Source organism: Prevotella sp. DNF00663 (assembly GCF_001553265.1).
In the GTDB taxonomy this organism is placed as follows: domain Bacteria; phylum Bacteroidota; class Bacteroidia; order Bacteroidales; family Bacteroidaceae; genus Prevotella.
In genome coordinates this window covers 1-81,677 of record NZ_KQ960590.1, presented here as the reverse complement: position 1 = coordinate 81,677, position 81,677 = coordinate 1, and the positions used below count along the sequence as shown (strand labels likewise).

The 81,677-nt window shown below is 45.9% G+C and carries 65 protein-coding genes; 26 read left to right on the top strand and 39 right to left on the bottom strand.

Features of this window, described 5'->3' with window-relative positions; genetic code table 11:
* Positions 1–181 precede the first annotated feature (181 nt).
* The 15 genes from rhaD to mraZ form a co-directional block, all read right to left on the bottom strand.
* Positions 182–991, bottom strand: a complete 810-nt coding sequence (gene rhaD / locus HMPREF3034_RS01180; protein ID WP_062432534.1) for a rhamnulose-1-phosphate aldolase — start codon at positions 989–991, stop codon at positions 182–184.
* 36 nt (positions 992–1,027) lie between these two features.
* A complete protein-coding gene (locus HMPREF3034_RS01175; RefSeq protein WP_036896134.1) occupies positions 1,028–1,477 on the bottom strand; it encodes a GatB/YqeY domain-containing protein in 450 nt (149 codons plus the stop codon).
* A 22-nt stretch (positions 1,478–1,499) separates the two neighbouring features.
* A complete protein-coding gene (gene ftsZ / locus HMPREF3034_RS01170; protein WP_036896133.1) occupies positions 1,500–2,813 on the bottom strand; it encodes a cell division protein FtsZ in 1,314 nt (437 codons plus the stop codon).
* A 31-nt stretch (positions 2,814–2,844) separates the two neighbouring features.
* Complete coding sequence (ftsA, locus tag HMPREF3034_RS01165; RefSeq protein ID WP_036896131.1) at positions 2,845–4,308, bottom strand: cell division protein FtsA; 1,464 nt, start codon at positions 4,306–4,308, stop codon at positions 2,845–2,847.
* A 15-nt stretch (positions 4,309–4,323) separates the two neighbouring features.
* Positions 4,324–5,118 carry a cell division protein FtsQ/DivIB gene (locus tag HMPREF3034_RS01160; RefSeq protein WP_062432531.1) on the bottom strand — a complete coding sequence of 265 codons (795 nt, stop codon included), beginning with the start codon at positions 5,116–5,118 and terminating at the stop codon, positions 4,324–4,326.
* Positions 5,115–6,488, bottom strand: a complete 1,374-nt coding sequence (gene murC / locus HMPREF3034_RS01155) for a UDP-N-acetylmuramate--L-alanine ligase (RefSeq protein ID WP_036896127.1) — start codon at positions 6,486–6,488, stop codon at positions 5,115–5,117. The genes HMPREF3034_RS01160 and murC overlap by 4 nt, the downstream gene beginning before the upstream one ends.
* 35 nt (positions 6,489–6,523) lie before the next feature.
* The gene (murG, locus tag HMPREF3034_RS01150; protein WP_062432529.1) at positions 6,524–7,639 is read right to left on the bottom strand and encodes an undecaprenyldiphospho-muramoylpentapeptide beta-N-acetylglucosaminyltransferase; all 1,116 of its coding nucleotides are present in this window, start codon (positions 7,637–7,639) and stop codon (positions 6,524–6,526) included.
* A 429-nt stretch (positions 7,640–8,068) separates the two neighbouring features.
* Entirely contained in the window at positions 8,069–9,349 is a 1,281-nt protein-coding gene (locus HMPREF3034_RS01145; RefSeq protein ID WP_036896123.1) for an FtsW/RodA/SpoVE family cell cycle protein, read from the bottom strand.
* Entirely contained in the window at positions 9,350–10,681 is a 1,332-nt protein-coding gene (gene murD / locus HMPREF3034_RS01140) for a UDP-N-acetylmuramoyl-L-alanine--D-glutamate ligase (RefSeq protein ID WP_036896121.1), read from the bottom strand.
* 48 nt (positions 10,682–10,729) lie between these two features.
* Positions 10,730–11,998, bottom strand: coding sequence for a phospho-N-acetylmuramoyl-pentapeptide-transferase (gene mraY, locus HMPREF3034_RS01135; RefSeq protein ID WP_062432527.1), 1,269 nt, complete (start codon positions 11,996–11,998; stop codon positions 10,730–10,732).
* A 61-nt stretch (positions 11,999–12,059) separates the two neighbouring features.
* Complete coding sequence (locus HMPREF3034_RS01130) at positions 12,060–13,511, bottom strand: UDP-N-acetylmuramoyl-L-alanyl-D-glutamate--2,6-diaminopimelate ligase (RefSeq protein ID WP_036896117.1); 1,452 nt, start codon at positions 13,509–13,511, stop codon at positions 12,060–12,062.
* A 68-nt stretch (positions 13,512–13,579) separates the two neighbouring features.
* A complete protein-coding gene (locus HMPREF3034_RS01125) occupies positions 13,580–15,736 on the bottom strand; it encodes a penicillin-binding protein (RefSeq protein WP_062432523.1) in 2,157 nt (718 codons plus the stop codon).
* 7 nt (positions 15,737–15,743) lie between these two features.
* Positions 15,744–16,193, bottom strand: a complete 450-nt coding sequence (locus HMPREF3034_RS01120) for an FtsL-like putative cell division protein (protein ID WP_156431012.1) — start codon at positions 16,191–16,193, stop codon at positions 15,744–15,746.
* Entirely contained in the window at positions 16,190–17,209 is a 1,020-nt protein-coding gene (gene rsmH / locus HMPREF3034_RS01115; protein ID WP_082721651.1) for a 16S rRNA (cytosine(1402)-N(4))-methyltransferase RsmH, read from the bottom strand. Before rsmH ends, HMPREF3034_RS01120 begins: the two co-directional genes overlap by 4 nt.
* Positions 17,210–17,288: 79 nt before the next feature.
* Positions 17,289–17,735, bottom strand: coding sequence for a division/cell wall cluster transcriptional repressor MraZ (gene mraZ / locus HMPREF3034_RS01110; protein ID WP_062432520.1), 447 nt, complete (start codon positions 17,733–17,735; stop codon positions 17,289–17,291).
* Positions 17,736–18,058: 323 nt separating this feature from the next.
* On the opposite strand from mraZ, the gene HMPREF3034_RS01100 reads away from it, so the two are divergent.
* The 5 genes from HMPREF3034_RS01100 (at position 18,059) to cdaA (ending at position 22,506) form a co-directional block, all read left to right on the top strand.
* The gene (locus HMPREF3034_RS01100) at positions 18,059–18,886 is read left to right on the top strand and encodes a glycerol acyltransferase (protein ID WP_036896108.1); all 828 of its coding nucleotides are present in this window, start codon (positions 18,059–18,061) and stop codon (positions 18,884–18,886) included.
* 20 nt (positions 18,887–18,906) lie between these two features.
* Positions 18,907–19,899, top strand: coding sequence for a GNAT family N-acetyltransferase (locus tag HMPREF3034_RS01095; RefSeq protein ID WP_062432517.1), 993 nt, complete (start codon positions 18,907–18,909; stop codon positions 19,897–19,899).
* A gap of 155 nt (positions 19,900–20,054) precedes the next feature.
* A complete protein-coding gene (locus HMPREF3034_RS01090; protein WP_036896104.1) occupies positions 20,055–20,561 on the top strand; it encodes a hypothetical protein in 507 nt (168 codons plus the stop codon).
* Between the two features lie 354 nt (positions 20,562–20,915).
* Positions 20,916–21,752: a dihydropteroate synthase gene (folP, locus tag HMPREF3034_RS01085; RefSeq protein WP_062432514.1), complete on the top strand. Its 837-nt coding sequence runs from the start codon at positions 20,916–20,918 to the stop codon at positions 21,750–21,752.
* The gene (cdaA, locus tag HMPREF3034_RS01080; RefSeq protein ID WP_036896101.1) at positions 21,742–22,506 is read left to right on the top strand and encodes a diadenylate cyclase CdaA; all 765 of its coding nucleotides are present in this window, start codon (positions 21,742–21,744) and stop codon (positions 22,504–22,506) included. Before folP ends, cdaA begins: the two co-directional genes overlap by 11 nt.
* Positions 22,507–22,522: 16 nt before the next feature.
* Here the strand turns inward: cdaA and HMPREF3034_RS01075 are convergent, their stop codons facing one another.
* The gene (locus HMPREF3034_RS01075; RefSeq protein WP_062432511.1) at positions 22,523–24,277 is read right to left on the bottom strand and encodes a GNAT family N-acetyltransferase; all 1,755 of its coding nucleotides are present in this window, start codon (positions 24,275–24,277) and stop codon (positions 22,523–22,525) included.
* Positions 24,278–24,440: 163 nt separating this feature from the next.
* On the opposite strand from HMPREF3034_RS01075, the gene pta reads away from it, so the two are divergent.
* The 3 genes from pta to HMPREF3034_RS01060 are packed head-to-tail and all read left to right on the top strand — an operon-like array spanning position 24,441 to position 26,869.
* Positions 24,441–25,457: a phosphate acetyltransferase gene (gene pta, locus HMPREF3034_RS01070; protein WP_036896098.1), complete on the top strand. Its 1,017-nt coding sequence runs from the start codon at positions 24,441–24,443 to the stop codon at positions 25,455–25,457.
* A 20-nt stretch (positions 25,458–25,477) separates the two neighbouring features.
* On the top strand, positions 25,478–26,677 hold the full coding sequence (locus tag HMPREF3034_RS01065; RefSeq protein ID WP_036896096.1) for an acetate/propionate family kinase: 1,200 nt from the start codon (positions 25,478–25,480) through the stop codon (positions 26,675–26,677).
* Between the two features lie 15 nt (positions 26,678–26,692).
* Entirely contained in the window at positions 26,693–26,869 is a 177-nt protein-coding gene (locus HMPREF3034_RS01060; RefSeq protein ID WP_156431011.1) for a hypothetical protein, read from the top strand.
* 116 nt (positions 26,870–26,985) lie between these two features.
* On the opposite strand, the gene HMPREF3034_RS01055 is transcribed toward HMPREF3034_RS01060, so the two are convergent.
* Both HMPREF3034_RS01055 and HMPREF3034_RS01050 read right to left on the bottom strand, forming a co-directional pair.
* Positions 26,986–27,309 (bottom strand): MGMT family protein, encoded by a 324-nt coding sequence (locus HMPREF3034_RS01055; protein ID WP_036896092.1) that lies wholly within the window; start codon positions 27,307–27,309, stop codon positions 26,986–26,988.
* Positions 27,310–27,318: 9 nt separating this feature from the next.
* Positions 27,319–28,389 carry a metallophosphoesterase gene (locus tag HMPREF3034_RS01050; protein WP_036896090.1) on the bottom strand — a complete coding sequence of 357 codons (1,071 nt, stop codon included), beginning with the start codon at positions 28,387–28,389 and terminating at the stop codon, positions 27,319–27,321.
* A 274-nt stretch (positions 28,390–28,663) separates the two neighbouring features.
* Between HMPREF3034_RS01050 and trpS the strand changes: the two genes are divergently transcribed.
* The 6 genes from trpS (at position 28,664) to HMPREF3034_RS01020 (ending at position 35,368) form a co-directional block, all read left to right on the top strand.
* A complete protein-coding gene (gene trpS / locus HMPREF3034_RS01045; protein ID WP_062432505.1) occupies positions 28,664–29,749 on the top strand; it encodes a tryptophan--tRNA ligase in 1,086 nt (361 codons plus the stop codon).
* Positions 29,750–29,806: 57 nt separating this feature from the next.
* A complete protein-coding gene (locus tag HMPREF3034_RS01040; protein WP_062432501.1) occupies positions 29,807–31,657 on the top strand; it encodes a phosphoethanolamine transferase in 1,851 nt (616 codons plus the stop codon).
* Between the two features lie 12 nt (positions 31,658–31,669).
* Entirely contained in the window at positions 31,670–32,722 is a 1,053-nt protein-coding gene (locus HMPREF3034_RS01035; RefSeq protein ID WP_062432542.1) for an acyltransferase family protein, read from the top strand.
* A gap of 4 nt (positions 32,723–32,726) precedes the next feature.
* Positions 32,727–33,770: an acyltransferase family protein gene (locus HMPREF3034_RS01030; RefSeq protein WP_052052724.1), complete on the top strand. Its 1,044-nt coding sequence runs from the start codon at positions 32,727–32,729 to the stop codon at positions 33,768–33,770.
* 4 nt (positions 33,771–33,774) lie between these two features.
* Positions 33,775–34,647: a decaprenyl-phosphate phosphoribosyltransferase gene (locus HMPREF3034_RS01025; RefSeq protein ID WP_036896083.1), complete on the top strand. Its 873-nt coding sequence runs from the start codon at positions 33,775–33,777 to the stop codon at positions 34,645–34,647.
* 136 nt (positions 34,648–34,783) lie between these two features.
* Positions 34,784–35,368, top strand: coding sequence for an HAD family hydrolase (locus tag HMPREF3034_RS01020; protein ID WP_197421708.1), 585 nt, complete (start codon positions 34,784–34,786; stop codon positions 35,366–35,368).
* A 41-nt stretch (positions 35,369–35,409) separates the two neighbouring features.
* Here the strand turns inward: HMPREF3034_RS01020 and HMPREF3034_RS01015 are convergent, their stop codons facing one another.
* On the bottom strand, positions 35,410–36,369 hold the full coding sequence (locus HMPREF3034_RS01015) for a bile acid:sodium symporter family protein (RefSeq protein ID WP_062432495.1): 960 nt from the start codon (positions 36,367–36,369) through the stop codon (positions 35,410–35,412).
* A gap of 352 nt (positions 36,370–36,721) precedes the next feature.
* Between HMPREF3034_RS01015 and HMPREF3034_RS01010 the strand changes: the two genes are divergently transcribed.
* The 5 genes from HMPREF3034_RS01010 (at position 36,722) to HMPREF3034_RS00990 (ending at position 45,725) form a co-directional block, all read left to right on the top strand.
* Positions 36,722–39,007, top strand: a complete 2,286-nt coding sequence (locus HMPREF3034_RS01010; RefSeq protein WP_062432492.1) for a GH92 family glycosyl hydrolase — start codon at positions 36,722–36,724, stop codon at positions 39,005–39,007.
* Entirely contained in the window at positions 38,997–41,345 is a 2,349-nt protein-coding gene (locus HMPREF3034_RS01005; RefSeq protein ID WP_062432489.1) for a glycoside hydrolase family 3 N-terminal domain-containing protein, read from the top strand. The genes HMPREF3034_RS01010 and HMPREF3034_RS01005 overlap by 11 nt, the downstream gene beginning before the upstream one ends.
* A gap of 13 nt (positions 41,346–41,358) precedes the next feature.
* The gene (locus tag HMPREF3034_RS01000; protein ID WP_062432540.1) at positions 41,359–44,544 is read left to right on the top strand and encodes a S41 family peptidase; all 3,186 of its coding nucleotides are present in this window, start codon (positions 41,359–41,361) and stop codon (positions 44,542–44,544) included.
* A gap of 82 nt (positions 44,545–44,626) precedes the next feature.
* Positions 44,627–44,947 (top strand): metal-sulfur cluster assembly factor, encoded by a 321-nt coding sequence (locus tag HMPREF3034_RS00995; RefSeq protein WP_036896074.1) that lies wholly within the window; start codon positions 44,627–44,629, stop codon positions 44,945–44,947.
* A gap of 13 nt (positions 44,948–44,960) precedes the next feature.
* Complete coding sequence (locus HMPREF3034_RS00990) at positions 44,961–45,725, top strand: UDP-2,3-diacylglucosamine diphosphatase (protein WP_036896185.1); 765 nt, start codon at positions 44,961–44,963, stop codon at positions 45,723–45,725.
* Positions 45,726–45,865: 140 nt separating this feature from the next.
* On the opposite strand, the gene HMPREF3034_RS00985 is transcribed toward HMPREF3034_RS00990, so the two are convergent.
* The 7 genes from HMPREF3034_RS00985 to HMPREF3034_RS00955 form a co-directional block, all read right to left on the bottom strand.
* Positions 45,866–46,738 (bottom strand): ChaN family lipoprotein, encoded by an 873-nt coding sequence (locus HMPREF3034_RS00985; RefSeq protein ID WP_036896072.1) that lies wholly within the window; start codon positions 46,736–46,738, stop codon positions 45,866–45,868.
* Positions 46,735–49,554, bottom strand: a complete 2,820-nt coding sequence (locus HMPREF3034_RS00980) for a M16 family metallopeptidase (protein ID WP_062432486.1) — start codon at positions 49,552–49,554, stop codon at positions 46,735–46,737. Before HMPREF3034_RS00980 ends, HMPREF3034_RS00985 begins: the two co-directional genes overlap by 4 nt.
* 12 nt (positions 49,555–49,566) lie before the next feature.
* Positions 49,567–50,805: a DUF4929 family protein gene (locus HMPREF3034_RS00975; protein WP_062432483.1), complete on the bottom strand. Its 1,239-nt coding sequence runs from the start codon at positions 50,803–50,805 to the stop codon at positions 49,567–49,569.
* 26 nt (positions 50,806–50,831) lie between these two features.
* The gene (locus HMPREF3034_RS00970) at positions 50,832–52,226 is read right to left on the bottom strand and encodes a RagB/SusD family nutrient uptake outer membrane protein (protein ID WP_062432480.1); all 1,395 of its coding nucleotides are present in this window, start codon (positions 52,224–52,226) and stop codon (positions 50,832–50,834) included.
* 14 nt (positions 52,227–52,240) lie between these two features.
* Positions 52,241–55,258 (bottom strand): SusC/RagA family TonB-linked outer membrane protein, encoded by a 3,018-nt coding sequence (locus HMPREF3034_RS00965; protein WP_197421709.1) that lies wholly within the window; start codon positions 55,256–55,258, stop codon positions 52,241–52,243.
* Positions 55,259–55,329: 71 nt separating this feature from the next.
* Positions 55,330–56,220, bottom strand: coding sequence for a sirohydrochlorin chelatase (locus tag HMPREF3034_RS00960; protein WP_062432475.1), 891 nt, complete (start codon positions 56,218–56,220; stop codon positions 55,330–55,332).
* A 100-nt stretch (positions 56,221–56,320) separates the two neighbouring features.
* Positions 56,321–58,021: a leucine-rich repeat domain-containing protein gene (locus HMPREF3034_RS00955; protein ID WP_062432472.1), complete on the bottom strand. Its 1,701-nt coding sequence runs from the start codon at positions 58,019–58,021 to the stop codon at positions 56,321–56,323.
* A gap of 345 nt (positions 58,022–58,366) precedes the next feature.
* Here HMPREF3034_RS00955 and HMPREF3034_RS00950 point away from each other — a divergent pair, with 345 nt between their 5' ends.
* Positions 58,367–60,550 carry an alpha-galactosidase gene (locus HMPREF3034_RS00950; RefSeq protein WP_062432537.1) on the top strand — a complete coding sequence of 728 codons (2,184 nt, stop codon included), beginning with the start codon at positions 58,367–58,369 and terminating at the stop codon, positions 60,548–60,550.
* Between the two features lie 103 nt (positions 60,551–60,653).
* Here HMPREF3034_RS00950 and HMPREF3034_RS00945 read toward each other — a convergent pair whose 3' ends face one another.
* Complete coding sequence (locus HMPREF3034_RS00945; RefSeq protein WP_062432469.1) at positions 60,654–61,037, bottom strand: lipocalin family protein; 384 nt, start codon at positions 61,035–61,037, stop codon at positions 60,654–60,656.
* An 865-nt stretch (positions 61,038–61,902) separates the two neighbouring features.
* Between HMPREF3034_RS00945 and HMPREF3034_RS00940 the strand changes: the two genes are divergently transcribed.
* On the top strand, positions 61,903–62,148 hold the full coding sequence (locus tag HMPREF3034_RS00940; RefSeq protein WP_062432467.1) for a hypothetical protein: 246 nt from the start codon (positions 61,903–61,905) through the stop codon (positions 62,146–62,148).
* Positions 62,149–62,152: 4 nt separating this feature from the next.
* On the opposite strand, the gene HMPREF3034_RS00935 is transcribed toward HMPREF3034_RS00940, so the two are convergent.
* The 8 genes from HMPREF3034_RS00935 to rpmH form a co-directional block, all read right to left on the bottom strand.
* Positions 62,153–63,625, bottom strand: coding sequence for a TolB family protein (locus tag HMPREF3034_RS00935; RefSeq protein ID WP_062432464.1), 1,473 nt, complete (start codon positions 63,623–63,625; stop codon positions 62,153–62,155).
* Positions 63,626–63,647: 22 nt separating this feature from the next.
* Positions 63,648–65,468, bottom strand: coding sequence for a DUF6057 family protein (locus tag HMPREF3034_RS00930; protein ID WP_062432461.1), 1,821 nt, complete (start codon positions 65,466–65,468; stop codon positions 63,648–63,650).
* Between the two features lie 41 nt (positions 65,469–65,509).
* A complete protein-coding gene (locus tag HMPREF3034_RS00925; protein WP_062432458.1) occupies positions 65,510–66,172 on the bottom strand; it encodes a NigD1/NigD2 family lipoprotein in 663 nt (220 codons plus the stop codon).
* A gap of 1 nt (position 66,173) precedes the next feature.
* Positions 66,174–67,331 carry a 1-acyl-sn-glycerol-3-phosphate acyltransferase gene (locus HMPREF3034_RS00920; protein ID WP_036896054.1) on the bottom strand — a complete coding sequence of 386 codons (1,158 nt, stop codon included), beginning with the start codon at positions 67,329–67,331 and terminating at the stop codon, positions 66,174–66,176.
* A 40-nt stretch (positions 67,332–67,371) separates the two neighbouring features.
* Positions 67,372–68,370, bottom strand: coding sequence for a D-alanine--D-alanine ligase (locus tag HMPREF3034_RS00915; protein ID WP_036896052.1), 999 nt, complete (start codon positions 68,368–68,370; stop codon positions 67,372–67,374).
* A gap of 16 nt (positions 68,371–68,386) precedes the next feature.
* Positions 68,387–69,454 (bottom strand): RluA family pseudouridine synthase, encoded by a 1,068-nt coding sequence (locus tag HMPREF3034_RS00910; protein WP_036896050.1) that lies wholly within the window; start codon positions 69,452–69,454, stop codon positions 68,387–68,389.
* 26 nt (positions 69,455–69,480) lie between these two features.
* Complete coding sequence (locus HMPREF3034_RS00905) at positions 69,481–70,170, bottom strand: PASTA domain-containing protein (protein WP_036896048.1); 690 nt, start codon at positions 70,168–70,170, stop codon at positions 69,481–69,483.
* A 198-nt stretch (positions 70,171–70,368) separates the two neighbouring features.
* Positions 70,369–70,524 (bottom strand): 50S ribosomal protein L34, encoded by a 156-nt coding sequence (rpmH, locus tag HMPREF3034_RS12180; RefSeq protein ID WP_082721648.1) that lies wholly within the window; start codon positions 70,522–70,524, stop codon positions 70,369–70,371.
* A 184-nt stretch (positions 70,525–70,708) separates the two neighbouring features.
* Here rpmH and efp point away from each other — a divergent pair, with 184 nt between their 5' ends.
* The 3 genes from efp (at position 70,709) to radC (ending at position 73,155) form a co-directional block, all read left to right on the top strand.
* Positions 70,709–71,275 carry an elongation factor P gene (efp, locus tag HMPREF3034_RS00900; protein ID WP_036896046.1) on the top strand — a complete coding sequence of 189 codons (567 nt, stop codon included), beginning with the start codon at positions 70,709–70,711 and terminating at the stop codon, positions 71,273–71,275.
* A gap of 92 nt (positions 71,276–71,367) precedes the next feature.
* Positions 71,368–72,417: a glycosyltransferase family 2 protein gene (locus HMPREF3034_RS00895; RefSeq protein WP_036896044.1), complete on the top strand. Its 1,050-nt coding sequence runs from the start codon at positions 71,368–71,370 to the stop codon at positions 72,415–72,417.
* A 54-nt stretch (positions 72,418–72,471) separates the two neighbouring features.
* Positions 72,472–73,155, top strand: coding sequence for a RadC family protein (radC, locus tag HMPREF3034_RS00890; RefSeq protein ID WP_052052719.1), 684 nt, complete (start codon positions 72,472–72,474; stop codon positions 73,153–73,155).
* A gap of 434 nt (positions 73,156–73,589) precedes the next feature.
* Here radC and HMPREF3034_RS00885 read toward each other — a convergent pair whose 3' ends face one another.
* The 4 genes from HMPREF3034_RS00885 to HMPREF3034_RS00870 all read right to left on the bottom strand — a co-directional run bounded on the left by HMPREF3034_RS00885 (position 73,590) and on the right by HMPREF3034_RS00870 (position 80,161).
* Positions 73,590–74,150 (bottom strand): DUF4369 domain-containing protein, encoded by a 561-nt coding sequence (locus HMPREF3034_RS00885; RefSeq protein ID WP_082721647.1) that lies wholly within the window; start codon positions 74,148–74,150, stop codon positions 73,590–73,592.
* 72 nt (positions 74,151–74,222) lie between these two features.
* Positions 74,223–75,065 (bottom strand): hypothetical protein, encoded by an 843-nt coding sequence (locus HMPREF3034_RS00880; RefSeq protein WP_062432455.1) that lies wholly within the window; start codon positions 75,063–75,065, stop codon positions 74,223–74,225.
* A 26-nt stretch (positions 75,066–75,091) separates the two neighbouring features.
* Complete coding sequence (locus tag HMPREF3034_RS00875) at positions 75,092–76,885, bottom strand: RagB/SusD family nutrient uptake outer membrane protein (RefSeq protein WP_062432452.1); 1,794 nt, start codon at positions 76,883–76,885, stop codon at positions 75,092–75,094.
* Positions 76,886–76,897: 12 nt separating this feature from the next.
* Positions 76,898–80,161 (bottom strand): SusC/RagA family TonB-linked outer membrane protein, encoded by a 3,264-nt coding sequence (locus tag HMPREF3034_RS00870; protein WP_062432449.1) that lies wholly within the window; start codon positions 80,159–80,161, stop codon positions 76,898–76,900.
* A 476-nt stretch (positions 80,162–80,637) separates the two neighbouring features.
* On the opposite strand from HMPREF3034_RS00870, the gene HMPREF3034_RS13105 reads away from it, so the two are divergent.
* Together HMPREF3034_RS13105 and HMPREF3034_RS00865 are read left to right on the top strand one after the other, a co-directional pair.
* Complete coding sequence (locus HMPREF3034_RS13105) at positions 80,638–80,829, top strand: hypothetical protein (protein WP_369793907.1); 192 nt, start codon at positions 80,638–80,640, stop codon at positions 80,827–80,829.
* Entirely contained in the window at positions 80,798–81,286 is a 489-nt protein-coding gene (locus HMPREF3034_RS00865; RefSeq protein WP_062432445.1) for a hypothetical protein, read from the top strand. The genes HMPREF3034_RS13105 and HMPREF3034_RS00865 overlap by 32 nt, the downstream gene beginning before the upstream one ends.
* Positions 81,287–81,677 lie beyond the last annotated feature (391 nt).

Below are 81,677 nucleotides of genomic sequence, written 5' to 3'. Positions count from 1 at the left end.
GTAAAATTGCACAATCTAATTTTCCGATTATAAGTTTTTGAGTTCATGAGCGGTTCAGTTGCTGGATAAGTCTTTAGTTTTTTGCTTTTATAAGTCTTTGAATTTGGAAAAAGTAAAGGCATGATAAGATGTACACTTACATCCTATCATGCCTTCTCTGTTATTTCTATGCTTCTAAATCCTACTTTGGCAGATGGAACACATCGGTGAGTTCCTGCATCTGTTCGTCGCTCATGCCGTCGGGTTCAAAGCCCATACAGCGTGCGCTGATGTATATCTTGGCACTCTTGGAGAGTACGTCGATTTGGTCGAAAGCCTGCATGACGTCGGGACCTTGCGCCAATACGCCATGTTTTTCCCACATCACGACGTCGTATTCTTCGAGCTGTTCGAGAGTGGCATTGGCCAGTTCGAGACTTCCGGAAATCTTGTAGGGTACAATACCGAGGCCTAATGGACAGAAAGCCTTGGTCTCCGGAATCATGCTCCATAGTAGTTTGGTCATATAATCCTTTTGCAAGAACTTGTCGTTATGGCTCATGGCAACCAACTCAATGGGGTGGGTATGAACCACTGCTTTATATCCGTTGCCCTTTTCTAGGTTGCGGTTGTGTACCGAAAGGTGGGAACTTATCTCTGAAGTGGGCTTTATGGGATTGTCGGCAATGATTTCGTAGTGCGCACAATCGTCGGTAATGCGGACGATGGAGCCATTCTCCATAGGCCAGCGAGCCAAGTCGCGCATGCGTTTACCCGTACCTTTGCAGTAGAAATAGCAACTTTTGAGGTGAGGAAGCGTTGTTCCGAACGATACAGGGTCGCTGATGGCGGGCATACTGCGAATTTCGTCGTCTACCAAATCGGTGATGTTGACGGTGATATTACCGCCATTGCGTTCTGCCCAACCGTTCTGCCAGAGGTATCCGGCTACCTCGGCTATGTTGTCAATCTCGCGTTTGAGAGCCGGTTTTCTTTCTAGAATAGATGTCATTGTTCGTGGCTTAAAAGAATATTTAGGCTGTGGGGATTATCCCAATAAGCCTTTTACGATTTGCGAAATGATTTTTCCGTCGGCTTTACCGGCCATTTGCTTGCTGGCTATACCCATTACCTTACCCATGTCTTTCATGCCTTCGGCACCGGTAGAAGCGATGATGGCTTTTACGACTTCGGTGATTTCGGCTTCGGAAAGTTGCTTAGGCAGGTACTCTTCGAGCACGGATACCTGTGCCAATTCCTCATCGGCTAGGTCTTGACGGTTGTTGTCTATATAAGTCTTAGCGGTCTCTTTGCCTTGCTTAGCCAACTTGGTGATAATCTTCAAAGCATCGGAATCTTCCAATGTCTCGTTAGCTCCGGGGGCTGTGACTGCCTCTAAGAATACTTTCTTGACGTTGCGTAAGGTGTTGAGACGCACCTTGTCGCGTGCTTTCATTGCGTTCTTAATGTCCTCACTAATTTGTTCAAATAGTGCCATGATATCTCCTTTTTTATCTGATTTATGTGAAACTGATAATGCCCGGTGTCTCGATGGCATTATCTTCTTTTTCCTCTGTGGTTGGAACTTGGCTGCGAATAGCTTCCAGCATCTGTCTTGTACGCTTGTAGGTAGGTGTGGTCTCTACGGCCAAGATGACGTCCTCGTTGTCCAATTCTTCCGGATGGAAGAGGAAAATATGTGGCCGGCGCTTGAATTGAGTGTTCTTTCCGTCGACAGCATAGTACCTTGCCCGACGGTCACGACGCTCTGCTGCCTTCTCTTCTTCTTCGGCTATTCGACGCGCTTCTTCCTGTGTGTGTTTCTTGATGTGACTGTCCATACCGTCCACATCTTCTATACCGAAGCCTGTAGCGAGGATGGTTACCTTCACCTTCTTGCCTAATTCAGGATCAATAGCGAGTCCCCACTTAATCTCGAAGTTGCTATCGAACTTGCTCATGAACTCGTTGACATCGTTCATCTCTTCCATCATGAGGCCTGAGTTATCGTTCTTCTCGTTGCAGAAGTTGATGCTGAGCAGTATTTTCTTGGAATTAAAGATGTCGTTATCGTTGAGTAATGGGGAGTTGAGAGCATCATCTATCGCTTTCTTGACGCGTCCTTCGCCTTCGCCATATCCCGTGCTCATGATAGCAACACCACCATCTTTCAGCACTGTCTTTACATCGTTGAAGTCGAGGTTGATGAGTCCGTGGTTTGTAATAATCTCTGCGATGCTCTTGGCTGCGATGCTTAGTGTGTCGTCGGCTTTGCCAAAAGCGTCGAGGACAGTCAGTTCCGGATAGATTTCGCGTAGCCGTTCGTTGTTGATAACGAGCAAAGCGTCTACGTGTTTAGCCATTTCCTCTACGCCATCGAGTGCTTGGTCTATCTTTCTATCGCCCTCAAAGCGGAACGGAATGGTCACGATGCCGACTGTCAAGATGCCCATTTCTTTGGACACACGAGCAATGACGGGGGCTGCACCTGTACCGGTTCCACCGCCCATACCGGCTGTGATGAATGCCATTTTGGTACCATCGGAGAGCATATTATTGATTTCATCCAGTGTCTCTTCGGCTGCTTGACGCGCTTTGGCAGGCTTGTTACCGGCACCAAGGCCTTCTTTTCCCAGTTGCAGATGCACGGGAACAGGCGAGTCGTTGAGTGCTTGATTGTCGGTATTGCAGAGTACGAACGACACATCATGGATGCCTTCGCGATACATATGGTTCACTGCGTTGCCGCCACCACCACCAACACCGATTACTTTAATGATGCTGTTGGACTTTTCGGGTTCCCCGAAATCCAGTATTTCTCTGTTATCTGGCATAATATCTTTCTTTATGTATGAGTCTAATATGTTATTCGTCTTCGGCTACCATGGTCTGGAAGAACTTCTTAAGATTGCGTCCCATCTTGTGGAGAGTGCTGTTTTCGCGCTTCTCTTTGGCAATGCGTTCAGCCTCTTCTTCGGCAGCTTTGCGCTCAGCAGCCTCTCTCTCAAGGCGTTTTCTACGTGCTTCTTCCTCGGCTTTCTCCTTTTCTGTGGGAGTGAGGACAACGCCTGTACCGGCTATTTCGTTCGGATCGCGCGACTTTTTGATGTCATCCGGCGTATGCAGCGTGGTGCTTGTAGCCGCTGTTATAGGTTCTGATGTGCCAAAAAGATCGCTTGAAATCTCTTTTCCGGCGCAGTTCATATCGCCCTTAACCAGCAAGGCAAGCGCGGTATTCATGGTTCCATCCTTGGCATTGATGTCGCTATTGCTTGAATTGATAGTTGTGGTGACGAACTTGGCAATGCGTATCTTCTCAATATGAGTGTACTTACGGAAGGCCACATCAATGTTCTTCATGTTTGAACCGCCACCGGTGAGGACGATTCCGCCCAATAGTTTGTCGGTAAACTCGCTCGGAACCTGATACCAAACATTCTCGATGATTTCCTCAATTCGACCTTCTACCATCTCAACGAAGCGCCGGTTCTCTACCTGACGGTCTTGATCGATGGGCAGCATGAGGGTAGTATCGATGTCGGCATTGTCGGTATAAGCGCTTCCATACTTCAATTTCATGCGCTCAGCATCCTTGTCTTCCATCTGGAGAGAGGTGATATCCTTGGTGATATTGTTGCTACCGAGTGGAATAACTGCCAAGTGGCGGAGTATATTCTTGAAGTATACTGATACGGTAGTGGTGTCTGCGCCTAGGTCAACAAGCACGCAACCGGTACGTTTCTCTGCTTCTGTGAGTACACTATCGGCTAAAACCAATGGCGAAAGATACATGTCGGCTATGGCAATTCCCGACTTTTCAAAGCATTTGTTGAGGTTGCGATAGTATGAATTGCGCCAAATGATGTTGAGGAAGTTGCCCTCTAGTCGGCGACACTGTATACCTACGGGGTCGAGTTGTAGTTGTTGGTCTACCTTATACTCCTGTGTGGCAGCGTCAAGTATCTGTTGGTCGGGGTATTCCATGTTGCGATTGGTATCCATGAGTTCGTTTACCATCTCCTGCGTGATGATGGTTTCCTCTACAAAGTCTTTTGCAATGTTGTTCCGGATACTGCGGATGGATTGTCCACCAACGCCCACATATACATAAGCAATCTCTGATTTGAGAGTGGTTTTGAGTCGTGCTATGATGTTAGTCAAGCACTGCATAGTCTTATCTATGTTGTAGACTACGCCCTTTCTGATGCATGCTGTGGAGTCTTCTTTTACTACAGCGAGCACCGAAATGCTTCCATCGAGGTTCTTTCTGCCTGCGATGCCGGTGATCTTTGATGATCCCAATTCGATAGCTACAATAAATTCTGCCATAGGTTTATATTCTTATCAATTCAACATTCTTCTTTTACAGATTATTTGGTTGTCGAGCTCCAAGTTTATATAGGAGTATTTGTTCCAACCGGCTTGGGATAGTCCGTGGCGATAGAACTTCTCCAAGCGATTCATCTTCTTTGTTACATAGTCTCTTACAAGCTGCTCTCGGTCGGTAGCTGTTTTGCCTTCGGGCAGTTGGCCTATGTAGATGACGTGGTCGCCAATGCGTGGTATCAACTCAATACCAAGGTTTGGCAGCACGTTGATTTGCTCTATTTGGTTGCGCCAGAGGTCGTTTTCCATCATCATCTTGCCAAGTGTGGCGACATATTTAGTCGCGAACAGACGGTTGATGTGGCCAGTTGCGATGATGAGATTGGATGTATAATGCGAGTTAGGCATGATACAGTTTTTATCATCTAGGTAATAATCATCGCCTCTTTCCGATTTAATACGGATGACCGGCAACCGTTGGGTGATGCTAATGCATACTTGTCCGTCTTGTGTCTTGTAACATTCGGCCGTCTTAACGAACGGGCTGGACTTTAAAGTTTCTTCTATCTTGCGTGCATCAATGTAACGTATAGGCTTCTCCAAAGGATAGAGATGGTAGTGTTCCAATCGCTTTTTGATTTCCTTTGTGTCTATAAAGCCGTTGGTAGCCTCATCTTTGATGTCGATACTAACCTTCGTACACACGTGGACTGTTTCATCGGGCTTGTTAAAAGCGGTGAAAGCGAGTCCCAAATATGCAGCTAGTACAATATCCAGAACGATGGTGAGCGTTTTCTTCCAACGTATTCTCACTTACTTTCCAAGATTTTAGTCATTTGTGGAACATAGTTGTCTAGGTCGCCGGCACCCAATACGATGAGCACGTCGAAGTCGCGTTCCTTTACCAACGAGAGCACATCTTCCTTGTGTATCATGCTCTTTTCCACGCCCGGTTTCAAACTGTCGTATATCAATTGGCTCGTAACCCCCTCGATAGGAAGCTCGCGTGCCGGGTAGATGTCGCACAAAATCACTTCGTCCAACAGGCTTAATGCATCGGCAAAGTCCTTGTAGAAGTCGCGTGTACGCGTGTATAGATGCGGCTGGAAGATAGCCGTAATCTTACGATTTTGATAGAGTTCGCGAATGCTCTTGGCACTTTGGTAAATCTCTTTGGGGTGATGAGCATAGTCGGAGAGGAATACGAGCTTGTCGTTCTTTATCTTGAAGTCGAAGCGACGTTCCACTCCATGATAGGTAGACATACCGTATTTCAACTCTTGAGCGCTGCATCCACTCAGCTGAGCCATAGCCATGGCGGCCACTCCATTCTCTATATTGATGGGAACAGGTTGTCCCAACTGCACATCCTTGACATTCTCGATGGGCGAAACGAAGTCGAATGTAATCTCACCGTTGTCGATTCGGATATTTTCAGCATGGAAATCTCCTTCGTCGAGGCTGTATTCATACACCTTTACTCCCTCGGCTACGTGCTGTTTCATTTCTAAATCCTTGCGCAAAATCAGTGCTCCTCCCGGTTGAATCAGCTCTGTATAGTGACGGAAACTTTCCAAATAAGCCTCTTTGGTGCCGTAGATATCGAGGTGGTCAGGGTCGGTCGACGTGATAACGCTTATCCATGGTGATAACCAATGGAAGCTACGGTCGAACTCATCAGCCTCTATCACAACGTATTCGCTGTCGGAGAGGATATAATTGGTGCCGTAGTTTTTGGATATACCGCCCAAGAACGCATTGCAATCCACGTGGCTCTGGTGGATGATATGGGCACACATGGTCGACGTAGTAGTCTTTCCGTGTGTGCCGGCTACGCACAATCCTTTATGACTGTGGGTAAGTGTGCCCAATACTTGTGCACGCTTTTGTACTTCAAATCCGTTTGCACGGAAGTAAGCAAGCTCCTTGTGTGATTCAGGGATGGCCGGTGTGAAAATGACCAACGTAGATTCGGGCTTCTTACATGCGTGAGGAATCTCGTCTATATTCTCTTCGTAATGGATGAGCATGCCCTCTTTCTCAAGACGGCGTGTGAGTTCCGACGGAGTTTTGTCGTATCCGGCAACTACCAATCCTTTGTTGATGAAGTAGCGGGCAATAGCACTCATGCCGATTCCGCCGGCTCCAACGAAATATACTGCTTTAATATCTTTCAGTTCCATACTATGGTTTCAATGTCTTGTTTCTCTATATCGGATTACTTCTTTCCCCATGCTAATGCCACCACTTCGTCGGCGATGGTGTCGGCAGAGTTCTGTAATCCCATTTGTTTGATGTTTGCTTCGAGTGAAGTTAGTTTTTCGTCATCGCATACTGCATTGATGGCTGTCTTTAAAAGAACGTCGGTTGCCTCGCTGTCTTTTACGAAAATAGCTGCGTTACGGTTCACGAGCGCCATGGCGTTTTGTGTCTGATGGTCTTCAGCCACATTGGGTGAAGGTACCAAGATGACCGGTTTGCCGATGAGGCAGAACTCGGATATACTGCTTGCACCGGCACGGCTGACAACCAAGTCGGCCGCCTTGTAGGCTGCTCCCATGTCGCTGATGAAGTCGGTGACGTGCAATAGTGCCGGTTTCTTGTTTCCTTCCAGTTGCTCGCAGATGGCTTTGTGGTACACTTTACCTGTTTGCAAGATGATTTGTACATCGCTCTCTTTCACCATGTCGAGGTGTTGGAGAATGCTATTGTTGATGTTTCTCGCTCCCAAACTGCCACCAATGAAGAGGATAGTTTTACGGTCGGGCTCCAATCCGAATGACTGGCGAGCTTCTGCTTGACTCATCGGAGATTCTAATACGTTCTGGCGAACCGGGTTACCGGTCTTGATAATCTTCTCGACAGGGAAGAAACGTTCCATTCCATCGTAAGCCACGCATATCTTGTCGGCCTTTTTAGCTAGTAATTTGTTGGTGACGCCGGCATAAGAGTTCTGCTCTTGGATGAGGCAGGGAATACCCTTGTTGGCACAAACATTCAACGTAGGACCACTGGCATAGCCCCCAACGCCTACAGCCACCATCGGTTTGAAGTCGCGTATGATGCGTTTGGCCATGCGTTGACTCTTCCATATCTTGTAGAGTACGGCAAAGTTCTTGAATAGATGTTTACGGTCGAATCCGCAGATGGGCAGTCCTTTGATTTCATATCCGGCTGCCGGAACGCGCTGCATCTCCATTCTGCCCTGCGCACCCACGAACAATATCTTTGCTTCGGGATACTTTGCTTTGATGGCATTGGCTATGGAAACAGCCGGGAAGATGTGTCCTCCGGTGCCGCCACCGCTGATGATAACCCTTAATTCTTTATCCATTCTTTCTTAATATACGATGTTAAAGTTTCTCTAACTTAGAAGTAAATAGGAGTAAGCTGGAGTAGAAGTCTCTTTGAGACTAGAAGTTAGCCGACATCTGTCTATTAACTTCCCTTGTTACTCCATCGCCCCCAAAAGGCGATTAACTCCCAATAATTTCAAAAGCTGAGCAAACTTGCGAAGCTTTATGAGCTATATTGCAAAAGTAATCATTTTTTTTATGATTCTCCGCTTTTGTTCTTTTTTTATTAGGATGGGCCTTAGTGCCCTGATATTTTTTATATATTGGCCTTTTGACCGTGGTTTTCGCAGATTACTGCAAGGGCTTGTCAGTAATGTTGCATGGGCTTTTCTGCGATGCTGCATAGGCCGAACAGCAGTGTTGCTCTTGCATTGCAGCAATTCCATGTAGATTCCTACAGTCTGTGGTCAAGCCATTTGTGTAGCCTTAGCGACATTGTTTTCGTCGATAATTCCTTTCTTCTTGGTGGCCGAACGGCTCACACTGAGGATGGCACCCACGTAGATACAGTTGATAATAGACGACGTTCCACCCTTGCTAACCAGCGGTAACGGTTGCCCGGTAACAGGGGCTAGTCCTACGGCCACGCACATATTAAAGAGCGCTTGGCTCACTAAAAGCAGTGCTAATCCCATTGCTAGGAAAGCAGGGAAGTTGTTCTCGCACCGGTTGGCGATGTAACCTGTACGGAAGAGCAGGAAGATATAGAGTGCAGCTACAAAGATAGCTCCCGTGATACCCATCTCTTCGATGATGATAGCGTAGATGAAATCGGAGAAAGCCTGCGACAGAAAGTCGCGCTCTTCAGAATTTCCGGGGCCCTTACCGATGACATTTGACGAGGCTATGGCGATGTTGGCATGCGCTACCTGTGCGTCTTTGTCAAGATCTACTTCGCTCGGCTTAATTTCTTTGTTGTCGGAGAACTTCATGATACGCGACTTCCAAGTATCGGCACGGTGGAACACTTTGCCTAGCATTCCGGGGGCGGTCTTCTCTGTCTCTGCCGTTTCTACCTCCTCGGTGAGGTTCTTCTTCGTGTTCTCGGTGTTCTTGGCATGACCCAATAACATCACCAGTGTGAAGACACCGACTATTGCCAACGCCACGACACCTAGCAGTTTGCCTAGCTGTGGCATGGGTATGCGTCCTATGACCATCATCATGAAGATGACTAGACAGATGAGTGCAGCTGTGGAAAGATTCTCGACCATGATGAGCGGGACGATGAATGCACACACGATGAGAATGTATTTGAACGCGTTTTTATCGGCTCCTGTGGGTGTTTGCATGGCACTAAGTATCTGAGCCGTGGCCAGTATGAGTGCTCCCTTGGCTATCTCTGAAGGTTGGAACTGCATGCCGAGGAATCCTATCCAGCGTTGGGCACCATTGGTAGACTGCCCGGCTATAATCACCCATAGCAGTGTGATGAGCGAAATACCTAAAAGGAAAGGAGTCAGAATCTTGAAATATTTGCATTTGATGTTGAGGGTAACGACCATGAAAAAGATACCCATCAACAGGATGCCCAAGTGTTTAATCATCGGAGTCCAGTAACTTCCGCCCTTGTATGTGAGCGAAGAGGACGCCGAGAACACCTCGACGACACTGATGACACAGAGGAAGAAAAATATCATCCATATCACCTTGTCTCCTTTGAAGATGTTTGCTAGTTTCTTATCCATTTATAGATTTCTTACCAATGTCTTGAATTGTTTGCCTCGGTCTTCCATGTTCTTGAACAAATCGAAGCTTGCACAGCAGGGACTTAAGAGTACGGTGTCGCCCGGTTGAGCCAGTTCGTAGCAGGCAGCTACGCAGTCTTTCATGCTGTGGGTGTCGCGAATCTCTACTCCGAGGGTGTCGAAGTTGTCGTGGAGTTTTTGATTGTCGGCACCTAGATAGACTACGGCACGGCATTTTTGTTTTACTAATGCCTTGATTTGGTCGTAATCGTTACCCTTGTCTTTGCCTCCGATGATGAGTACGGTAGGTGTCTTCATGCTCTCAAGTGCGTACCAACAAGCATCTACGTTGGTGGCCTTGGAGTCGTTGATATACTGTACGCCACGCACCTTACAAACCTTTTCCAAGCGATGCTCGACGCCGGGGAAGTCGCTCAGGCTCTTTCTGATAATCTCTTTCTTGATACCTGCGATGTTGGTAGCGATGCCGGCGGCCAAACTATTGTATATGTTATGCTTGCCGGTGAGCGATAGTTCCTCTTGTTCCATGTTGAACGGAGTGGGATATTCTATCTTGTATTGTCCCTCTTCGATATATCCGATAGAGCCTTTCTCCTTGATCTCGGAGAACGGACACAACACGGCTTTGATGTCGTATTTCTCTAGTTCGCGCTTAATGATGGGATCGTCGCCCCAGAAGATGAAGCTGTCTTCCTCGGTTTGGTTTTGCAATATGCGCATCTTGGCGTCTACATAGTTCTGCATATTGAACTCGTAGCGATCCAAATGGTCGGGTGTGATGTTGAGCAAGATGGCGATGTTGGCACGGAAATTGTACATATCGTCGAGTTGGAAACTACTCAATTCGATGATATAATATTCGTGTGGGTCTTCGGCTACCTGCAAAGCCAGACTCTTACCGATGTTTCCTGCCAGTCCAGCATCGTAACCTGCTGTCTTGAAAATATGGTAGATGAGCGACGTGGTGGTGGTTTTGCCGTTGCTACCGGTGATACATACCATTCTGGATTGGGTGTAACGACCGGCAAATTCAATCTCGCTGATGATGTGAATGCCCTGCTTGAGAATCTTCTGAATCATGGGTGCTTCCTTCGGAATACCCGGACTCTTGATGATTTCGTCGGCATTGAGTATCTTCTCTTCGGTGTGTCGGCCCTCTTCCCACTCTATTCCGTGGTCGTCGAGCATCTTCTTATATCGGTCTTTGATGGCCGACATATCCGATACAAATACGTCGAATCCTTCTTTCTTAGCTAGTACGGCTGCTCCTGCGCCGCTTTCTCCTGCTCCTAAAACTACGATTCTGCTCATGTTGCTAATACTTATTAGTCTGCTTAGACTGTAGAGTCTAGTGGATTGTTACCTGATTTTTAATGTGATAATAGTCAATGCTGCGAGGATAATAGTGATAATCCAAAAGCGTATTGTAATCTTGGCCTCGTGCTTGGCACCATGTGGTCGCGAGATGAGGTAGCGACATTCAGGGTCTAGTTGGTCGTCGGTGGTGCGGAAGTTGTCGTGTATCGGCGTGCGCTTGAAGACGCGCTGCTTGATACCCTTACGCTTACCTAACTTGAAATAGTACACCTGTATAATGACGCTGAGGCTCTCAACAAAGAATATTCCGCACAAGATAGGCAGCAATAACTCCTTGTGTATGATGATGGCACCAACTCCGATGATACCTCCAATGGTGAGTGAACCGGTGTCGCCCATGAATACTTGAGCCGGATAAGCGTTATACCAAAGAAATCCGATGAGTGCTCCGACGAAAGCACACATGAATACCACCAACTCTTGGGAGCCGGGAATATACATGATATTGAGGTAGGAGGCAAACTCGATATGACTGCTCACATAGGCTAAGATACCCAGTGCGACGCCTATGATGGCCGAGTTGCCGGCGCACATTCCGTCCATTCCATCGTTCAAGTTAGCTCCATTGGACACGGCCGTGACCACTAAAATAGTCATAATGACAAAGAGTATCCAGCCGGCTGCAGTTTTATATTGACTGCAAAAACTCATGATACGTGAATAGTCGAGGTTGTGTCCCTTGAAGAAAGGAATGGTGGTCTTGAGCGATTTACGACTGTCGGCACGGTGTTTGACCACGATTTCCTGTCCTTGTTTCTTTATTGCGATATTCTCATTGACCTTGACGTCGGGCGACATCCATAATACCAATCCTACGATAAGGCCTATACCAATCTGTCCGATAATCTTGTATCTACCTTTGAGACCCTCTTTGTTGCGATGGAAAATCTTGATAAAATCGTCCATTCCACCGAGGAAACCGAGCCAAAGGGTGGTGATAATCATCAAGATGAGGTAGATGTTGCGGAGTCGACCGAGTAATAATACGGGGATAAGTATGGCAACAATGATGATGATACCGCCCATTGAGGGAACACCAATTTTCTTGGTGCCGAACGGGTCGATGCTTGCATCTCGCTGGGTCTCGGTGATTTGCTTCTTCTTCAGGTAAGCAATGAACTTCTCACCGAACCATGCTGAGATGGCCAAAGAGAATATGAGAGCCAGTAAGGCACGGAAAGAGATGTAGCCCCAGAGGTGTGAACCGGAGATACCATATTCTTCTAGAAATCTGAAAAGATAGTATAGCATAGTGTATTGTTTCTTGGGTTGATACTTAGTCCTATTGGTCTAATGGGGCTAATCGTTTTTATTAATTGTTGAAAATCTCTTTTACAATCTCGCGATCATCGAAGTGGTGCTTTACGCCCTTGATGTCTTGATAGTCTTCGTGACCTTTTCCGGCAATGAGAATCACATCGCCTTTTTTCGCCATCATGCATGCTGTGCGGATGGCTTCTTTCCGGTCTACGATGCTGACAACTTTCTTGAGTTGTTGATTATTAAGTCCGGCGAGCATGTCGTTGATGATATCCTGTGGCTCTTCAAAGCGAGGGTTGTCGCTTGTAATGATGACCTTGTCGCTTTGTTTCGCAGCTTCTTGCGCCATTAGTGGACGTTTGCCCTTATCACGGTTACCACCTGCACCGCAAACGGTAATCACTTGTCCCTTTCCATTGAGCACTTCGTGGATGGCGTTGAGTACATTTTCGAGGGCATCGGGGGTATGGGCATAGTCTACGATGGCCGTAAATCCTTCGGGAGAATGGATGGGTTCGAGGCGACCGCTAACGCTATGGAGTGTGCTCATGACCACCAATACGTCTTCAGGTTTTTGTCCTAGCATGATGGCGGCGCCATAAACGGCCAACAGATTGCTCACGTTGAATTTGCCAATGAATTGTACGCCTACTTCACGGCCGTCGATTTCGAGATACATTCCTTCGAAGTGGCACTCTAAGATACGCGCTCTGAAGTCGGTCATGCTGCGCGTGCTGTAGGTTTTGATAGTCGCTTTGGTGTTTTGAACCATCACCATGCCGTTCTTATCATCGGCATTGGTAATGGCAAAAGCGTCTTTACCGAGACCATCGAAGAATGCTTTCTTGGCATCACGATAGTTTTCGAAAGTCTTGTGATAGTCCAAATGGTCGCGTGTAAGGTTGGTGAATAGGCCGCCAGTGAACTTCAATCCTCCGATACGTTTCTGTGCAATGGCGTGAGAAGAGCACTCCATGAATGCATATTCACAGCCGGCTTCGACCATTTTACCGAGCAACATGTTCAGCTCAATGGGGTCGGGAGTGGTATGATCTGTAGGAATTGCCTCGTCTTCTATGTAGTTACAAACGGTCGAGAGAAGCCCACATTTATAGCCTAACTTACGAAACATATTATATAATAAGGTGGCTATGGTGGTTTTCCCGTTTGTTCCGGTGACACCGACGAGCTTCAGTTTGTGCGAAGGATTGCCGTAAAATAAGGTCGCTACTTTGCCTACTGCATCTTCGGTAGATTCCACTTGCACATAAGTGATGCCTTCGGTGGGTTGTTCGGGCATGTCTTCGCAGAGCACGGCAACTGCCCCTAGCTCAATGGCTTTGGGTATAAACTTGTGTCCGTCGACCTGTGTGCCCCTCATTGCAACGAACAAATGACCCTTTGCAATGCGTCGTGAGTCGATGTTTACTCCTGTGATGTCAACGTCGGCATTGCCTTCCAAGCGGATAGGCTTGACGTTTTTCAGTAATTCTGTTAGTTTCATTATCTTTCTTATCATTGTAGATGAGTGTGCAGATGTTTTGGTTTCTGTCTCTCACCTTATATTTATATTCACTCTAAAGTCAGTACAATTTTTTCTTTCTTGGCTATCTTGTGACCGGGCTCGAGTGATTGTTTCACTACTTTTCCGCGTCCGATGAGGTAGGTTTTCACCCCTCTGCTCTCCAATAAGAATACCGCATCGCGGGCTCCCATGTTGTGTACGTCGGGTATAACGCGATGTCCGTAGGTCTTCTCGCGTGTCAAATTCACACTGTTCTTGCTTTGAATACGAGCCTTTCCCCATATAGGATTCCCGTCAGCATACGATCCTCCCCATCCTTTATTGGCGCTAATGCCTAGATGAGACAGCACATAATCAGCGGCCAATATATTGCCTGCCTTTACATCGGGGACGAAGATGGAGGCCGAATCGCGTGCGTCCGTCACGTGAAGTTTCAGACTTTGAGCCATAATACCTTCTGCAATATCGTGGAATACTACTCCGCTCATGCCGCCACCCGATGCCGGTAGGCCACTCTTTTGGATGCAAACGATGCAACTATAGCGCGGTGCATCGTCGGGGAAGTAGCCTGCGAAGCTCAACAGATAGTTGGTTTGACCGGTCTTATAGCCTCCTGCACCTTGCGAAATTTGTGCCGTACCAGTCTTACCTGCCACTCTGAAAGATGGCGAACCGGCTTTCTTACCTAGTCCTTGACTCACAACGTGATCCAATATAGTCTGTATTTCGTGCAAGGTCTTGTCGCTACAAATACGTGGACGCATCACTTGTGGTGGGAAATCCATGATGACTTCGCCATTTTTTACGACTTGTTTGACGAATCGCGGACGCATCATTCGACCGTTGTTAGCTATCGTATTATAGAATGTAAGGGTCGAAATAGGCGGTATCTGCGTTTCGTAACCGATGCTCATCCATGGCAATGAGGTTTTACTCCAGTTGGTATACTGTCCACGGCTGTTCTTTTTAGGCATTCGTATACGTGCCGTGGTGGCACCGACAAGCGGTATATGCAGATTGTCGGCAAGTCCTGTACGGTATATTCCACGTATAAACTTTTCCGGATTGTTATGGTAATGGTCGTCAATAATGCGACTTACACCGATGTTTGAACTGTACATCAGTGTTTGGGGAAGTGTGATGAGCCCGTAACCGCCGCGTCGCCAGTTATGGTCTTTCATCTCTCTGCCGTACATAGGCCACACTCCGCCGGCCGTCTCTACGGTATATGAGGTGTCTACCATGCCGTCTTCGAGAGCTACCATGATGGAAGCGGGCTTGAAAACAGAACCGGGTTCGAGCAAATCGCTCACTGCATGGTTGTGTATTTCGCGGTATTCGCCATCCACACATTTCTCCATGTTCACGATAGCTTTGATGTCGCCGGTAGCTACTTCCATTACGATGGCTACACCGACATTGGCATTGATGAACTTCAACTCGTCGAGTAAGGCGCGTTCGGCCAAGTCTTGCATACTCACATCGATGGTTGTTACGATGTCGGCACCATCTATTGGAGGTGTGTCCATGATGTCAAGGAACTTGTTAAGCACCTTGCGACGGTGGATGATACCGTTTGTTCCACGTAGGATGGAGTCATAAGAGAGTTCCAATCCAAATCGCGCGGTATCTTTAGCACCAAACATCGTACCGATGGTACGGCCTGCCAAAGAACCAAAAGCCCGCTTTCTAGCGTTGAATTCTTCGTAATGGAATCCACCTTTATAAGATGTAAGTTTGAATACAGGGAGAGCTTTCACCTCGGTAAAAGTGTTGTAGTCAATGCGCTTACTCCATATCGGCCAGTTCCTACTCTGCTTGCTTCTGCCTTCAGCCAACTCGCGTTTGAATGCCGATGCAGGTTTTTCGGAGAAGATAGCAGCTAATCCTTGGCAGATAGAATCCTCTTTTTCATCCCACAGTGAATCATTACCGGCGTCGCTTAGTGCCTTGAAATCCATGTAAATCTTGAATTCCGGAAGCGAACTAGCCATCAGTTGACCGTCGCAACTTAGGATGTTTCCTCTGACAGGCTTCACGCTTACACTGTCTTTTTTGACGCGTTCGGCCACCCGCATCCAGTAGTCTCGCTTCGCAGTCATGAGGTATAGCGTCTTCCCAATCACCGCAAGAGCTATCAATGTCATCACGATGGCGATGGCACTGTAGCGAGGCATTATCTTCTTATATTCAAATTTACTCATGAATCACTTATTTCCCGTCGGGCACATTGATGATATATGGGGGTTGGCTAGCTATCTTTAGTGTGCTGTCGTTGCTGTTTTTGAGCATCTCCAGTACATGACTTTCGCGACAAAGTTCCGTCAGATTACTGCTGCTCGATAAGGCTTTATACTTCGTATCTTGCAGTTGTTTGTTCAAACGGTCTATCTCTATCAGGTCTTTCTGTACACTGTAGCGATTTGCTGTGTACACGATGGCAAAGAAAGTGATAAGCAGAAATACCCATATTTGGCGTCGAATGGCTTGTGTAGTCAATATGTCGCCACCCAACACTTTGCGCAGTGTGAAGTCGGAAGAGTGGGGAGCTTCGTCTTCATTGGCCTGCTCCTCAATGGTTTCTTTAAGAGATAAACCTGTATCGGTATTCTCTATAGCTTCTTTCTTCTTTATGTCTATGTCTTGTTCTGTCTTGTTCATCTCTTTGCAGCAATTCTTAATTTGGCGCTACGACTACGTGGGTTAACTGTTTGTTCATTGTTGTCGGGTACTATCACTTTGTTGTTGACGAGTGTGAAAGGTGTCTCTATGCGGCCATAGAAGTCTTGTATAATTTTCCCCTCTACGTTCCCGGCCTTCATAAAGTTTTTTACGATACGGTCTTCCAAACTGTGATAGGTAATGACCGACAGTCTTCCACCTTCGCATAGCAGTTCGCTTGCGGCTGTCAACATTTCTTTGAGTGCATCCATTTCGTGATTCACTTCTATGCGTAGGGCTTGAAACAAGCGTGCCATATCTTTCTTTTCACGTTCGCGTTTGAACAAGGGTTCCATCACGGCTAGAAAATCTTGTGTTGTATCAATGCGTTTCGTAGCTCTGCTCTTGACGATGGCTGAGGCGATACGATACGAGCTTTTCAATTCGCCATACAAATAGAAGATATCAGCCAACTTCTCTTCCGGGTAGTCATTTACAATGTCTGCGGCCGTCATACCAGCTCTTTTGTTCATTCGCATATCGAGCGGGCCGTCGAAACGGAATGAGAATCCGCGAGTCTCATCGTCGAAGTGGTGACTCGAAACGCCCAAGTCGGCTAGTAGTCCGTTTATATGTTCCACACCATAATAGCGCATCCAGTTCTTCAAATATCTGAAGTTGGAACGTACAAAGGTGAATCGTGGGTCGTCGGTGAATCTTATAGCTTGTGCCTCATTCCCATCTTCTGACTGGTAGATGTTTTGCTCGGCATCGGCATCTTGGTCGAAACTGTATAAATGAGCATCTTGTGGCAATCGCGAAAGAATCTCTCTGCTATGACCACCACCGCCAAATGTAACATCAACATACACCCCGCCATCGTGAATGTTTAGCCCATCGATGCTGGGATGGAGCAATACAGGGGTGTGATATAACACATCTCCCTCTCTTTCTCCCAAGGAGGAAGAGGTGTTATTGGTTGTTGATCTTGTTTGATGATATTTGGTTTTTGCCATATATTTGTTTCTTATGTCCTTTGCTATCTCTTTTGGTGAGAGAACCGGAGAAAATTGCTATGGGTGGTATTTTGTATCTTTATTCTTCTTTTCCCATAGCTTCCAGCGCTTTTCCAAACTCTTCGCTGTTCATAAAAGGCCTGTCGTCAGCGCGTCTACTCCATATTTCGATGGTATCATCCATGCCGATAAACTTGATTTCTTGCTCAATATCGGCCAACTTCAGATACCGTTTTGGAATCAGAAAACGCCCATTCCCATCGAGCGTCAGTATCTCTACGTCGGATACGAACTGTCTAAAGATTTGCTGGTCTTTCGCGTTCCAGCGGTTTAAACGTTGACGTAAGAAGTCAAGTTGTGCGTTCCAAACAGATTCTGGATACAATACCAAGCAGGGCTGGAATACATCTTTGCGCATAATGAGGCTTTCTTCGCCCGATGCTTGAAGCACCTTGCGGAATGTAGCCGGCAGAAAAGCTCTGCCTTTGGCGTCGGTTTTAGCCTCTATGTTACCTAAAAAGCGCATGCGTTCTTATATAATATGAAATTTCGCATCAAAGATACATAAAATTCCCCATTATTCTCCACTTTTCCCCACAAATCTTTTTTAAACTCTCGTTTTTTGTTTTTAATGCTGTAGTGACGCGCTTTGAAAGCTTTGATTTTTTGTGGTTGAAAACACCATTCTCCATAGGTGAAAAGGCGCTTACTTTGCTGTTAATGCTTAGCTTTTTGTGTGTGGTGATGTCGTACATCTTACATTCGTCAAAAAATAATAATAAAAAACAGACTAAATGTAACTTATTTAAAAAACTTATGTTATTTTTGCATGTAGTTAGTGTTAGTTGAATGAGTGAAAGTATAGAGAATACTATCGATATTGATGATATTCTGAAAAGCAAGATGGGAGCAAAGGTTAAGTATGTTCCCGGCTTTGTTGTTTCGTGGCTCAAGCACATTGTTCATCAAGACGAGGTAAACCGTTATCTTTGGGAAAGCCGGGATAAAGTGGGAACCGAGTGGCTTGAAGAATGTGTTCGGTATCTTGATATGACACTCGACATCGTTGGCGTGGAGAACTTACCCGATAAAGACGATGGAAAACTCTACACTTTCGTATCCAACCATCCCTTGGGAGGTGCCGATGGGGTAGCATTAGGTTCTATCATCGGGCGGCATTATGATGGTCGTTTCCGCTATTTGGTAAACGATTTGCTGCTCAATCTGCCGGGATTGAAGCCTGTAAGCATTGGTATTAATAAGACAGGAGGTCAGAGTCGCAACTTTCCCGCGATGGTAGAAGCGGGTTTCCAAAGCGATAATCACATGTTGATGTTTCCTGCAGGACTTTGTAGTCGCAAGATAGATGGGCAGATACACGACATCCCGTGGAAAAAAACATTCATCTCAAAGAGTGTGGAATATCAGCGAGATGTAGTGCCTATTCACTTCGGTGGACAAAATTCTGAAAAGTTTTATCGCATTGCTAATACCTGTAAAGCGCTCGGATTGAAATTCAATGTAGCCATGTTGTTTTTGGTCGACGAGATGTACAAGAATGTGCATAAGACTTTTCGGGTAGCTATAGGAAAACCTATTCCTTGGCAAACTTTTGATAAAAGCAAATCTTCGATGGAATGGGCGAAATTTGTCGAAGACCGTGTTTATGAACTATAATAAAGACCAAATAAGAGCAAATGGAAGAAGAGATTATCCAGCCTGTCAGTAAAGAGTTGCTCAAGAGCGAATTAACGCCCGACAAGCAGCTCCGTATGACCAATAAGAGTCACAATGAAATCTACATTGTTACGGGCAACGACTCTCCTTATGTAATGCGCGAGATAGGGCGATTACGTGAAATTGCTTTCCGTACTGCAGGTGGTGGAACGGGTAAGTCGATGGATATCGATGAGTTTGATGTAGGCGATAATTGCTACAAACAGTTGATCGTGTGGAATCCCGATGCCGATGAGATTATCGGAGGATACCGTTATCAGTATGGGGCTGACTGGAAATTGAACGATAATGGGCAACCGGCTTTGGCCACAAGTCATATGTTCCACTTCTCTGATGAGTTCATCAAAAACTATATGCCGTACACGGTTGAGCTAGGACGATCGTTTGTTTCGCTTGAATATCAGAATGTTCGTACGAACACGAAATCTATTTTTGCACTCGATAATCTGTGGGATGGGCTAGGCGCGTTGACGGTTATCAATCCCAAACTGAAATATTTCTTCGGTAAGATGACGATGTATCCTTCTTATATCCGTCGTGGTCGCGATATGATACTTTACTTCTTGAAGAAGCATTTCGATGATAAAGAGCGTCTCATATTACCGATGAAACCGCTCAAAATAGAGACTTCTGATGAAGAACTAAAGGCAATATTCACAGAAACTGATTTCCGTGCAGATTATAGAATATTGAATCGCGAGATTCGCAAGTTAGGTTATAATATTCCTCCATTGGTAAATGCTTATATGAATCTCAGTCCGACAATGAAGTTATTCGGCACTGCTATCAATTATGGATTCGGTGATGTGGAAGAGACCGGTATCTTGATAGCAGTCGATGAAATATTGGAAGATAAGCGAGTTCGACATATTGATAGCTTCATCAAGGAACATCCGGAAGCTCTAAAAATCACAAGTGGTGCAAACAATGTGATTTATAAAGATAAAGATTAAATAAATAAGGGTGATGGTACGTGGATGTCCATCACCCTTATTTGTTTTGATAGGGAACTATTATTAAGTTTGTTTCCTGATTTTTAATACAGGCTCGTCCTGTGATTTGTATTGGAAATTCTTATATTTGCAAATAGTTCCTTAGTGATTTGCAAATGAAAAAGATTTTAATAGCCTTTACTTTGTTTGTTGTTATATGTCTATTGGTGCAATGGTTGATGCCCATAGGTGATAGAAGACCGTTTCCTCAGGCATTTCGAGAAGGTATGAATGCGGTGAAATGGGTTAAATTTGTAGATTCTAATTATTGTTATACCTTTATGTATCCTTCCTTCTTTGTACGCGAAGAGCGAACGGATGGCTCTGTGGCTTTTGGCTATCATGCCCACGAAATGAACGTCATATTGGAAAGCAAGGTGTCTGATGCGGACGATCAACGGCGATTGGAATACATTCGTGAGGGCGAAATGGAGGATTTAAAAGATTATCGTTACTATTTACATGGTATTCAACGAGGTGGTAAACTCTATTCTCTCGCACTCTATTATCCTGCAGAATACCGTCATTGTATGCAACGTTTGATATGGAAAGTAAAAACTTGGAAGTGCGATACCATTAGGTTGCGTATGCCGGATAAAGAGACTTCGCTGATTAAAAAGTAATGATGATAGTCTATCGGCGGCTCCCTCTCCTTGAGAGAGGGATGGGGAGAGGTTTCTGCAGCGGCTCGGCAATATTGCTGTCTCGGCTTTTCAGCAATGCTGTTTGGGCTTCGCAGTATCGCTGAAGTGCCTTTGCAGTGAATTATTTTTGTTGTTTTCGTGCTTTTTTCTTACTTTTGTCGTTATATAAAAGATTTAAGTTTCGCATGTATGCTCAACTTTAGAGTTATCGGGAGTTAAAGGAGGTTAGGAGGAGTTATCGGACAAATGTCCGTTATCTCCGGTTACTTTCCGTTATCTCCAATCAATTCTAAGCTATGCATAAACTTGCGAAAGTCAAATAAAAAAGCTGTCATGGACTATACAATCAATGTACGTGGTCAACTCATGGACCTTTCTACGCCGAAAGTGATGGGCATTGTGAACATCACACCTGATTCTTTTTTTGAAGGAAGCAGGAAACAAACGGAGGCTGAGATAGCCGAACGTGTGCAACAAATTGCAAAAGAGGGCGGTTCCATCGTGGATGTAGGAGCTTTTTCTACACGTCCCGGAGCATCGGAAGTAAGTGAAGAAGAGGAGGCGCGTCGACTACAGTTTGCATTGGAAATTGTACATCGCGAATGTCCGGAACTACCTATTTCGGTAGACACTTATCGCCCCCGTGTGGCGCGAAAGTGTGTAGAAGAATGGGGAGCCGACATTATCAACGATGTATCGGAAGGCGGATTGACAGGTATCGTAAATCAACCTATCCACGAAGATGAGAGTATGTTTGCTACTGTTGGAGAGTTGAAAATACCTTATATCTTGATGTCTGTGAAGCCTACATTGAAAGAAATGTTGATAGCTTTCGCCGATGAAGTACAGCAATTACGCGACTTTGGAGTGAAAGATATTATCCTTGATCCCGGTTATGGGTTTGGGAAAACGCTGCAACAAAACTATCAATTGATGCAAGAAGCAGAAAAGTTACAGGTATTGGAACTACCGATTTTGGTAGGAATATCGCGTAAATCGATGATTTATAAATTGATAGGTGGAACACCATTGACCTCGTTGAACGGTACCACGGTGCTGAATACGATTTCTCTCATGAAAGGTGCCGGCATCTTACGCGTACATGATGTGAAAGCAGCGATGGAATCGGTAAAAATTGTAAATGAACTAAATATGTCTTATGCCCTTTGACTTTGGAATAAAAGATGTAATTGACATCTTTCTAGTAGCGCTGATACTCTACTATATCTACACCTTGATGAAGGAGAGCCGTTCGCTGAATGTGTTCATCGGAATCATGGTATTCGTACTCGTTTGGCTTTTTGTGAGTCAGGTATTAGAGATGCGTCTGCTCGGAGCTATCCTCAATAAGTTGGTGAGTGTGGGTGTTATCGGACTTATTGTGCTCTTTCAAGAAGAGATACGCAAGTTTCTTTATACCCTTGGAGCACATCAACGATTCAAGAGAATCACTAAGTTTTTTACCAGCAGGGATGAGACGAAGGTAGATAAAGAGTCGATAATTCCGATTGTTTTGGCTTGTATGAGCATGTCGCGCGGTAAAGTTGGTGCCCTCATGGTGATAGAGCGTGGGGCTCCTCTTGATGATATTGTGGCTACGGGCGATGAGATTGATGCTAATATCAACCAACAGTTGATAGAGAATATATTTTTCAAGAACTCGCCATTACACGATGGTGCCATGATTATATCGAAGAAGCGCATCAAGGCTGCGGGGTGCATCTTGCCTGTTTCTCACGACTTGAATATTCCCAAGGAGTTGGGATTGCGCCACCGGGCGGCCATGGGTATATCGCAAAGCAGCGATGCCATTGCCGTAGTCGTGTCTGAAGAGACAGGTCGTATATCCGTTGCTATCAAGGGAGAGTTCCATCTTCGACTCTCGGCAGAGGAATTGGAGAGCATCTTAACACAAGAGATGTAAAGATGCTCTCGGTATTTTAGTTCAACATCAGCTCCATTTCCGCCATTTCATCGGCAAAAATAAATTCTGCCAGTTGAGCCATTCGCATAACCGTTGCGTTTGAATCCGGTTCATCGGTCTTTCTTACTTGTCCATTCTCGATGATGTAATAAGCATTATTCATCGGTATGTCTCGGTCGTGCTTGACACGTATTGAGCACTTGGCATCGGGATGTTGCTCGGTCCATAATTGCAATGCCAGTTTGGCATTGATGATGCGTAGCATACCGGGAATAGGTTCTGTGGTTGGCTTGTAGTGTTCGCCTGCCAATCGAATGTCTTCTTGTGCCACGGCCAGTTGTTCTTCACTATGTAATAATGTACATGTACGCTCGCGTTGACGCTTGTCGTATTCAGCGAAAGAAACAGTTGCCGCATCGGTCGGGTTGGGCTTACATGTGATGCAACGGGCGTAGCCTTGTTTGCCATACCAGTCGTAGAGCCATGGCTCGGCAGGTATCAATGTGGCGAAGATTACATCGTGATGGAACAGATAGAAGTGGGCTTGAGCCATCAAGTTGCTGCCGATATTTTGCTTTCGCGATTCCTCTTCCACGCTCACTCCGCTGATATAAGCCGTCTTAGCCTCCGTTCCGTGATAGAGAAGTGGGTAAGGCAAGGTTTGTAGAGCGGCCGAAACATGGTAATCGAGTTGGCAACAAATGTTGTATTCGGGGCGATATACGCGGTCGAAATAGAGTTTGATGAACGCGTCGGAGTCGTGGAAAGTGTCTTTCCACAGCTTCATTACTTCTTCCTTGATACGACCTTGGTCTTCAAACTGAGCCAGTGGACGTTTTTCCATGATGACGTTCTTTTCCAAGAGAATATCCGGTTTGTAGCTCAGTTTGGCTCTACGGAGTCCCTCGTCGCCCATATCTTCTTCTCGATTGATATAGATATATTGTTCTGGAATATGTTTGGCAAACTCTTGATTGATGATGGTAAAAGCTCCCTCGTAGTTGGTATCTGCCTTTTCTACGCATATATCGAACGTCGTTTGGTTGATAGGCGTGCCGTAAGTGAAAGCTATCAACTTGTCATCTACCCATATCGTGCCGCCCATTAAGCCCAGTTCGTCCCAGTGGTCGAATGCCCTTGTCATCGAACGCATCTCGCTATAGATGCTATGTCCTTCGGTATCATCCTCTTGGCCGGCTCGCCATTCACCCGCCAGTCGTTGACATTCAGGTATCATGTCGGTGGTGAGTGCACGATATTCGTAGTCGGGATAGAGACTTTTAAACTTGTTGATGTGGTTTCGTTTGCTCTGTAATTTCTTGCCGGAAAGCGTTATCAACTTGCTTCGCAGATAGATATAATCAGAGTAATCGCGGTCGGGGGTGATGCTGAATGTATCTGGAAATGCATTTTCAATGATGTCTACGCAGAAGTTACACACTCCTAACATCAAGAAAGGATGACCCATAGCGATGGAATCGTTGCGTATTTCGCGAATCACATGAGCCGAGCATTCATCGCAAATCTCTACCTTCCGTTTTCCATCGGCGTCGATTTTAGCATGTGGAATAGGCATCATATAGGCCAAATGCTGACCTGTATAAAATCTGAAAACAAGGAAATCGTCTACGATTGTCCACTCGGTGTTATATAGAAATCGCCAACTGAAGATGTTGGCAAATGACAAATCGCAGTTTTGGCGTTCCCCCAAGAGGGTATAATCCTGAATAATCTGCTTGTCGGCAGTGGTCAAAGCTTTGAATTTTAACATGTAATCGAAATGATAGTTTCGTTCTTACAAAATTATGTTTTTTTATCCGATAGACAAATACTGTGTCATTTATTTTTGTTAATTTTGCAAAGTGGGAGTGGCAAAACGGGCTGTGTGACGCCATCCCACAGAACATATTATAGAATTATCATAACATAAAACTATGGATTTATTACAACAAATCGTTGCCAGAGCAAAAGCAGATAAGCAACGTATTGTGCTTCCTGAAGCCACTGAAGAGCGCACCTTGAGAGCAGCCGACCGTGTTTTGGCCGACGACATCGCTAACATCATCCTCATTGGTAATCCCAATGAAATACATAAACTAGCCGAGGCATGGGACTTAACCCATATTGATAAGGCTACCATCATTGACCCGTTGAACAATCCCAAGTGCGAAGAATATGCCGAACAGTTGGCAGAGCTACGCAAGAAAAAAGGTATGACCATTGAGCAGGCACGCGAGTTGGTGAAGAATCCTTTGTATCTTGGCTGTATGATTATCAAGACCGAAGGTGCCGACGGACAGATTTCCGGTGCATTAAGTACGACCGGTGATACCCTTCGTCCGGCTCTACAGATTATTAAATGTGCTCCCGGTATCACCTGTGTCAGTGGTGCTATGCTACTCGTAACAGAGCAGAAGCAGTATGGAGAAGATGGTGTCATCGTTATGGGAGATGTGGCCGTGACGCCAATGCCCGATGCCGACCAGCTCGCACAGATAGCTGTGTGTACCGCAGCAACCGCTCAAAGCGTGGCAGGGTTTGAAGAAGCACGTGTAGCGATGCTGAGTTTCTCTACCAAGGGAAGTGCTAAGCACGAAGTAGTAGATAAGGTGGTTGAGGCAACACGCTTGGTAAAGCAGCGTTGTCCGGAGTTGAAAGTCGACGGAGAGTTGCAGGCTGATGCTGCTTTGGTACCTTCCGTAGGTCAGAAGAAAGCTCCCGGTAGTGCTATTGCAGGCAATGCCAATGTGCTCGTAGTGCCCAACTTGGAAGTTGGAAATATCGGTTATAAACTCGTTCAGCGCTTGGGTAACGCCATCGCCATCGGTCCAATCCTCCAAGGTATTGCTCGTCCGGTGAACGATTTGAGCCGTGGTTGTTCTGTAGAAGACATTTATTACATGGTTGCCATCACTGCTTGTCAGGCACAAGATGCCGTAAAGTCTCGTTAAATCAAATAAAAGTAGAATATATGAATATCTTAGTATTGAACTGTGGTAGCTCTTCTATCAAGTACAAGTTGTACAACATGGATACCGAAGCCGTGCTGGCTCAGGGTGGTGTAGAGCGTATCGGTCTCGACGAGGCTTTCATCAAAGTAACGTTACCTAGCGGTGATAAGAAGAAGATTATGCATGACATGCCCGACCATAAGGAAGGCGTGAACTTCGTATTCAAGTGCTTGCTCGACCCGGAAATAGGTGCTATCAAGGATTTGAAGGAAATAGATGCTGTCGGACATCGCATCGTGCAGGGTGGAGATAAGTTCTGCCAGAGCGTCATCGTAGACGAAAAGGTGGAAGAGGGAATCGAAGAACTGTGCGATTTGGCACCTGTTCACAACGCTGGACACCTACGTGGACTCCGCGCTGTAGACGCTTTGATGCCCGGAACTCCGCAGGTTTGCGTCTTCGACAACGCATTCCATTCTACCATGCCCGACTACGCTTACTTGTATGGCGTGCCTTACGAGCTCTACGAGAAGTACCATGTACGTCGTTATGGTTTCCATGGAACTAGCCACCGCTACGTTTCTCAGCGTGTGTGTGAGTATTTGGGACGCGACATCAAGACCCAGAAAATCATTACATGCCATATCGGTAACGGTGCGAGTGTAACTGCTGTGAAGTATGGCGAGTGCGTAGATACCTCTATGGGACTTACTCCTTTGGCAGGTGTGATGATGGGTTCGCGCTCCGGCGATATTGATCCGTCGGCTGTAACTTATCTCATGGACAAGCTCGGAAAGAAGCCGCAAGAGATGGCCGATTTCTTAAACAAAGAGAGCGGAGTACTCGGTATCACCGGTATCTCTAGCGATATGCGCGAAATAGAAAGCGCTGCCAAGGAAGGAAACGAGCGTGCTCAGTTGGCTTTGAAGATGTACGACTATCGTATTAAGAAGTATATCGGTGCTTATGCAGCAGCAATGGGTGGTGTCGACATCATCGTTTGGACAGCCGGTGTAGGTGAAAACCAAGTTGGAACTCGTTTGCAGTCTTGCTCAGGTTTGGAATTCTTGGGTGTTAAGATGGATGCCGAAGCCAACAATGTACGTGGTAAAGAGGCTATCATCTCTGCCCCCGACAGTAAGGTTACAGTCTGCGTGATCCCGACAGACGAGGAGATTGTGATTGCTCGCGATACCATGTCATTGGTTCAAGGAAAGTAAATAAGTGAGTTGGAGTTGGCTTCTTTCAATGAGAAGCCAAATGCTTGGGTAACTGATTCGGGCGTATATACATTTAAGGTGGGTGCTTCCAGCCGCGACATCAAAGATAGCGCTACTCTCAAACTAAAGGGTAACACTGTGAAAGTACATCAAATTCTGGAACCTAAACATAAGTTGAACCTGCTCAAATAATTAATAGCGGAGGACGTTAAACGCCCTCCGCTATTTTCTTTGTATGATATATAAGAGTCCTTTTTGCTATTGATGTTCTTTCAGGTACCCTCTTAGTGACACGTAGTTGAGGCGCTTCAGACGAATGATTCCAATGGTTTCCATGCCGAGACTCGCATATCTACGCATCCGTTAGATTTGAAAGCGACACCTTCGGAACGCAAGAGTTGAGGCTGTTCGACCCATCCCGGAGCCGTTCGACCGGCCGCATTGACAACTCTGTGACAAGGTAAATGCAGGGCTGGAGGGACTTCTCTAAGTGCTCGTCCCACCATGCGAGCATGTTGAGGCCAACCGGCTAGACGTGCCAGTTCGCCGTAAGTGACGACACGTCCTGCCGGTATTTGCGTTACCATACTATATATGTCGCTGTAGAAAGTATCGTGTTGAGGGCGTGGCATTATCTGTTTTTAGTCTATCTTTATGTCGAATTCATCGCATTTTCCTTTGCGATGGGCAAATTGTTTGGTAGTAGACGAGATGCCGAATAATGGAGAATAGGTTCTAACACTGATAGTCTTTCCATCGGGGTTGAACTCTAATATGCGGAGCCATCCATCTCCTCCGTTTCCTTCCCAACCACCACCAAGGCATTGTACGTTGAACATCATCTGGTGAACCGACTTGTTTGCAGTGTTTTTATCGCATCGGTAGGCTACATTATCTTCAAATGACCCCGGTTGACCGGTATGTCCACAGATAACAAGACGAATATTGGATGAGGGGAAAATCAACTTCTCCCATATATCCTTGCCGTAGTTTGCCGGCTTGATTTTGTAATTCTCGTTAGCTGTTCGCTCGGCTGTTCGTCCTTTCAAGAATGAATGTGTGATTACAAATACTTTGTAATCCTTGTATTTTTTGTCTGCTGCAAGTTTCTTAGCCCACTCTAATACCTCATCGCGTGGTGCCCATTCTAAGGCAATCACTAAGATGTCTCCCCATGTTTTCTCGTGGAAAGCATACGCAGCATCTTCGAGTGATACCTTACCTTCGCGATTGGGATAGGTGGCAACCACGCAGTTTTTCCATTTGGAATTGCGTTCCATGGGGAAATATTCTGGGAAATGGGTGAATCCTTCGTCTCCTCTTACGTAACCATATTCATGGTTTCCGGTAGAGATAATGTAGGGAACGCGGTTGTCAAGACGCTTCATGCAGTGCGAAGCCCACTCCCACATCTGTTTGCTCGTTTGGTTGCTTATCCTTGGAATGGGCACATAATTCTCGTTTTGTTCCACCAAATCGCCGGTCAGGAGTACAGCCTTTGTGTTGAGATGGTCTATATTGTCGGCACACCATGCTGTACAAAGCTCAAACAGCGGCTGATTGACATCGTACTTGGTATATCCTTGCGGGTCGCCCATGAGTATGAAAGAGAATGAATTGGGGTCGTTGAGCGATTGGCGGTCTGCTCGTTGCTGCGCCATGCCTGTAAGGAAACAGGCTGATAAAAGCGTAAGTAATAAGCTATGTTTCATGTTAAATAGGTATATGATTATAAATGAAGAGCCTCAAAGTTACAAAGAATCTAGATGTTCACCAAATTTGTGGATACTTATAATTAGTCTAGCTTATGTTAGTTTATATGGTATGGGGCTAGGATTAAGGGCTCCTATTGCAATTGTAAGATTCAAATGCAATCTGATGATGTAGAATCTTGTATGCCCCTTTTTTATTCGTTATGTTTGGGATTTCTTTGAATTAGCCGTATCTTTGCAGAATAGACAAAGAGAAAAATATAAAGCATAGATAATGGGAAAAATTATTTTGACGGGCGACCGACCCACCGGAAAATTACACCTCGGTCATTATATTGGTTCATTGCGTCGTCGTGTGCAACTTCAAGAGGCCGGAGACTACGACCGTATGTTTGTGTTTATGGCCGACGTACAGGCATTGACGGACAATGCCGATAACCCGGAGAAGATTAGACAAAACTTGATTGAAGTGGCATTGGACTATTTGTCAGCAGGTTTGTCGCCCGATAAGTGTACACTCTATGTACAAAGTCAGATACCTGAATTGGCCGAATTGACTACTTATTTGATGAATCTCATCACGGTATCTCGCGTTCAGCGCAATCCTACGGTGAAGACAGAGATTAAGATGCGCAACTTTGAAGCCAACATACCATTGGGCTTTTTCTGTTATCCCGTGAGTCAGGCAGCCGATATTTTGGCTTTCAATGCCACGACGATTCCTGCTGGTGAAGACCAAGAACCGATGTTGGAAGTGACCCGCGAGATTGCTCGTCGCTTCAATCAGACCTATTCTGAGGTGTTTGTAGAACCCAATATCATGCTGCCGGAGAATGCTACGGCTCGCCGTTTGCCCGGTACCGACGGCAAAGAGAAGATGAGTAAGAGCCTTGGTAACTGTATCTATCTGAGCGATGATGCCGACACGGTATGGCAGAAGATTCGTTCGATGTATACTGACCCTGACCATTTACGTGTCGACGATCCCGGAAAAGTGGAGGGAAATGCAGTGTTTACTTATCTTGATGCATTTTCTACCGATGATGACTTCGCTGAGTTTTGGCCGGAATATAAGAATCTTCAGGAACTGAAAGACCATTATACACGCGGTGGACTAGGAGATATGAAATGCAAGAAGCTCCTGAATCAGATTCTCAATAAGATGTTGGAGCCTATTCGGGTGCGCCGTCATGAGTTTGAACAAGATATTCCTGCCATCTACGACATCCTTAAAAAAGGTTCGGAAGATGCTCGTGAAGTGGCAGCAAAGACCATGGATGAGGTGCGTAAAGCTATGCGTATAGACTATTTCAACGATGCCGAACTGATACGTCAGCAAGCAGAACGTTTCCGCAAATAAACGAGACGAGAAACTCGAAATATCCAAATAGATGTCTATATTAAATATAGGTAGCCGATGAAAATCGTTAACTTGCTACGGCGAATGTTTGAGGTCGTCTTCTTACCGATTCGCTTGAACGCGCTGTTTTTTATTTTCATGTATGCGTTGGGAATTCTCAGCGCATGGCTCACATTGCCTAATACGAGTTGGGCAAGGGTCTATGATAACCTCTATTTGGAAATGTTGCTCGAAGTTTATGCTGCTTGTGTGGTGTTGGCACTGCTTCCTCGCAAGTTCAGAGCGGTGGCAAGAGCTGTGTTTTATGTCGTGATGTATGCGGTAACTCTTGTAGATACCTACTGTTTTGTGAAGTACGACTCGACCATTACGCCCACAATGCTGTTGCTGGTAGATGAGACTAACGGCCGCGAAGCATGCGAATTCTTGACTTCAACACTCTCTCCCGACGTGATGTTTAGTCGCGTGGGGTGGGTATTGCTGTTGATATTGGTGCATATCTTGGTGGTTTGTCGCAAGTGGTGGAGTCGCTATGTAAAGCAAACTTTTACTCGCGAAATCATTAATAATCCCGCTAAAGGATTGCCAAATATGCCTTGGGGTGCCCCTGTTATGGGTTTATTGACGACCGTTCTACTAGTTTGGGGTGGTATCACGAGTGCACATAACAAGGTGGCTACAGTGGAATTGATGACCGGTAGTAACATCGGTGATGTGGAACATACACTTACGGCTAAAGACCACGCGGTACTTTTCACCCCCATGCAGAGGTTGGTTTTTAGCGTATATGCCAATTCTTTGGCCTCACAACAGATAGATAAGCTCATTGCTTCGGCTGATAAGGTGCAGGTGGACAGTTGTTCTTATCGCTCTCCAGAGATCGTGTTGATTATCGGTGAGAGCCTCGGTAGACATCATTCACAGCAGTATGGATACTTCATGCCGACCACTCCGCGACAGATTGCCCGTGAGAAAAGTGGCAGATTGGTGCCTTTTACCGATGTTGTCTCGTGTTGGAATCTCACTAGTTTCGTCTTTAAGAACGTGTTTTCTACCCATGTCATCGGGCAGAAAGGGGAGTGGTGCGACTATCCACTCTTCCCCGAACTGTTCAGAAAAGCCGGCTATCATGTCACGTTTATCACCAATCAGTTCCTCCCGAAAGCCAAGGAGGCAGTCTACGACTTTAGTGGTGGCTTCTTCTTAAACAATCCAGTGTTGAGCAAAGCACAGTTTGATACGCGCAACGATAGTCTCCATCGATTTGATGAAGACTTGTTAAGAGATTATGATAGACTACGTCAACAGGATAAAAAATATAACTTGACCATCTTTCACTTGCTAGGACAGCATGTTAATTATCGTGATCGTTTCCCGCGAAACCAAACGAAATTCTATGCAAGCAGCTATGAAGACAAGCGTCCGGAACTCAATGATAACAGGCGAAAGATACTGAGTTTTTACGATAATGCGGTGCTATACAACGATTCGGTGGTCGATCAAATCATCCAACGGTTTGAAAATCGCGATGCCATTGTGATTTATATGCCCGATCATGGAGAAGAGTGCTACGAGGAAACTCGCGGTTTTATATGCCGTAATCACAGTTCTGCCATTGACTATCCGTTGGCAAAATACGAATTCGAGATACCTTTTTGGATTTATTGTTCACCCCGTTATGCCCATCAACATCCGGAGATTTACAGGGAGATAGTAGCTGCCCGCAATCGTAAGTACATGACCGATGCGCTACCACATTTGTTGCTTTACTTGGCTGGAATCCATACACCGTATTATCAAGCGGCCTATAATGTGTTGAGTCCTCAATACGATGAGGGGCGGAAACGTATCCTCAAGAACACCGCCGACTATGATTTGTTGAGGTTGAACTATCTTCAAAAGAAATAAAAAGTGATGCCTATGACATCTCCACAAGCCACCCCGCCGCTCCTTTCGCGGGCAGAATGTTCCGCATTACGAGGCCTTGCCATTATCGCTATCGTGATGCATAACTACTCACATTGGCTTAGACACATCGTACAGGAGAATGAATATCAGTATTTTCAACATAATGTAGACTGGTTGAGTCGGGTACTTGTGCATCCCGATGGGCTATTGCCTGTGCATATTTTATCGTTTTTCGGCCATTACGGAGTACCCGTTTTCCTCTTTTTGAGTGCTTACGGACTAGAGCAGAAGTATGCCGTAAAGGAGGCAGGAAGACCATACGACTTTGTTCGTACCCACTTCTTGAAGCTCTTCAAGATGATGATTGTGGGCTTTGTAGCTTTTATTTTGGTAGACCAAATCACTCCCGGAGCGCATCATTATGCTTTCATGGATGTGGTGGCACAACTGGGTATGTTCAACAATCTGTTACCGTCGCCTGATAAAATCATCTGGCCGGGCCCCTATTGGTTTTTTGGTTTGATGTTGCAATTGTACATATTCTACCGCTTTGTCATCTATCGCAGACCTTGGACATGGACGGTTGGTGCCATCATGGTGTGCTGGTTGCTTCAGGTTTTCTGTGATTCGGGAGGTGAAACCCTCAACCGTTTGCGTTATAACATGATTGGTGGAATGCTTCCTTTCGGCCTTGGAGTGCTCTATTCTCGCTATGGTCGTGCGCTTAGTAACCGTGCTTACGACATGATGATGGTGGTTTCGGCACTTTGCATCGTCTTTTTTAGCTACAATTATCAGCTATGGTACTTCGTCCCGGTGTTTATTTGCAGCTTCAGTATCGGTTTGGTGAAGTTGTTGGGACGTTTCCCTCTAATCTTCAATCATTTTGTTTGGGTGGGCTCTATTAGCGCAGCTCTGTTCATATGCCATCCGTTGACTCGTAAGATATTGATTCCTATCAGCCGGCAAGGCGACATCTATACAGGCTTGCTTCTTTATGTTGTGGCTTCTATTTGCATGGCTTGGCTCTTCCGCGAACTCTTGAAACGTATCCCAAATCCTTGAACTTATGAGCGAAAAGAGACTTGGTTCATTGACCAAATTGAAAGACGATCTCTTCAAAGATATAGAACTTTCAAACATCAGTCGATTCCGTGGTGAACTGATGGGGGCTGCCATGCTCTTTATTATCCTCTTTCATGTGGGGTTACCTCGTTGGGATATGTTCTTCGGATTGCGCAGAATGGGCAATGTAGGAGTCGATATGTTTCTCTTTTTGAGTGGAATTGGGCTGTGGTTTTCGTGGACTCGCACTCCCTCGGTACGTCATTTCATGGTGCGAAGGTTTCTCCGTATTTATCCGGCATGGCTCATTGCGGCTTCGCTCTACTATATTCCGCGCTTCCATGGAGGCGATGTTGCGGCATGGATAGACCTCATTGGCGACATCACCATCAATTGGGACTTCTGGTTACACGACGAGTTAACCTTTTGGTATATCCCTGCCATCATGATGCTTTACCTTTTTACGCCCTCTTACATGGAATTGATTCGACGCCATCCCATCTATCGTTGGTTGCCCGTATTGATGATATTGTGGTGTGTATTGGTACAATATGTGACACCCATTCATGCTACTGTGGGGCATTTAGAGATATTTTGGAGTCGCATTCCCATCTATTTCATCGGCATCAATATGGGAGAAAGCGTGCGAAGAAAGGATACGATGGACGGTGCATCCATTTGGATGATACTCCTGACATTTGCTATGACGCTCTTCTCTAGTATCTTTATGGAGCAGAACTTGCATGGAAAGTTCCCTCTTTTTATTGAGCGTATGCTCTATATTCCGCTCACTATTACATCGATTTTACTGTTGAATCGTGTCTTCCGACGCACTCCTGCGTGGTTCAATCGCTTCTTTAGCTTTGTCGGAGCATTGAGTTTGGAAGCCTATCTTGTACATCAACATTTCGTATTAGCGTATATTCCGGCTCGTTGGAGCTATTGGCCGACGTTCTTAGTATGCGTCGTTATCACCCTGCCGGTGGCTTGGTTGTTTGCCAAACTTGTTATGTGGATAGCCCGACAATTGGAAAAAATGATATTATAAGCCCATGAAACAACTCCTCAAACTAATACGTCCGAAGCAGTGGACGAAGAACCTTTTCGTGCTGTTACCCCTGTTTTTCGGTGGTCAGCTGCTTCATCCAAATGTCCTTATACCCGGTATCATCACCGTGTTGGCTTATTGTATGGTCGCTTCTTCCATTTATTGTTTCAACGATATATATGATGTGGCCGATGACCGACGCCATCCGGTGAAGTGTCATCGCCCCATTGCGTCGGGAGCAGTGTCTATCGCGCAGGCCTATATGACTATGGGCATACTGTTTTTGCTTGGTCTTGGCTTTGTGGCTTTGCTCCCGTCTCATCGTTACGAGACTGGTGGTGTGTTGCTGGCTTACTGGGTGATGAACCTCATCTACTGTGCCCGACTCAAGCAATATGCCATCATTGATGTGTGCATCGTGGCCTTTGGCTTCGTATTGAGGCTTTTGGCCGGTGGCATGGCTACCGATGTTGCGTTGAGTAAGTGGATAGTCTTGATGACATTCTTGGTCACCTTGTTCATGAGTTTCGCTAAACGACGCGACGATGTCGTGCGTATGAACGAGACGGGAGAGGCTCCACGCAAGAATACCAGTCGCTATAATCTCACGTTCATCAACCAAGCTATCACCATCACAGCATCCGTAACACTTGTTTGTTACATCATGTATACAGTGAGTTCGGAAGTTACCGAGCGTTTCGGAACAGACTCGTTGTATCTCACTTCTATCCTCGTATTGGTGGGATTGTTACGCTATATTCAAGTAACGGTGGTCGATAAGAAGAGTGGAGACCCCACAAAGATACTTTTAGCCGACCGTTTCATGCAGTTGATAGTGGTGGCATGGATACTGTTTTTCTTAGTGATTATATATTAGGAGTTATGGAGTTAATGGGAGTTATGTTTCGTGTTGCTCAACGGAGTTATGTCATATGTTTATTTGCTATTGGCTTAACTACTTTAACTCCATAACTCCTGTTAATTCTATAACTCCTTCTAAAAATCAATAAATCATGAAACATATCTTCGCTTTCGACTTTGATGGCACTTTGACCACACGAGATACGCTCATCGATTTTATACGTTTCACCTGTGGAACAGGCCGTTTCCTACTAGGATTTTTGCTTTATAGTCCGCTATTGGTGTTGATGAAGCTACATCTATACCCTAATTATAAAGCGAAACAGAAGGTGTTTGCCCATTTTTTTCGAGGTGTTTTGCTAGACGAGTTCGACCGCCTCTGCCGTCGATACGCCCATGAGCGCCGACAAGTCTTGCGCCCTTCGATGCTTAATATCCTTCGTCGGGCATTGCAAGACAGTGCCGATGTGTATGTAGTCAGTGCGAGTGTGGACAATTGGGTAGCTCCTTTCTTGGCCGAAGAGGGCTTGGATGTGACGGTATTAGGCACGCAGATAGAGGTTAAGGATGGTCTGTTGACCGGCTTCTTTAGCAGTAAAAACTGTTACGGGGCAGAGAAAGTAGAGCGTCTGAAAGCCGTGTTGCCTGCCCGAAACTCCTTTCACCTTACCGCTTATGGAGATAGCCGAGGCGACCGAGAGATGTTGGCTTGGGCCGATGAAGGCCATTTGGTATAGTCGTTGTCACCGCATTTGCCGACCGACTATACCTGTATAATCTACCATTTTAGTATTCCGTATTTTTCTTTATACCACAGTTGCCACGTGTTGATGATGTTCTGCCATATCATGTAGGCACATGGTGCGATGACCGCCAAGGGGTTTAAGAACGTGATGGTAAGCCATATTCCCACGATAGTGTTCTTTTGTCCGAGTGCTTGTCCGCCACTGATGCTGTCTCCATATTGGTGTCCGACGAACTTACCGATACCGAAGAGCGCCAGACTGATGAAGAGTGGAAGTATCAACATGAGCAGAAGCATGTGGGTAGAGAGTTGTGCGTGAAGCATCGTCTTGAGCGTGAAGCCCATCAATATGGATAGGTTGATACTCCAAATATAGAAAGCCAAGTTCTTACGACGTTTGAACCAACCGGCTACTTTGGGCAAATATCGGCGTGTAAGCAGTGCCAAACACAGTGGAACGACAAGTACCATGACCACTCGTTTCAGCACCATGAAGAAGGCAAACATAAAGGTGATATTGGCAGCTCGTTCTATCATAGGGAAGAAAAGCGGTATAATAACCGATGTAAAGCAATTGGCTATGATGGTATAAACGGTCATGGAAGCGATACTACCGCCTAGCTTCTCGGTGATAACGGCTGCAGCTGCGGCCGTAGGACAGATGACGCAGATAAAAATTCCTTCGAATAAAATCTTTTGCTCTGGCTCTTTGATGTGGAGAATTGCCAATACTACCAATGCAGATAAGACCGTCCTGATGCCTTGTAACCAAAAATGCCACTTGTGAGGACGAAAATCATCCATCCTTATCTTGCAGAAAGTGACGTACAGAATGAGGAAGATAAGTATCGGCATGACGTCTACCAAGTGTGGTCCAACGATGTTCCCAAAGGGCTGGAGCATCGGAACTTGGGAGAACAAAAGGTAGACCAAAGAACCAAAAACGATGGCACAGAGCAGTGTCCATTTCTTGATAAAAGCGAGAAAAGCCATAAATCGGCGTGTTAAATTGTAACTATACAAAAGTAATATATTCCTGTGGCATGGCAAAATATAGCATGCCTGTTTTGCTGCAAAAGCCAAACAGCAATGCTGCAAAGTGCAGACAATAATGTTGCAAGGCAGAGGCAGCGACGCTGCCAAGCCTTTGCAGCCAGATGACAGATAAGTGAACGAGCAGACAAGTAGACGAGTTGTATATCTATGATAGCCAAGATAGTTTCTTTATCTCTTCACTTACGATTCCTTGTTTTTGCTTTGTTTTTCTGTCGCTCTATTCGTTTTTACTCTCATTTTTTATGATTATCTTTGCAAGTAACAATTATCAATCAAACCTAAATATTAGATGAAACGAATAATCGCAGCGATTTTCGCGGCGTTGTTTACTTTTGCTTCACATGCGGTAGGAGTAAAAAATGCTGTCGATTATGTGAGTGTACTTGTGGGTACACAATCAGAATTCAAACTTTCTACAGGTAATACATATCCTGCTATAGCCATGCCTTGGGGTATGAACTTTTGGACTCCGCAGACCGGAAAGATGGGTGATGGATGGCAATACAGCTATACGGCATACCAAATCCGTGGTTTGAAGCAGACACATCAGCCCAGTCCGTGGATCAATGATTACGGCCAGTTCTCGTTGATGCCTACCGTTGGCAATCCCATATTCGACGAAGAGAAACGCGCCAGTTGGTTCTCTCATAAGTCGGAAGAGGCCACTCCCTATGCTTATAAGGTGTATTTGGCCGATTACGACGTGACGGCCGAATTGTCACCGACAGAGCGTGCAGCTTTGATGGAGTTCACTTTCCCTGCTACCGATCAGGCAAACGTGGTCATCGATGCCTTTGATAAGGGGTCGAAGGTGCGCGTGATACCGAGCGAGAATAAGATAGTAGGCTACTCAACCCGCAACAGTGGCGGTGTGCCCGATAATTTCAAGAACTACTTTGTGATGGTGTTTGACCATCCTATCAGTCAATATCTCATCGCTAAGGATGGCGAGTTGCTGAGCGGAGAGACCGAAGCTAGCTGTAATCATGCTGGTGCTATCGTCACATTTAGTACCAAACGAGGCGAGAAAGTAGGCGTACGCGTGGCTTCGTCGTTTATCAGTGAAAAGCAGGCCGAGCGTAATCTACGTGAGTTGGACGGTAAGAATATGGCGCAACTGAAAGCACAAGGTCGTCAGCAGTGGAATGATATGCTGGGTAGGATAGAGGTTGGCGATGAGTCGTCTACCGACCATCTGCGCACATTCTATTCTTGTTTGTATCGTTCGTTGCTCTTCCCACGCAGTTTTTACGAGTTGGATGGTGATGGAAAACCAGTGCACTACAGTCCTTATAACGGCAAGGTGTTGCCCGGATATATGTTTACCGACACCGGTTTCTGGGATACCTTCCGTAGCCTTTTCCCCTTGCTGAACCTGATGTATCCGTCACAAAGCACGAAGATGCAGGCCGGATTGGTGAATGCTTATAAAGAAAGTGGTTTCTTACCGGAATGGGCCAGCCCCGGTCATCGTGGTTGTATGGTGGGCAACAACTCCGCTTCGGTGGTGGCTGATGCTTACTTGAAAGGGCTTCGTGGATACGATGTGGAGACCCTTTGGGAAGCAGTTGTACACGGGACACAAGCTGTTCATCCCACCGTATCGTCTACCGGCCGACTCGGTTGGGAATATTATAACAAGTTGGGTTACGTGCCTTACGACGTGAAAATCAATGAGAACGTGGCTCGTACGTTGGAGTATGCTTACGATGACTGGTGTATCTATCAGCTGGGTAAGGCTTTAGGTAAGTCGGAACGCGAGTTGAAAGTGTACCGACAGCGTGCCATGAACTATCGGAATGTGTTTGACCGAGAGAGCCGATTGATGCGTGGGCGTTTGCAGAACGGTAAGTTTCAGTCGCCTTTCAACCCTCTGAAGTGGGGCGATGCATTCACAGAAGGCAACAGTTGGCACTACACTTGGTCGGTATTCCACGACCCTCAAGGACTTATTAATCTCATGGGTGGCAAGCAGATATTCAATGAAATGATGGACTCTGTGTTCAATCTTCCACCCGTGTTCGATGATAGTTACTACGGTCAGGTAATTCATGAGATTCGCGAAATGCAGATTATGAACATGGGAAACTATGCACATGGCAACCAGCCCATCCAACACATGATTTACCTCTACAACTATAGTGGGCAGCCATGGAAGGCTCAGAAGTGGGTACGCACGACTATGGACAAACTCTATACAGCAGCTCCCGATGGCTATTGTGGCGACGAAGACAACGGTCAGACGTCTGCTTGGTATGTCTTCTCGGCCATGGGCTTCTATCCGGTATGCCCCGGTAGCAACGAGTATGTGCTCGGTACACCCTACTTTACCGATATGACACTGCACCTAGAAAATGGAAAAACGATGAGAATTCAGGCCGACAGTCATGAGCCTTATATCAATTCTATGCTGTTGAATGGGCAAAATTACACACATAACTACCTGCGCCATGCCGACTTAATGAATGGTGGTAATATCCGATTCACGATGTCGGCTACTCCTAACAAGCAACGTGGAACGCAACAGGTAGACGCTCCGTACTCTGTAAGTAAACCTAACAAAAATGAAAAATAGAGACAGACTACTTTGTGCCGTGGTGTCGCTCTGCATGGCAGGGAACGCTATGGCTGCCCAAAAGAAATTCCCTTATCAACAAGCTAATCTACCTATCAGTGTGCGTGTGAGCGATTTGCTGTCGCGCATGACACTCGAAGAGAAAGTAGGGCAGTTGCGTTGTACGCTGGCTTGGAACTATTATGATATACAAGGCAAGAAGGTTGTGCCTTCAGCCTTGTTTGAAAAAGAAGTGGGACAAGAGCATGTGGGCATGCTGTGGGGTACCTATCGTGCCGACCCTTGGACTCGTAAATCGCTCTCAAACGGCTTGAATCCGGAGTTGGCTGCCAAGGCCGGCAATGCCATGCAGAAGTATGTGATGGAGAAATCACGGCTTGGTATTCCACTATTTTTGGCAGAAGAGGCTCCCCATGGACACATGGCTATCGGCACGACTGTATTCCCTACGGGTTTTGGAATGGCTGCCACGTGGAGTCCGATGCTCATAGAAGCAGCCGGAAAGGTGATTGCCAAGGAGATACGTTTGCAGGGTGGACACATCAGTTATGGCCCTGTGCTCGACCTGAGTCGTGACCCTCGATGGAGCAGAGTGGAAGAAACGATGGGCGAAGACCCTACGCTTTCGGGCGAAATAGGGGCTGCAATGGTACGCGGACTGGGCGGTGGAAACCTTTCAAATCCCTATGCTACGCTAGCAACATTGAAGCATTTCATCGGTTATGGAACGACAGAGGGTGGGCAGAATGGTAATCCTACGTTCCTCGGAATGCGTGAGATACAAGAGAATTTCCTCCCACCATTCAAGAGAGCCATTGATGCCGGCGCCCTATCGGTGATGACTTCGTACAACTCGCTCGATGGTATTCCCTGTACGGCAAACGATTATTTCTTGAAGAAAGTGCTGCGACAAGATTGGAAATTTCGCGGTTTCGTGGTGTCAGACTTGTATAGTATCGATGGTATTTGGCAGACTCACCACGTGGCGGCGACTCGTCAAGAAGCCGGAGTCATGGCTTTGAAAGCCGGAGTAGATGTAGATTTAGGCGCGTTGGCATATCAACCACTGGTCGATGCTTGCCAAAAGAAGATGGTAGATGAGGCTCTTATCGACTCTGCTGTGGCTCAAGTGCTGCGCATGAAGTTTGAGATGGGGCTCTTTGAACATCCGTATGTAGATCCGAAACAGGCTACCAAGGAAGTGAGGACGGCCGAGAATATGGATGTGGCTTATCGGGTGGCGCAGGCTGCTGTGACACTGTTGGAGAATAAACACAACACGTTGCCGCTGTCGAAGACCATGCGTGTGGCTGTCGTAGGGCCTAATGCGGATAATGATTACAATCAGTTGGGCGACTACACGGCACCGCAAGCTGAGGGTAATGTGAAGACTGTACTCGATGGAATCAGACAGAAAATAGGTGTCGGAAAAGTGGAATACGTGAAAGGTTGTGGCGTGCGTGACACCGTAGATGTACATATAGACGAGGCGGTGGCGGCTGCGCGGCGTGCCGATGTGGTCGTGGCTGTGGTCGGAGGGTCTAGTGCTCGCGACTTTAAGACAAGCTATAAAGAGACCGGAGCAGCAGTGAGCGACAGCAAAAGTCTAAGCGATATGGACTGTGGAGAAGGGTTCGATCGTGCTACCTTATCGCTGTTGGGACGCCAAAACGAGTTGCTTAGTGCACTGCGTGCCACGGGTAAGCCACTAGTAGTGGTATATATCGAAGGCCGTCCGCTTGATAAGACATGGTCGGCAGAGCATGCCGATGCCCTATTGACCGCTTATTATCCCGGTCAAGAAGGCGGTCGTGCCATTGCCGATGTGCTCTTTGGCGATTACAATCCAGCCGGTCGACTTCCCGTGAGCGTTCCTGCTGCGGTAGGACAATTGCCGGTTTATTATAATAAGAAGGCTCCTGAAACCCATAACTATGTTGAAATGTCGGCTCGTCCGCTCTATGCTTTTGGCTACGGATTGAGCTATACCACTTTCAAATACAGCAATCTGGCTGTTAAGTCGATGGGAAATCAGCAATTTGAAGTAAGTTTTGACGTGACCAACACAGGTAGTCGGGACGGTGAAGAAGTGGCTCAGCTCTATTTACATGATGAGGTTGCGTCGACCGTTCAGCCCATTAAGCAGCTCAAACACTTTGAACGTGCAATGATCAAGAAAGGTGAGACCAAGCATTTTTGTTTCGTTGTAGACCAAGACGACCTCTCTATTGTAGACCGAAACATGCAGCACCGTGTGGAACCGGGGCGTTTCGATGTGCTCGTGGGTAGCTCTTCTGACAATATATTATTAAAAGGTAGCATAGAAGTGAAGGAATAAATAAATGGCAAATATGAAAAGACAACTATTCTTGGCTGTGGCTTTGGCCTCATCGCTATGGGCTTCGGCTCAAACCAACCCATTGTGGATGCGTTATAGTCGTATCTCTCCTGATGGACAAACCATTGCATTCTCGTATAAAGGCGACATCTTTACAGTGCCCACGACGGGCGGAAGTGCACGTCAGATAACAACCAATTCGGCTTACGACTCATACCCTGTATGGAGTCCGGACGGCCAAAAAATAGCCTTTGCATCAAGTCGTGAGGGCAGTCTCGACGTATATGTAGTGGGTAAAGACGGCGGTGTGCCGACGCGATTGACCTATAATAGCGGCGACGAAATACCGATGGCGTTCAGCGATGGTATGCATGTATTGTACTCAACAAGCTTGATGCCGACCTCTAAATCTATTATCTTTGCAAGCGGTTCATTCCCTCAAGTATATCAGGTGAGTACCGAAGGCATGGCTAGACCGACGCTCTTCTCCGAGCTAACGATGTGCGATGTGAGCATCAATAGCCGTGGCGACGTTCTTTATCATGACCAAAAAGGCTATGAAGATCTTTGGAGAAAGCATCATACATCGCCTATTACGCGCGATATATGGGTAAAGCGAGAGGGTAAATACAGCAAATTGACCTCTTTTAATGGTGAAGACCGCAATCCTGTATGGGGTAGTGGCGACACCTATTATTATTTAAGTGAGGAGAGCGGAACTTTTAATGTGTACCGACGGAATTTAGATGGCAGTGGAAAACAGCAACTGACAAGTTATAGGGGTAACCCCGTGAGATTCTTATCGCGTAGCAACGATGGCATGTTGTGCTATGGTTACGACGGTGAGATTTACACCCTTCGTGAGGGACAACAGCCTAAAAAGGTGGCTGTAACAGTGGTGTCCGACCGTAACGACATCGACCTTGACCGGCAGACCTTGACACGTGGTGCGACGGAAATAGCAGTCTCGCCCGGTGGAAAGGAAATTGCTTTCGTGCTACATGGCGATGTGTACGTCACTTCTGTGGAATATAAGACGACTAAACAAATCACCAATACACCTGAACAGGAACGTAGTATTGACTTCGCACCGGACGGTCGAAGCATTGTTTACGCCTCTGAGCGTGGTGGATTGTGGCAGATTTACCAGTCTACCATTAAGAGAAAGGAAGAGAAACTCTTCACTTATGCCACCGAGATAGAGGAAGAACAGTTGGTTAAGAGCGACCAAACTTCGTTCCAACCTCGCTATAGTCCCGATGGTAAATCGGTGGCCTATCTGGAGAATCGCACCACATTGAGGGCGGTAGATGTGAAGAGTCACGCCCTGCGTACGCTCATGGACGGTAAGTATATGTACTCTTATAGTGACGGCGACCAGTGGTTTGAGTGGAGTCCGGATAGTAAATGGTTGCTCAGTAGTTACATTGGTACCGGCGGATGGAACAACAGTGACATCGCACTGGTGGCAGCTTCAGGTTCCGGAGAAATCCATGATATTACCGAAAGCGGTTACAACGACGGTGATGCCAAGTGGGTATTGGGTGGTAAAGCCATGCTCTTCCAGAGTGATAGAGCCGGTTTCCGTAGCCATGGAAGTTGGGGTTCGGAGTCGGATGCCTACTTGATGTTCTTCGATTTGGATGCTTACGAGCAGTTCAAGATGACCAAAGAAGAGAAAGGACTCTTTGATGAAGCGAAGAAGAAAGATAAAAAAGACGATGCCAAGAAAGACGAGAAGAAGTCTAAGAAGGTGGAACCTTTGAAGTTTGATCTTGATAATTGTCGCGACAGAGTGGTTAGATTGACGGTCAATTCTTCCCACATGGGTGACGCAATTCTTAGTCCCGGTGGCGATACGTTGTACTATCAAGCCGCTTTTGAAGGTGGTTACGACCTGTGGCGTCATATGATCCGTGATGGTAAAACAGAGATAGTAGAGAAGAATATAGGCCGTGGCGGTATGCAAGCTGATAAAGATTTCAAGAATATCTACCTGTGCAACTCTACCATTAAGAAGTTTGATGTGGCAAAGAAGAGTTCTTCTGCTATCGGTTTTGAGGCTCGATTCAACTATCAACCCTATAAAGAGAGACAGTATTTGTTTGACCATGTATGGCAACAAGTGAAGGATAAATTCTACGATACTAATCTGCATGGAGTAGATTGGGTTGGTTATCGCGCCACCTACGAGCGTTTCTTACCTTATATCAACAACCGTTACGACTTCCGAGACATGCTTAGCGAGATGCTGGGCGAGCTGAATGCTTCGCATACCGGCGCTCGTTTCTATCCCGATGGAGCCAAGTTGAAGACGGCTGTATTGGGGCTTTTCTTCGACCAAACGTACACTGGAGATGGTCTGAAAGTCGATGAAGTCATCAAACGTGGCCCATTTGCCGTGAAGAATACAAAGGTTCAGCGTGGTAGTATCATCGAAGCTATCGATGGACAGAGGATAGAAGCAGGTAAAGCCTACGATATGTTGCTCGATGGAAAGGCCGGAAAACCGGTACGAGTAACGGTCAACAATGGTGGCAAATCGTTTGATGTGACCGTTCGTCCCATCTCTAAATCGCAGCAAGATGAGCTCCTTTACAAGCGTTGGGTGGATCGTAACCGTGCTATTGTAGACAGTCTTTCGGGCGGACGATTGGCTTATGTGCATGTGAAAGCGATGAATAGCGAGAGTTATCGCACTGTATTCAGTGAGTTGTTGAGCGATAAGAATCGACAGAAAGAGGCCGTCATCGTCGACGAAAGACACAATGGAGGTGGTTGGTTACACGACGATTTGTGCACATTACTGTCGGGTAAGCAGTATCAAAGCTTCGTTCCGCGTGGCCAATTCATTGGATACGACCCTTGGAACAAGTGGGTAAAACCATCTTGTGTTATGGTTTGTGAAGACGATTACAGCAATGGTCATGGTTTCCCATTCGTCTATAAGACTCTCGGAATAGGCAAGATTATCGGCAGACCTGTAGCAGGTACGATGACAGCTGTGTGGTGGGAGCGACTCATGGACAACCAAATGGTGTTCGGAATCCCGCAAGTTGGCTGTCGGGATATGCATGGTGTGTATGGCGAAAACAACACTTTGCAGCCCGATATAAAGGTATATAACACTCCTGAAGACTATCTACAGGGAAACGATGAACAACTGAAACGTGCCGTAGAGTTGATGTTGAAGAAATAAGACGAATCCTTTGTGGGATTCATCGAAAACGTTATCTTTGTAAAAAGAACGTGGTTAAGAAGGTGTATTAATAGACTTAGCAATGACACAAGAACAAAAAATAGCAATAGAAGAGCGTATCGTGGACGTGTTGAAGACCGTCTACGATCCTGAAATACCTGTGAATATCTGGGATTTAGGCATGATTTACAAAGTAGATGTGCAAGAAGATGGTAATGTGGAGGTTGATATGACCTTCACATCACCCTCATGTCCGGCTGCCGATTTCATTCTTGAAGACGTTAGAACAAAGATAGATAGCGTCGAAGGAGTGGTATCCAGCAGTGTGAATCTGGTGTTTGAACCTGCTTGGGACCAAAGTATGATGAGCGAAGAAGCTCGCGTGGAACTCGGTTTCGACTAAATTTTGCATGCCCATGAAGAATGTATACTTCCTTTCAGACGCCCATTTGGGATCGCTAGCCATAGAGCATGGTCGTACGCAAGAGCGTCGGCTGGTGCGTTTCCTTGACAGTATTAAGGACAAGGCATCGGCTATCTACCTGCTCGGAGACATGTTTGACTTCTGGAACGAATACCGTTATGTGGTTCCAAAAGGCTATACGCGTTTCCTTGGGAAGCTGAGCGAGCTGACTGATAATGGCGTGGAAGTACACTTCTTTACCGGTAATCACGACATTTGGACGTATGGTTATTTGGCAGAAGAGTGTGGTCTCATTGTGCATACCAAGCCTTTAACCACCGAGATATACGGCAAAGTGTTCTTCTTGGCACATGGAGATGGACTCGGAGATCCCGATAATAAGTTCAAATTCTTGCGTAAAGTATTCCACAACCACACCTGTCAACGCCTGCTATGTGCCATCCATCCGCGTTGGGGAATGGCTCTTGGGCTTAATTGGGCCAAGCATAGTAGGTTGAAAAGAGCCGATGGTAAGGAGGCTCCTTATATGGGTGAGCACAAGGAATATCTCGTTCTTTTCACCAAAGAGTACATGAAGACGCACGCCGACATAGACTATTTCCTTTACGGCCATCGCCATATAGAACTCGACTTGATGCTTAGCAAGAAGGCTCGGATGATGATTTTGGGTGATTGGATATGGCAGTTTACCTACGCAGTGTTTGATGGTGAGCACATGTTTATGGAACAATATATAGAAGGAGAGACTCAACCTTGAGTCTCTCTTTTTTTTGTTTTACCTCTTTAAAAAGCTTTCAATAGGTTGGTGCAGGGGCGAGGCAACTTTGCTGTCTAGGTTCGGCAGTATTGCTGCAGGGCTTTTGCAGCATTGCTGCCAAAGCCCTGCAGCAATATGATTTAGTACGAAGTGCTCATGTCTTGTGGCACGATGATGTAGTAATCGGCCTGATTTTGATACGCACTATCGAGTTTATCAATCTCCTCTTGTTTCACTGCCATGATGGTGGTGATAGTTGTTTCGGGACGATAACGGTTGAGATAGTCTATAATACCCGTCTTTCCAGCTGTGTGATAGCTACCATTGAAATGTAGGAAATGGTGACGTCCGATGTTCTTTGAGATGTTCCAAGCCATCGTGGCATCCTTTAATGCTTGTGCCATGTGCATGCGTATGGGGTCGTCTTTCTTACCATGGATAGATGCCATGAGCGAGAATGCGGCCGTACTTTTGCCTTCCATCGTAAAGGGGATAGGCAACGGAGGGAGATATTTCTTGGCATCTGCACTCAGGCTATCGAGGTAATCAAGGCCATGATACTTCACCACGTTGGCATAACGGCGCGGTACGTTGGTGGCAATAAATCGTAGATGGTTTTCTTCGGCGAACGAGAATACCGGCTCGTAGTCGGTCTCATAGTTTGGCCATAGACGCATTTCATCGGTGAACTGCTCGTATTTGATGTTGCCATTCAGGTATTCGTCCATGATGAGTTGGTTGTCTGCCTCGTACATCTCTGCCCCCAACATCAAGTTGTCTTTGTGCTTGGCATAGAGTGCTTCGGCTATTTTGAGTTCCAGCCAGTGGGTGATAGGGCAGTTGTGCATTTCGCCTACGAAGACGACATCGCTCTTGGAAGCTTGCTTTATCATCTCTTGGAATGGGACTTCGTGGCCTGCGTTGTCGACCAGTGTGAATGCTTTCAAGTCGGATTTGGCCATTGTCAACAGGGGCATTACCAATAGTAAGAGCAGTAAATATTTCTTTTTCATGATTTTCCTTTGAGTTTTAGAATTGTTATTGTCTTTTGATGGATGTATCGTTTGAATGCTTGGAGCACGTCGTCGGGTGTGATAGACGACAGTAATTCGTCGTAGTTTTCGAAGTCGGCTAGCGATTCGCCGTTCTTGAGTCGGCCAACAATCTCTCCACGCCATGCTCCGGTGGCATCATCGGTCAGCGTTTTAGCCTTGGTCATGCGGAACGAACGCTTGATATTCTCCAGTGTCTCAGCCTTTACTTTGTGTGTCTGTAGGTCGGTCAAGATGCCCTGTATGAGTTTCTCTGCCTTACCTACGTTGGCTTCATCGAGTGTCAAGATGAGGTCGAAGTAGTAAGAATGGCCGTCTATACCGTGATAAGCTAAGTCGGTGAAAGGCGAGTAGGTGAGGTTTTCTCGGCGACGTACGATGTCGATAAGCTGCTTTTGCAGGAGTTCGCGCATCAGTTTGAGCGTAAGTGTGGTGCGTAATGATGGTTCATAGTTGCCACTTAGCAGAATATGGAGCGTGGTTTGCTCGTCACCATGGCTATCTATGACGTGAGTAGCCCGTTGGTTTGGTAAGACGTTTCTCACTTCGCGATAAATTGTGGGGATATTATGAGATTGCAGACTGCCCAATGTGGCTGCGGTCACTTGCTTCATACTGTCGGCATCGAAATCGCCTGCGATGACTATTGTGAGCTGTGCCGGATCGGCATAAAGCGATTTGAAGTAAGCCGTCATGTGGTGAATGTCTTGGCGTTCCAAGTCTTGGCAAGTCTGGCGTGGGCGTATCATGGACGGAGCATCGCCCATTATTGAGTCTCTAAGATTGGTAAGCATGCGGTTGGCATCCTGTTTCAGTAGCATCTGTAAGGGTGTTGTGGTTCCGAACGAAGCCACTTCCTCGGCCTTGGTCTCGTTGAATTCAGTTTCATTAACTTCCGGGTGATGAGTCTTCTCTGCGATAAGATTCAACATCTCTTGGGCTTTTGTTGCCGGGGCATTGCCTATAAAACCGTGCCAATAAGAAGCGATATTCACGCCCAATGATAGTCCGCTCTGTGCCATATAGTCAGATAACTGCTCATAAGGTACCTTGGCTAAACCGCCCATATCGATGTATCCAGCCGTTCCGGCATATTGGTGATAAGTGCTATCGGGCAAGTCGGCCGTGCCTCCACGCCCGAATCCTTCTATCGTGAAAATGCCACTCTCATCGCGAGTAGGCCTTAGTACGAGTCGTAATCCGTTTTTCAACACGATATCATAAGTGTTGGTTTGTGGATAGTGAGTTTCTTTGGCGATAGCCAATGGGGCAAATACGTACTTCTTGGCAAGACATTCCGGGGTAGGCTTGATTTCTTCGACCGATTCGACGTGCGGTGTGTAGACGTAGGGTTCGACCTTTTGGTTTTTCGCACGGTGCCAAATGCCAGCTATCTCTTGCTTGGTGAGCGAATGGCCGCTACGTTGTACATAGCTTACGAGTTTGGTTTGGTCGGCTGCCTTTAACCATTCTGTTAAGATGGTCTGTAATTGTTGCGCGGTGGTCTTGGCCAGTTGCTCGCGCACAAGTTCCACATCCTCCGGTGTAGAGAGTTTGCGGTCGCCGGCTATCAAGTAGTCGGTGAAGTCCTCGCACCATGCTTCCGAACTCTGTTCGCTATCGATTGATGCCAAATGCTTGGTAGATTCGGAGATGAGCAGTGCCATCTCTTCTTCCGAAAAACCCTGTTGACAGGTGTGTCGGAGGCAGGCTACGACTCGCTCTAAACGCTGTAATAACTCGCGTTTGTTGCTACCTTGTAGCGACAAGGTGAAGAAGTTTTTATCGGCCAGATACCATGCGTCGGAAAAATCTACGCTGCCTTGCATCCATGAAGCGCGTTTGTTCAGAGCAGATATGAGCATGCGACCTCGTAGCTTCTGTGTAGTAGAGGTGATGGTTTTGCTGATGACGGTGGCGTGAGGCACCATTACTTCCAGTTGCTCGCCTTTCTTGAGCGTGTCAAGCATCGTGGATATGGAGATGCCTTTATCGTGTTTGAAAGGATAGACTTGATACCCTCGCAACTTTCTGGGTTGTATTCCGCCAAATAATTGTTGGATGGTTTGCACGGTTTTGAGGGCATCTAGATTGCCTACAGCGACGATGGCAGCTAGTTGGGGAGTATACCAACGATGGTAAAAGTCAAGCAAATCGGCCTTGGTAACTTTTTGTATGTCGTCTATACTGCCTAGTGGGAGCTTCCGGCGATACACGGTGTTGCCCATTTTCAGGTCGTAGAAGGGGTCGTAAATGTCGTATTGGCGTAGCTCTTCGAGTATGATGCCACGTTCTTTTTGTATGTATTCATCGGTAAAAGTGAGGTTGCAGAGCCACTCTTTAAGCATCCCCAAGGTACGAGAAAGCGTAGAAGATTGCCTATCCTTTACAGGAACGGTGAGCATGTAGTAGGTTTTATCGAACCCGGTCATGGCGTTGATGTCGCGACCGTATTGCATTCCCAACGTCTCAAGGCTGTCTATCATGCTTAATCCGGGGTATTGCTTGCTTCCGGCAAAGGCCATGTGTTCCAAAAAATGAGCCGTTCCGCCCTGCATAGCCGACTGCTGCATGGAGCCAACTCGCAATACCAAGCGCAGTTCTACGCAGTTTTGAGGAGCTTGATTGGGCATGACGATATAGCGTAGACCATTGTCTAGTCTACCCTCTATACATGTTTTAGGGAAATTGATGGGCTTATCAACAGCAAAGGCATTGATAGGAATACTAGTTCCCACCAATGCCCAAACTGCCAAGTATCGAAGTTTTAATCTCATTCAACACTTGGATTAGTGATTAAAAGTATATGTTACGGTGAATTGTGTGTATCCGGAGGCTGTCTCATGGTCTAATGCAAACCGGTAGATCATGTTTCCGTTGCCGAAGTCGATGGTACCTTTCGGAGCCACCCAGTTGCTGGGCGTTTCTCCCCAGTCGTCTTTATCAATGGTACTCTTGAACAAGAAATAACCGGGCATGAGCGTGATTCCGTTGCCAATGAGTTCTTTAACGGTCTGTGTAGTCCATGCGTTTACGTTGCCGGATTCGTCGGTTCCATTGGGTGTCTGAATGCTCTTGCCCTCGTCGCTCATCTTTTTCCAGCGGTCCCAAGCCGTGTATGTGAAACTGAAAGGAACGGTGGTGATGTCTTCGTCGTACTTATCCTTGATCTTACTTGTAAAGCTGATGGTCTTATCCTTTAGGTTAATGGCGATGCCATCGAGTGTGGCGGTGAAGGTTTCTTTGGCTTTATCAAAGCCGATAGCCTTGAACATGTGGGGATAAGCGGTCGATACATCTTGCCAAAACTCGTTCTCATCGGTCTCCTTATGGAGCCAGTTGCCGAGGAAGGCGGTGAGTCCGAGGGGGTTGTCGGTCATCTTAAGCACCGGTGTATCGGCTGTAGAGGCCTCGCTCAAGGTGATGACGGTGACGCCCTCGAAGGTCTTTGTCTCGGCATCGGTGTACACGCCAACCTCGTCGGTGGGCGATTTTGCCTCTACTTTGCAGTTGACCGTGCCAAGGATATTGTTCAGATTAATACCGTACTTGGCACGATAGCCGTCGATAAGTTTTATCTGTTCGGTGGTCAATACGGGGAGTGCGGGATTCGGGCGTACCGTTATGGAGAGGTCGCCCTGCGCCACCATGTTGGCATCGGAGAACTCCGCGGCCTTCAGTACGACTGTGCGCTGCTCGTTGAGGAGATTCTTCTGGTTCGACGAGATGGTGACCTGAGCCGTCTTAGAGCCTGCTTTCATCGTCACGACATCGCTGCTTAACTTCAACACGCCGTCGTCGTTGTTGACCATCTGCAGTTTGATGGTGACATCGTTTTCGACGGTCGAGGTAGCCATCAAGTTTACCGTGATGCCTTCGGTGCTGTTTTCTGTCATCGAAGGGTCTACAGTTGTCGATAGTTGTACGTAGTTTTTGCCTTGATATCCATTGTTTTCGTTGCTGCTACATGATACGGTTGCGAGCACGAAAGCAAGAAGTGATAACGTCAAAGAAATAATCTGTTTCATATTATTGATTTTAAATTCGTTTTTAATTATCGATTCAGTGGCCATCCCTCGTTCTGTGTCACATTCTCGTTATAGCGATATTCAGAACGCGGAATGGGGAATGTCCAACGGTAATCGTCGGCTTTGATGGTAGAGATAATGCCCTTGTTGAAGACGCTACCCCGGTGAATGGAGCGTTTGTGGAGGCGTTTCAAGTCGAGAATTCCTTGTCCTTCGCCTACAAACTCTTTCTGTTTCTCTTGCAGGATTGCGTCAATGAGTGTTTCACCGGTGAGCGTTTCTGTGAGTGGAGTAGCTTTGACGGCATTGAGATAAGCATTGATGGTGGAGATAGCTTTGGCATTTTGCCCCAATTGAGCATAGCTCTCGGCAGCAATAAAATAGGCTCCTGCCGGACGCATCATGTCTATGTAGCGATTATCGGTGCCTGCTTTCAGATTCTTATTGTACTTGCCCAGCAGCGTTCGCGGGGTTCCATCCATGTTGAAAGTAAGCACATAGCTGCTTGTTCGATGGTCTTCGGGAGTGAAAGATATGTTTGGATTCACTGCGAAATAATCTCCATTGGCAGCTCCAAATTGTATGCTGGTGTAGTAACTACCGTCGTTGTAAAATGCAAAGATGCGGTTCTTGTTGCTGGTTGTAGTCCAAAGGCTTTCTATTCCGCCCTGTGTGAACATGTCGGTAGAGCAGTCTTTGATGATGTCTTCGGCCAGTTGGATAGCCTTACTATAGTTTTCGGCATAGAGTTCCACCTCTGCTTGCAGATAGATGGCGGCTTTCCTTGACAACCAACCGTTTGCCGTGGGGACGTTGTTAACGCCGGTTGCTTGAGTTAACAAGGCGCGGATGCTGTCGGTACAAGTGGCAATTGACGAACGTTTGGGGAATTTGAGTCCCACTTTATCGGTTAAAATGATACCGTCGGCTTGTGGGTTGCGGTCGTAAGCGGGGGCGTATAGCTGTAGAAGCTTGAAGTAACAGAGTGCTTTTAGCGTCTTTGCCTCGCTTATAATAGCTGTTTTCGAGAACTTGTCATTATCGTTTGTCACCTCAATCTTCTCTACTCGTTCGAGCAAGGTGTTGCACGAAGCGATGGTGTTGTAGAATTGTAACCACAGATTTTCGGCCATTGTGGTTATCTCACTGTCCTTCCACGAGTATAGGTTCTGCTTGCTAATATCCTTATTGGTATAGTTTGTGGGCATAAAGTCTTCTCCCATGACCGACAAATCGAACTCGCAATGGGGGTAGAGGGCGTAAGTTGAAGCAAGCAAAGAGCGTGCTTGCTTCAGTCCAGAGATAGCATCCGGGTCGCTATATTCATCGGCCGGCGGTATATTGATGGTGCAAGCAGTGAGCAAAGTGCCACATAGGACTGCCATTAGGAGATGTGATAGGTATTTGAAAGTCATTTTCATGAAATTGAAAAGTATCAAAATGTAAGATTTACATTTAGTGTATAGACCGGTTGAAGTGTACCGGCTAGGGTTCCACTTTCGGGGTCTGACTCGCTATAAGAGGTCCAATTAAACAGGTTGGAAGCCTGCAGTGCCACTGAGGCAAACCTTATGAAAGGCAGATTGCGCTTGAGTAGGTTGCCCGGAATGCGATAACGGAGCGATAACATCGACAGTCTGATGAAGTTGCTGTTGCCGAGTGTACGTGAATTGGCAAAACGGCTGAGGTTGTCTTCGGCCACAGCCGAGGTCCAGAATGGTGTCGGATAAATCTTATTCTCATCGCCACTCTTGAACCACATGTTGTCTATCTGCCCCGAAGCAGCATTCTTTTTCACGTGGTCGTAGTTGCGTACATAGGTGTAGTTGAACTGTTTCTTACCACCAAAATTATAGTAGAAGTTCATATCTAATTCAAAAGACTTGTATCCAAGGTTCATTCCGAAGCTGCCGGAGTAGGGCGGTGTGGAGTGTCCCAAGGCCACTACATCTTCGCGGGTCAATGGTTCGCTGGCCTGTTTCTCGCCATTTGGGGTTGAGAAAACAGGATAACCGGTCAGTGGATTGATGCCTAATGAGCGCGGACCATATATCATATCGTAGGATTTTCCTACTTCGTAGTCGGGCACAATGGCGTCGTCTGAGGTGTAAATCTCGTGTGCATAGTAGAGATCTATCACCTTATTATTATTGTAAGCCAAGCTTCCGAAGAGCGATAGCGACCAGTCGGGGAGCTGCAATACTCTCCAATTGGCCGAAGCCTCAATACCGTTGTTGTCTAAAATGCCGATGTTGCGCTTCAAAGTATTGAATCCTGTGGAGGTTGGGATGGGCACATCGAGCAGCGCTTGTTCCGTTCTGCGCTTGTATAAGTTGATATTCAGCGTCAAGCGTTTCATGAGTTCAGTCGTCAACATCACGTCGAACGACTTGGTAACTTCGGGTTTCAGGTTCTCATTAAACAGGCTGATGAGCGATAGTTGGCGCTGATTCTCGTAGCTAGATTCCAAATATGAGAATGTGGCGACTGTAGATGAGGCTGAAACTCCGTTCAGATTGGCTATCACACCATACGATGTGCGAAGGTTCAGGCGTGTCAATAGCTTGTTGCCTTTGAGGAAATTGTAGTTTGAAGGAGTCCACCCCAAGCCTACAGCCCATGCATTATTCCAGCGTTTATCGGTTGGAAGGATGGACGAACCGTCTCTTTTGTATGATGCGTATGCGTCGTAGAGGTCGCTATAGGTGTAACTTGCCAACAAGCCGGCGCCTATTTGGGCATTGCGGTCTTTCTTTCCCGATGTGCGTTCGCGACGTACTCCTGTGATGGAATGGTTGATGGCCGATGTGGAATTGATGTCACCGACACCGTAGCCTATCGTTCCGATATTGTCATAAATAGACCGATAGTAGTCAAAGTTGGCTCCGACGGTCACGCTATGCTTCTCGTTGAAAGTCTTTTCGTATGTTACACGTAGATTGGAAGAAATGTTGGTGGTGGTGTTTTTGGCACGTTGCAGAATACCACGTTGATATTCCGCCACGCCACTATTGCGTTCCGAATACGACGAACCCGGCGTAAACTTATTGCTTTCATCCAATAAATAGTCGATACCACCGACGTATTCGATGTCCAATCCCTTGATTGGTGTGAGCGAGAGGTTCAGACTTACGCCCACAGATTTGTCGGATGACTTCTCTTGATATTGATTGAATAGGTCGGAGAATGTACGTCCGGGATAGGAATATAGTTTCCCACTGGCAGGTGACTCGTATGGGTTGAGGTCGTAAACCAACTGTGTGGGGTCGTTGGAAGTTCCCACCGGAGTATTTACTTTGGCATATGAGCCGTTCATACTAATCATGGCGTAACCTATCTTGCCCAAGGTTTTATCCAAGTTTAGGCTCACTCCGATGTGCTCTTTGTCATTTCCTTTGATTCTTCCGCCCTGTTTGGTGTAGTTGAACGAAGCGAAGTATGAACTTTCCTCATTTCCTCCGCGCATGCTTATCGTATGTCTGGTGTAGATACTATTGCGTAGTAATTCTTTGAACCAGTCGGTATTGGTCTGTCGGAGGTTGTTTAATAGCTTCTCACCTTCGGCTATTAGTTGTGCCTTGTTGGGGTTGTCAGACTCATATCTGTTATAATAATCGGCACTGTAACGATAGCCCGGAGCAGCCGGATTACGCATCAAGCGCTCCAGTTCCAGTTTTTCTGATGTCTCCATGAGTTTTAGACCGCGCCGTCCACGAGTCGTAATACCCATATTGAAGTTATAGTTGATGGTGGTTCCTTCGGAGTTTCCACGCTTCGATGTAATCTCTATGACACCGTTGGCTGCCTTGACTCCGTAGAGAGCACAGGCCACCGCGTCCTTCAAAACCTTCATCTCGCTGATGTCCATCGGATTCAGATTGTAGAACGTTTCGGCTGTGATAATCTTACCATCAAGCACATAGAGCGGTTCGTTGGAGACGTTTCCGCGTCGCAAGGAAGAGTTTCCACGAATGCGTAATTCGGGTGTTTTGCCCAGCTCTCCGGTATTCATGACGAGCAATCCCGGCACTGCTCCTTGTAAAGCCAGCCCCATATCGATGCTGGGTTTCTCTGTGACAAGCTTCATATTCACTTGGTCTACCACGCCGGCACGTGCTCTTACATCGATGGCATTGATGTTGGTGCGAGCCTTAACCGACACTTCGTTCAGCATGTTGTCGTCTTCTTGCATCGAGATATTGGCTCTTGCCTGACGTCGATACTTGAAGCTTTGACCCTTCATGCCTAAGTATGAGAAGCGTACGGTTTCACCCGGACGTACATTGAGCGTATAGTTGCCTTGCGCATCGGTCACTGTCACTCGGCGAGTACCTTCTACTTTGACCGTTACACCGGGTAGTTCGCCACCTTGTGAGTCGGTCACTTTACCGCGTAATACATCGGTAGAACTCTGTTGTACGGTATGAATGGCCTGCAACGGTAATGGTTGCATACTGCCAAACAGTACACAACCGCCCCACACGAAGGATTGTAGAATATGATAGAATGTCATCTTTGATATGTTTATCTATCCAACCATTGCTGAGCACAGTCTACTATCCACCCGCTCACTTCGCCAGCTCCATCGGGTAATAAGCCTTTATCGCCATATACCACTTCTACATTTTGACCGGCTAATGCTTCATCTACAGCCTTAATTAAGCCGAAACGTTGTGCCATTCCTTTGATGCCTGAAGTGAGATACACGCCTTGTAAGATGATGCGTTTCTTGTGTTTGGCAGCTTCTTTGATGATAGGCAGTGCGTCTTTTACAAACTCTTGTCCCATTTCTACGAATGCATGGTTGCTGTAATCGAAGCCCATACCGCGTCGTACCTTACTATCTATACTTTCTATCAGTTCTTTCCAAAAGGGCATATAGGCTTCGTCGCCGTGTGCAAGGATGATGAGTGCCTCGTCTTTAGGATTCTTTGAGAGTTGTTGTACGTTGTGAAGTGTAATCTTTTCGCACACATCGCTGAACATAAAGGTCGGCCCCATGGTGATAGGGATGCGGGTCTTGACAAACTCTGCATGCTCTTCTACCAATCCTTCTCTTATATATGAGTTGTATTTATGGCCGAGAAGATTGGGTATATCCTCTTCTGTATGCGATGAAGGACAGATGAATATGGGCATGGCGAAGATGGTATCCACTTGCTCACGTTCCAAGTCTTTCACCACTTCACTTATGTTTGGGTGTGTATACTCCATCAAAGCCGTGCGCACAATAGCGAAGTCTTTGATGCCACGAGCCTTGAGTGTGTCGCTTACTCTGCTTTCTAAGTCAATCGCCGGCTTGTTCCATGTAGGATTAGGTGAGCCATGTGCGATGACTAGCAACGCCTTTTTGGCTTGGCAGAATATGGATACACAGAGGAAGAGTGTAGTCAGTAATCTTGTTTTTGTGTTCATTATATATAAAAAATGTAATTTGATGGGAGAAAGTCGGGGACTTTCTCCCGTTTCTTTTTATTGATGTTGATTTCCGCTGATTATATATTTCAGTTCTCAATTATTTGACTGTAAAGACCTTGGAATCTAATGTTGTATACATACCATCAACCACTCTCCTGAATCCGCCAACGTATAATTTATATGTACCGGGCTTTTTGAAAGTCAGCAGACCGTCTTTCAAATCGTAGCAATCGGTCGATACCTCTTTACTATCTTGATCTTTGACGGTTACTTCTAATTCATCTCTTTTATCGTCTAGATAACTAGCTACGGTCGTATAGTCAATAGTTCTGCCGTTGAGTGTCACTTCATAGGTCTGGAAATTGGCCGAAACTCTTACTCTAATATCCTCAATGGCTTTGGCTATATTCATCATTCCAATAGGGTCTATGCCGTTGAATTCTACTTCCAATGCCTCTAGTTTCTCGAATACTTCGGTACCATCAAAGATTGATTTCAATGAGTTGTTGGTAGCAATGAGACGTTTCAGATTGGTAAGACCTTTCAGATTGATCTCTGATAGTGGATTAGGAGTATCTTTATTGTAGTTTTCCGCTCCTTTCTTAGTACCTTTCAGATTAATCAATTCTATCTGCTTATAAGGTGTGAAATCTGCTTTAATAAGTTTCTCGTTGCCTTGTAATTCAAGGTCGATTACCATTTTCGGCAACTTGAATTGGTCGCTAGAAGCTAGGTTGTTGTGTGCTAATTTTAGGTTGGTTACACTCTTCAAGGCCGAAAGGTCAATGCTTTCTATTTGGTTACCATTCAAGTCGAGTACTTTGAGATTAGGTAAATTGCCAAGTTTACAGGTCTCTCCTTTCAGGTTACAGTTGCATACGGTCAACTCTTTCAGATTATTACAATTGTCAACGTTGATACCTTTTACTGACTCACAATTGTTGATGTTAGTATAGGTAAGCTTGGTTAGACCGGCAATATTGACAGTGTTGCTTGAGTTTTTGTCTAATTTTCTAAGGTTTAAACTTTCCAATACAGGATAATCCTTAGCTTCAAACGAGAGGTTTTCCAGCTTTGTGGTGGCAAGTGTAAGTGTCGTCAACATCTTATTATCTTCCAACTTTAGTTCTTTCAGAGGATTTTCGGGGTCAACAGTCAGGTTTTTAATACCCGTGTTCTTGATGTGTAGGTAAGATAATTTCGGATAGTTATAGTTCACGTAGATGTTGAATCCGTTGTCTTCGCTGGTCGTTTCGAGCGCCAAAAGGTTCTGCAACTCCAGAGAATCGAGTACAGCTAGGTCGTGTAAAGAGATTTTTTGTAAAGCTGTAGCGCCTGTGCTCGTACCGTCAATAAGCAATGTTCGCAATGCCGGAGCATGTGCCAAGTTCACCTCTTTCAATGCTGCCGAGTTGAGGACGATACGCTGTAGGTGTTGGAAATTATTCTTTTCATCGTTGAGTACCAGCGACTTGATACCACCATCTTTGCTTTTTCCGCTACGCAACTCCTTGACACGATAGATAGAAGAGCCTGTGGTGCCTTTAGTTTCTTCCCATACGATGGTCAGATTTTTGCGCTCCCATTCTGTAGGATTATCTGATTTGAAATCGGCTTCAATATTATTGGCTGCTGCAATTTGGCGAATTAAGGCCACCTCTTCTTTGATGCACGACGTTAGATTCTGTGGTTGTCCTTCTTCCACATTTCCCGGTTTGATATCGTCTTTGCTGCAAGAGAGCAAAACAACCGAAGATAAAATAGCCATGAAACCAGCTACAATAGAGGACTTGTTCATAATCTTTTGAATTAATTGTGTGTAAATTTGATTTTAAATATTACTATTTATCTGTATGCATTTGGATGCTTCCAAAATATCAATGCAAAATTAACAGTGTTTTACAAGGGTTACAATACCTAAAAACGATGATTTAAGTGATGCCTTATGTGTCTTCTATTATCTGTTTTAGGTATTGTAGTGGCTCTTGGTTATTATGTGTTGATAGACAGTATTAAAGTGATTTTAAACTCTATTTGAGTTTGCTTTATTTCAACAAACTTCTTATCTTTGTGATGGTTTTTCTAACTATCGTTTAAACGATGCATACCATTTATCAGCAAAATGAAAAACAAATATAAATATATGAAGAAACTCTTGTTGGCCTTTATAGCCTTGATGAGTATGTCGACAGCTATGGCTGCCGACAACAAGACTTATCGAGTCAGTACAGACGAAACCGACCTTGTGTTGCAGGTAGGAGACAATGGACGACTCTATCAAACCTATCTTGGTAAGAAATTGAAGTTTGCCGACGAGGCTTCTAAAATCTCTTATCGAGTGGGAGCAGGGCGTGTTGGTGCGACAAATGTGGATGGTTGGGAAGCTTATCACTGTTCTGGAGCAGAGGATTATTATGAGCCGGCTTTGGGTATTATGCATGCCGATGGCAATGCCACAACGTATTTGTATTTCCAGTCGGCCACAGAGAAGAGTGTAAAAGGTGGAACGGAGTATATCTTCAATCTGAAAGATAACAAGTATCCGGTCTATGTGACGTTACACTATGTGGCTTATCCCAAGGAGAATGTCATCAAACAGTGGGCCGAGATACGCCATGAAGAGAAGCGAAGCATCAAGATGCAACAGTATGCTTCGGCCATGTTGTATCTCAACAACAAATACTATTTGACACAGTTTAGCAGCGACTGGGCTAAAGAGGCGCAACAGGCTACACAACAGCTTTTGCCCGGTAAGAAAGTAATAGATACTAAACTCGGCACACGTGCTAATATGTTCATGCAACCACTCTTCGAAGTAGGGCTAGACGAACCTGCCAACGAGCGCCATGGGACGGTTTTGCTCGGTACATTGGGCTGGACAGGTAACTTCCGCTTTACTTTTGAGATAGACAACTCCGGTGTCTTGCGTGTTATATCAGGTATCAATCCGTATGCTTCGGAATATGAGTTGCAACCCAAGACGACGTTTAAGACTCCCGAATTCATCTTCACTTTGAGTACCAACGGTGTGGGGCAAGGCAGTCGGAACTTGCATAATTGGGCACGTCAATATCAACTTCATAAAGGACAGGAGCCACGTATGAGTCTGCTCAACAACTGGGAGAATACCTATTTCAGTTTTGACCAAGAGAAATTGGCAGCTCTGATGAAAGAGGCTAAGACTTTGGGTGTAGACTTGTTCTTACTCGATGACGGTTGGTTTGCCAATAAATATCCGCGTAATGACGACCGTGCTGGCTTGGGTGATTGGGAAGTTAACCGTAGCAAGTTGCCCGGTGGTGTCCCTGCTTTGGTCAAAGCGGCCAAGGAAACAGGGGTTAAGTTCGGTATCTGGATAGAACCGGAGATGGTCAATCCCAAAAGCGAACTCTTTGAGAAACACCCCGATTGGGCTTTTACACAGCCCAACCGTGAACCTTATTATTACCGTCATCAATTGGTACTTGACCTCAGTAATCCGAAGGTTCAAGACCATGTGTTCGGTGTTATAGACCGTATCATGACAGAAAATCCCGATGTTACTTTCTTTAAGTGGGACTGCAACTCGCCTATTACCAATATATTCTCGCACTACACCAAGAATCAAAACAACCTTTACGTGGACTATGTGCGTGGCCTATATAAGGTTTGTGACCGAGTAAGAGCCAAGTATCCCAACGTCACGTTGATGCTTTGTTCGGGTGGTGGTGGCCGTAATGACTACGAAGCATTGAAGTATTTCTCAGAATTTTGGTGTTCAGACGATACCGATCCGGTTGAACGTCTATATATACAGTGGGGATTTTCGCAGTTCTATCCGGTCAAAGCGATGTGTGCACACGTCACCGACTGGAATAAACGTGCCAGTGTCAAGTTTCGCACCGATGTGGCTTCGATGTGTAAACTCGGTTTTGATATAGGTTTACAACACCTGAGTGCTGATGAGTTGGCATTCTGTCAAGGAGCTGTGAAGAATTGGAACCGCTTGCAACCAGCAATTATGGATGGGGCACAATATCGTTTGGTATCGCCCTACGAGGGCAACCATATGGCTGTAAACTATGTGAATGAGGCGAAGAACAAGGCTGTGTTGTTCAGCTACGACATCCATCCACGCTATGAAGAGAAGTTGGTGACGGTGAAACTTCAAGGCTTAGACCCGGTTAAGAGGTACCGGATAGAGGAAATCAACCTAATGCCCGGAGCCAAAAGTTCGTTGCCGGAGAACGGCAACGTCTATTCGGGCGACTTCTTAATGAACATAGGTCTCCATGCTTTTACGGCCGGCGACATGCGTAGTAGAGTCATAGAACTCAGCGCAGAATAAATTCTTTAATAGCCTGATGGGCTATATCTATCACAAACCGGGGGCAGTCTGGCGAATGCTAAGCCTGTCCCCGGTTTGTGTATGAGAGTTTGTTGAGTTCGTATTATTTACCTGCTTTCTTTAATGTATAGCGTACCCAACCTTTCAATTTACCTGTAAAATTCAATTGTAGTATAAGTTTCGTTTCAGTAATCTCAACTATAGTAAACTTTTCTTTAATATTCTCAGCTTCGCAAGTGAGTTGGTCTTTGGCTAAACTCCACTTCATTTTTGCCGGGGTACCATTGAGTTTGTTGAGAGAACTTCCGAAGCCATCTGTGTTAAAAGTATACACATACTTCGTATATTCGTGACTTTCTTTGGTAGGTTCTTTCTCTCCTTCCGATATAAGTTCAGATTCTTCCCATACGGTTTGCCATGTACCCATTAATAGTTCTTTGGTGTTTTCGGGTAGATCGTAGCCGGCTTTGTCGCAAGAAGAGAACATAAAACATGTTGCAAGTAAAAGCATTGCAACGCATAAATAAAGATTTCTTTTCATTGTTGTTGTAAATGTTTGGTTAAATACTATTTGGATTCGTCTCAGATAGTTCTGGTTTTCGGCTGCAAATGTATAAATAATAAATTGTTTTTTATGCAAGAGATGGGAGTGGAATGGTTGATATTTTACATAAAAAACACAAAAAAATATAAATAAATCAAGAATCCTCGTGTCTTTTGTCTAGCATTTCAATATGGAGTATGGTGTTTATTAACTTGTCAACTCGCCAACTTGTAAATTCGTTTACTTGTCTATCAGCTTACTGCAAGGTCGACTCAGCGTTGCTGCCTAGTCTTTGCAGCATTGCTGAAGTGGCTAGGCAGCGATGCTGGAGAAGCTTTGCAATGGCCCCACCCCGACCCAATCGTTTTAGTAGACAGGTAAACAAGTAGACAAGTAAACGAGGTTTTAAGTTTACAAGTAGACGAGTTTCGGTTTTAGTTTGTAAGTCTTTTAGTTTATAAGTTGTTAAGTGAGTTCGTAGCATTGTGCTTCATGCTTACTAATTGCTATATACTACTTGCCATTAGGTTTTTCTTGCGAGCGTGAGAGATGAGGTCTCAAAGTGGAAAATGATACTTTCTGACTAGCTGTCTGTACAGTAGCTTTAGCGACTTTTAACGCTTAAGCACTTGGATAGGTCGGATACTTCTTCTACTTTTGTTCACATGAATGTCATTCATGAGTTCTGATGATGATCAGATTACTACAATTACTAATTTACAAATAAGGCACGAGAGACTTTAATTCTTTCCGCTAAAAGTTAGGGTGGGAAAGATTTATAATATTGATGAAGTAGACTTTAAGTTGTATGAGAAATAATACCGTGTTGTTGTGTACTCTAGGTACATTGAATCAAGTAAATGACCAGCCTATGCTCGGTGCAGATTTAGACCGAGTTCCTAGAGAAGAGTCTTATACGAAAGGCTTTGCTCCTTGTTTCGTAGGCAAGATAAACCTATCTAAAGGTGCTACAACTTTATCCTTACATGCCAAAAAGATTAAGAACGAGGAAGCTATGAACTTTTGGATGTTGGAACTGAAACGGATAAAATAGGCCTTTATCTCGCTTTCGTTACGACTCTTTCATCGCTGGAAATCTCTTTGGCAGCCTCGCGAGCATTGAACTCTACAGGACGAAGGGTGAAGTCGGGCGTGTTGTAAGAGTCGAATAAGCGGTCATAATATTGAGCCGGATGGCGCTGGGGAAGTAAGAATGGTTTGGTGGCACGGCCTTTGTCGTCGATACTACTGATGTATAGACGTGTGTAAAGACCGTCACCGCGCCGGCTTGTAAATACAAACCAATGCGAATTACGCGTCCAGTTGTGGTATGAATCGGTGTTGCGGCTGTTGGTAACAGTCAATGGTTGAGCCTTGCCTGTGTGTAAATCGAGCAGCCAATTATCGGCCTCATGGTGCCAAATGGGGAAGCACCCGTAGTCGGCCATGGTAAACATGATGTATCGACCATCGTAAGATGGACGCGGATGAGTGGCGCTTTTGCCCATTTGTCGAGCATTGAAGATCGTGTCGACACGTTGCCCTAACTTACCTGTAGCAGGGTCGAAAGCTACCTTACATATATTATAACGTATCTGTTTGTAGCCTCCGGGAATGGGATGAGCTACCGAAGAACAGAAGTAGAGCGTGCGTCCGTTGGGCGAAAATACGGGATATGTCTCGTAATGAGAGTCGGTCATGACGAGCGTGTCGAGTAATAATTCGTGGGTGGAAGGCTTGTAGACAAAGATATCGGAGGCTTGATCAAACACTTCTATACGCTCGCTTCGTACGGTATGGAAGCTTTGGTGGGTTTGGTTGGTGCTGTAGGCGCAGTATTGACCCGACGGATGCCAATAAGGATATACCATCGAACCATGCAGCGTATCGCTTTTGGCTTTGAGCCATTCGCGCTTGCCATTGATGGAAATGAGTGTTGCTCCGTGGCTTCCACGAACGTGGAAGGTGAATTGGGAAGGGTTGGTGCCATTGGAAGTGTGGCAGTTGAGGCATGCTCCGGGAACGGTCGTGTTCTCGATGATAGGCTCTTCGTCGAAGTTGGAGAGGTTGCGTTGATACAGTCCCATCTTGCTATAGATCTCAAATCCCGGTGCAATGCGACGATAGGTGAGTCCCCACTCGTCGAGCGCATGTTTGCTTACGTACATCTTGAAACTCTTGTATTGTGTCCATTGTCCATCGGTTTTCACGCTCAACGTGAAGTTGAGGCTGCCCCCACGGTTTGCTTTGAGCAGGTTGTGCCATTCGTCTATGTCGAAGTCTATGGCATTTCCGCTCTCGTTTATTTCACCGCTTTTCGAACCTTTGACAACGATGTTGAGAGCATCGTAAGTCCCTCCAGTGTAGTCGAAGTTCATGGGTGCAATGTCTACAGGGATGGTTACGCCTACGTAATCGGGGAAGATGGTCGGTAGTTTATCTACCTTTTGGGCATTTTTCGGGGTGTCGGTGCAACTCGTCATCAGCATGATGGTGAGTATATATAATAGGTATGAGATGGTACGTTTCATGTCGTTAATGTTTTAATGGAAATCAATAGATGAGTTGCATCTTCTGTTTGCCTTGCTTCTCTTGCTTTCGGCTTCCAATAAGAAGGTAGTGCCAAGCATTGGTAGAGAGTGGTGGCTGCGAGAGTTCCGATGCCTCTTGGTTGCGCATATAGGTACCGATGAAGTTGAGCGTGTTCTCTACCGTCATCTTATCAAGACTATAGGGAATGTCTCGAAGGCTACCATGTTGTTGCAGCCACACGCCCACGAGTACTTCTTGGAAAGCTTTCGGGATATGGGTGTAGTTCACGTATTTACCCAACGGATAGTATTTCATGAATCGTTGTACGTCGCCTTGCAGCAGTTCGTAGGCCATCAGATACTCGTAAGCCATTTTGTTTTGGTAGTTACCCACGAAAAGCAGGCCGAGCATCTGATCCATTTCGCGGTCGCTAAAGAGGAAGTCGGTCTTCTGTTGGCGATCGGAACTCAAGCGCAAATAGAGCGGGTCAATTTTCAATCTGTCTTTGTTGCCGATGACTTCTAGCGTCCATGTAGCCCATTTGCGGTAGAAGAGCGACTGTTGTAGACGTCTCAGATACTTCGTGGCAACGGCATATTGACCATTGGCTATTTCGCATTGGATGATGCGTTGGGTCAGTCTGCCACTCTTACGGAAGTTGGGTATGGCCTCTTGGGCCTCGAACATGTAGCGCAAAGCCTCGTTAACCATACAGAGACGAAAGTAGATTTCGGCCGTAGAGACTGGCGAAGTCATGTCTCGACTGAATGAGGGGAAGAGTCCTTCGGCACCGTTTTGATAGAAATCAAAGATTCTATCGGATAGTTCATTGCGTTGGCTGAGAGCCAAGTTGACGCAAGCTACCGACATAGGAGATGATGGTTGCTTCTTTGTAGCTTTGTCGATGATGGCGTCCCATTGCTCATTACGTACCAGATAATCATAGTCTATGAGTTCGTATTGTGGACGAGTATAGCCGTAAGCAAGTGATGAATAGCCAACAGCGACAATGATACTCGTAGAAGAAAATAGCCATAGGCGGCTTTTCTTCGGCTCGTGTAAACGTGAGATGAGCAGTGGAATGCACACTATGAGAGCCATAACTACCCACTGAAGTCGTGGGATCAAGGCTGGGTAACGGTAATAGTTGATACCTCCCATGAGTCGATACAAGGGATATTGCAGACTATAAGAGAGGAGGTAAATGATGATTCCGGTATAGATTAAGGTTAAGATGCCTACCAAAAAGTTTGTAGGCGAGCTGCGTTTAATAAGTTCATAGCCGGCTACATAGGCTGCTACGACCCATACGCAGGCTCCGAATAGCCAATAGAATAGTGGAATAAGAATAAGCAGGAAGATGATTTTATGCCATCTTCTTGTGGGAAAAGCTTCGTTTCGGCTTATTGCATGGTAGCCAATTAGAGTACATAAGGCAGCAATGAGAGCTATCGTGAAGCTCAAAAGTACGCTTTCATCGCTCATAAAAAACCATAGTGCGAAAGCTGGAATGAAGCTGAGGATATACCAAGTGTTTGTACTACTAAGGCGACGGCACAGCTTCCACGTAAGTCTTTGGATGCTTGTGTAACACAAGGCTAGGATGATGGCACCGAGAATGGGGATGTAATAGAACTGTACCAAGAACTCGCTGATGTAGTCGGCCAATCCTCCGGGAACGCAGATACGCTCCCAAAAGTATTCGGAAGAGAATAGGAAGAGTTGATATTGTTCTTGGTAACTGAGGATACTGACGCCGGGAATGAACCAAAACACAAAGACTGTAATGGCAAATAAAATAGAAAGCAGGGCTTTCCAATGGCAGATTAGTAGTTGTTTCATATCATTAGTAGAACGAAAATCCGGCTCTGTAGAGTTGTTTCTTAGCGGTCGATGACGAATGAACGGGTTACGATGCCGTTGTAGGTGTTTACGGTTAGACGGATTTGAGTAGTTTCTTTGATGTCGTCAAGTGGTATATTGACATACTGACGAACAGTATAGTATTCGGGAACACCGTTTTGTCGGTGATAGAGTTGTAGGTAAATGGTAGGCATACTGGTACCTGTTGCCGATGTGGAATCGTGCATCACCGAGACTACTTGCTTATTGTCTACACCGTCTTGTCGACCGGTTTTTAGTCCCAATTGCAAGTTTAGATAGCGACGGTTGGTACTCATCCATGCGCTCTCCAGCTTTAATGGGTCGGTAAAGATGGTGTCAATACGTGCTGTAGGTACGCTTTTGAGAACAGGGACACGTGCTATTTGAATGGCTTCGGTGGTGTGGTCGGTCACCTTTCCGTAGTAGAGTAGGGCGCGATAAGTGGAATCCGGCGTCGTAGCCCAGTCGGCTTTGGCATGCGGACTTAGCTTAAGTAGGTCTCCCTTATCGGTATGGCAGTAGTCTATTTGTCCTTTGGTAGCAGCATGCGCATCCACGATGTCGGCCTGAAGATATGAATATCGGCCGTCACCGGTGTCATAGCTGTTGTGCTCGCAAGCTATGATGAGGGGGATAAACAGTGCCAACCAATATTTCGGCATATTACTTAGTAGCTGCTAAATAGTTGATGGCAGGGTTGGCATACATGGTTAACAGACGTTCGCGGAGATAGGCTTCATCTTTATTAGGGATGTCTATCTTGGTTAATTGTCCTGCTATGTATTGCTCAAACTGTTGTTGTTGCTCGGTCGTATAGGCACCGGTGTGCTCCTGTGTGCCATGAAGTAGGTCGAGAGCTACGTAGTTTGACGGGTAGAGACGATAGTTACGATGAATCTCGTGGTCTATGTGAGCAGCGATTTTCTCGTATAGTTCGGCTTTCGGCATGTTTTCATCGAGAGTCGAGAGATAGTCGTCAATGCATGGAGTACAATGATAATGCAGGTGCCCTTTGTAGCCCATGATGCCCGTTTGCATGCTGTGTACATCGTCTTGAGCGCTCTTTCTCCACCCCGGAACGTCGCGCTTAAGTTGGAATTCGGCCGCTTTGAGATAGTCACAGGGGTCGTATTCGTAGGAAAGCGACAGTGGAACGATATGCATTTGCTTCAATCTATCGATGATAGAGCCTTCACCTCCCATCGTAATCATCTTAAGAATAGCCTCTTGGGTGTGGTCGTTGCTGTCCTTGGCACGACCCTCTCGCTGTGCTATCCAAATGTTTTCATGCTTCTCACTAATGGCGAAATGCATGTAATCGGCCAATCGTTTGCTCGAAAGGAGCATTTGGCGCATGGGCAATCCACGCTCTACGATGAATGATTTGTTAACTCTTACGAGGTCTTTCACCCATGGTAGGGACAGTAAATTATCGCCAATGGCAATCTCACAAGTAGTTGTGAACTTGGCATCTATGAGGAACATGGACAGAGAAGATGGGTCCATTACGATGTCGCGGTGATTGCTGATGAACGTATATCGTCCGGTATTGTCGACCGCTGATGCGTCCATTTCAAAACCGGTAGTGGTCTTTGTCAACACATTTTTGACGAAGTCGTAGCTGAAAGCGTACTGAAACTCCATGCTGGTTTTGCATGCTCGCATTTTCTTACCGATGGCTTCGATAGACACACCGGGCATCAGAAAGTTCATCACGGCTTGAAATTGCGGATGTGCCAACAATCTGTCGTACACCTCAGGAAGCTCTTCCGGCTCATAAGGTCGGATAGCATCGAATTTCTTCAGTAGTTCTTTGTCCATGGTTCGTAAGATTAATGGTGAAAGATGAAGGCTGTTGGCGTTAGTCGAACTGGTTCTCTACGATTTCGCTCAACACCTCTTTGATATCCAATCCGGCTGCACGCACCTGCTGAGGAATGAAACTTGTGGGAGTCATTCCGGGTGTTGTGTTGATTTCAAGCATGTTGATTTGATCGTTACCGTCTTGGGCTTTTGAGATGATATAGTCGATACGTATGATTCCGTTGGCGTGCAGGATGTCGTAAATACGACTTGTCAACTTCGCAACTTGGGCTGCGGTGTCATCGCTAATACGTGCCGGTGTAATCTCTTGTACCTGTCCGTTGTACTTGGCATTGTAGTCGAAGAACTCGTTTTTAGTCACAACTTCAGTGGCAGGGAATACTACCGATTTGTCTTTCGTCTTATAAACACCCTGCGAAATCTCCGTTCCTTCGAGATAGCTTTCTATCATTACCTCATCGCTCTCCATGAAAGCGACACGCAGGGCAGGCGCCAACTGGTCTACGTTCTTTACCTTTGAGACGCCGAAACTGGAACCGTCGGCAGCCGGTTTCACGAAACAAGGCATGCCAAGGCGGCGTTCCACCTCTGCTTCATCGCATGTGTCTTCGCGCCGAAGTAGCATGCTGTCGGCCACATTGATACCGTATGTACTGAGATATTTATTGAGTACGAATTTATCGAAAGTCAATGCTTCAACCAAAACACTGCTAGTGGAGTAGGGCATACCAATGAGTTCAAAGTATCCTTGCATGTATCCATTCTCACCGGGCTGGCCATGAATGGTGATATAAGCATAATCGAAGCACGTCGTTTTGTCGTCGAGCAAGAATGAGAAGTCGTTCTTATTGATGTGCGCAATGTCTCCGTTGTCGAGGTTTACGTGCCAATCGTCTCCCTTCACATCAACAATGTAGATGTTATAACGCTCTTTATCGAAAAAGGAATAAAGTCCCTGTGCAGAGCGCAGAGATACATCGTGTTCCGATGAATCGCCACCACAAACGATAGCAATCGTTCTCTTTAAATTTTCCATATTATCAAATTGTTTTCTATTTTTCTTCAAAAGTATTGGCTGTAGTGCCATGTATGAAGCTTCTCCACTTCTCTACGAGCTGGCTTAAATCGCTTGGCCATTCGCTTGTAAAGTCCATCTGCTTGCCTGTGATGGGATGTACGAATCCTAAAGTGCGGGCATGTAGAGCCTGTCGATTACAGATTTTGAAGCAGTTCATGATAAAAGCTTTATACGTACTGCTACGTTGTCCGCGCAGGATTTCGCATCCGCCGTACCGTTCATCGCCAAAGAGCGGATGCCCGATGTGCTTCATGTGAGCACGTATCTGGTGAGTTCTACCGGTCTCAAGGATACATTCTATCAGCGTCACGTAGCCGAATCGTTCGATGACGCGGTAATGAGTAACGGCCGGTTTGCCTATCTCGCTATCGGTAGGAAACACCGTCATGCGCAGTCTATCCTTGGGATCGCGTGCTATGTTGCCTTCTATGCGCCCCTCGTCTTCGGCTAAATTACCCCACACCAGTGCATTGTAGCTGCGATGAGTGGTCTTGTTGAAGAACTGCTTACCCAAAATTGACTTTGCATCGGCGGTCTTTGCCACAACCAACAGTCCGCTTGTGTCCTTATCAATACGATGTACCAACCCCACTTCGGGGTCATTAGGGTCGAATGATTTCAAGTCCTTCAGATGCCAAGCCACGGCATTGATGAGTGTACCGGTGAAGTTTCCAGCTCCCGGATGTACCACCATACCAGCCTCTTTGTTGACTACCATGAGTGCATCGTCTTCGTAAACGATGTTCAGGGGAATGTCTTCGGCCACGATACTCGTGTCGTGTTTCGGCTTGTCGAGCATCAATGTGATGACGTCGAGAGGCCGAACCTTGTAGTTACTCTTTACCGGTTTGTTGTTCACACGGATGGCACCGGCCTCCGCTGCTGCCTGTATACGGTTGCGACTGATATAGGGATTGCGCTCTGTAAGGTATTTGTCGATACGCACAGGCTCCTGTCCTTTGTCGACTTCTACCCTCCAATGCTCATAGAGTTGTTGGCTTTCGTCGCTGTCTTCTATCTCGTCAATTATCTCTTCTATCATGTATTGCGAGGCTCTAGTGTTGTTAACTACTCTTTCCTTGGTGTTGTAGCGGGCTGCTCTTCGGGTACAGTCACCTCTTGGAACTCGTCTACATCGCCCTTTTCTTCCTCAAATATGGGGGCAGTTGTGGGTTCAATGTAGTCCACGGAGTCGTCGGCAGAGCGCTGACCGTTGCCCACCTGTATCGTCAAAGAGTCTTCTACGGATATGCGTTGTCCTGCCGTTACGTGCTGACCACGTACCACGATGCCGTATACCCAATCTCTTTCGCCGGCCACATATTCCGGTTCCGTGAGCTTAAAGCCCATGGCTGAGAGTTTGGCGATGGCTTCGCGCAATGAACTATTGTCTATGACATCGGGCAAAGCGATGGTAGGTGACTGGAGCGAATTGATGGTCACATAAACGATATGTCCCGATTTTACGCGCTCACCGCTTTCAGGTGACTGCTCCAATATGCAGTCGGCAGGCTGCGATTTCACATATCCTGTATCTGTTACGACCATGGTAAGCCCTAGATTGCTGAGCATTTGCTCGGCATCCGTGGCGTTCATGTGTTTAATATTCGGTATCGCGATGGATTCGCCATGATGCGTATAGACATCAAGACCGTACTTCACGCCGAAGCAAAGTGCCACGATAACGATGCCCATTGCCAATATGTTGCCCCAGAAATAACGGCTTTTGAATTTATTGACGAATTCAGATGATTTCATCTTGCTTTATAATTGGAATGTTATGCAAAGATAAGTAATTTTTCGATAAACCATTGTGATTCCACGAAAAAGTGTGCATACACGTTTCGGGTGCGCCGTGTAGGCGGCTCTTAAACACAACATACCCCCATGAGAAAGATTCCTCAAGGGGGTATGTTGAAGTTCTTTGTTGAAAAAGAACTTGACTCTGTTCACTGTTTATTTGCCGTGATTCTCGCTAGAAACAGTTAGTTTCTTACGTCCACGTGCGCGGCGAGCAGCCAAAACGCGGCGACCATTCTTGGTTGACATTCTCTCGCGGAAGCCGTGCTTGTTCACTCTTCTTCTGTTGTGAGGCTGAAATGTTCTTTTCATTTTAGTTCTATTTTATTATTATTTGTTTCTTCGCTTTGGGCTGCAAAAGTACTCATAATTTTCGAAATGGCAAAGAAATAGACTAATTTTCAGCCACTTTCGAGCGTATTTTGTATTTTATTCGTAACTTTGCAATCGATTTTAGACGTATATTTAACGTGTAAATATATATAATAACACAAATATGATCAATTCACAGGAAATTAAAATCGGAACTTGCATCCGTATGGATGGTAAGATTTGGACATGTATCGACTTCCAGCATGTAAAGCCCGGAAAGGGTAATACGGTGATGCGTACAAAGTTGAAGAACGTTTCCGACGGTCGCGTATTGGAGCGTACGTTCCAAGTAGGATTCAAGTTGGAGGATGTTCGTGTTGAGCGTCGCCCTTATCAGTATCTGTATCAAGACCCAACAGGTTACATCTTCATGAACCAAGAAACTTTCGAGCAGATTCCAATCGCTAGAGAAGGTATTGAGGGTGTAGACTTTATGAAGGAAGGCGACGTCGTAGAAGTCGTTACAGATACATCGGATGGTACTATCCTGTCTGCTGAAATGCCTGTTAAGACTGTGCTCCGTATTACTCATTCAGAGCCGGGCGTAAAGGGCAACACAGCTACTAATGCAACCAAACCGGCTACATTGGAGACCGGAGCTGAGGTTCGTGTACCTTTGTTCATCAACGAAGGTGACCTGATTCAGGTTGATACACGCGATGGAAGCTACCTGAACCGTGTAAACGAATAATATTTTTTCAGGGCAAAGAGATTCTTGTTGTCTCCTTGAGGGAGGCGGAGTCTCTTTGCCCTTTTCTGTTTCTTTTAATGCCTATCTGCTACATGAAATACTCTGTTATTGTACCTGTATTCAATCGTCCCGATGAAGTGAGCGAACTATTAGATAGCCTTACACATCAGACAGTGACCGATTTTGAAGTTGTCATCGTGGAAGATGGGTCGCAAGTGCCTTGTAAAGAGGTATGCGAAGCGTATGCCGACCGACTCAATCTGCATTATTATGCCAAGACAAACAGCGGTCCGGGGCAGAGCCGAAACTACGGTGCAAGTGTAGCACAGGGTGAATACCTGCTGATTCTAGATAGTGATGTTGTCTTACCCGAAGGTTATTTGAAGGCTATAGACGACGAGTTGAATCGCGAGCCGGCCGATGCTTTTGGGGGACCAGACTGTGCTCACGAGTCATTTACACCAGTCCAAAAAGCCATTTCTTATAGTATGACTTCGTTTTTTACCACAGGTGGCATTCGCGGAGGCAAGAAGAAACTCGATAAATTCTATCCTCGTTCGTTCAATATGGGCATTCGTAGCGATGTCTACCATGCTTTGGGCGGTTTTTCTAAGATGCGTTTCGGCGAAGATATAGACTTTAGCATCCGTATATTTAAGGCCGGTTATCGCTGCCGGTTGTTCCCCGAAGCGTGGGTATGGCATAAGCGTCGTACTGATTTTATGAAGTTTTGGCGACAAGTATATAATAGTGGTATCGCGCGTATCAATCTTTATATGAAGTATCCTGAATCGTTGAAACTCGTCCATATGCTCCCTATGGTGTTTACGGTGGGAGTGTTTCTGTTGGTGATATTGGGAATAATAGGTATCGTAAACCTTGCATTTGGGCAGAATAGTATGCAACATGCTGTTGGTTTTTGGGCTTGTACATTTGCTGCCACCCCTCTGTTGCTCTATTCGTTGCTTATCTTTATCGGATCTACCTTAAAGAATAAGAGTCTGCAAGTAGGTGCTTTATCCATTATCGCAGCTTTTATTCAACTTATGGGCTATGGTTTTGGATTCTTGGAAGCTGTTTGGAAACGTATGGTTTTACAGAAAGATGAATTCTCGGCATACGAGAAGAACTTCTATAATTGATAAGTAAGTGACTCATAATTATCAATTCTCAATTTTGAATTTTCAATTAAATCGATGAAACTCAACATCAATCAGTGGGCCGAAGAAGACCGACCACGCGAGAAACTTCTTGCGCGAGGAGCTGAGAACCTTACCGATGCCGAACTGTTGGCTATCTTGATAGGGTCGGGATCGGTGCATGAGAGTGCCGTAGATTTGATGAAGCGAGTCTTGAAAGACTGCAATAACAACCTCAACGCACTTGGTAAGAAAACAGTGAAAGAGTTGATGGATTACAACGGGATAGGAGAAGCCAAGGCTATTACGATATTGGCGGCTTGCGAATTGGGCAAGCGACGGGCACGAGAAAAAGCTGTGGAGCGTGCCGACTTGGGCAGTGCTACGGCTATCTATAATTATATGCACACCCTGATGCAAGACCTTGACGTGGAAGAGGCGTGGGTGTTGCTCATGAATCAGAATTATAAACTCATCAAGGCGCAACGTATTAGTCATGGTGGCATTAACGAAACGGCGGTCGATGTACGTGTCATCATGAAAGAAGCAATTCTCTGTAATGCCACCATTTTGGCCTTAACGCATAATCATCCGAGCAATAACACGATGCCAAGTCGTATGGATGATGAGTTGACACAGTGTGTTAAGAAGGCTTGTGAGTTGATGCGTATCTACTTCTTAGACCATGTAGTTGTCACCGACGGGGCTTATTATAGCTACCGAGAAGAAGGTAGGCTGTGATGAGAAAAGCTCCTCCCCACCCCTCCCCATAGAGGGGAGGGCGAAAGGAATAGACCTTTTCCGTGCTACAACTTAAGAACTTATAAACTCAAAAACTTAAATACTAAAACCTAAACTCGTCTACTTGTCAACTTAAACCCTTGTTAACTAGTTTATTCGTTAACTTGTTTACTAAAACGATTGAGTTGGGTTGGGGCTATTGCAAAGCCTCCCCAGTATTGCTGTATAGCCATTTCAGCATCGCTGCCTAGCCGAGACAGCAGTGTTGCCCGGCCACTGCAACATTGTATTTGTAATTTCCTTAAATGTTTATCTAAACCTAGCGGGTGTAAGAAAATAAGTCATTGCCTGTTCAATCATGTTGTAGGCGGGCTTTAAACAAAAAACCGCGGACATCGTCTGCGGTTGGTATTGTAGTGTAAGAGAAAGGTGGTTTAGAGATATTGTTGAAAGAATTTAGCTATCGTATTGCCGGGCTGTTTCTTTATGGTGGCTTTCATGAATTGGTAGAAAGTCGAGTCGGCCTTGTCGGCATGCCCTTTAAGCATTGCGATACTATCCTTTGACGCATGCCGCATGTTAGCCGAAAGGTATAGATTGGAGGCCGTATTGCGTTGTATGGTGAGGTCTTTCCACTGCTGTATCAGATTATTTTGTGGTGTCCCGGAGGTGATGCTGTTGGTATCGAGGTGCACCTTGATAACGCCGGGTTCGGTCACTACGAGCAGCTCTTGGGCTTGCATGCGCTGTCTGAAAGGCAATCGGATGATGCTCACGCGCTCTGTGTCGCCCTCAAATACAAACTTACCATTGTACGCATACGTGGAATCCACGTTTCCCCAATTGGCTCCCGTCATGGGTACAAGATAAATCTTCTGCCCATCAGCGACGCCTGCTGTAACCGTACCTTCTATCCTATAGCGTGGCTTGTTGTTACAGCTGAAGAGCAATAGCAAGATTGCCGAGAGAAAAATCACTCTTTTCATGATTCTCATATTGTTTTTGTAAAAAGCCCCGACCGTATTGACCGTTCGGGGCTTCCACCTAAATACTAATACCCTACGACGTTACTTTCTCTTGAAATTCCAGAAGAATGCAGTTCCCCAGTCGCCAGCTCCGGGTTCTGGAGCGCAAAGACGGAGTTCTTTGCTGTCGGCTTTGAGAATCTGATAGACGTATTGGCGAGCATTGCCATTATTGACCATGAGACCCATCAATGGAATTGTACCATTGAAAGTGAGGGTCCCGATGTCCCAACCGTCTTTCACTTTGGTGCTTGTAGCTGTAACGCTACCGCTCTCACCACGGCTGGTCTTAACACCACCGGTGCCTAGCCCCATAGAGAACCAACCGTCGGCACCGTCTTTAGGAAGTCCCTTGTCGGTTGCTTGCTGGTCTATATCGGCAGTCTTAACAACCCACCAAGCCGGTCCGGTAGACTCCATGTATCCACCATTACCCCATACACCGTCGGCTGCTTCAGTGTTCCAAGTGTATGTATAAGATGTGAAGTCGCCCTTACCATCACCAAACAAGGTTGTAAGCATGGAGTCGAGGTCAGTGAATTCTTTTACGTCGATGGATTTAGCTTCCGACTTTGCCACTGAGCGATCAAAGCCTGTAACCTGTACATAGTACTTGACGGTGCGGGCAGGAGGCAATACCTGTACTTTCACCGAAGTACCACTGCCGACCATCTCGTTTGTTTCTGCATCGTATACATAGATATAACGTGTAGGCGATGTGGTGACAACGAGGTTGTTGTTGCCTTCTTTCTTAGCTGTAATCTGAAGTTCTTTGCTGAGTTCTTCGGATGTAACGTTGGCTACCGGGCTCTCATCATCTTGCTGCGGATTGCAAGATGCCATCATGAAAGTCAGTAGAGCAGCTGCAAATAATATATTTTTCATATTTCTGTTTCTTTTTGATGAGTGAATTATTTCCAACCCTGATATTCAGAGGTGTTGTCAGTCCAACCTTCATTTTGGGTGACACTACCCAATGAAACTTGACTTTCTGGCATCTTTTGGAAGCCGGCTGTGGCCTTATAGCGTGCTTCGTAGCCACCGTTGTGGGCTACGTTTTTGTCGGAAGCTCCACAATAGTAGATAGGTTGATTGAGCTGTCTTGATAACATTTGGGCAGCAATGTGCCAACGACGGATGTCATTCCAGCGAGTACCTTCGAATGCCAACTCCCAGCGACGTTCGTTCTGAAGAGCCTTGAGAGAGTAAGCTCCGATAGGGCTCAAGCCTGCACGAGCACGCACTTTGTTGATACCTGCGACGTCTTCTTTCAATTCGCTCTGCATCAAAAGTACATCTGCGAAACGAATCAATACGATGTCGTGGATGTTACCTAATTGGAAGTTGTTGTTGCCTTGTATCCAGTTGGAAGGCCCATACATTAAGCTTTCAAAGCAACTCAGGTAAGGTACCGCGTTAGAACCTGTTGTTGGGAAAGCTTCTTCGTAGGTTCCATCGTTCTTAGCAGAAACCGGAGACTGCTTCTTCTCATAATAGTCGGTTTCTTGAACAAAGTCGGCCCATCCACCCTTTGCATAATTAGGTAGTTTGTTCACATCCTGAATAGATGCTTCAAGACGCTTGTCGCCGGGCTCGGCACTATTCCAGTCGTCTACCAAGTTGGGAGCTACAGAACCTGCACCCCATCCTTGTCCGAAGGGGAATGTATTAGCTAAGTCTTGTCCACCGCGTACACCGAAGTGCAATGCTAGCCCGTTGGCATAACCAATGGTTGTAGCCCAGTCGGCACGCTTGTTAAACTTGATGGCGAACATAGACTCCGGGTTAACGGCATTATCGTCTTCTACCCATTTCAATCCTTTACCCTTGGTATATTCGTAGTCTTCTTTCGTGTTACGGTTACTATATGCCCACAGGTTGCGGAAGTCGGGAACCAATGAGTAGCCGGAACTGTTGACACACTCATCGATACATGCAATCACTTGTGCCTTGGTCAAAGTGTTGCCGTTAGGCAATGCAACTTCGGTCAAAGGTTTGTAAGTGGTGCTGGTCAAGTCGGCGATAGTAGTACCGTTTCCGTAGAAACCTGTGTAGAACAACCAAGCACGTCCCAACATAGCACTGGCTGTATAGCGGTCAATATGACCGTTGGTCAGACGTTGTTTTGGCATTGTTGTGGCTGCAGTGTACAGGTCTTGAAGTATCTGTCCCCACAATACTTTCACGTCACCCGGAGTAACTGTCTCGCCGGAAGGAGCTGTCATCAAAGGTACGTTACCGTACATAGATGCCAATTCGTAGTGATAGAAGGCACGTAGGAAGAGTGCTTCACCCATGACCTGCGCCTTGTTCTCTCCGTCTAACTTTGTATTTGGGATAGACGCAATCAGTGTGTTGGCGCGGTTGATGCCTTGATAACGCTGACTCCAGAAATCTTTTGTCATATCAGCATTGTAGTTACAGATGAGGTCTAAAGCCTGCATCATCTTGTCGTTGACACCACCACCACCGAGCTGATCGTCGCTAGCCAAGTCAGAATAATACAAGAACGACTCTTGAGGATTGGCCATCACTGCATTCAAATTCTCATAGATGCCGGCCAAAACGGCTGTCGCATCGCTTGATTTTGCAGGGAAGTTTTCAGTAGACAGGTCCGTCATGTTCTGGATATTGTTGATATCACACGATGTAAATGTCCCTGCTATCATCAGAAGCGAGCCTATGATATATGATATTCTTTTCATTGTTGTTTCGATTTAGAATTTAACATTGACACCAACCAAGAATGTACGAGGTTGTGGGTAGTTACCTACATCAACACCGGTTACCCAAGGCTCTCCACTATTAAGAGCCATACCGTTCTCAGGATCCATTCCCTTGTATCCGGTAATGGTAAATAGGTTCTGTGCGGTGAAGTAGAGACGGAGTTGTGAGAATGGGCATGCTTTCCAGTTCTTAGCGAAATCATAACCGATAGTCATGTTCTGTAAGCGGAAGTAACCAGCATTGTCTACATAGATATCTGATACTTGCTGCCAGTTAGGACCGGTATTCATACGGGCCAAGAGTGGGTATCTGTTAGAGGTTCCTTCACCATTCCAGTAGCCATATACTTCAGAAGTGTAATTCTCTTGCTCACCGTCGGTGAACTTACGATATGATCTTGCAACCTGTTGTCCAAGAGCTGTATAGCCTGTCACAGAGAAATCAAAACCTTTATAACCGAAGTTGAGGCTGAGACCCATAGTTACATCGGGGTTAGGATTGCCCAAATTAGTCTTGTCGGCAGGGGTGATGACACCGTCACCATCAACGTCTACGAACTTTAAATCACCGGGTTTCAAACCTGTTCCTTGTAGAGAATGAGTAGCATCTCCACCACAGTTCTTTGCTAGGTAGGCCTCCAAATCGTTCTGATTCTGAATGACTCCATCGGTCTTATAGCCATAGAAGTAACCGATAGGGAATCCTTCTTCAAAGCGAGCCATGATACCTGTGTTCTGTGCGAGCAAGTCGTTACCGCCTTCATTGTACTTACGAGGACTATTAACGGTAATCACCTTATTATTATTGTAGGCAATATTATAGTTTACACCATAAGTAAAGTCTGTGCCAATCTTATCTTGCCAGTTCAAACCAAGCTCAATACCAGTGTTCCGGACAGTACCGGCGTTCTGCCATTGTTTGTCAAAACCGGTTGTTGCAGCAACAGGAACTTCCAGCAACAAGTCCTTTGTCTTCTTATAATACCAGTCGAAGTTCACGTTCAAACGCTGATTTAAGAAGCGAGCATCAATACCTACGTTGGTCTGTTCTGATGTCTCCCATGTCAATTCTTCGTTAGAAAGACGTGATGGACTGGCTCCCGGTGTATAGCTGTCTTTATTATTATTGAATGAATAGTTAGACAGTTCATCGAATGCAAAGGTTGCTTGGTAAGCGAAACTCGATACAATATTCTTGTTACCATTTTGTCCCCAGCTGGCACGAAGTTTCAAGTAGTCCATCCAACTGCGTGTAGATTCCATAAACTTCTCGTTGCTTACAACCCATCCTGCAGATACCGATGGGAAGTAACCCCAGCGATGTCCGGGGGCAAAGATAGAAGAGCCATCGGCACGGAAGATAGCTGTCAGCATGTAAGTCTCGTTATAGTCGTAGTTGATACGGCCGAAGTGAGACAGGCTACGAGTGTCTACATAAGGAGTACCGATAACAGTTGCCTTACCACCCTTGTCGCTAGTAGCCGACAGATAAGCGTGGCTGAAATCTCCAAAGATACTTGTTGTAGAGATACCTTGGATGGATTCACCGAAGTTAGGCTTTGATTCGCCGTATTCCATACCGGCTAATACGTCAATATGGTGAACCCTCTCCAAATCGAATTTATAGTTAACAGTGTGGGTATTGCTCCATCCCCAGCCGAGTCCGGCTTGTTGTGTGACTTGGTCGGTGGTACGTTTCATACCTGCCGTATTCTCATTTGCGTTGAAGTTAGGCAAGAAGCTACGCCATGACCATGAACTTTGGTTGTAGTTGAACTGTCCACGATACACCAAGTTCTTGATGGGTTGAATCTCGTAGTAACCTACTGCTGACAGATTAAAGCTGCGACTTTTGTTGTTAGAACCTTGAGAATTCTCCAAAACGTAAAGTGGGTTTACAGTATAAGAGTTGTACTTATACCATCCCTCAGTGCCTGATTTCTTCAGGTCGTCGTTGTTGAAATAGTTGCCATCAGCATTGTATAGAGGCACCAAAGGATTAGCACGAAGCATGTCGGAGATAGAGTTGCCGTACTGGTTTCCTATCTGGATACCTTGATTTTCGCGATGATTGAAGTATACATTCTCCCCAATTTTCACTACATCGAGTCCCTTTTCGTTGCGATAAATGACGTGTTCAGAGTTCAAACGTATGGTGAAACGACGGAAATCGCTCTTGGCGAAGTCTCCACCGAAGATACCATCTTGATACTGATAACCCACGCCGGTGCTGAACTTAGAACGGTCTGTACCGCCGGTAACGTTGAGAGCGTGACTTGTAGTCACTGCATTTTTGTTACGCAAGAGGTCGAGCCAGTTGGTACCCTTGTTCGTTCCGTCGTTGTAAGCCTTCAATAAATCGGCGTCAATGAACTTGCTCCAGTCCCAAGGTGCTACTCCGCTGTTGTTTCTTACGAGGTCTTGTACCTGCATATATTCCTTAGCTGTCAGCAAGTCGGGCATGCGATATACGTTCTGCCAACCCACATTGCCGTCGTAGCTCACCTGTATCTTACCCTCTTTACCTTGGCGTGTGGTAATCAAGATGACACCATTGGCAGCTGCCGAACCGTAGATGGCAGCCGAAGCACCGTCCTTCAATACGTCAATACGCTCGATGTCGGCCGGGTTGATATTGTTAATATCGCCACCCGATACGCCGTCGATAACGTATAATGGCTTAGTATCACTATTCGTACCGGCACCACGGATGGTTACTTTGAATCCATCACCGGGCTGTCCTGATATAGCTTGAATGTTCACACCGGGACTCATGCTCTGCAATGCGCCCAATGCTTGAGTGGTATTCATCTTTTGTAGGTCAGAACCTTTTACTTCGACGGTAGCGCCTGTTACCAGTTTCTTCTTCTGTACACCATAACCTACAACAACGACTTCGTCCAAACTGGTGTCTTCAGACTGAAGTGTAAGAGAAAAATTGGATTGATTTCCCACTTGGATTTCCTGCGTCTTATAGCCGATATAACTAACGACGAGGGTTGCACCCGGTTTCACATTCATGCTGAAGTTACCATCTAAGTCGGTAACAACACCATTGGTAGTACCTTTCTCTAATACGGTTGCACCGATGACGGGGCCTTGAGAATCTACAATGTGACCGGTAATTTTCTTGGCTTGTTGCACCTCATTGACCGAGGAATTAGGCAAAGCAGCCAATGCTTGTGGTGAATAGGCGAGTCCTAATGTTGCACAAGCACCCATGACCAAAGCTGTCTTTCTAAAATGAAGAGTCATACTTTTAGGTATTTCTATAGGTTAAACGTTTAATAGATTTTGGTATTTGGAGTCTTCTCCTAAAAAAGTAAGTAGATTAGTTTGCAAGTATTTTATACCGCGAACAGCATTTTTAAGTTGAATTCTTTTCCATGAAGTCTTGGTTTTGTATTGTTTAAGTTCTAGATATTTCCTTTTATGTTTAGGTCGTTTGGTGTCTCCTCTGTCTGACGGCAGGTTAGGTTATCATACGTTTTCTTGTACCGTTGGGGAGATTGATGCAATATTTATTGCTCGCAAAGTTATATAATAAAATCTTATTATACTGATACTATTTTGCTCAATGCTGATACTATCTTATAATTTTATAGCAAAACATAAATTATCTCAAAAAGGGTAAAGTGTCTGAATGATTATTTCCCACCTATTATAATATAGATATATTAGTGAAAATGACTAATTTTGTGCTATTATAATAGAGTAAAGCAAAATATCGTATGATTTCTTTTGAGTGTGATTACAATAACGGTGCGCATCCGTTGGTGCTGCAACACCTAGTTGATACCAATGATAAGCAAAGCCTCACTTATGGCTTTGATGAGTGGAGCGAGCGTGCTCGCCATCGTATACGGGTAGCCTGCAATGCGCCAAAAGCCGATGTCTATTTCTTATCGGGGGTGCGATGTTGATCTTCCCTTTATTGCTGAGCACTGTGATGCCTTTTATATCGGTGGCACCAAAGTGGGGGCGCTCTGCGGTGAAGCCGTGGTATTCCTCAATGGAGCACCGCGCCAATTCTTCACCATTGTGAAACAGCATGGGGCTTTGTCTGCTAAAGGACGATTGATGGGGCTGCAATTCGATGCTCTTTTCACTGACGACCTTTACTTCCGCATCTCTAAGCATGCCATAGATATGGCTATGAAGATGCGCACACTGTTTCTTAAACGGGGCTATCGACTCTTTATCGACTCGCCAACCAATCAACAATTCTTGATCATAGACAACAAACGCGTAGCCGAATTGGAGAAACATGTGCTCTTCACTCATTGGGAGCCATTTGGCTCAGATGCCTTTGTATGCCGCTTTGTGACAAGTTGGGCTACCACGGACGACGACTTGAAGGTACTTGAAGAGTTGTTGTAAACGACTCGTGTGCATCTATCTAAATCCTTGTTAGGTCTACTTTGTAATTCAAAAAAAATTCCCTCTCTTTGGAAAAAGGGTAGTATGATGTTCTTGCAGTGGCTCGGCAGAATTACTGCAAAGCCTTTTCAGCATTGCTGCGAAGCCGAGACAGCGATGTTGCCAAGCCCCTGCAATCAATTAGTAAACAAGTTTACGAGTAGATAAGTAGACGAGTTGGGAGTGAGAAGTGATGGTTTTATGTCAAAAAAGTATTAGCTTTTAAGACTTGTCAATTCTTTTTTTAATAGGAAGATAAGGCCGGTTGGTCTTTTCATCTTGGTTTTGATAGGTATCTTTTACGATTTGATAAAAAATATATGAGGGTGTGTCAAAATTGATACCCCCTCTT

Coding starts and splice junctions, on each gene's coding strand:
- HMPREF3034_RS00985 (WP_036896072.1), bottom strand. CDS start 46,738: ATGAAAAAGAAATATTTACTGCTCTTACTATTGGTAATGCCCCTGTTG.
- HMPREF3034_RS01020 (WP_197421708.1), top strand. CDS start 34,784: ATGAAACATATCTTCGCTTTCGACTTTGATGGCACTTTGACCACACGA.
- trpS (WP_062432505.1), top strand. CDS start 28,664: ATGGGAAAAATTATTTTGACGGGCGACCGACCCACCGGAAAATTACAC.
- ftsA (WP_036896131.1), bottom strand. CDS start 4,308: ATGGCAGAATTTATTGTAGCTATCGAATTGGGATCATCAAAGATCACC.
- efp (WP_036896046.1), top strand. CDS start 70,709: ATGATCAATTCACAGGAAATTAAAATCGGAACTTGCATCCGTATGGAT.
- HMPREF3034_RS00955 (WP_062432472.1), bottom strand. CDS start 58,021: ATGAACAAGTCCTCTATTGTAGCTGGTTTCATGGCTATTTTATCTTCG.
- HMPREF3034_RS00960 (WP_062432475.1), bottom strand. CDS start 56,220: ATGAACACAAAAACAAGATTACTGACTACACTCTTCCTCTGTGTATCC.
- HMPREF3034_RS00945 (WP_062432469.1), bottom strand. CDS start 61,037: ATGTTCTCTTCTTGCGACAAAGCCGGCTACGATCTACCCGAAAACACC.
- HMPREF3034_RS13105 (WP_369793907.1), top strand. CDS start 80,638: ATGATTTCTTTTGAGTGTGATTACAATAACGGTGCGCATCCGTTGGTG.
- rhaD (WP_062432534.1), bottom strand. CDS start 991: ATGACATCTATTCTAGAAAGAAAACCGGCTCTCAAACGCGAGATTGAC.
- mraZ (WP_062432520.1), bottom strand. CDS start 17,735: ATGCGCTTTTTAGGTAACATAGAGGCTAAAACCGACGCCAAAGGCAGA.
- HMPREF3034_RS01050 (WP_036896090.1), bottom strand. CDS start 28,389: ATGAAACATAGCTTATTACTTACGCTTTTATCAGCCTGTTTCCTTACA.
- HMPREF3034_RS00935 (WP_062432464.1), bottom strand. CDS start 63,625: ATGAAACGTACCATCTCATACCTATTATATATACTCACCATCATGCTG.
- HMPREF3034_RS01010 (WP_062432492.1), top strand. CDS start 36,722: ATGAAACGAATAATCGCAGCGATTTTCGCGGCGTTGTTTACTTTTGCT.
- HMPREF3034_RS01130 (WP_036896117.1), bottom strand. CDS start 13,511: ATGAAACTAACAGAATTACTGAAAAACGTCAAGCCTATCCGCTTGGAA.
- ftsZ (WP_036896133.1), bottom strand. CDS start 2,813: ATGCCAGATAACAGAGAAATACTGGATTTCGGGGAACCCGAAAAGTCC.
- rpmH (WP_082721648.1), bottom strand. CDS start 70,524: ATGAAAAGAACATTTCAGCCTCACAACAGAAGAAGAGTGAACAAGCAC.
- HMPREF3034_RS00920 (WP_036896054.1), bottom strand. CDS start 67,331: ATGGACAAAGAACTACTGAAGAAATTCGATGCTATCCGACCTTATGAG.
- HMPREF3034_RS01040 (WP_062432501.1), top strand. CDS start 29,807: ATGAAAATCGTTAACTTGCTACGGCGAATGTTTGAGGTCGTCTTCTTA.
- HMPREF3034_RS01035 (WP_062432542.1), top strand. CDS start 31,670: ATGACATCTCCACAAGCCACCCCGCCGCTCCTTTCGCGGGCAGAATGT.
- HMPREF3034_RS00975 (WP_062432483.1), bottom strand. CDS start 50,805: ATGAAACAGATTATTTCTTTGACGTTATCACTTCTTGCTTTCGTGCTC.
- HMPREF3034_RS00875 (WP_062432452.1), bottom strand. CDS start 76,885: ATGAAAAGAATATCATATATCATAGGCTCGCTTCTGATGATAGCAGGG.
- HMPREF3034_RS01005 (WP_062432489.1), top strand. CDS start 38,997: ATGAAAAATAGAGACAGACTACTTTGTGCCGTGGTGTCGCTCTGCATG.
- HMPREF3034_RS00990 (WP_036896185.1), top strand. CDS start 44,961: ATGAAGAATGTATACTTCCTTTCAGACGCCCATTTGGGATCGCTAGCC.
- HMPREF3034_RS01000 (WP_062432540.1), top strand. CDS start 41,359: ATGAAAAGACAACTATTCTTGGCTGTGGCTTTGGCCTCATCGCTATGG.
- rsmH (WP_082721651.1), bottom strand. CDS start 17,209: ATGGCAAAAACCAAATATCATCAAACAAGATCAACAACCAATAACACC.
- HMPREF3034_RS00905 (WP_036896048.1), bottom strand. CDS start 70,170: ATGAAATCATCTGAATTCGTCAATAAATTCAAAAGCCGTTATTTCTGG.
- HMPREF3034_RS00950 (WP_062432537.1), top strand. CDS start 58,367: ATGAAGAAACTCTTGTTGGCCTTTATAGCCTTGATGAGTATGTCGACA.
- HMPREF3034_RS00880 (WP_062432455.1), bottom strand. CDS start 75,065: ATGAAAAATATATTATTTGCAGCTGCTCTACTGACTTTCATGATGGCA.
- HMPREF3034_RS00870 (WP_062432449.1), bottom strand. CDS start 80,161: ATGACTCTTCATTTTAGAAAGACAGCTTTGGTCATGGGTGCTTGTGCA.
- HMPREF3034_RS00930 (WP_062432461.1), bottom strand. CDS start 65,468: ATGAAACAACTACTAATCTGCCATTGGAAAGCCCTGCTTTCTATTTTA.
- HMPREF3034_RS01055 (WP_036896092.1), bottom strand. CDS start 27,309: ATGCCACGCCCTCAACACGATACTTTCTACAGCGACATATATAGTATG.
- folP (WP_062432514.1), top strand. CDS start 20,916: ATGGACTATACAATCAATGTACGTGGTCAACTCATGGACCTTTCTACG.
- HMPREF3034_RS00895 (WP_036896044.1), top strand. CDS start 71,368: ATGAAATACTCTGTTATTGTACCTGTATTCAATCGTCCCGATGAAGTG.
- murD (WP_036896121.1), bottom strand. CDS start 10,681: ATGAGCAGAATCGTAGTTTTAGGAGCAGGAGAAAGCGGCGCAGGAGCA.
- HMPREF3034_RS01100 (WP_036896108.1), top strand. CDS start 18,059: ATGAGTGAAAGTATAGAGAATACTATCGATATTGATGATATTCTGAAA.
- HMPREF3034_RS01175 (WP_036896134.1), bottom strand. CDS start 1,477: ATGGCACTATTTGAACAAATTAGTGAGGACATTAAGAACGCAATGAAA.
- HMPREF3034_RS01090 (WP_036896104.1), top strand. CDS start 20,055: ATGAAAAAGATTTTAATAGCCTTTACTTTGTTTGTTGTTATATGTCTA.
- HMPREF3034_RS00925 (WP_062432458.1), bottom strand. CDS start 66,172: ATGCCGAAATATTGGTTGGCACTGTTTATCCCCCTCATCATAGCTTGC.
- HMPREF3034_RS00980 (WP_062432486.1), bottom strand. CDS start 49,554: ATGAGATTAAAACTTCGATACTTGGCAGTTTGGGCATTGGTGGGAACT.
- HMPREF3034_RS00970 (WP_062432480.1), bottom strand. CDS start 52,226: ATGAAAATGACTTTCAAATACCTATCACATCTCCTAATGGCAGTCCTA.
- HMPREF3034_RS00865 (WP_062432445.1), top strand. CDS start 80,798: ATGTCTATTTCTTATCGGGGGTGCGATGTTGATCTTCCCTTTATTGCT.
- cdaA (WP_036896101.1), top strand. CDS start 21,742: ATGCCCTTTGACTTTGGAATAAAAGATGTAATTGACATCTTTCTAGTA.
- HMPREF3034_RS00940 (WP_062432467.1), top strand. CDS start 61,903: ATGAGAAATAATACCGTGTTGTTGTGTACTCTAGGTACATTGAATCAA.
- pta (WP_036896098.1), top strand. CDS start 24,441: ATGGATTTATTACAACAAATCGTTGCCAGAGCAAAAGCAGATAAGCAA.
- radC (WP_052052719.1), top strand. CDS start 72,472: ATGAAACTCAACATCAATCAGTGGGCCGAAGAAGACCGACCACGCGAG.
- HMPREF3034_RS01075 (WP_062432511.1), bottom strand. CDS start 24,277: ATGTTAAAATTCAAAGCTTTGACCACTGCCGACAAGCAGATTATTCAG.
- HMPREF3034_RS00965 (WP_197421709.1), bottom strand. CDS start 55,258: ATGCAACCATTACCGTTGCAGGCCATTCATACCGTACAACAGAGTTCT.
- HMPREF3034_RS00915 (WP_036896052.1), bottom strand. CDS start 68,370: ATGGAAAATTTAAAGAGAACGATTGCTATCGTTTGTGGTGGCGATTCA.
- HMPREF3034_RS01025 (WP_036896083.1), top strand. CDS start 33,775: ATGAAACAACTCCTCAAACTAATACGTCCGAAGCAGTGGACGAAGAAC.
- HMPREF3034_RS00910 (WP_036896050.1), bottom strand. CDS start 69,454: ATGATAGAAGAGATAATTGACGAGATAGAAGACAGCGACGAAAGCCAA.
- HMPREF3034_RS00885 (WP_082721647.1), bottom strand. CDS start 74,150: ATGAGAATCATGAAAAGAGTGATTTTTCTCTCGGCAATCTTGCTATTG.
- HMPREF3034_RS01030 (WP_052052724.1), top strand. CDS start 32,727: ATGAGCGAAAAGAGACTTGGTTCATTGACCAAATTGAAAGACGATCTC.
- HMPREF3034_RS00995 (WP_036896074.1), top strand. CDS start 44,627: ATGACACAAGAACAAAAAATAGCAATAGAAGAGCGTATCGTGGACGTG.
- HMPREF3034_RS01065 (WP_036896096.1), top strand. CDS start 25,478: ATGAATATCTTAGTATTGAACTGTGGTAGCTCTTCTATCAAGTACAAG.
- HMPREF3034_RS01125 (WP_062432523.1), bottom strand. CDS start 15,736: ATGAGTAAATTTGAATATAAGAAGATAATGCCTCGCTACAGTGCCATC.
- murG (WP_062432529.1), bottom strand. CDS start 7,639: ATGGATAAAGAATTAAGGGTTATCATCAGCGGTGGCGGCACCGGAGGA.
- mraY (WP_062432527.1), bottom strand. CDS start 11,998: ATGCTATACTATCTTTTCAGATTTCTAGAAGAATATGGTATCTCCGGT.
- murC (WP_036896127.1), bottom strand. CDS start 6,488: ATGGAACTGAAAGATATTAAAGCAGTATATTTCGTTGGAGCCGGCGGA.
- HMPREF3034_RS01145 (WP_036896123.1), bottom strand. CDS start 9,349: ATGGATAAGAAACTAGCAAACATCTTCAAAGGAGACAAGGTGATATGG.
- HMPREF3034_RS01015 (WP_062432495.1), bottom strand. CDS start 36,369: ATGGCTTTTCTCGCTTTTATCAAGAAATGGACACTGCTCTGTGCCATC.
- HMPREF3034_RS01095 (WP_062432517.1), top strand. CDS start 18,907: ATGGAAGAAGAGATTATCCAGCCTGTCAGTAAAGAGTTGCTCAAGAGC.
- HMPREF3034_RS01120 (WP_156431012.1), bottom strand. CDS start 16,193: ATGAACAAGACAGAACAAGACATAGACATAAAGAAGAAAGAAGCTATA.